Here is a 110,049-nt window from a genome sequence, read left to right as displayed (position 1 = left end):
GCTTCCTCGAAGAGGTCGACGCCGACATGCGCAACGGCGAGCCCGTCTGGCGCGAGACCGGCGACGGCCACGGCGTCACGCTGGTCGCCACCGACGCAGGCCTCGCCGCCATCGGGATCGAGCCCGAGGACGCGAACCCCGGGCCTGCGGGCGCGACGGACGCGCCGACCGAGGAGCCCGCCCCGAACACCCCCACCGAAACGGAGGCCGCGCCCAAGACACGCACGCCGCGCGAGGGCACCAAGCAGGCCACGCTGATCGCCATGCTGCGCGCACCGGACGGCGCGACCATCGAGGAGATCATGGCTGCGACGGGCTGGCAGTCGCACACGGTGCGCGGCGCGATGGCCGGGGCCCTGAAGAAGAAGCTCGGGCTCGAAGTGACCTCGGAGAAGGTCGAAGGGCGCGGCAGGGTCTACAGTCTGCCGGGCGACTGACGCAGGCGTTAAGCCGGTTTCGGTTCCGCCGTACCGACTGGGGCGGCGGAAGACACTAAATCAGCTCAGAAAGGGATCTCATCGTCGTTGTCTGACTGTGCCGAATTCAGAACGGTACCTATATTTTCACTCGGCTCGTTGTACGGTCGGCCGTCGGTAAAAAACACGACGTGTCCATGATACATGCGCCGACGAATATGCGGGCGCGTGTTTTGACGATCCCATTCTTCCAGCTCTTGTGAGCTACTCCCCGATCCTTGGACAGCTTTCCGGCTGATTTAAGCTACTGCCTGTGCCTGCTGATCGGTTTCGCTGCTGTTGAAGTAGACCACGGCGGGCGGCTGCCCGCCATGGGCAGTGTGGGGTCGTCGATGGTTGTAGAAGTTGATCCAGTGCCCAATACCAACCTTGGCCTGCGATCCCGTTTCCCAGGCGTGCAGGTAGACGCATTCATACTTCAGGGATCGCCACAGACGCTCGATGAAGACGTTGTCGATGCAGCGCCCCTTGCCGTCCATCGAGATCCGAGTGCCAATGCGCTTCAGCCGATCAGTCCAGGCGAAGGACGTGAACTGTGAGCCCTGATCCGTGTTCATGATCCCGGGCGCGCCGAAGCGATGGATGGCCTCGTTCAGCGCCTCGACGCAGAAGTCGGCCTCCAGCGTGTTCGATATCCGCCAGGCCAGCACCTTGCGGGTGAACCAGTCCATGATCGCCACCAGATACAGAAAGCCCCGCCGCATCGGCAAATAGGTGATATCTGCGCACCAGACCTGACCGGGCCGATCCACCCGCAGCCCGCCCAACAGATAGGGATAGGTCTTGTGGCCTTTTCTCGGCTTGCTGGTGTTGGGCCTCTGGTAGATCGGCATCAGGCGCATGAGCCGCATCAGCCGCCGGATGCGTTTCTGGTTCACACCATGCCCCTCGTTCTGCAGGTGCCACGTCATCTGCCGCACGCCGTAGAAGGGTGTATCCAGGAACTGCTTGTCGATCAACAGCATGAGGTCGAGGTTCATCGCCGTCTCGCCCTGCGGCGCGTAATAGAACGACGACCGCGAGATCGATAGCAGGCGGCACTGCGCCCCGACCGACAGGCTTGGGTGGTTCTTCTCAACCATTCCGCGCCTCACTTGCCGATCCAGGGCTTGAGCTTTCGTGACAAAAAATCGTTGGCGACGGCCAGCTCTCCGATCTTGGCGTGCAGGTCACGGACAGTTTCTTCGGCAACCTCGGCCGCTGCCGCAGCCTTGCCGCCCCGCTCGAAGATCCCTGCGGCACCCTCCAGAAGCGACCGTTTCCATTGATGGATCATCGTCGGATGCACGCCATATTCGGCGGCCAGCTCTGACACTGTGCGCTCCCCCTTCACGGCTTCCAGCGCCACACGCGCCTTGAACGCCGCATCGTGGTTCCTGCGTCTCGACATCTCTGTTCTCCTCGTTCTTGGAGACCAGCAGACTTCAGATCGTAGCTTCCGTCACTGTCCGATTTTCGGGGGGTAGCTCACTTGATAAGAGTCGAAATGTGGCCCCCGAACATATCCTTTCGCCTTCATCGACGCCATCCAAGCGTCGTTTTCGTCCCACTGCGATGCTGCCTCGTATTCCTCGTCGCCGGGCTTACCCCACCAGCTTACCTTATCTTTCCAGCTTGATCTGTTGTATGACTCAGCAAAGCCATCAATGATTTCAGCAGCGTCGGCGCCGGCCCCAAAGACATCTTCGAAGTCACCCATAGCAACACCTATAGAAACTAAAGCCAATCTGGGACTTACGCGACATTCATTACTTCTCGATCAGCCGACCATCGGAAGTCATCCACATTCCGTCACTGAGATAGGTATCTTCGCCTGAGTCATCGATGGCGAAATCGTCGTAGATCGCCTTCATCTCCCGAAGAGCCAGGACCGAAATGTCTTCGAAACCCATTCGATCAAGAATGGTCGAGGCGAGGTGAAGCAGATCTTCTGAGTCTGGATAGACAGAAGTCTCAATATAGAGTCGTTTGGCGTGATCGCGCTTCGTCACGAACTCCAGTTCACGATCTGCAAGCACCTGTGCGGTTGCACTGATCAATGCCCCTTGGTCCTCATAGGCACGGTACTCCCCTGTGTCCTCCGAGGCGGTTGCCGTCATAAGCCGGACACCGTTGGCGTCAGAAATCATTCTGTAGAAAACGTAGGGCTCGGAGCAGATCCGATACTCTTCTTGCTGCAAGGAGAGTTTGGTAGACCTCTGAATAATAGCCATGATTCCGGTCCCAGCCCTTTTGGACAACCTACACCTTATCGGGGCTCGGACAATAGCCATCCGACGAGGGAAAGGCGGACCGTTGGCTCACTTCTTTCGGCGCACCCGGATCGCCTCGAACAGCCGCCGCAGGGCGAACGAGCGCGCGATGCTCATCACTGTGAACACCGCGCCCATCTTCAGGTTCTGCGCCAGCGACGTGTGCAGCCCGAAGATCGGGAAGATCAGGATCTGGGTGACCACGGCAACGCCGTAGCCGACGATCACGTTGGCGACGGACTCGACCAGCGACATGAGGCGGGACTGCTTCATGCCGCTACCTCATCCATCGGCCAGCAATTCAGCCGCCAGAGTTCGCAGCGCATGCGCCGCAACCAAGGGGACCACTCCGTTGCCACAGAGGCGAAGCCGGTCCACCCGGTGGGCCAGCCCATCAACGCCTCGACGAACAGCGGGTTCAAGGTCCGGCGCGCATCGCAGGTATCGCTCCCAGCCATCGGTGTCACCAGGACCTGGCGGCCAAGCAGGCCGTTCACCGGCGTGTTGGCAAGGCTCGTCGCGCCATCCTTGTGATCGCGGGCCGTCGGCGTCATCCACATTCCCGCCGCATGGGTCAGGTCCGCTGTCCGCCGGTTGCCCGCGCTCGGCTTGCACCCGTCGTTCGCCATCGGCGTCGGCCAGTCCCGTGCCATGCGGTCCAGACCCTTCTCGTCGCGCCGTTCGCCGCCCCGGCTGCGGAAACTGTCCGTCTGCGGCGTCGGCCACATCGCGGCTGTCGTCGCCAGGTTCATCCCGTGTTGGCCTGCTTCCTGCGATGGCGTCGGCTTCGTCTGCCGGTTCTCGTTGGCGCTGGCCCGAGGCGTCGGCCAGAGCCGCAGCAGTTCCGTCCGGTTCCCGCCACTCGACCGAGTGCCAGAGCAGGCGCGCGGGGTCGGCCAGCTCGTCCCCCTCGCGGATGGCGAGGATGAACAGCCGCTCACGCTTGTGGGGCGCACCGACTTCCGCCGCCGTGAAGAGGCCTGCCGCAAGCTTGTAGCCCATGCCGACCAGTCCGCTGGCGACTTCGGGGAAGCCGAGGCGGAGATGATGGGCGACATTCTCGAGGAACACGAAGGGCGGCTCGACCTCGCCGATGATCCGGGCGACATGCGGCCAGAGGTGCCGCGGGTCGTCCGCGCCCCGGCGCTTGCCCGCGACGGAGAACGGCTGGCACGGATAGCCCGCAGTGACGATGTCCACCGCGCCGCGCCAAGGGCGGCCGTCGAAGGTGGCAACGTCGTCCCAGAGAGGTGCGCGATCCAGGGACGCGTCTTCCATCCGCGCCACGAGGGTGGCTGCGGCGTAGGTTTCCCGTTCGACATGGCCCACAGCACGATATCCGGGGATGGCGATGGCGAGCCCGAGGTCGAGCCCGCCCGCGCCGGAGCAGAGGGAGAGGCCGAAGAGGCATGCGTCTCCGGCCCCGGAAGCGCGTCCGGAGGAAGGTAAAGCCAGGTCATGCATGTCACGCGGCGGTCCTGCGCTTTCGCGCGGGTTCGGGGGCGGCGTCCGTGACCGGCGCATCGGCCCGGGCCTCGGCATCGTCGCCCAGCCGCTCCGTCCTCACCTGCGCGAAGGTCCGACCGTCGCCGTCGAGGATCGCGTCGTGGCCGGTCTCGGCCTGCCAGCGTTCCACCGCGACATCGACATAGGCCGAGCTGATCTCCATTGCGAAGACGCGGCGGCCGTTGGCTTCGCCCGCCATGATCTGCGAGCCCGAGCCGCAGAAGGGTTCATAGCAAAGCCCACCACGCGCAACATGCTGGCGCATCGGGATCCCGAACGCATCAAGCGGTTTTGGCGTCGGATGGTCGGGGCGCTCGTCCTTGGCGAAGCTGTGCAGCGCCCATGTCGATGGCAGGGTTTCCTCGGCGACCTTCGGCGGCCGGTTCGGACGGCGCCAGCCCATGAAGCAGGGTTCGTGTTTCCAGAGGTAGTGCGACCGGGTCAGGACACCGCGGTCCTTCACCCAGATGATCTGCTGGTGGACGAACGCCCCGGCCTTCTCCCAGCAGGCTTCGAGCATCGCCTGGCGACGCGAGGCGTGCCAGCAGTACCAGGCGGCGTCCTCGGCGATGGCTTCCGCCACAGCGGCGGCGATGAAGCCGTCGTAGAGCTCCGCACCCTGCGAACTGTCGTCCCAGGTCGTGCCGTAGGACGCCGACCAGTCCTTGTTGCGGGTCGGATGGTTGGACCCGTCGTAATCGACGAGATACGGCGGGTCGGTGGCGAACAGGATCGCGCGCTCGCCGTTCATCAGGCGGCGCACGTCGGCAGCGCTGGTGCTGTCGCCGCACAGGAGGCGATTGTCGCCGAGGATCCACAGGTCGCCCGTCCGCGACGCCGGGTTGCGCGGCGGCTCGGGGATGGTCACCGGCGGCACGGAGCCCCCGGCGCCACCTTCTTCACCGTCGTCTTCCGCGACGTAGGCCAGCAGCTTGTCCAACTCGCCGTCGGAAAAGCCGACCAGCGACAGGTCGAAATCCTCGGCCAGCAGTTCGTTCAGTTCCGACGACAGCAGCGCCTCGTCCCAGGTGCCGAGTTCGGTCAGCTTGTTGTCCGCGATGCGATAGGCCCGCCGCTGCGCCTCGGTCAGATGCCCGAGCACGATGACCGGCGCCTCTGTCAGTCCAAGCTGCGTGGCGGCCAGCACCCGGCCATGGCCCGCGATCAACTCGCCGTCCTCTGCCACGAGGCACGGCACGGTCCAGCCGAACTCGGCCATGCTGGCGGCGATCTTGGCGACCTGGTCCGGCCCGTGCGCCTTCGCGTTCTTCGCGTAGGGCTGCAGGCGCGACAGCGGCCACATCTCGATCCGCTCGGGGGCGAAGCTCAGCGTCATGGGCGGGCGGTTTCCGGTGTTCAGGTGGATGCTGACCGGACTCCGGACACTGGATGCCGCGCTGGACTCCACGCGGGGTCCAGCGGCATCCGGGGTGTCCGGCCCGAAGGCCAGCGTTCATTGGGGTTGGTGCGGGAGGCGGGTGGATCCGGATTCTGGCTGGCTTCCCAAAAATCCGACCCTGACGCTGGCGAAGTCACGCGCTTCGCCCGCCAGCATACGAATATCGCCAGGAAGGAACCGGAAACTGCCGTGGGGTGGACCCCGGCCGGACTCTCGCTGGATACCGGGGTCCAGACGGCCCCCGTCAACGCAAAGGGGAGAGCGGGCTTTCCAGCGCACTCTCCCCATCCTGTCCTTTGGATAGCACGATCATGTTGCAGATGTCGAAGGAAAAAGTGTTGCAACACGTTGGACTCACTGCGCATTCAAGCGCGCAGCGATCTTGGTCAGCGCCAGCTGCCAGCGCCGCCAGGCCGTCGTGCGATCGCAACCCAGCTCACCGCTGATTTGCTTCCACGGCACGCGGGCCGCGCGCGACCAGACCAGCTTGCGCTCCGCCTCCTCGATCCAGAGCACCCAGTCGAAGGTCTGCTCGAGCCGGGTGATCGCGGCAGCCGAAGGCCACACGCGCATCGGCTGCGGCTCCATCGCCGCGATCTCGCGGCTGGTCCGCACGATGTCGGGCCAGGTGTTGAAGTAGCCCTTCGCCTTCACGGGCGGTAGCTTGCGCAGCGTGCGAAACGCCTCCTCGAAATGATCGGCGACGCAGTCGGCGGTCCATTCGCGATCAGCCATGGCGCGCCTCCCTGTCGGAGGGACGCGGGCCGTAGAGCTTCTCGCCGAGCTGGCGGACCAGTTCACGCTCGGGCCAGGTGAGGCGGTCGTCATCGGCGGAGACCGCGAGGACGCCCTGTTCCCGCCAGCCCTCGCGCTTGACCTGCTCGGGATCGCGGCGCCGACCGCCGTAGCCATGGGGGTGCCATCTCATGCGACACCTCCCTTCGTCTCGATCGCCCAGAGCAGGATGGCGATGGCGTCGGCTTCGTTGTCGTCGGCCGGGCTGAAGCCGCGGGCGCGGATGGCGGCGATCATCGCGGCCTTGTCGGCGTTGCCCTTGCCAGCGGCGTGACGCTTGATCGTGCCGACCGGGACGCCCTCATAGGGGATTCCGCGGAGTTCAGCCCATGCCGTGAGCGTGGCCATGAGCCCGCCATAGACATGGGCAGCGTCCGTTCCGACATGGTGGCGGACTTCCTCGAACCAGATCGCAGCGATGGGGCCTGATAGCCGGTCGACCTCGGTCAGCCAGTTGGTGAAGCGAAGATACCGCATACCGCCGCCGTCGAACCGCCCGAGGCGAAAGGACATCGTGCCAGAGGTGATCAGGCCGTCATGGCCACGCAAGGCCCAACCTGTCGTTGTCCCGAGGTCGAGGGCAAGGATGCAGGACGTGGAAAGGCGCCCCTGTTCGAGGTGCAGATCCGCAGTCTGGGTGGTCGGCGTCATGTTGAAGGCTCACCTGAAACGTGGGCCTTCGGCTTTGGTCATGGGCAGAGAATCATGACACGCGCACCCATTCAAGAAAAATGCGCCAGACGATGCTTCTGTCCCACCTGGTCTCGGGTTGTCCCACTTGCCGATCAAAGTGGGACGCCAGATTTTCCTTTCAAAACAAGGCGTGTCCCACCTGTCCCACTTGACCCACCTCTTTCCCTACGTCGCATGAGGAAGAATGAGGTCGGGGGGGGACACATGCGCTCCATATGGGAAAGAGAGAAGTTGGCGGTCCAAGTGGGACATGTGGGACAGGATTGATTTCAAATGGTTTTTTCTGTCCCACCTTGGGCTTGAAGTGGGACACGCCGCTAAGTGGGACAGCGACAAACGAAAAGGGGCACCCGGATGGATGCCCCTTCGATGCCTGACAGGGCCATTGCGATGTCAGCCGTGCTGCAACCGGCGGTAACGCCATTCGCGGGTCGGGGCCGCGCCGCTGCGGTATCGCTCCCAATCCCGCGACTTCAGCCAGGCCCCCACACGCATCTGGTCGCCCTTGGTCCATTTCGCGGGCTCGATGCCGAGCGCGCCTTCGAGGATTTCGCCCACCGACACATCGCGGATCGGCTCGGGACGTTCGAACTCTTCATCCTGCCAATCATCCCAGCCCGCGTGACCGCGATTGACGCTGCGGGTGTCGTGGGTCAGCCAGCGGTCGATACGGGCGTCCCAGGCATCGGCCTGATAGCGCGCCTCCTGCGCGGCGGCGGCTTCGGCAAGCAGCGCCGGATCGTCGATCCACCAAATCGCGCCTTCGCGGAAACGGTGGACGGCTTCGGCCCAGATCTGGTCCCGGTGGCGGGCCAGCGCTGCGATGTCGATGCTTCCACAGCGTAGCGGCCAGAAGCGGCGGTTGCCGGTTTCATCGCGTAGATAGGTGTCGGGGTTCACAGTGCCTGCGAACACGCACTGGCGGGGAACCTCGACGGTGTAGCGGCCATAGGGCGGCCGGAAGCGGTCGGTGGTGCGGGTCAGGAACGCCTTGATGCGCGAGACCTCGGCGCGGCCAATGGCGTCGAGTTCGGCGATTTCCACAATCCATACGCCCTGCATGTGAATGGCCGCGTCCTTGGACCCAAGCTCGGGCAACTCGTCGGTGAACCAATCCTCGCCCGCGAGCACCTTGATCGCAGTGGATTTGCGCGCGCCCTGCGGCCCTTCGAGGATCAGCATGTGGTCGGCCTTCACCCCGGGCCGGTAGATCCGGGCCACGGCCGAGATCAGCCAGAGCGCGCCGATGGTGTGATGGAAGGATGTCGGCGCTGCACCGAGGTAGGTGCTGGTCCAGGTCTCGATACGGGGCGTGCCGTCCCATTTCAGGGTGTCGAGCCAGTCGCGAACCGGATGGATGCGCAGGTCGCGGGCCACCGCGCCGACACCCCGGCTGACGACCATCGGGGCGACGTTGAGCCCGCGCAACTGCAGCCATTCGGCGGTGCGCACATCGTCTGCATCGTCCCAGGGGCGCGGAAAGCGAATGGCCGGGTCATCCCAGGGCAGCGGCTGGCGTACCACGATGGATTGGGCGAACTCGTCGAAGGCCAGGAGACCGGCAAAGACCGGATCCGAGGACAGGGCGATGATCACATTGGCCTCGTTGCGCTCGGGCGTGCCGGACAGATCCTGACACAGCCGCCCAAACCAGGCGGGACGCGCAATCCTGCCCTGCGGATCGCCCGTCGCATGCACGCGGCGGCGCAGTTCCGTCAATTGCTTGTCGAGGATGGACATGGAGATGCCGGTCGCAGTCTTGATCCGGGCAAGGATCTGGCGTTCGGGCAGCGGATCGAGCCGGGCAAGCGCAAGGCGGCCGAGAAGGCTGGAGAGCGCGGCGAGTTCGGGCGGGTTGGTCAGCGCCTCGGCGGCGGCAATCAGAACGTCCGGATCGCCAGGCGTCGGATCTGCTACTGTCGTCGATGCCTCAATACCGACCGGCTCGTCGGCCGAAATCTCCGGGCGATAGTCGGCCGCACGCGCCCCGCGCATCAGATCGTCGTTGAAATCATCGCCATGCAGCGGGAGCACGATCTGGTTCGGAATGTCGGCCCGGTTCAGCCGATCCGAAAGGGACGCGGCAGCCTGACGTCCGGCATCGCCAGCATCGGCGTAGATCGTGACCCGTGTCGTGCCCGCCGGCCACTGAAACCGCGCGAGACCATCGGCAGAGAGCGCCGCCCAGACGGCGGTGCCGAACAGGGCATGTGCTGCCAATGCCGTCTCGATGCCTTCAGCGATGCCAAGGTGGCCGTCCGCAGGCATGGCGAACAGGCGCACGGCCGCATCCGCTACCGATCCCAGCATCTTCTTCCCGGCCGGGCCCTTGGCGCAGCCGTCGTCGAGCAGGAAGGTCCGGTGAATACCCTGCGCGCGAGTGCCATCCACCAGGCGTGGCAATGTGATCAGCCCCGGCCAACCGCGTCGCGTGTCGAAATCCGGCAGGTCGGGGTGGAACAGCAGATCCGGGCATCCCGGATCGGCAAGGCCGCGGGTGCGGAGGTAGGTTTCGCCGGGGGTGCCAGCGATCGGCTGCGCGCCATCGACCAGCCGGGCAATCTCGCCGGTATGATCGGGCTTCGCGCGTGGCGCGTTTCGGGGCGCGGGATGATCCATCCCGGCAATCCGCGCCGCCTCGTCGAAGAGCGCGCCATCGCAGAGCCCCGTCGCCTGCGCGATGAGGTCGATCGGTCCGGCACTTTCGCCGGTGGCATAGTCGAAGCCCCAGCCCGCATAGGGCCCGTCAAGGTGGATGGTACACGACCCCTCCTTGCGCGGCGGGCGGCCGGACAGGTCGGCACAGCGCAAGGAACGACGGTCGCGCGCAAGCCGCGCCTCCGGAAAGATGCCGGGGAGCCAGTCGCCAGCTGTCGCCGCCAGCCGGTCCTTTACGGCCGCCAGATCGTGGCGTGCTTTCGGCGTGCCGACATCGTTAAGATCGATCATCGCGCCCCCTCAGGCCAGAAGGACGAGCCCGCGCTCAGCGCGGGTGATGGCGGTATAGAGCCAGCGGCGGCGGTCGATCTCGCTGCGGCCAAGCCCGTCCTCCCAGACGATCACGTTCTCCCACTGCGACCCTTGCGCCTTGTGGGCGGTGATCGCCCAGCCGAAAGTCGCCTCGGTCAGCTTGCGTTTTTCCCGCCAATCGCGGTCATGGCGCTTGGCGTCGTAGGAGACGTGATCCTCGAAATGCCCCTTGTAGATGCGCAGCCGCCCGGGGCGGCCGTCGCTATCGAAGGGGGAGACGCGGCGCCCGTCCTCGTCATGCACCACGGCCGAGAAATAGAGGCTGCCCTCGTCAACAATATCCTCGAGGGTCAGGAACATGCCGTTGATAAGCCCGAGCGAATTGTCGTTCTTGAGGCAGATGATCTTTTCCGCCGCGCCAGTGGGCAAATACGTCCCGCCAAGGCCAGCCGCCGCGCGCATCGCATTGTTGATCTGCAACCGTGTCGCATTCAGCCCGCAGATCAACTGCCCGCCACGCAGCGCCTGTTCCGGCGAAATGTCGCCCTTGCGCATCTTGGCGACATGGGTGTCGTAGGCGCCAAAACCGATGGGCTCGCCCATCCGCGCCATGGTGGCGAGACGGATGATGGCGCTCTCGGCCGCCTGGCGGTGGATCTCGGTCAGCATCACGTCGGGGGCGTCCCGGGTGAAGGCCCCTTCGCCCTTGATCGGCGGCAACTGACCCGGATCACCCAGCACGAGGATTGGTTTACCGAAACTCATCAGGTCGCGGGCCATCTCCTCGCCCACCATCGACACCTCGTCCAGAACGATCAGCCGCGCATCCGCGGCATCGCTCTGCGGGTTCAGGGCGAAACGGGGATGCTTCATCGCCGAAAGCGCCTGCCGCATGGCCTCGATCGCGGCCTCGGCCGTGGTGCGGTCAAAGCCGGTCAGCCGCCGCGCGGCAGTCTCGGCCTCGCGGACCTTCTGCGCTGCGGCTTCGATTTCCGCTTCCGTGGCCTCGATCACAGAATAGATCAGGCTGTGGATGGTGCGCGCAGGCGTGCCTTTGCGGGTCAGCACCAGCGCCGCCTTTCCGGTGAAGGTGGCGGTAACCACACCCGGCACGCAGGTGCCGTCCTTCGCGCCGCGGTGGGGCGACAGGCCAAGCTCATCGAGCGCGAACTTCAGCACCGTGCTCTTGCCCGATCCGGCATAGCCAAAGAGCCGGAACACCTGTTGCGTGTCCGTGCGGTTCTCGAACCAGTCGCGGACCTCGGCGATGGCGGCGGCTTGCGCTGCCGATGGGGTGAATTCCGTCATGCCTGTCGCGCCTCCACCGCATAGTCCTTCACCACCCCGCCGCGCGCGGGATCTCCCACTTCGCATTGGCGCACGAAGATGCGCCGACCGTCCGGCAACTGGCGCCAATGCCCTCGACGCAGATGCCAGCGCGGGCTGGCATGACTGCCGCCGAGCGGTTCGGATGCGGCGCGAAGCCGGGCCGGATCGATGGCGACCTGATGCCAGGTCCAGCCGCGCACGCCATCCCGCGCGAAGGGTGTGCGCCTGATCGGAGCGATCTGACGTTCGCGAACACTTGCGGCGGATGCGAGGATCGCGAGCCCACGCCAGACGATGGCGGCCGCCGCCTGACCGCTTTGTTCCGCCAGCCCTGCATCTCTAAGCGCCGGATTGGTGGCGAATTCCGCGATGCCGCCATCGGCGATCCGGACATGGGCATGGATATCGGTCCAGCGTCTGGGGCTGCGCCACCGGGCGAGCCAGACCGCCTCAATGCCGTCGTCGCGCTGCCAGGCATAGACGATCTGGCTGCGGATGGTCCGACTGCGGTCGGCCAACTCAAAAATCGTCTCGGGGTGTGGCAACCGTTGCGGACCGGCCACCAAGCGGCGGGCCAATGCATCGACGTCGTCGGAATCGAACTGCGCCTGATCGGCGAAGCGCCAGACCGGTGCAAACTCGAACCCTTCGAGCAGGTCCGGCAGCCAGAAGCGCGCGCGATGGGCGCGGATGATGCGCTTGAGATCATAGGCGTCGGGGATCATCGCTTGGGCTCCGCCCGTTCGCGGCTGAAACGCTCCCCGTTCGGCGGGGAAACGCGCCACTGGCGCCTTTCCTTCTCCGCCTCACCGTTTCCGGGACGCCGCTCACCCCAGCACCGCTCCGCCCATGCGCAGGGCGCGTGCCATTTGCCTCCGGCCATGCCACCCCGGCAGACGACGGCCGTAGGGTCGGTCGCCGCCCGGGGCAACCATTCGCCCGCCTCGGACGCCTGCACGACCGTGACCGCGCGGTCCGACATCTCCTGCGCCAAGCGGGCATCGAACGGCACCAGTTCCGTGTGCAATTCCATCGTGTCGCGGTTCAGCGCGGTGAACAGCGCCGGGTTGGGCAGGTCCATGTAGGCCTGATAGAGCGCGATCTGGGCGGCATAGACGGGGCGCGCGATGCTGACGCCGCGCTTGACCACATCCTTGCAGCTGGAGGCCCCGAGCGCCTTGTTCTCCCAGAGCGCGGGATAATCCATGGCCACGGGGCCGGAGACGAAGCAGCCGTCGATATGGCCCTTGAACCGGCCCGCCATGGCCTCGAAGCCGAACTGGCGACCATCGGGGCGTTCGGTGCGCAGATCGAACCCGGCAATCCGGAACCAGCCCGCGACAATGTCCTCGGCCCGGTGTCCAGCCTCGAAGATCCGCAGGATGCGCGGCTCGAACTCCTGGCCCTCGTCCTTGGGGACAGCGAGATAGTCGAACTGGATCTGGCGCAGGCAGTCGCGCCCGAGCCCAGAGGAACTGACATAGGTGCGGGGGCGCTCGGCGCGATTGCGCGCCGTCAGCGCGGCATCAATGGCGGCCGATACGGCGGTGGCGATCGGTGGACGCGGCGCATCCTGGCCATAGAGGCAACCAGAGCCATGGTTCAGGTCGATCATTGGTCGCGCTCCCAGAACCCGCCAGCCTGCGCGATGCAGGTCAGCTTGTGATGCTGGGCCTCGGTCAGCCGGGCGCGCGCGCCGAATGTTTCAAGCTTCTGGCGCAGGCTCTCGCAGAACTCGACCTCGAAGTGGGTGATGGCATTTGCCGTCGCGGCGGCGAGAAGGTCGGTCCAGGGGGCGGCCTCATTGTTCAGATCGATCATGGCGGCCTCCTCAGAACGGAATCGGATCGTCAAGGGCCGTGCCGGTGCGCTCCTTGCGCGCGCCTTGCGCCAACATGCTGTCGACATAGCCGGTGACGGCCGCCTCGATCAGCCGGTCGATATCCGCGGCCGTGCGATGGAAGAAAGGCTCCATGAGCCCGAGGTCGGTCAGCGCTTCGGCAAAGAGCGCCCGCGCGTCGCGGATCGCCTGTGCCTCGCGGGCGGTCTTGTCGATCATACCATTCATCCTTTGGGCGATTGCGCTGCCCACGTCCTGACAGCGGAGCGAGCAGAAGCGGTGATAGGGATAGCGGTCGCGCTGGAGGCGGTGGACGTAGCCGAAGCCGCGGGCCTCCCGCGCGCAGACGGCGCAGAGCGCTACCCCAGCAGGAAATTCGCGATCGGATCCTCGGGCGGCCATCCAGCCCGCTGGAGCTTCTCGGACTGCATCACGATCCAGCGCGAGATCGCGTTGCTTGCCATGGCCTCGAGGTCGCTGAGGGTGAGGCTTGCGATGGGATGGTGCAGTCTTCCTCGGGCCTCGAGCCATGTTCCGATCTCCAGCGCGGCGGCGCGCGTCACATGCGCCTGCCATTCGTCGGGGGTCATGGGCCGGTCTGCCGGCCCATCCCCTTCGGGCTCGGCGGCAGGCGACCCAACGGAACCACCCGGCCGCCGCTTCCGCCGCACCTCAGCCATTGAGCCACGCGGGCATCGCCCGGGTGCCTGGTGCTGCGGGTGCCGGTGTTTGGGGCGTGGCAGCCGCTGCGGGTGCGGTCTGTGCGCCCCAGGTCGGAGCGGCCGTCGCAGTGGGCTGCGCTGCCGCGCCCCATGCCGGAGTCGGCGCCTGCCAGCCCGGCGCCGCGACGCTCGCGGCCTTGCGCGGCGGGGCGTTGACAGGTTCCGGCGGGACGGTTTCACCACGCATGACGGCGGCATGCTGCGGCTCGTCGGGCAGAACGACGTTGGCGATGCGGTTCTGGTCGCGATACTGCGGGTTCGAGGCGGGCTCCACCATGATGCGGGCGGCAAAGACGATGCCGTCGAGATGCTTGAGGCCGGGCAGCACCCGCTTTGCCTTGGTCGCCGGGGTTTCGTCGCGGGGATCGAGACCGAGGGCGCTGTCGACCATGGCGCGAAACGTGGATTTCGAGATCTTCCAGCCGATGGACTGGCCTTTCTCGTCCAGCTTGCCGCCCGCCACGGTGAAGCTCTGCCAGAACTTGCGGCGGGCATGCGGGCCCTCGACAACCGTGAATTCGCAGTCGAGCATGCGCGCATCGCTGGACTGCGAGGCCTTCAGCAGCCCCGCATCCATCGGGGTCGCGCCATTCACGCCGCCGGGGCGGATGATCAGGCGGACCTTGGCGAAGGTGCCGTCGGGGATCAGTTCGCCGATGGGGGCCATCTGCGGCTGGGCGTCGTTCAGATCGTAGCTCATGACAGGTCCTTTCAGGGATCAGGAGGCAAAAGCGGGTTCATGCGAGGCGCGACCGTCGATCCGGGCGAGCAGCGCGCCGAGGTCGGGCGGTTCGGTCAGGTCGAGACGGCCGGAGCGGTCCTTGGCAGGAAGGCCCCAGGGATTGCCGGACTTGCAGACAAGGCGGCGGTCGGTGGCGGTCTCGTCCAGCACCCAGCCGCCTTCGGCATCGCGGGCGAAAAGCTGCATCGAAACCACTTGGTCCACGATGCCGGGCAATTCCCGCCCGGCCTTGCTGCCTTCCATCTGCGGCTGCCAGGTGACGGTGCCGAAATCGTCGGTCACCTTTTCCAGCACGCCGACGAAGATCACGGTCTTGCCGCGTGCATGCTGGAGGTGCTTCAGCGCCTGGATCACCTCACGCCCAAGAAGCCCGTAGGCACCGCGGACATCCGGCTTGCCGGTCCGGTCCGAGAAGGCCTCGGGCTGCTGGCGGGCATAGGCCATCGCCTGCCGGGTCAGATCGGTGATCGAGTCGACAAAGACGATGCGGCGCGCTGCGAGGAAGGCTTCGATGTCGCTGTCGCGGTGCTGGGCCTGCAGCCAGGCATGCCGTTCGGTCCCATACCAGGACTGAGGATGCTGCGCGGGGTCTGGCCCGCCGATCAGCACCGCCAGATCGCGGAAGTCGGTGAAGCTGCGCACCGGGATCGAGGCGCCGCGCCAGTCCTGCACCGATTTCATGCCAGCCTCGAGGTCGAGGCAGACGGTTTCCTCGGCAGGGAGGGATTTCAGCAGCGTGGTCTTGCCCACGCCGGGCGGGCCGAAGATGGCGAGCGAGGTCTTGTTCTCGGCTGCCGAGAGGCGTTCGTCGGCGGTGATGATGCGGAAGGCCATGGGGTTCTCCGAAGGATTGAAAGGGGCGCGGCGGCGGGGGTGACCGGGTGCCGAAGGGGAACCTGCCCGGCGTTGCCGCTCGGGCGTCCCGCCGCCGCGCGTCACCGGTCTCGGGTCTCGAGCCGGAACACGGGTTTGCCGGTGGTCTCGGACCGGGCGGCTGCGAAGCCTTCGCGCATGGCGTCGGGCCAGGCCCCGAAGCGGCGTTCGGGCACGCGATAGGCGATCTCGAGATACTGGGTCGGATCGTCGCCGGCCTCTCGGATCCGGGTTGCCATGGTGGCCAGCCGGTCCTGATCCCAGGTGACCTTCTTCGGTAGGTCCGCGATGACCACGACGCCCGCATCCTCGATCCGGACCGTGCCCGAGGTCTTGCCCTGCGCAGACCGCTCGGCCTCGGTCGCGGCGCCATATCGCTGCGCCAGTGCAGCCTCGAAACGGTCCTTCAGGCGCTTGACCCGGGCGCTCTCGGCCGCTGCTTCGTCCTGCAGCGCAAGAAGCAGCGCAGCGGGCATGTCGGCGATCTCGCCAATGGACAGCCGATCGAGGTCGTCGAACGTTGGCACGTTGTCGAGGCGGGCCTCTGTCGGCGCGTCGGTGCTGGGGAACGGCATGGCCATCAGCGCCCCTCCCGCTTCAGGGCCGTATCCACGGCGCGGTCCGTGCCGACAGCCCCGGCTTCACGCGCCAGACGGTGGAGCTTTTCCAGCGCCGAGGATCGCTGGATGGCCGCGGACAGTTCGGCATTCGCGGCGACGATCGCGATGGCGATATCGTCGACACTCGCGGTCTCGACGGGCAGCGGATCGGTGGCATCGCCGGGACGCCAGGCGGCGGGGATCACCTCCGGCAGATCCTCAAGGCTGCGGAAGGCCTTGCGCAGGCGCGCAAGCAGGCCGTTGGTCTCGGTCATGTCGTGGTCTCCGATGAGGGATGCGGCCGAGCTTCCGGCCAGAAGAAAGTAAAGGGACGGCGGCAGCCGATCCCCGATCCAGGCAAGCGTGGCGCGCATCAGGCGGCCTCCTCTGTCGCGATGAGTTGGGAAAACGGGATCGGCGCATGGCGCGGCTTGGTCCGCGCGATGGCCAGATAGGCGAAGCGGTCGGGGCCGACCCGGACCTGCACCAGATGCACCAGCGCGGCCTCGAAGGCGCGGTGGGCAGCACTGGCCAGCGCCCCGAGCCTGCGGCGTTCCGGTTCCGGCAAGGTGGAAATCACCGCCGTGGTATCGATCCCGAGAAACCCGCGATGATACTCAAGCCGGTCGCCCGGCATGGCCTGGCCGATCCAGGCGCAGAACTCGATGTCGGTGAGCGGCCGGGCCTTTGCGGGCGTAAATTCGGTAAGCGGCATGACGATCATCTCCATGTCGGTCCTCTACTCACGCCGCTTTCGAACCGTCCCACTCGGTCCCGAACCCGCGCATGGCGAGGTCGAGCCGCAGGCGGGCGATGTGGCGGTAGAGGGCGGAGCGGGAGGTGCCGGTGCGTTCGACGATCTCCGCGACAGCGCAGGTGCCAAGCGTCGCACAAAGCCCGCGGGTCTCCTCGGGCAGGCCGCCCAGCACCCGGGCGAGATCGTGGTGGGTCTCGGCGTCGTCCGTGGCAGCGCGGTCCTGCCCATGCCAGGCGGCCAGACCATCGGCTTCCGCCAGCAGGCAACCCAAGGGCTCGGTCGCGCCGGAAACGGGGGCGTCGAGCGAAAGCACCGTGCCGCCCTGCATCCTGCGCTGGCGATGATGGCGGATGGCGATGCGCGAGGACTGGTTGCGCAGGACGATGTTGGCGAAAGCGCCGATGCTGCCACGGCGCGCATCGAAGCCGGGCAGCCGGCAGATCAGGTCGACCAGAAGGTCCTGACGGAGATCGTCGAGATCGGCGGCAGGCAGCATCAGCTTGCGATGCAGGCGGCGCGCGGCAATGGCTGCCTCGTCGATCAGTGTGGCAAGGTCGTCGGGGGAAATCGGCGGAAACATTCGGGAGCACCTCGGAACATGTTGCTGTTGTTCCGAATGTGCCGTTCAGCGCGCTGCCGCCGGTGTGATTGCCGTGTGTTTGTTATGTGCGGATTGTGTGTGGCGGCCTCAGGGTTCGATGACCACTTCGGCAGGGTCGAGACCGAGCCGATAGCCGCGAGCATGTACCGTCGCGACCAACGCCTTTGCTTGGTCGCTGGTCAGCCCACAACCGACCAGCGCCTTACGAAGGTCTCGGATGATCTGGTTGGGCGGCCGGCCGGTCTGCGTCTCGATCTCCTGATTTTTCAGGACTGGATCACGCTTGACGGATTGCTCGATCAGCAGCCGAAACAGCGCGAACATCTGAGTCGGCAGGTCGAGCCGACGGCCGTCGAGAGTGACCGATTGCGCCGAAAGCGTCATGACAAGGCGCGGCACTGAAGATGGCGGATCGAGGACGAGGCGTTCCGTGCCATCCGACCCTGCCTTGAAAACCGTCGCAATTTCGCGGGGCTCGATCCCAACCTCCCGCAGCCTGACGGCGATTGTCGCGGAAAGGTCGTGGACGATTGCCATGATCGGCTTCGGCCCCACGGCCGCCTTGATTTCCATCACCGCGCCCGGCGCAACCAGATTGTCGGCATCGAATGACAGGACCACGGTATGGCCGGACGGGGTGTCCCCCAATAGCCAGAGGCCGTCCGCAACGCGGGCGACCGCGCCGCCAAGATTCCCGCTGGCCGCAATCCGGGCCACGAGCCGGTCGACGTCGACCGAAAAGCGGCGCAGATCGTCTTTCTGCAGGATCACGTCTTCGGCCTGATCGTGCGGGCAGTAGGCCCGGAACGCATCACCCGACTGTTCGACGGGGCGCGCATCAAGCCCGCAATCGCACTCCGCGCAGACCGACCAGGTATCGGCCTTCCGTTCCTCGATCAGCACCTGCGCCCGCAAGAGGCGCTCTATATCGCTTGCGGGAAAGCGGCTCAGCCCCCGGCCCGAGATTGAGACCCGGGCGCCCCCTTCACTCAGCCGCTTCCACAACCATGTCAGCATCGCGGTCCTTCTCGAGCCCATTGCGCTGAACCAGCGTGTGGATCGCCTTTTCGAACCGCGTCCGGCGGAAGGCGAGTGTCCCCGGCGGCTTCAGCCGCACCGTGACCTGTGCCGGCCGCTTTGCGCCGGTTTCGAAGGCGACCCGGAAGGTGATCTCGCCCAACCGCCAGCCCCGGCCGAACCGCACCTCGCTGCCCCGGAAATGGGTCAGCGCGCCGCCGGACGCGTCCTTCGATTCCCAGCTGCGCACATGACGCCAGCGCTGATCCTCTTCATCCCGCTCGAAGAGGTCAGCGGCGGCGGCAACGATCCGAACCTCCTTGATGGTCTCGTCATAGCGATGCTGGAACGCAAAATCGGGCCCGGCATCGCTGATCGGATCGAGCGTATAAAGATCGCGGGCGTCCCGCCCCGAGAAGAACCCCGGCCGCCTCAGGATATGCCGGGCGAAAAGCTCGGCGATCTCGCCTTGCTGCGCCTTGACGACGCCGCCCACGAACAGGCGCCCTTCCACCGGGGAGTACCGCAGCACCGCATATTTGACCGCACGAAGGGTGATGATCTCTTCGCGATCCCCGGTGACCACCGGCGTTGTGGTGACTTGCGCGCCGTGGCTGATCACCAGGTTGATTTCCCCGTCTTCCTCATAGGGCCCAAGGCGGCAATATTGACCCTGCAGGTCCTGCGAAAACAGATTGATTACCGCTGCCTTGAAAGCCTCGGTCATTTCTTCGGTCAGGTCCGCACCCACGTCCCGCTCTGGCCCGCGGAACTCTGCAGGCGATGTCGGCGCACGCAGCGCATGAAAGTCGGCTGCAGCCTCGAAAACGCGGTGATGCAGCAGGTAGGTGTGAAGCGCGACGTGTTTGGGATCATGGCGCATGGGCGCTGCCTCGGCGTCGTCAGGGTCGGGCTCGGGATAGAGAACCACGCCACGACGACGGGCTTCGTTCAGAATAAGCTGCATGTCCTCGCTGGTTCCAAGCTCGGCAACGCGATGCAAATCGGCGACCATTCCGGCGTTCCAGCCTGCAACGGTTCCTTCGAAATGCGCCGCCAGAGCCGCCCGAATGGTTGAGGCCTCTCCCTCGAATGACACAGGCAGTTCATCCTCGCCGAAGTGCCGAACGAACAAAGTCCGCATCAGGGCCGGATCAATGGTTTTGAGAAACTTCGGATTAACAAATTTCTTGAGATCGGAACCCACGGGAATACCTCGCAAACGGCCGGCCTGTTCTGATTATGTTCTACCTGACGGATCAACCATGAGTCGAGTCCGGCCTTTTGTGTTACCGCCATTTTTCCCTGCGGGACGTTTTTCGGATCGGCTGAGTAGAGGCAGGGCAAGCCAACACGGACTTGCTCGCATGAAACGCCCCAATCCACTGCCGCCCGACCAGATGACCGCCGCCGAGCGTCGCACCGAGTTGTGCGGTCTGCTCGCCCTCGGGCTGGTGCGGCTGATGCAGCGAGCGCGGAGCGAACCTTCTGACGATGCTGGAGAAATTTGCCTACACTATCCGGCTGACCGATGCCGTCATGCAACCCAGAACCCTACGGAGACCGCATGACGACTCATGACCCCATCCCCGCGCGCTTGGCGGCGCTGAAGACCACGACGACGCCCGACCTGAAAAAGCAGTGGCGCGAGTTGTTCGACAGCGAACCGCCGCCCTTCAACCGGCGCTACCTCGAATCCCGCCTGGCTTACCGCATCCAGGAACTCGCCTATGGCGGGCTGAAACCGGAGACCATCCGGCGGCTGGAACGGCTGGGCGAAGAACTGGACGGCGGTGACAAGAAGAAGCGCGGAATTCGCCTTGACCGCGATCGCCCCATCACCGGCACGCGGCTGCTGCGCGAATGGCAGGGCGTCGAATACATCGTCACCGTCACCGCCGATGGCTTCGAGTGGCAGGGTCGGCCGTACAAGTCGTTGTCCGCCATCGCGCGGGCCATCACCGGCACGCGCTGGAACGGCTGGGTGTTCTTCGGGCTCAAGAACCACAGCGGGCGGAGATGATGAAGCCGCCCGAAAAAACGAATCTCGTCCGCAAGCTGCGCTGCGCGGTCTACACCCGGAAATCCTCCGAGGAAGGGCTGGAGCAGGAGTTCAACAGCCTCCACGCTCAGCGCGAGGCCTGCGAGGCCTACATCGCCAGCCAGCGGTCGGAAGGCTGGGTGCTGGTCCGCGATCAATATGACGACGGCGGCATCTCCGGCGGCACGCTGGAACGGCCCGGTCTTCAGCGGCTGGTCGAAGACATCGAGGACGGGCTGGTCGACGTGGTGGTGGTCTACAAGATCGACCGCCTCAGCCGCTCGCTGGCCGACTTCGCCAAGCTGGTCGAGGTGTTCGACCGAAACGGTGTGACCTTCGTCTCCGTCACGCAGTCGTTCAACACGACCACGTCCATGGGGCGGCTGACGCTGAACATCCTGCTTTCCTTCGCCCAGTTCGAGCGCGAGGTGACGGCCGAGCGCATCCGCGACAAGGTCGCCGCCAGTCGGAGGAAGGGCATGTGGATGGGTGGGGTGCCGCCCTTTGGCTACCGGGTGGAAAACCGGAAGCTGGTGGTTGATGACGAAGCCGCCGAGCACGTGCGCTGGATCTTCGCCCGCTTCCTCGAGATCGGGTCCTGCACGGAACTGGCGCGGGAGGTCGGCGCGCGCGGCATCCGTACCTCGCGCGGCAACCGGATCGGCAAGAAGTACCTCTACCGGATGCTTTCGAACCGCGCCTATCTCGGCGAGGCGGTCCACAAGGGCGAAAGCTACCCCGGCGAGCATGACGCCATCATCGACCGTGAGACCTGGGTCCGCGTGCACGCCATCCTGCAGGAGAGCCCCCGTAAGCGCGCCGCGCGCACCCGCGCCGACACGCCCGCGCTGCTCAAAGGGCTGCTGTTCGGGCCCGACGGCGCCGCCTTCTCGCCGACCCACACGCGGAAGGGCGGGCGGCTTTACCGCTATTATGTCAGCCAGACCGTGCTGAAGCACGGGGCGGGGTCGTGTCCCATCGGCCGCGTACCTGCGGGCGAGATCGAGGCGGCCGCAATCGACCAGCTCCGCGCCGTGTTCCGGCAGCCCGAGATCATCGCGGGCACGTGGAAGGCAGCACGCGCCGACGCCAACATCACCGAGGCCGACGCCCGCGAGGCGCTGACCCAGCTCGATCCTCTGTGGGACGAACTGTTCCCCGCCGAGCAGGCGCGCATCGTGGCGCTGCTGGTCGAGCGCGTCGATATCGGCACGAACGGGCTCAACTTCCGGCTCCGGATGGACGGCCTCAGCGGCCTCGCGCGCGAGATGCTGGCTGGCGGCATCGAGGCGGCCGCATGAACCGCGGAGCGACGATCCCCGACACGGTGACGCTGCATGTCCCATTCCGCGTCGTCAAGCGCGGCGGGCGAAAGGAGATGCAGATGCCCGAGGGTGCCACGCAGCCGCGCCGGACGGACAACGCGCTGGTCAAGGCGCTGGCCCGCGCATTCCGCTGGAAGGGCATACTGGAGTCGGGCGAGTTCGCCACGATCTCGGAGGTGGCAGAACGGGAGGGCATCGCGCCCTCATACATGACCCGCGTCCTGCGCCTGACCCTGCTCGCGCCCGACATCGTCGAGGCGATCCTGGACGGGACCCAAGGGCCGGAGGTGACGCTGGCACGGCTTATGCAGGGAGTTCCGGTGATCTGGTCCGACCAGCATGATAATTTCGGCTAGCTAGCGGCTTAGGCCGTGTTGACAAAAGGGATTCACAGGACGTGCTGAACGTGATTCAAGCTGGTATCTGCGATGGAGACCAGCTTGGCACGAGACCTGATGTCTGACGAGGAATGGGCGTTTCACGAACGCTTCATTCTGGCCGTCCGCGCACCGAACGGGCGCAAACCCATGAACCATCGTCTTGTTCTGGATGGGATTTTCTGGATAGCCCGCACAGGTTCGCCGTGGCGTGACCTGCCGGAAGAGTTCGGCAAGTGGTCGTCGGTCTACCGCCAGTTCCGGCGCTGGACCCTGGCCGGGCTGTGGGAAGGGATACTGGAGGCCCTGAACGAGAGCGGGGTGGTTCCAGCGGCCTTGCAGATGATCGACAGCACCGTGGTCCGCGCCCATCATCAGGCAGCGGGCGCTAAAGGGGGACTCCGCGACAGGGTTTTGGCCGTTCGCGAGGTGGCTTCACGACAAAGATCCACCTCCGCGTCAATGGCGCAGGCCTGCCCATGAGGTCGGACATCACGCCGGGCCAGACATCGGACTATCTGGGCTTTGACCTCATCATGGACGACAACCTGCCAGAGCCCTCCGTCCTGCTGGCGGATCGCGGCTATGACTCTGACAGGGTTCGAGAAACCATGGAGGCGCGCAACGTCGTGCCGGTGATCCCGATGCGAAAGTCCCGCAAGCTGCGCGTGGCCGTGGACCGAACCCTTTACCGGCTGCGCAACCTCGTCGAGCGCTGCTTCAACAAGCTCAAGAATGCCCGCCGCGTCGCCACCCGCTACGACAAAACCGCAGAGAGCTTCCTGGGCTTCATCGACATCACCTCGATCCGCATCTGGCTCCGCCATTTGTCAACATGACCTAAAGGGCTGAATACATCTTTCCGTTCGATTTGTTGCTGGATTTCGGATATCATGTGATCTCTGATTTGTGCATTGCCCCCTATAGGTGGCTATCCCGAGGATCGGACTATGTCACAAAGGCGAAAGGATACGCAGCGCCAGACGCGTGATCGGCTGATCGCCGCAGCGCATACGTCGATTGTCGAAGAGGGCGTTGCCGCGATGTCGATCCGCAACATCTGCGCCGCCGCAGGCCACTCGCAGGGGGCTTTTTACTCGAATTTCGCCAGCAAGGATGATCTACTGGTTGAGATTCTACAGAGCCATATCCAGGATGAGGTAACGCTGCTTCGGGGTCTCGTCGCGCAATGCGATCGCGATGACTGTGAAGCCACGCTCCAGTTACTCGCCACCCGGCTCGCAAAGCTTGCCGGCGAATCACATTGGTCGCTGCTCTCGATTGAGTTGCAACTTCACGCACGGCGCGATCCGGCTTTCGCGGAACGACATCGCGTTGGCAAGGCGGCCTGCTATCAGATGTTCGGCCAACTCGTGACCGATTTGACGCAACGCTTTGCACTGCGGCCCGCTCTGCCTGCGGAGCAAACCGGCATCGGCCTCTATGCCCTCTGGATGGGCCTGGCCGTCCAGGGCGATATCAGGGGCGCTATCTCTCGCGACGCGATGCTGGTCGGCTTTTTCCGCGCGATGGCAGGGCTCGATGCCCCCCATAAAGACCGAGCGTCTTCACCAGTGGGAGTGCGTCAGGGCGCCGATGTGTCGGCCAAGCCGGCCCGCGCGCCGCATGAATTGGCAGCCCCGTTTCTTTGTCACGATGCCGAGCGGAAGGAGAACGAGTGACCGATATAAAGAAAGTAGTTGTGCTTGGAACCGGCGTGCTAGGCAGCCAGATCGTGTTCCAGACAGCCTATAGCGGCTTCGATGTCGTCGCCTACGACATCAGCGAGGAAGCACTCGCCCAGGCCGGTTTGCGCTTCACCTCTCTCGTGGAGACCTATGGCAAGGAGGTACCGGGCGCGGCCGGCGGCAAGGCGAGCGGTGTCCTGAAGCGCATCACCCGGTCCTCCGATCTCTGCGCCGCCGTCGCGGATGCCGATCTGGTGATCGAGGCGGTGCCGGAGGTTTTGTCGATCAAGCAAGCGCTTTACGAGAAATTGGCCGAGCTTGCGCCAGAGAAGACGATCTTCGCCACCAATAGCTCGACCCTGCTCCCGAGCGATCTGAAAGCCTTTACCGGCCGACCGGACCGGTTCCTGGCGTTGCATTTCGCCAACAGCATCTGGAAGCTCAATACCGCAGAGGTGATGGGGACGGGCGACACTGATCCGGCCGTGTTCGATACCGTGATGGTGTTCGCCTCCGCCATCGGCATGGTTCCGATCCCGGTCCGGAAGGAGAAGGCGGGCTATGTCCTCAACTCCCTGCTGGTGCCGTTGCTGATCGCTGCCGCAGATCTTGCCGCGGCGGCTACGCCGATCCGCATGACGTCGACAAGGTGTGGCGGATCGCGACGGGTGCGCCGATGGGACCATTTCAGATCTACGACATCATCGGGCTCGCCACGCCCTACAACATCCTCTCCCATGGCGATGAACACGCGCAGGCGCTCGCCGCCTGGCTTAAGGAAAACTACATCGACAAGGGCAAGCTGGGCATCGCCTCAGGCGAGGGTTTCTACAGCTACAAGCCCGCTAATTGATCCGACCACAAGAACAAGAGGAGTTCGCCATGCACTATAGCAGCGGAAACTATGAAGCCTTCGTCCGCCCCCGCAAGCCCGAGAGTGCCGACAGGAAAACCGCCTGGTTCGTCGGCTCGGGACTGGCCGGGCTGGCCGGTGCGGCGTTCTTGATCCGCGACGGCGGCGTGGCAGGCGATCGCATCACAATCCTCGAAGAACTGGACATTCCGGGCGGCGCGCTCGACGGCCTCGACGTGCCTGACAAGGGCTTTGTCATTCGCGGCGGCCGCGAGATGGAAGAGCATTTCGAGTGCCTGTGGGATCTATACCGCTCGATCCCGTCGTTGGAAATCGAGGATGCCAGTGTCCTCGACGAGTTTTATCGGCTCAACAAGGACGATCCGAATTTCTCACTTCAGCGCACGACCCAGAACCAAGGCCAGGATGTGCCGGACAAGCATCTTCTGACGCTGAATGACCGGGCGCAGAAGGACCTGATCTCGGTCTTCCTGGCGTCCCGCGAGGAGATGGAGAACAAGCGGATCAACGAGGTCTTCAGCGACGATTTCCTGAAGAGCAATTTCTGGCTCTACTGGCGCACCATGTTCGCCTTCGAGGAATGGCATTCGGCGCTGGAGATGAAGCTCTACATCCACCGCTTCATCCATCACATTGCCCATCTGGCGGATTTCTCCTCGCTCAAGTTCAACCGCTACAACCAGTATGAATCGATGGTTCTGCCGCTGGTGAAGTGGCTGACCGATCACGGCGTCAAGTTCCGCTACGGCGTCGAGGTGACGGATGTCGATTTCGATATCCAGGAGGGCCGCAAGCAGGCGACCCGCATCCATTGGATCGAGAAGGGCGCGGAAGGCGGCGTCGATCTCGGCGCGGACGATCTCGTCTTCATCACCATCGGCTCGCTCACCGAGAATTCCGACAATGGCGACCATCACACGCCGGCAAAGCTGAAGGACGGGCCGGCGCCCGCCTGGGATCTGTGGCGGCGCATCGCAGCCAAGGACCCGGCCTTCGGGCGTCCCGACGTGTTCGGCGCGCATATCCCGGAGACCAAATGGGCGTCGGCGTCGATCACGGCCACCGATCCCCGCATTGCGGAGTATGTCGAAAAGATCACCAAGCGTAACCCGTTCACTGGCAAGATCGTCTCCGCCGGCATTGTCACGGTGAAGGATTCCGCATGGTTGTTGAGTTGGACGGTGCATCGCCAGCCCCATTTCAAGAAACAGCCCAAGGACCAGATGATCGCCTGGTTCTACGCCCTCTTCGTGGACAAGCCTGGTGACTATGTGAAGAAGCCGATGCAGGAGTGCACCGGCGAGGAAATCACGCAGGAGTGGCTCTATCACCTTGGCGTGCCGGTCGAGGAGATCCCGGAACTGGCCGCCAAGGGCGCCAGCACCGTTCCTACCATGATGCCATACATCACCGCCTTCTTCATGCCGCGGCAGGCCGGCGACCGGCCGGACGTGGTGCCGGACGGTGCCGTCAACTTCGCCTTCATCGGCCAGTTCGCCGAATCCAAGCAGCGCGATTGCATCTTCACTACCGAATATTCGGTGCGCACGCCGATGGAGGCCGTCTACACGCTGATGGATGTCGAGCGCGGCGTGCCGGAGGTGTTCAACTCGACCTACGACATCCGCACCCTGCTCGCCGCCATCACGCCGCTCAGGGATGGCAAGGGCATCGACGTTCCCGGGCCCGCCTTCCTGCGCAAGCTGCTGATGAAGAAGCTCGAAGGCACCGAGATCGCGAAATTGCTCGAAGAGTACGATCTGATCGAAGATTGAAGACAGACCAATAGTGAGCTACCCCCCGAAAATCGGACAGTGACGGAAGCTACGATCTGAAGTCTGCTGGTCTCCAAGAACGAGGAGAACAGAGATGTCGAGACGCAGGAACCACGATGCGGCGTTCAAGGCGCGTGTGGCGCTGGAAGCCGTGAAGGGGGAGCGCACAGTGTCAGAGCTGGCCGCCGAATATGGCGTGCATCCGACGATGATCCATCAATGGAAACGGTCGCTTCTGGAGGGTGCCGCAGGGATCTTCGAGCGGGGCGGCAAGGCTGCGGCAGCGGCCGAGGTTGCCGAAGAAACTGTCCGTGACCTGCACGCCAAGATCGGAGAGCTGGCCGTCGCCAACGATTTTTTGTCACGAAAGCTCAAGCCCTGGATCGGCAAGTGAGGCGCGGAATGGTTGAGAAGAACCACCCAAGCCTGTCGGTCGGGGCGCAGTGCCGCCTGCTATCGATCTCGCGGTCGTCGTTCTATTACGCGCCGCAGGGCGAGACGGCGATGAACCTCGACCTCATGCTGTTGATCGACAAGCAGTTCCTGGATACACCCTTCTACGGCGTGCGGCAGATGACGTGGCACCTGCAGAACGAGGGGCATGGTGTGAACCAGAAACGCATCCGGCGGCTGATGCGGCTCATGCGCCTGATGCCGATCTACCAGAGGCCCAACACCAGCAAGCCGAGAAAAGGCCACAAGACCTATCCCTATCTGTTGGGCGGGCTGCGGGTGGATCGGCCCGGTCAGGTCTGGTGCGCAGATATCACCTATTTGCCGATGCGGCGGGGCTTTCTGTATCTGGTGGCGATCATGGACTGGTTCACCCGCAAGGTGCTGGCCTGGCGGATATCGAACACGCTGGAGGCCGACTTCTGCGTCGAGGCGCTGAACGAGGCCATCCATCGCTTCGGCGCGCCCGGGATCATGAACACGGATCAGGGCTCACAGTTCACGTCCTTCGCCTGGACTGATCGGCTGAAGCGCATTGGCACTCGGATCTCGATGGACGGCAAGGGGCGCTGCATCGACAACGTCTTCATCGAGCGTCTGTGGCGATCCCTGAAGTATGAATGCGTCTACCTGCACGCCTGGGAAACGGGATCGCAGGCCAAGGTTGGTATTGGGCACTGGATCAACTTCTACAACCATCGACGACCCCACACTGCCCATGGCGGGCAGCCGCCCGCCGTGGTCTACTTCAACAGCAGCGAAACCGATCAGCAGGCACAGGCAGTAGCTTAAATCAGCCGGAAAGCTGTCCAAGGATCGGGGAGTAGCTCAGCCCTGAAGCAGTTCGCGCTGCCTACGGGGAAGGACAAGCGAACAGCAGGCGCATGACAGGCACTCAACGACGGGTGATCAAGAACATGGAAAGTGGGCGCCTCATCGGCTTGGACCAGTGGCTTCGCAATCTCTCAGGGCAATAGGCGAACGGCTGGCTGTCGATGGATAGAATTACGTCGACACGTCGCAGCGCAAACATGCGTGCCATCCGATCGAAGCACACAAAGCCCGAGTTGACCGTTCGCAAGACCCTGCGTGCGGCCGGTCTGACAGGCTACCGCCTACATAGACGAGATCTGCCCGGTCGGCCCGACATTGCGTTCGTGGGCCGGAAAAAGGCCATCTTCGTGCACGGGTGTTTCTGGCATGGACATGATTGCCGGGAGGGAAGCAGGCGCCCTCTTTCGCGTCAAGAGTACTGGCTGCCGAAGATTTCGGCAAACCAGGCAAGAGACTCGCTTCATCATCGCCAGCTAACGGCGGCGGGATGGGAGATACTGGTCATTTGGGAATGCGAGACAAAGGACTTGGATCTGCTCGACAGGCTAAAGGCGTTCGTTAGTGAAGCTCCGTGATTTGTGGGCTTTCGCTCAGACGGCGGTAGGTACCCGTAGTCCGATTTCTGTTCCATGTCGGAAGCATGCCCCTGAAATCGAAGTGTTCAGCGGGCATACGAAAAACGCAATCTTCTCAGTGCCTTGCAGAAATTCACCAGAACCGCGCAGGCAACAGGTCCGGAGAATATCGGCCCGGAGAGAACGCTTCCAGCCCGTCTGGCGCCGGGGCCAGTGCTCAGCCCCTCTCGCATAACCCTCGAAAACAACGGAAAAATCCGGCCGCAGCCGGATCGGGAGAACGCTTTTGCGAGGGCAAGTGGCGGAGGGGATGGGTCTGCCGTCGAACCTTCTCTTGTGGATGCCGCCCTCATTTGCAAGGAATTTCTGAACCTTAGACATGTGATCGAGTGCGGACTCTTGTCAGGCCTGTTCACGCGGCCCGATAGATGCCGCTGGCCGAGATGGTGATGCGCGGACTGGGGCCAAATCTCCAACAGCGAGCTCGAAGCTCTGAGAAGGTTTCTGGTTTGCCCAACCCGGATCATGTCGATCATTTGCCCATGCAGTTCATGCCTTCCTCACAACTCTGCGGTCCGGTTTCGCGGTTTGCTGCCGGATCAAGCAGCGCTGGCGATCACCGGATCGCGATAGCCCTCACCGCGCGTGAGCATCGCCCAGATGCCGCGCGCCATCTTGTTGGCCAGCGCAAAGGCAGCGACCATCGGCGGCTTGCGTTCGAGCAGGCGTGCCAGCCAGGAATTGTAGGGCGCGCCCCTGCGCAGGGCCCAGCGGATCACGGCCATCGCACCGGTGACGAGCAGTCGCCGGATGTCGCGCTGGCCCATCTTCGAGGTTTTCCCGAGCCGCTGCTTGCCGCCGGTCGACGCCTGTCGCGGGACTAGCCCCAGCCAAGCCGCAAAGTCGCGCCCTCGTTTGAACTGCTCCATGGGAGGGGCAAATGTTTCGACGGCCAGTGCAGTGATCGGGCCTACACCCGGCATCGTCTGCAGCTGGCGCGGCATTTCCGCTTCGTTCGACAAGGCCGCGATCCTGGCTTTCAGCGCATCGATCCGGCCGGTCAGCTGGTTGATCTGGTCGAGGAGCATCTGGCAGATCTCGCGCGCCAGATCGGGAATGTCGGCGTCAGGATCTGCGATGACCCGTTCCAGGCGCGGCAAATAGCCGATCCCCACGGGGGCGACATGACCGAACTCGTAGAGGTGCGATCTCAGCGCATTCACGGCTTCGGTGCGTTGCTTCACGAGCTGTTCGCGCGTCCGGAACGCAACCGCTCGGGCTTGCTGTTCTTGGGTCTTGGGTTCCACAAACCGCATGGTTGGTCGCAGCGCCGCCTCGACGATCGCTTCCGCATCGGCGGCGTCATTCTTCTGGCGCTTGATGAACGGCTTGACGTAGTGCGGCGCAATCAGCCGGACCTTATGCCCGTGGCGGGACATTTCCCGCGCCCAATGATGCGCACTGGCGCAGGCCTCCATCACCACGAGGCACGGCGGCTGCTCCGCCATGAACCGGGCAAACTGTGGTCGCGTCAGCTTCTTGCGGAACACGACGGACCCGTCCGCCGCGGCACCGTGCACCTGGAACACGTTCTTTGCGAGATCGATGCCGATGATGGTAACCTCTCCCATGGATGCCCTCTCCTTCAGCTTGTGATACAACACCGCAAGCTTGGCACATTGCGATGCCGTCTGGGGAGAGCGGCATCCACCCCATCTCCATTCTTTCGCTAAAGCCTGAGCCTTCGCCGGAAGCGCATAACGCACTGCATCAAAGCAACAATTTTCCGGGACGCCTTCGATTCGAACCGACCGAGCGGCCGCGCAAAACGCGACCACGATGCGAGGCGCCTAGCTCAATCAGACCAAACTCCCAGCCGGCCTTGAGGTCAGCCCGAGAGCTCTTGAACAGTGGCGCTGGGTGGTATCCGTCCGGCGTGACTGCTCTGCCACGGTAAGAGAGTGATCGATAGTGTCCACTATGGATGGTGGACACTATGGGGCGGCGGTGGCGCGTCGGACGAAGCGGCTCTGGACGGACGAGGAGAAGCGGTCGATCTGTTTTCAGAGGACGGCTCCGGGCGCGTCCGTTGCTCAGGTCGCGCGCCGCTACGCGATGCTGAAGAAGTAGTGCGACTGCGCGTTCATTCAGGCCTGATGGCCTGGGCGTCGGCTGGTCCCGAGATCATGGCCGCGCCCGGATCGGCCGTGCCCCAACCCTTGACGCCTGCCTCCATGCACGCCCTCACAAGGCGTCGCCCGCCTCCCGCGACCGAACTTCCGGCCGGGCTGCGGAAAGCCGCGAGCCGCTTGCGCCCAAGCGCAACAGAAGGGTGATTCCGGCATAGGCAAACGCGAGAAGCCAGAGCTGGCGGATGAGGGGCGCCAGTTCGGCCAGTCCGGCCCCCATCTGGGCGCTGCGGACATAGCCCTCGATCATCGCGGTGCTGGGAATGGCTTGGGCGGCGGCTCGCAACAGGGGCGGCAGCGACTCGATGGGCCAGGAGAAGCCTGACAGGAAGAACAGCGGCATCCCCAAGGACAGAAGCACCATCTGCACCATCTCGGCACGGCGCAGCACGGCCGCCACGGCCTGCGCGAGGAACCCGACCGCCAGCACGAAAGGCACCCCCAGCATCGCCAGCGCCGGCAGATGGCCCAGCCAGGGCAGGCCATAGGCCCAAGGCAGCACGACCAGATACACCGGCAGCAGCAGCGCATAGAGGCCCAGCCACGCCCCGGCCCGGCCCAGCATCCGCCACGGCAGCGGATCGGCCGAGGGCGCACGGCGCGTGGCGACAAGGCCAAGGCCCATCATCATTGTCTGCTGCAGGATCAGCACGAAGGCCGCGGGCAGGATGTAGGTGGCATAGCCGCCGGCCGGGTTGAACAGCGGCACTTCAACCAGTGCGATGGGGCTGGCGCCCGACAGGGCCTCGGTGCGGCTGGTGCCGGTGGCCAGTTGGCGCGCGACCTGCACCTGCACGCCGGTGGTGCGGGCAGGTCCGGCGATGCCGGTCAGCGTTTTCTGATACATCAGGAAGTAGCTCGCGTCGGCATAGATGGCGATGGGGCTTTGCCGGCCGCGCAGCAACTCGCGCTCGAAGCCTTGCGGCACCAGCAGGATGCCATAGGCGCGGCGTTCGTGGACCAGCCGCTCGGCCTCTGCCATGGTCGGCGGGCGGGCGACGACGGCCACCGCTTCGCTGGCGTCGATGTCGCGCGCAAGCTGGCGCGAACCGGCCGAGTTATCCAGATCGACCACCGCCACAGGCACCTCGCGCAGCAGTTCTGGCCGGTAGGGATAGGGATAGATCAGCGCATAGATCGCCAGCGACACCACCATCACCGACAGGATCTGCGGATCGCCGAAAATCGCCGCAAGCTCGGCCCGCAGCGCGCGCAGGATCGCCTTCATGCCGTCCTCCTCGCCGTGCGCGCCGTGGCGGGAGCAAGCGCTGATCGCATCCGGTCAAGGCGCAGCAGCACGATCAATCCCAGTGCGACGGCAATCGCCAGAAGGTAAAGGACAGGCCAGACGGACAGATCCATGGGGGTCGCGCGCAGCGACTGGTCGATGCGCAACTGGATATACCAAGTGCCGGGGATCAGCGCGGACCACGCCTGCGCCAGGGGCGGCATCGCCTCGCGCGGGAAGCCGATGCCCATGTAACCCAGCGCTGGCGCCAGGATCACGCCCACGAAGCTGATCGCGCGGGCGAAATCGCGCGTCAGAAGGAAGCAAAGCGCCCCGATCAGCTGGCAGGCGATGATGAACAGCGCCGCCCCCACCCCCATCAGCAGCAGCGAGCCGCGAAGCGGCACCCCGAGCCACCCGTAAAGCCCGACGTCAGAGATGCCGAGGATCAGCATGAACAGGAAGGTATATGGCAGCAGCTTGCCCAGCATTGCGGGCAATAACCCGCCTGCCAGCCGTGGCAGGACGCGGGCGTGGCGGCCCGGGCCGAAATCCAGCGATACCGCATAGGTGGTCGCGGCGGCGGCCATCAGCTGGATCACCGCCGGCATCAGCGCCGCCAGCAGGAAGTCGACATAGTCGAGGGCGGGGTTGAACAGGGCATGCGTCTGCAGCAGCATGGGCTGGGCCGCCGCCGTGGCCTGCAACGAACCGGCCCCCTGAGCTTCGCGCAGGCTGACGCTGAGGCCTCCCGAAGCGGCGGTGACGGCATTGCGGGCGCCGCGGGCGACGACGGACCCGGCGCTCATGTGCTGGTTGTCGTAGAAGATCACCGCCTCGGGCCGGGCGCCGCGCAGCGCGTCGCGCTCGAAGCCCGCGGGCAGCAGCAGCGCGCCGCGCGCCCGGCCCGACAGGATCAGCGAGCGCGCCTCGGGCAGGCTGTCCGCCCGCGCGGACACCTCGACGTCAGGGGTGGCGTCCAGCATTCGCACCACCTGCCGCGAGAGGCTGGAGCGGTCCAGATCGACCACGGCGACTGGCAGGTTGGTGGCAACCCCTGAGCGGAAGACAAAGGCCAACAGGACGCACAGCGCCAGGGGCAGCACCACCGTCAAGCCGATCAGCGCCGGGCGGCGGCGGATCAGCCGGAACTCGCGCCGGATCGCCGTGACGAGACCGCTCATTCCCCCTCTGCCTCCGCCGGCCGGATCAGGGCGGACATGCCGGGGCGGAGCCCCGGAACCGGCGTGGCGGGGGCGGCGCGGACCTCGAAGCTGCGCAGGTCGAAGTCGCCTGTCGCCCGGGTCGCGCGCCAGCTGGCGAAATCGCCCTGTGCGTTGATCAGCGTCACGGCCGCATCAACCTCGGCATCCAGCGCCGGCACCTGCACCCGCAGCCGGTCGCCCACCTTCAGACCGCCCAGAAGGTTCTCGCGGATGTTGAAGGTGAACCAGGTCCGGTCCAGATCGACGATGGTGAACAGCGGCGCGCCCGCGCCCACGTTCTCGCCCAATTCAACCATGCGGCCGGTCACCTGGCCGCCTTGCGGGGCGGTGACGTTCAGTTCGTCGATATTCGCCTGGGCCTGCCCAATCGCGGCGCGCGCCTGATCGACCTGGGCCGCGGCCACGGCGCGCTCCTCGGGGCTGGCGCCGACACGGGCCAGGTCCAGCTGCGCCTGCGCGGCCTCGACCTTGCGTTCGGCCGCGGCAAGGTTGCGGGCGCTCTGCTCGATAACTGCCTGCGAGCGGACGCCGCGCTGTTCCAGCGCCCGATCGCGGGTCGCGGCTTCCTGCGCCAGTTGCAGGTCGGCCTCGGCCGCGGCCAATTCGGCCTCGCGGGCGCGGATGATTTCGGGCCGGGTGGCGCCGATGGCGGTCTCATTGCGCTGCGCCACCACCAGTGCGGCCTGGGCGGCGCCCAGGTTTGTGGTCAGTTGCGCGTTTTCCAGCCGCACCAGCAGCGCCCCCTGCTCGACCCTGTCGCCCACATCGGCGCCCAGTTCGACCACGCGCCCGGGCACGCGGGCGCTGACATCGACCCGTGGCGCCTCGGCCTCCCCCTGCACCAGCATGGCGACGGGGCGGGTGGCGTACCATACCAACCCCGCGACAAGGGCCGCCAGGATCAGCAGGACAACATAGGGCAGCACCCGGGACCGGCGTCTGGCGGGCATCGAAGGGGGCAGGTCGGAAGAGATCGAGGTCATGAGGATCCTTGTAGTTTATCGCCGCTTCCGCATGGATGGCCGAGATCGCCCTTGCGCGCCACCATAACGTCGGGACCGGGGCAAAGGTGCCGGCTCTGCCGCCCTGCGGCCGGAGAGGCGCCTTGCCCCTGCTGAAGGCGCGTCGCGTCGTCGGCCAGCCCTTGCCTCGCGCCGGGGAAGGTCATGGCCGGACGGGCGCAATTCGCGGCAAGCGCAAGAACAGGAAACTCAGGTCCTGCGGCCTTGAAGCAGGCAGGACGTGACGCGGCGTCGATATGAACTTTCCGATGGGTGTCGCGTTAGGCGGCCAAACGGTGACAGGTCCGCCCTTGATCTCGCAAGCCGATCGGCAGCGGAACGCAAACGGAGTCGCAATGGAAATTGATTATGTCAGGTGGTCCCCGGATCTGGAGGTCCTGCAACCCGACGAGGCGCGGCTGACCGACGAGATCGTGTCGCAGATGCGCGCGGCCAATCTGGCGGCATTCGACCGCCACCGCCACGCGATCCGCGACGCCCATGCAAAAAGCCACGGCTTCCTGAAGGGCAGGCTGAGGGTCCATGACGACCTGCCCGCGCATCTGCGTCAGGGCATCTTTGCCGAGCCCGCCACCTATGACGTAATTGCCCGCCTATCATCGGCGCCCGGAGACATCCACAGCGACGAGGTTCCCGCCCCCCGTGGCTTTGCGATCAAGATCCTGGACGTCCCGGGCGCGCGCCTTGCCGGAGACGAGCCGGGCCGGAACCAGGACTTCCTGATGGTCAACTTTCCCGTTCTCGCTTTCGGGACGGTGCAGAAATACAAGAAGATGCTGGGCTTGTTGGAAAAGAATGCAAACGCCCCAGACTTCTTCCAGCGCATGGTCGCGGCCGCCGCTCGGGGAGCCGAGGATGTTGTCGAAGTCTTCGGCCGCGAACCCGGCGCAACCCTGCAGGGGCTGGCGCGCGACAACGCCAATCTGCTGGGCGAAACCTATCACACCCAGGGCGCGCTGCGTTTCGGCGACTACATCGGCAAGATTTCGCTCGCGCCCGCGTCCAAGAATGTCCGCGCGCTGACGGGCAGGATCATCAAGGACGTGGACTTCTCGGCCATGCGCGACATGGTGGTGGACTTCTTCCGCGACCAGGGCGCCGAATACACGCTGCGCGTCCAGCTTGCGACTGACCTCGACAGGATGCCCATCGAGAATGCGGCCGTGCAGTGGGACGAGGAGTCCTCGCCCCAGCAGTCGCTGGCGAGCCTGACCTTCGAGGCGCAGGACGCCTTTTCGCCCGCGCGGCGCGTCTATGGCGACGACGTGCTGCACTTCAACCCGTGGCATTGCGTCGAGGCGCACCAGCCGCTGGGTTCGATCAACCGCATCCGGCGGGCCGCCTACGCGGCATCAATGCTGCGTCGCCACGAACTCAACGCTGTCGAGCGGCATGAGCCGGCAACGCTCGACGAGATCCCCGACTGAGGACCGCGCCAGGTCCAGCAAGCAAGAAGGAGACGTGCAATGGCCCAGAAGCACGAGACGAAAGACAAGCTCGAAGGCGCGAACGCCGGCCCAGTCCAGACCGGCCCCGACCCGCGGCTTGAGGATGAAAGCAGGTTGGCCGAAATCCGGCGCAAGATCGAGGAGGTCGCGAGCGATGCACCGCAACTGGCCAAGATCGCGCTCGAAGCCATGGTCCGCCGCCACAATCCGGAACTGAAGGGCACGTCGCAGACCGCCGGGCGGGCCGGGCGACAGTCGGGCAACGTGTCGGAACTGACCGCCTTCGCCACGCTGAAGCCCGGCGGGGCCGAGCGGCTGCGCCGCATCTTCAACCTGACGAACGGCAACTTCGATGGCGCGCAGCGCGTCTCGACGCTGCACGACATGCGCTTCGTCTTCTTCGACAATGACACAAAGATCCTGTTCGCCACCACCTATGACGGCGACTGGGACGCCTATATCAACGATTTCGCGACCAAGATCCCCGAACTGATGGACCTGCTGTTCCAGTCGGTCGAGGGCTGGCCGGGCATTGCCGATCCGTCGGTCAAGGACTTCATCGCTAGGCACCAGATCGACGCCGCCGGCTGGTTCGTCGCCAACCCGCAGGTGACGGTCGTGGACGTGCGCCGCCTGCAGCGCATGGAAAAGGCCGTGAACGAGATGATGGACGAGGTGGCCGGAACCGACCTCGACAACAGCGGCCCGAAGGCGCTGAAAGCCTTCCTCGACAAGATGTCCCAGCCGGAGGGGGTGGATTACTGATGGCCCTGCTCTCCAGCCTCCGCAAACGCTTCCGCCGCGACCGGGTCAAGCTGCAGCTTGACGACATCCAGGGCCTGATCCTGCGGTCGCGCCCGGAGCCATATGTAGGCATCCATGCGATGCTGCATGTGGACGATGCCAGTGGCGGGCGCGACCTGCTGGGCCGCCTGGCCGAGCACGTCCCCTCGGCCGAGGACTGGACCAACGAGATGGAATCCTGGGTCGGCGTGGCAATCAGCCACGAGGGGTTGAAGGCGCTCGGCCTGCCCGAGGAGTCGCTGTCGAGCTTTCCGCCGCCCTTCCGCCAGGGCATGGCCGCGCGGGCCGAGATGCTGCGCGACTTCGGCGAGAACGCACCGGAGACATGGGAAGAGCCGTTCAAGCCCGGCACGCTGCACATCGCGTTGACCATCTTCGCCGCCGACGAGGCGGCGCGCGACAAGGCCGTGGGCAAGGCCATGGCCGAACTTGAGCGCTCCAGCGGCGTCACGCTGGTCGCCACCCATGAGTTCGGCGCGGACGAGGATGCCGAGAATCCCTTCGGCTTCCGTGATGCCATCGCCCAGCCCAACATCGCGGGCAGCGGCGTGGACCCGCTGCCGGGCGACGGCCCGGCCATCGCCGCGGGCGAGTTCATCCTGGGCGAGAACAGCGAGACGGGCCAGCCTCTCGGCGTGCCGCAACCGCCGGAACTGGGGCGCAACGGAACCTATGTCGTCCTGCGCAAGTACAACAGCCGCGTCGGCGCCTTCAACGACTTCCTGCGCGAACATGCCGAGAGCGAGGAGGCTCAGCACCTGCTCGCGGCCAAGATGGTCGGCCGCTGGCGCAGCGGCGCCCCCCTGATCCTGTCGCCCGACCACGACGACGAAGCCTTGGGTGCCGACCCCGAACGCAATAACGATTTCACCTTCAGGGACGACCCGAAGGGGCTGCTCTGCCCTTATTCTTCGCATATCCGCCGACTGAACCCGCGCGACAGCAGCATGACGATCCTGACGGATGTGAACATCAAGCGCATCATCCGCCGCCCTTCGACCTTCGGCCCCAAATGGACATCCGATGTCACAGCCGCGGATGACGGCAAGGACGCCCGCGGGCTCTTCTTCATCTTCATCAGCGCGCGCGCCTATGACACGATCGAGTTCCTGCAGCAGGAGTGGATCAACCGCGGCAACTTCATCGACCTCGGGGAAGAACTCGACCCGATCGTGGGCCTGCACGAAGAGCCGGGCACCTTCACTATCCCCGACGAACCCGCCCGCCGCCGCGTGAACGGCGTGACCACTTTCAACCGCCTGCGCGGCGGAGAATACATGTTCATGCCATCGATCTCGGCACTGAAATGGATCGCGAAAGGAGAGTGGGTCGGTTCCTGATCCGCTTTCCGGCCTGTCTTCGCCCAAAAACCGAAGGGACGTACCGTGCAATCCGAAATAGTGCAGCAGCACAGAGGATTATGGGCCAGAAACCGATTGATTGCATCTCGAGCCCGACCTGGGGCGAGCTTGAGGGCGGCAGGCGAGGGTTCCGTACGGCCGGCTGTATCGAAGCGGCTCTGCCCGGCGACACGAGATCGGGCATGATCCACGAGAGCCGGGTGATCGCGGTCAATTTCTTGCTGCCAAGGCCCTGACGAGGGTGATCGCGTTGTGGCAAGCATGAACGGCCGCATCAACGAAGCCAGACTGCGGTTCCGGGGGCACGGTCGGCAGCTCAGGGCCTCTTGCGTCAATCCCCGCCCGCCCGCCGACCGACGATCTGCAGTCCTGCAATATCCCTCTCGTTGTCCATTACCGCCGGGCAGTCGCTGCTGCCCGCTCAGGCCGGCTTGACCGCAGGCGCTGCGGTCTGGCGCCCAAGCGTCCGGTAGACAGTCGGCCTTGAGACCCCGAACAGCTCGCCGCCGCCAAGGTCCGCAGCGTCTACAGGGCCGAAGGCCGAAGATCGATCCGGTGGAGGTGCCAAGGCTGCATGAAGAGGAACGGCTCAGCCCCACCGCCATCGCTCGGCGGTTGGGGATTGCACGCTCTTCGGTCTACCGCTTCCTGCCTAGGGTCAGGACTCATAGCCAATAGATGACGGTTGCCGCGAGGGCGATTGCAGAGAGGAAGACCTTCGGGCAGCGGTCGTAGCGGGTTGCCACACGCCGCCAGTCCTTGAGCCTGCCGAACATGATCTCGATGCGGTTGCGCCGTTTGTATCGGTGCTTGTCGTAATTCACAGTCTTCTTGCGCTGTTTTCGACCGGGGATGCAGGCGCGTATCCCTTTGTCTTTCAGTGCTTCTCTGAACCAATCGGCGTCATAGCCGCGATCCCCGAGGAGCCAGTCCACGTCCGGCAGGCTGCTCAGCAATGCTCGTGCGCCGATGTAGTCGCTGACCTGACCCGCTGTGACGAACAGGTTCAGGGGCCGGCCTTCGCTGTCACAGATCGCGTGCAGCTTGGTGTTCATCCCTCCCTTGGTGCGTCCGATCAGGCGTCCACGCCCCCCTTTTTCACGCCCATGCTGGTCGCTGTTCGGTGGGCCTTGAGATAGGTCGCGTCGATCATGACGGTCTTCTGTTCGCCGTGCGCGGCCGCCAGACCCGCCATTATTCGGGCGAAGACGCCCTTGTCGCTCCACCGTTTCCAACGGTTGTACAGCGTCTTGTGCGGCCCATAGGCTGCAGGGGCATCGCGCCATCGTAAGCCATTGCGATTGATGAAGATAATGCCGCTCAGCACACGCCGGTCATCGACGCGCGGTTTGCCGTGGGACTTCGGGAAGAAGGGCTCAAGGCGCGCCATCTGCGCATCCGTCAGCCAGAAAAGGTCAGACATGTTCACCGCTCGGTTTTCGATCCGTGAATCACGCCCCTAGGTCATGTTGACAAATGGCGGAGCCATAAGCGGATCGACGTGATGTCGATGAAGCCCAGGAAGCTTTCGGCGGTCTTGTCGTAGCGGGTGGCGACGCGACGGGCATTCTTGAGCTTGTTGAAGCACCGCTCAACGAGATTGCGCAGGCGGTAGAGCCTGCGGTCAACGGCGACCCGTAGCTTCCGGGTTTTGCGCATGGGGATGACCGGCACCACGTCGCGCACCTCCATGGTCTTGCGGATGTTGTCGGAGTCGTAGCCGCGGTCTGCGAGCAGAACGCTTGGCTCGGGCAGGTTGTCAGCCATGACCAGATCGAAGCCGAGGTAGTCCGATGTCTGCCTCGCCGTGATTTCGGTTCTCATGGGCAGGCCTGCCGCATTGACCCGCAGATGGATCTTGGTCGTGAAGCCACCTCGCGAGCGGCTGAAACCTTGGCGCGGAGTCCCCCTTTTGCGCCCGCTGCCTGATGATGGGCGCGAACCACGGTGCTGTCGATCATCTGCAGCGCATCCGGCACGATCCGGCTCTCGTTCAGCGCCTCCAGGATTTGCTCCCAGAGCCCCGCCAAGGTCCATCGCCGGAACTGCCGATAGACAGACGACCACTTGCCGAACTCCTCGGGCAGGTCGCGCCAGGGCGAGCCCGTTCGTGCGATCCAGAAAACCCCATCAAGAACAGTCCGATGGTTCCCGGACTTGCGGCCGTTCGGAGAACGGACAGCCAGGATGAAGCGTTCAAAGAACGCCCACTCATCGTCCGACATCAGGTCTCGTGCCACGCTGGTCTCCATTGCAGATACCAGCTTGAATCACGATCACCGCGCCCGGTGAACCCCTTTTGTCAACACGCCCTAGACGACTGGTCTATTAACGCCTATATCCCTTGTATGACACTGACATCCAAAGCTGAAGCCACACGGCAGAATCTTCTCGACACCGGCTACAGGCTTGTCCTGAGCAAGGGCTTTTCCGCACTCGGTCTTCAGGAAATCCTGAAGGGGTCTGGTGTGCCAAAAGGCTCGTTCTATCACTACTTCGCGTCCAAGGAGGCGTTCGGTTGCGCGCTTTTGGACGACTACGTTACAGAGTACGGCGACCGGCTTGACCAGTTGCTTGCCATTGAAGCCGAAAATGGACGTCAGCGGCTGCTACGCTACTGGCAAGCGTGGCTCGATCCAGATGCGGGAGAGACCGCAGGGCGCGGATGGGCGGAAGACTGCCTTGCCGTCAAGCTGTCGGCCGAGGTTGCCGACCTGTCTGAAGCCATGCGGATGGTCCTCAGCGATGGCATCGAACGAGTGTTGCATCGCATCACCACTCTGATCGTCGAGGCGCGGGACGATGGTTCGCTTCCACCTGGACCGGAACCAGAGGCTTTGGCGCAGGTTCTTTACCAGATGTGGCTTGGTGCCGCGCTGCTTGCCAAGCTGACCCGTAGCCACATGCCGATGCAGCGGGCCATGGTCGCCACGAAACAGCTTCTGGCTTGTCCGGCAGATCCTACTTTGCAGACGAAAGGAACGGCATAATGAAGATTTTCTACAAAACACGCGCCACGGCCATCGGTGGCCGCTCGGGCCACACGGCGCTGGATGACGGCAGCCTTGCGCTCGACCTGACGGCGCCGAACTCCGGCAAGCCGGGCGCGAACCCGGAACAGCTCTTCGCCATGGGGTATGCTGCCTGTTTTGACAGCGCATTGCACCATGTCGCCCAGGTTCGAAAACTGGCACTGAGCGGCAGCAAAACATCAGCCGAAGTCGGTATCGGCCAACTGCCGGATGGCGGGTTCAAGCTGGACATCGACATCCATGTTAAACTCTCCGGTCTGGATGAGGCCACGGCGCGCGACCTGGTCGAGGCGACGCATCAGGTCTGCCCCTATTCCAATGCGACACATAATAACATCGATGTGCGCCTGCACGTCACCACTGTGTAATGAAACATCATGCGCGGCAACATTCACACCACGTTTGGCGAACCGGCCGACGTCCTGATCGTGTCGGACAGCGCCATCCCGCAGCCCGGTCCCGGTCAGGTACGCATCAGGACCATCCTGTCGCCGATCCACAATCACGACCTCTGGACGGTGCGTGGCAGCTATGGCTACAAGCCCGAGCTGCCTGCCATCGGCGGCTCGGAAGCGGTCGGCACCATCGACGCCCTGGGCGCGGATGTGACGGGCGTGACAGTTGGGCAGCGGGTCGCGGTCGCGGGCGTTCATGGCGCTTGGGCGGAGTATTTTGTGGCACCTGCCACCGCACTGGTTCCTGTCCCGGACGCCATTTCAGACGAAGCGGCTGCGCAGCTTATCGCCATGCCGTTCAGCGCAATCTCGTTGCTGGAATTTCTTGACGTCAAAAGCGGGGACTGGGTGATCCAGAACACCGCAAATGGCGCGGTTGGCAAGATTCTGGCAAGGTTGGCCACGGCGCGCGGTGTGCATGTCGTCAACCTTGTGCGCCGCGATGCCGGGGTCGACGAACTTTCCGCAGTTGGAATCGGCAATGCTGTCTCAACAGCGACCGAGGGCTGGCAGGACCGCGTGCGGGCGATCACCGGCGGTGCATCCATTCGCGCGGCGGTGGATTCCATCGGCGGCACGGCCAGCAAAGACCTGCTGTCGCTTCTTGGTGAAAACGGGCTGCTGGTGTCCTTCGGCACGATGAACGGGGAACCGATGCAGATCGCCTCGGGCGACCTGATCTTCAAGCAGGCTGTGGTGAAGGGATTTTGGGGCTCCAAGGTCAGCGAGGCCATGCCGACCGACACGAAAATCCGTCTGATCGGCGAGCTGCTACGCCTTGTCGCCACAGGCGAACTGGACCTGCCGGTCGAGGCGGTGTTTGCGTTTGAGCAAATCACCGATGCCGTCAAGGCCTCCCTTGCGCCGGGCAAGAAGGGCAAAGTGCTGCTGAGGCCGTGAACTGCGGTGACGCTCAGCCACCCAATTGGACAAGGTCTGACATGTCTTTCTGGTTGCTGTCGCATTTAGGCCTGTGAGCTGATGGTGCCCCACGCCAGTAACTCAGCTACCATCCTTGTCGACACTGACAAGGATGGTAGCCTGCGTTCGTGGGCAAACGCATGTCGCGTATGAGAGATGCCAGAGGCGATCATTCGGCCTGCAACGGCTAAAGACATGCAGCAGGCCCGCACCGATAACCTGACGATACATCCCGTTTTGGTCGCAACATCGGCTATGCCACTGATAAAGCCCAAGAAGACATCGAGAGCTGTCATGCGCTGCCTATGATCCGGATGCGACAGAACCGTAATAATTTCTTCGGCTTAATCGACATCGCCTGCTTCAGCTTCAGACGTTGCCATTTGTCAACATTGCCTAGCAGGAACAGGATCACGGCGAGCACGACGGCGCAGTAGCGTAGCGCCACCCGCATGCACGGGCTGGCGGCGAAACCGGTCAGGAGCGCGGCGATCATCGCTGTCCTCGTTTCCAGTCATCGAGGCGGGCGTAGATCGTGACCGCGATCCCGCCGAGCGCCACGGCGATGAACACCCAGCGGAGCGTATCGAGATACGGGACCAGCGGCAGGATCGCGCTTTGCGTATCCGCCAGCACCTGCTGGGCCACCTCTACCCCGGCCGCGCCCAGCGTCGCCACTCCGGCCGCGCCACCCCCCTTCATGGTGCGGCTGTCGGCGAGCACCTCGCGCGCGGGCGGCGTCTCCGCCGCGAAGGCAGTCGCCCGGGCCGGGAACCGCTCGCCCCACTGACGCGCGGGTCCGAGATCGACATGCATGAACCCCGAGCGGGGATAGAAGCCGAAGCCGAGGAACCCAACCTCCCGTGCCGCCGCCTCGAAGGCCACGGGGTCGTGGTTCGCCATGGCGATATCGAAGGCGGCGCCGTCGAGGTGTTTCGACCGGGTCGCGCCGCCGACAGCACGGTTGTGCTCAGGGCTGCGATAGGCCGAGCGGACGATCAGCGGCTTGCCCAGCCGGTCGCGCAGCGCCTGCAGCCTGTCGAGCGCAGGCTCGTTGATCAACAACTTGCCGGTGCCCCGGCAGGCGATCTCGGCCGGGCTAAAGTTCGGCCAGCGCCAGGTGCTCTCGGGCACGTCGCGCCAATGGCGGTGGAACGTCGTGGTCATGAGATCCTCCGAAAACAAAAAACCCGCCTCAAGGGCGGGTCATGGTGGGCTGATGAATGAGGATGGGGCGCGGCTACGGGCTGCCGCCGAAGATCTTGAGCTTGATGGCGATGCCCGCGAGCAGCGCCAGCATGACGCCGGTGGTGATCATGCGGACGGCGGTCTGCATGGCGGTGCGGCGCACCAGCCGGATGCAGTCGACCAAGGAGCGCAGATCGCGGATGTCGAGCGCGGCCTCGTCGCCGTCGAGACCGACATCGGCGAGCGCGCGCTTCGCGCCTTCCTCGGCGGCCCGGGTCAGGATCGCCTCGAACTCGGCGTCAGGCATGCGCACGAAGCCCTCGGATCGGGGTGGGTTCATCGGATCCTCCTTGCGCCGCTCAGCCGATCTTGCAGCCCCAGAAGGACGTGTGATCGGCGGCGAAGTAGCCGTCCGCGACCCGGAAATACCCCTGCAGCTCGACGGTATCGCCGGCGGTCAGCGGCACCATGGTCTGCAGCCAGATGGCGGTGGCGAGCGAGACATGGGTGGCGGAGATTTCGCCGAGGGAGCCGCGGATTTCCGTCGTGCCATTCAGCACGAGCCGCCCGCGCATGCGGGCCGTGGCGCTGGCGTTGATCTTGTAGAGCAGCGTCGCGCCGAAGAGATAGGTTCCGTCCACGGGGGCGACAAAGTGATTGTTTGCGGCGTCGAAGACCCCCTGGTCGTTGTAGTCGGTGTTGTTCAGGCCGATCTTGGTCCAGGTCCCGACGCCGACATAGTTGTCGTAGTTCGTCCAGGCCTTGAAGCGGGGCAACCGGGGCTGGTCCACAATGCCGGTGGCGTTGTCGACGCTGAGCCCGTCGAAGAAGGTGCTGCCGTCGGCCGAGACCGCGAGGCGGAAGCGGTCGGAGCCGAAGAGGCCGACCAGCGCCTTGGTCACGAAGCCGGTCTGAAGCGTGAGGCCGAGGTCGTCGCCCGCAGCCTCCTTGTTCATGGTGTAGAACAGGTCGCCGGTCCCGCCCTCAGCCACGGTCTTCGCCGTCCAGAGTGCGGCGTTCAGCTTGGCAGAGAACGGGTTCGACGCATCCGCGGTGGTCCCGAGCCCCAGCAGTGCGAGGTTCTGCAGCGCGTCCGGCGTGGTCCCGACCCAGCCCGCGCCGTCGTAGACCAGCAGCAGGCTCTCGTCCTCGACCCATGCCCGCCATCCCGAGCGTGGCGGCAGACGCAGCCAGGCGCCGTCGGTCCAGACCGCCACGTTCAGGTCCCAGCCCGCCCAGTCGCCCGTCGCGCCCGAGCCGACGATGTAGCGGTCACCATCAGCGGGGCTACCGGGCGGCGCGGTCAGGTCCCGGTCGAGAACGGAGAGCTGCACGAGCCCGTCGAGGATCCGCAGCGCCTCGTTGTGGGTGACATGCTTCTGGGCCTGCGCCGCCAGGATGTAGGGCAGCAGGAGATGGGTCGTGGCGTCGGACATGGGATGGCCTTCAGAGTATCAGCGTGACGGTCTTGGCCGCGCCCCGCCCCACGAGGGCGGAGAGCTGGAAGATGCGGACGGTGAGATTGTCGCCGGGGCCGAGCGGCGCGCCCCAATCGGCGCTCTGCTGGGCGGCGGTGTAGGTCGCGCTGGTGGTGGCGGTGCTCAGCACCCGCTTCACGGTGGCGCCGTCGAGGACCTCGACCTCGTAGGCTTCGAGCTCTTCGGCCAGCGGCACCTCCAGCCCGCCCCAACTGTCGGCGGACAGCGCGCGGGACCGGCGGGTCCAGCGGATGGTGAGATTGCCGGGCGAGCGCGGCACGCGCCATGGCTGTTCGACATGGGCGACCGAGAATGGCCGCAGCCCGACGCCTTCAGGTGTGAAGGCTTTTGCCACGTAGGTCTCGTCGCTGACCGCGCGGCTGGCCGGGCCGATGCGCCAGTTCCACGGGATGCCGAGGTCGGCCTCGGCGATCGGCATTGACGCCAGCGCGGTGTCCAGCACCACGACCCGCGCGCCAGCGGGCACCGGATTGCCCATGGCATCCTCGGTGCCGCGCTGGCCGCGCAGGAGCCGGGTCAGGCGATACCGGCCGGGCGCCAGCAGTTCCGCCGCGCCCGCCTGCACGATCTCCCAGACCCCAGGCGCGCTCTCGATGGCGAGCGCGTTCGCCCCGCCGAAGAGGGTCAGATCGGTGACGCTCTCCAGCGTGCCGGTGAGCAGATCGACCACAAGCGCATTGCCGAGGTCGAAGCGCGAAATGGGCCCGGCATAGAAATCCGAGACCAGTGTCCCGATCCGGGCGCGGCTGCCGAACGTGGTCAGCAGCTCGAAGCCATTCGTGGAGGGGCTGCGGAACACCGCCATCTCGCCCGGCCAGGGAACCGCGTGCGCCGCAATCAGCGGCCGATGCGCCGGCTGGTCCTCGGTGAGCTGCGGCAGGTCCATCAGCACCGCGTCCGGCGCGCCGAACACGACCGCCCGCGTCAGCGACGCCGCGCGGGGATCGCCGGGCGGCAGGTCGTAGGTCGCGCGGTCCTGGCGAACGGCCTCGACCCCGCGCGCGTCGGCATCCGCGATGGAGACGAGCCGCAGATCGACCAACCGCCCGTCATGCTCCAGCCGGATCGCATCGGCCGGGTCAAGCGCGAGGCGCGAGGGCAGCAGACGAAACGCCGCGGTCTCGCGCCCCACCCACGCCTCCATCAGGGCGCGGCGGCAGCGGCGTTCGGCCTCCTCGGGCGGCACGGCCATCGGGAAGGACTCGGACGCGATGCGCGTCGTGTCCACCGTGATGCGCCGGGCCTCGACGAGGGCCGCGTCGTAATCCTCATCGGCCCGCGCGATCTGCCACTTCAGCGCCTGCGGCAGTTCGGTTTCCTGGCCGCGCGTCAGTTCCAGCACGTCGCCCTCACGACCGGCGACCAGATCGTCGGGCGCGAGGGTGGCGACGGAGGCCCGCCCGCGCATGACGAAGCGGATCACGCCCTCGGTCTCCACGGCGTCGAAGCCGAAATGCCGCGACAGCGTGGTGATGGACGCGCGCGGGCTTTCCAGCGCCGTGATGGCGTAGCCCTCCACCGCGCCCCAGAGGCCAGAGACGTCGATGCGGTCCTCGGGCAGCCCGGCGCGCAGGCAAAGGTGGCGGACCAGCGCCGCGAGCGACACCGCGCCGAGCCGTCCGCTCAGCCAGTGGCCGAGCCGCCAGTTCGCGCCGTCGGTCCAGACGTCGGTCAGCGCCGGGAAGAACGGATAGGGCCGCGCGTCCCAGGTCCAGGCGGCACATTCGGGGACGTGCACCATCGGCCCGCCGTAGACCGAGGACAGCGGGTTGTTCGCGGCCTCGCCCCAGAAGAGATAGGTCGCCTCGAGATAGGCCCGCTGGATCGCGTCATCCCGCCAGCCCCGCGAGAAATGTGGCGTGAAGCTCTCGGACGACTTCGGGTCGAAGAACACATTCGGCTGATTCGTCCCGCGGTCGATGGCAGGACATCCGAGCTCGGTGAACCAGATCGGCTTCGACTCCGGCACCCATGCCGTCGGCGTGCCGCTCTCCACCCCTCCCGGGCGGTTGTAATGCGGGTTCGACCACCAGGCGCGCAGATCCTTGTAGCGGAACACCCAAGGCTTGGCGGCCGCGCCGTCCGTGATCGGGGTCCGCACCTGCGCGATGCGATCGGCGGTGCTGGCGTAGAACCAGTCGAAGCCTTCGCCGCCCGCGATGTTCCCCTGCAGATAGGCGCGGTCGTAGATCGCGGGCCAGCCCTCGGCCGCATCCGCGTGCTCGAACCCGTCGCGCCAGTCCGACAGCGGCATGTAATTGTCGATCCCGACGAAATCGATCTCCGGATCGGCCCAGAGCGGGTCGAGATGGAAGAACACGTCACCCGAGCCGTCGCCCGGCTGGTGCCCGAAATATTCGCTCCAGTCCGCCGCGTATCCGATCTTCGTACCCGCCCCGAGGACAGAGCGGACATCGGCCAACAGGTCCCGATAGGCCTGCACGGCCGGATAGCTGGACGGCCCCGAGCGGATCGTGGTTAGCCCCGGCATCTCGGTGCCGATCAGGAAGGCATCGACCCCGCCCGCCGCCGCGCAGAGATGGGCGTAATGCAGCACCATGCGCCGCAGACCCCAGTCGCCGGACGGCCCGCTCCACGAAACCGACTGACCAGAAACGTTGAAGCTCGCGGGCGTGGCCGCGCCGAACAGCGCCGCCACCTGCGTGTCCGCAGTCGCCGACTTGTCGACCGATCCTGCGTAGCCTGCGGCGGGAGAACAGGTGATCCGGCCGCGCCAGGGGAACGCGGGCTGGCCCGATGCGGCGGCGTTGTCGGAATACGGGTTCGGCATCGTGTTGCCCGGCGGCACGTCCATCAGGATGAACGGATAGAAGGTCACCCGCAGCCCGCGGGCCTTCATCTCCTGGATGGCCTGCACCACCGCGAAGTCAGAGGGCGTGCCGCCATAGACCGGACGATCCTGATCGTCGCGGCTGACGAGGAAGGCGCTCGCGCGGCTCACGCCGTTCACCGACCAGCTGGCAGGCGTGGTCGATTTGGCTGACACCTCGACGCCCGGCCGCACCTTGCAGGACCCCGCGCGCAGGTCGTCGCCGAACCACGCCACGACGAGGCTGACGCTCTCGACCGCAGGCGCCATCGCCTGCAGCCGGTCCAGCGCCTCCACCATGTCGGTAGAATCGGCCAGCGCGTTCAGGTTCTCTGGCACCGTCGCGCCGCCATCGGTCTTGCGGATGGCCTGCGTGGCATAGGTGAACTCGCCCGAGGCCGGGATCATGGTGACGGCGCGGGTGAGCCCCTCGGCGGTGTCGGGATCGGCCAGCGGTCGGAACACCTCGAAGGAGAACTGCGGCAGGCGGTTGCCATAGGTCGAGAGCGCCAGTTCCTCGAAGACCACATAGGCCGTGCCGCGATAGGCGGGTGCGCTGGCCGCGCCCATCTTCGCGGCGATGAACGGGTCCGCCGTCTGCGCCTCGTCGCCCGGATACCAGCGCCAGGTGACGCCGGAGAGGTCCATCGGCTTGCCGTCGGCCCAGATGCGCCCGATGCCGGTGATCGGGCCCTCGCAGAGCGCGACCGCAAAGCTGGCGTAGTAGAGATACTCCGTGGTCTTGACCTTGCCACCCCCGCCGCCCTTGCCGCCGCCCTGCGTCGTGGTCTTCGTCTCCTCGCGGAAATCGGTCGCCCAGATGATGTTGCCGCCCATCCGCATGCGCCCGTAGAGCCGCGGGATGACCGCGCCCTCGGTGGCCGAGGTGATGCGCAGCGTGTCGAGCCGCGCGCCCTCGATGCGCTGGGTCGGCGCCAGCGACGAGATGATCCAGCTGTCGACGACCGAGCCGATGGTCGAGCCGATGAAGCCGCCAATGGTCGCGGCGCTCACGCCGAGGATCGCGCCGCCGATGCTGCCGCCAATGGCGGCGCCGGCTGCACCGAGAACGAGGGTGGCCATGTCGGTGTCTCAGCTTTGCGGGAACAGGAAGGCGAAGGCGATGCGCCGCCGCCAGGACAGGGTGAGCGCCTCCTCGATCACGCCGAGCCGCTCGTAGGCGTGGAGGAAGGTGGCGGGACCGGTCAGGATCCCGACATGCTTGGCGATGGCGCGCGGCATCATTCGGAAAAGGACCAGCGCGCCGGGGCCTGCCTCGGCGGGCGACACCTCGATCATCATGCGCCGCGCGCCCTCGGCCAGAACCTCGCGCGGACAGGTCTCGCCCCAGTCGCGGCTGTAGGGCGGGATCGGGAATGGCTCTGGCCCCACCACCTCGCGCCAGACGCCCCGCGCGAGGCCGAGGCAGTCGCAGCCGACGCCGCGCAGGCTGGCCTGGTCGTGGTACGGCGTGCCGAGCCAGGAGCGCGCAATGGCGATGACGCGGGTGGCATCGGCGGAGGTCACAGCACGGACCCCTCGTGGCCGCCGTCCTTCGTGGCGTAGCGGAGGACGGCGTCCTGGCCGGGGATGTGCGGGAAGCCGCGGAAGTTGACGGTGTTGGCGAACTTCGCGCCGCAGGTCTCCATGCGCTTGTCGCAGCCCGCGCGGATCGTGAAGCCGTCGCCCTCGGCGATCGCGCGCCCGTCTGCCCCCGCGCTCGAACCGGTGGCGCGCGGGGGCAGACCCTCAAGCAGCGTCAGCACCGCGATGCCATCCGTGACGTCATGGCCCAGCACCTCGGTGCGCCGCCCCGCATTCGCGCCGCTCGTCCAGTCCAGCGTGCCGAAGGTGAACCAGCCGGCCTCGAAATCGCCGAGACCCGAGGCGGTGAAGGCTCGGTCGCGCAAAATGTCAATCACCGCGCCCGTGCCCTTGAAGGCCGTATCCTCCAGATCGACGCCGCAGCGCGCGTCCCCGAGTCCGGCATCGCAGGTCGCCTGGAATGTCCGCCCGACCGTCTGGCCCAGCATATGAGCGAGCGAGCGGACCTCGGCGACGAAAGCGAGCCGCCCGCGCCGGATCTGACCGATGGCCCCGCGGCGCATCAGCACGCGTTGGCTCGTGTCGGCCCAGTTCACCCGCCAGACCTCGACCTCCGCATTGTCCCAGCGGCCGTCGAGGATGTCGGTCTCGGTGATCCGGTCCGAGGTCAGCACGCCCTCGGCGTCCTGCGCATCGACAGACAGGTCGGAGCCCGAGCGCACCTCGGACGCCGTGAGCCCGCTCTCGGGCTCGAAGTCCGCGCCGTCGAAGGTCAGCGTCCGGTCGTGATCGGTGTAGCCGAAGGTGACGCCATCGGCGCGGGCGATCCGCCAGCACCAGGCGAGCGTCGTCGTGCCATCTTCGAGATGGGCCTGCAGGTCGGGATCGAGGGTCTTCATCGGCGCAGTTCCAGAAGCGGGATGGAGGTGATCGAGCCGAACCGCTCGAGGTCGAGCGTCACGTCGAGCATGTCGGTGTCGAAACGGACCGGCACGTCGAACTCGAAGCCCGCGGTGATCGCGACGCCAGCGCCCGGCGCGGCGCCGAAGCTGACGACGCCGGTGGCGGTGTCGACCGACCAGCCGGAGGGCTGCTCGACGCCCGACAGCGCGATGCGCACGCTGCCCGCCACCGGTTTGGCAATGGCGCGCGTCCAGGATTGCGCGCCCGAGGCGTAGCGCTTCACCAGCTGGAAAGCGGTGGTTGCGCCGTCGCCGGTGCCGATCGCCTGGTCGGTCGGCGATGGCGTGCCCGAGGGCAGGCAGGACTTGTGGTCGCCCCAGTCCTTGAACCGGAAGCCATGGAGGCGGCCGTTGCGCGCCTCGAAGAAGGCAACCACCGCCGCCAGATCGTCGGCGCGGCGGATGCCGTAGGCGACATCGTAGCGGCGGCGCGAGTTGGCCCAGCTGGCATTGCGCTCCTCGTCGCCCGAGGCGAGTTCGACGATCTGTGTCCGCCGCTCGGGTCCGCCCCGCGCGCCGCGACTGATGTTGTCGGGGAACCGCACCTCGTGGAACGCCATCACATGCCCCTCCGCCCGAGCGACACGGCGCGGGCGATGTCGGCCGCCACCTGCGTTCGCGATTGCCGGAAGCTCTCGGCGTCGCGGGCCATGATGGTGACGTTGACCCCGCCGCCTCCGCCGTACGTCTGCGCCTCCCGCCGCGACAGAACCCGCTCGCCGCGCTGCAGGATCGCGGGCACTTCGTCGTGGCGTAGCCCCGCCATGCCGCCGCCATGCATCCGGGGCGCGGCGGCGAAGGCCATGGCCGGGACCATCCGCGAGGGCCCGGCCGATCCGACCATCCCGCCCGCATGCAGGACGCTGGCGAAGATGCCGCCCGCGCCGGAGAACACGCCGGAAAGCGCGTTGGCAATCGGCCCGAGGATGAACCGCCGCGCCGCCAGTTGGGCGAGATCGGCCAGCAGCGAGGTGACGAGGTCTCGGAAGTTCAGCTTCCCGGTCTTCACAAACTGGCCCACCGCGTTCTCGGCGGACTGGAAGGCGCCGACGAGGCTCTGGCCGATATCGCCGCCGATGTCGCGGGCCTTGCTGGCGTAATCCGACAGCGCTGCCGTGACCGCCTGCCAGCCGGTGACGGCGGCCTCGGTCGCGGGCTCCGCGGCAGCGGCGGCGGCTCCGGCCGCCGCACCAGCACCCGTCGCGGCGCGTCCGGCATCGCCGAGCGCCGTCTCCAGCCGCTCGGCAGCACCCGTGGCCTCGGTCAGCGCATCCGCACTGCCTTCATCGGTGCCGCGCACCGCGTCGCGCAGCGCCTGCCAGCTTTCGAGGGGCGCACGTGCCCCTTCGGCCAGATCGCGCGCGGCCCCGCGATAGAGGTTCGCGGACTCGAGCGCCCGGCTCGCCGCCTCGGTCAGGCCGAGATCAGGCGCGGTCAGCGGTTTGTCCTCGAAGGCCCGGTCGAACGCCGCCTGCGCCGCCGTCGTCGCGGCCGTTGCCGCTCCTTCGAAGCGGTTCTCGATCTCGCCGAGGTCGAGGTCGGGCACCAGCGAGATGCGGCGCTCCGACCCGAGGGCTTCGAGCCCCTGATTGATGCCGCCGATGAAGCCGTTGATGCGCGAGACCACACCGTTCAGCATCGCCTCGACGCCGTCGACGAGGCTGTTGGCCGCCTGGAACGCCAGATCGCCGATGGCGGCGGGCAGCAGACCCCAGATCGCCTTGATCGCCTCGTAGGCCCCCTCGAACGTGTTCACGGCGGTGTTGCCGAAACCGACGACGCTCTCGATGGCGCTCTGCATGCCCGAAGCGGCGTCGGCCTTCAGGTCGAAGAACATCGCCGTGGCCGCAGCGCCCGCCGCAGCCGCGCCCATCCTGATCCGCTCCCAGACCTCGACGGCAAGGTCCTTCAGGAGCGACATCGCTTCGCCAAACCCGCCCGCACCGGAGACGAGGCGTGTGAACTGGTAGACGAGCTCGCCCGCGCCGACGATCAGCGCCCCGATGCCGGTGCGGATCAGCGCGCCGCGCAGCACGACGAGCGCCGTGGCGAGGCCGCGCACGGAGAGCGCCGCAGCGGCCATGCCAGCCACCCATCGGCCCGCGAGGAAGGCCGCGAAGGTGGCGGCATAGGTGGTCAGGCGACCGATGTTGTCGAAAAGCCCGCGGATCGCGATGCCGAGCGGCCCGGTGCGGCTGGCGACCGCCGCCATCGCGTTGGCGACGGCTTCCAGCGCGGGGGCCGCGGCGACGGCCAGCTGGTTCGACAGCCCACGCCAGATCAGCCCAAGCCGAGAGATGGCGTCGTTCGTCCGCTCGATCTGTTCGGCATCCTGTTCGGAGACGACGACACCGAAGGCGAGGACGTCCTCGGTCGCCTGGCGGAGCGTCGCGGTGTCGATCCGCGCCATGGCGATAGAGCCTTCCTCGCCGAAGAGCTGACCCGCGACGGCCGCGCGTTCGGCGGCAGGCACGAAGTTCTCGATGGCCGCGTTGATGGCGCCGACCCGCTGGTCCAGCGGCAGGGCGATCAGCTCATTGGCCGAGAGCCCGAGGCGATCCAGCGCATCGGCGGCAGGGCCGGTCCCGGCGGCCGCCTGGCTGAGGCGACGCGTCAGATCCTTCGTGGCCTGCTCGATGCCGGACATCGACACGCCCGCCAGTTCGCCCGCGCGCTCCAGCGTCTGGATCGAGGCGACGGTGGTGCCCAGCGACTGCGCCAGCTTGGCCTGCGCATCCACCGTCTGCAGGCCGGACCGGATCATTGCCACACCGGCGGCGGCAGCGGCGGCCACGGCAGCCGCTGCCGCGACCCGGACCCGCCGCGAGAAGGCCGCGAGCCGGGCGTTCGCCGCTTCCATCTCCCGGCTCAGCCGTCCGAAGCCGCGCGACCCGGCCTCGCCGACACCTTCCAGTTCGGCGCGCACCTGCCGTCCGCCCACGGCCGCGAGGCGGACGCTAACCCGTTTTTCCGCCATGGGAGTGATCCATCTGTTCGTTGAGTTTTGCGACCATCACCGCTTCGATGACGGGCAGCAGTTCGGCCATGGCGAGCGGCGGCACGCCGAGCGCGTCGCCGAGCGCCAGCGCCGCCGACATGTCCCAGCCGATCACTGCGCCCGGCAGCACGCGCAGCTGGCCGCCGAGGCGACCGATCAGGTCCCACACCTGCCAACCCTCCGGCGTTTCCGGACGATTCAGCCGCGCCGGGCAGTCCGGGCAGGTTTGCGCGCAGGCTTCGCAGTAGCGATCGCCCCCGCCGAAGGACCAGTCGGCGAGAGCGCGGAGGCGTTTTTTTCCTGTTCCAGCAGCAGGCCCTTCGAGACATAGGTCAGCTGGAATGCCTCGAAGATCGGCCAGACATCGAGCAGCGCGTCGATGGCCTCCGGGCTCGGGTCGATGGGCTTGCCGTCCGCGTCGCCGATGCCCTCCCAGGCGAGCACCGCCCGCCGCGCCAGCGCTTTGGCGAAGGCGACGGCGCGCTCCTCGTCCGAGGCTTCTTCCGGAACGGCCTCGACGGCCGGGTCGCTGCGTGTCGCCACCATCAACGCCGTGGTCAGCGGGCGCAGCTGCACCCGCACGCCGGGCGAGAGGTCATGCCAGCGCGGCGCGTTGGTCAGGTCGAGCGTGAGCATCAGTAACTCTCCACGTCGTTCACGAGGGTGGCGGTGCACATCCGGCCGACCACGCTGTCGCGCGCCGCCTGCCAGTCGAAGGTCGCCTGCACGCCCTGCGGCCCCGAAATCTCGATGCGCGGGCGCGGCAGGTAGACGGCATGCACAGTAAAGGTGAAGCTCTCGCCCGAGGGCAGGACGTAGGCGAACTCCATCTCGCAGGCCTCGCCGTTGATCGCTTGCGTCACCAGCGTCTGGTCGGCGAACCGCACCTCGATCCGACCCGTGAGCGCCGCGATGGACGGGTCCGCCCCGTCGATGCGCCCGTCGCTCCGGATCGTCTCGATCCGGTCGAGGTTGTTGGCGTAGGTGATCTCGGCCGAGACCACGTTGCCGAGGGCTGAGCCATTGCGCGTGATCGCCCCGTTGAAATGGCCGAAGCGCTTCAGCTCCAGCGCGGCCGGTGTTCCGGCGCTCGTCGTCGTGCCCACCGTCTCGCCCTGCGCAACCAGCCGCGCGGTTGCCGTCAGCAGGCCCGAGCGCTGCATCTGCCAGGTGATCTGGTCGAGCACGCAGCCGGAATACATCGCATAGCGCGGGACCTCGGGCATGCCGGTCTCGATCGACATGCTGGGCAGCGTCCAGGACCCTGACTGGAACTCGTGGGTGTACGGCGCTTCCACGCCCGTGGTTGTCGGCGCACCGAACGCGGCCTTCAGCCAGAACCCGAAGGCTTCGGCGTCGAGAGGCACGACGACGTCGCCATCGGCCGTCACCGCGTCCTTGATCGGCGCCAACGGATCGCGGCCGTAGCCGAGAAGCTCCGAGTTCAGCAGCGGCTGCTCCGCCCCGAGCGAGGTGCTGGCGAAGGGCATGCGGGTGAAGCCGCTGGCGGGCGGCGTTCCATAGGTCGTCTCGAACGCAAGCGCCATCAGCGCCCGCGCCCCCTGGGCTCGTGCCATGGTGTTCTCCTCGGGTTGTCGGGGTCAGGCCAGCGGGTCGGCCGTGTAATAGTGCAGCACCACAGGGATCACGGCCGCCTTCAGACTGGCCGCGCCCTCGACCGGCAGATCGACCGGGCGCGGCGCTTCTGCCTCGACCCAGTCGCAGAGCCCGCCCAGCGTGCGGTCGGCAGCGAGCGCCGCGCCCACGCTGGCGCAGAGCGTGTCGAAGACGGCGTCACGGTCGGCGCCCTGCACGACCGCTTCGATCTCGGCCCGGTGCTGGTAGTGGTAGGCGAGCGGGGAGAGCGTGACCTCCGGCTCCCCCGGCTCGCCGTCGCGCAGGATCAGCAGGCCCTCGGCCGGGACGCGCTCGGGCAGAACCTCGCCGCGCAGGGCGGTGGCGGGCAACGCCGAAAGCCGCGCGTGCAGCGCGGTGAGGATGGTTTCACGAGGGCTGAGCATGGAGATGGACCACGATTGGCGACTGCGGAAAGAATACGCCTCAAGCCCAGTCGGACCAATGCAGCAGCATTCACGGACGGCGCCAATGTGCTAAGGTCGTGACGCGGGACAGCGGTGGAACTCATCCTCGTCAGGCTCATAATTGCGACAAGCTTCGACGCCTGTAGCCACCGCGTCGAGCAGAGCCTCCACATCGTGCAGAAGATCCGCAATCCGGGGGCTGCTAATCCGATAGCGCACGAAACGACCATCGCGCATGCTGGTTACGAGGCCACACTCCGACAGACATCGAAGGTGGTTCGAGACGTTGGGTTGTGTCAGGGCCGTGCGCCCGACGATCTCGTGAACGACCAGCGGCCCGGCGCACAGAGCATCCAGGATCGCCAACCGGCTCTGGTCCGCGATGCCGCGAAAGAACTTCGCCCGCCGCTCGGTGGCCGTCGCGACGGCATTGCGGTCCGCGGCGATTTGTTCCATATCATTCTCCGCTGATGTGTTTCGCACATCAAGATAGCAGGACCAATGCAAGCATGGCCAATGCCCAAGGCGCCGAACCGACCGCAGATGTCGCATCTTTCCGCTACCGCGTCTCCGGAATGGATTGCGCCAAGGATGCCGCCCAGATCGAGCGGGCCGCGCAGTCGGCGGGCGTGGCGCCGGAGGCAGTAAAGGTCTCCTCCGCCACCCACATCTTGACGTTGAACGTCCCCGAAGCGCGGCTGTCCGAGATCGAACGGGCCGTGGCCGCGACCGGCTACGGGTTCGATCGCATCGAAGCGGGCGACGACGAAGCGCAGGAGGGCGCAGCTTACCAAGACCCGGCCTATCGGCGCGCGCTCTGGATCGTGGTAATTCTCAACGTCGGGTATGGCATTGCGGAGATGATCGGCGGCTTCATTTCCGGATCGCAGGCCGTGAAGGCCGACGCGCTCGATTTCATTGGCGACGGCCTCATCACCTTTCTGGGCCTTCTGGCAATCGGTTGGAGCATTGTCTGGCGGGCGCGATCCGCCCTGATCCAAGGCATCTTCCTTGGCGTTCTGGGCCTTGGGGTTCTTGGGACGACGATCTGGCGCGCCTTTACCCAGACGACGCCGGACGCCGGTCTCATGGGGCTATTCGGTCTCATCGCTCTCGTGGTCAACGTCCTCGCGGTCCTGCCGCTGCTGCGGTTTCGCAAGGGTGACGCGAACATGCGGGCCGTCTGGCTCTTTTCGCGCAACGACGCGATCGGCAATGCGGCCGTGGTTGTGGCCGCAGCCCTCGTCGCGTGGCTGGGCAGCGCATGGCCCGACCTGATCGTCGCGTTCGGGATTGCGGGACTATTCCTGCATTCGTCCTGGTCGATTATCCGCGACGCGCGGGCTGATCTGAAGACAACTTGATGCTATCAGTTCGAAGCGGCCTTCGCGGACATCGTCGAATAAGCGCAAGGCCCGCCACAGCAGTCATCTTCAGAACCTCTGCTCCACCCAGCTCGCCACGATCAGCCCCGGCACACCGTCCACTGCGCGCTCCGCATCCCGCGCCAGGTCCAGCCGCTTCGGCAGCTTCACCTGCAGCACCAGCAGGAAGATCGGCGCGGTGACCTTTCCGCGCCCGGTCTTCGAGCGTGACACGACCGCCTGACCCTTTGTGTTCAGCCGTCCCTCCGCCACCAGCAGGCTTGGGCCCCGGCGGCGGTAGACGAAGCGCAGGCGGAGTCCGCGTCGCCGTTCCCACTCGCCGGGCGTGATCCGGCCGCCGCGCAATGACTTGCCCGCCGCAGGCAGCGGGATCGCCAGCCAGAACCCGTCCTTGGAGCGGATCAGCGGCCCCCTGTCGTGTGCGCCGACGATGACGGGCGCCTTCGACCAGACCAGCGCTGCCGCGTCCAGGCTCTCGCCCGACCTCGGGAAGTTCTGGCTCCGGATCGAGTTCGCCAGCCGTGTGCCGAGCCCGGCGCCGGTGATCTGTAGCCGCCAAGCGGTCTTCAGCCCGGTCCCGGCCTCGCGCATGGCGGCCGTCACCGCGCGTTCGCCCGCCGCCACCTCCGCCGCCATCATCGCGACGATGTCGGGATCAATGTCGAGCTTCAGTATCACGCGGGCCTCAGATCGACGGTCCAGACCAGCCGCTCCCGGTCACGGACGGGCTCGCCCTGAATGAGGAAGGCATCGCCGTCGATCTCGATCCGGTCGCCGGGATGCGGGGTCGCCACCTCGGTGACGCGCAGGTCGATCCGCGTGGTCTCGGACCAGAGTCGCGCGTCGCCGAAGTCGGAGATGACATCCGCGCGCCGGGCGACGACGCGCACCAGCACGGGCGCGCCGCCGTCGGCGATATACACCGCGTCCCGGCCGATATTGGGATCGGCGAAGAGCGCGCCCACGGCGGCGGCGAAGGCGCTCATCAGAACATCGCGTTCAGGCGCACCCGGCCGATGGTGTCGCCCGCGCCGCTGGCCACCGCCTCGACGGCCACGCCGATGAGAGTGTTGTCAGTTGCCACGGTCGTGCAGCGCTTGTTGGTGTCGTCCCAATAGACCTTGGCGCCGACGGTCCATGCCTGGGAGCCGACCTTGGTGATGTCGAAGACGCCGGTGAGCGCGGTCTCGACGGGATCGCCGAGAGCGGCGGCGCCTGCGGCGATGCCGAAGATGGAGCCGACGAGCAGGCCATCGCCGGAGGCGACGGCATAGGGCGCGGTCAGGGTGATGGTGTTGCCGGGCTGGACATAGTTTTTCATGGGGAGGATCCTCGTGGAAAGACGACGGGCGGCCCGTCAGGACCGCCCGCATGTCAGGGTTCAGCATGGGGTGCGGGTTACGCGCCCGGGTTCTTGTAGAGACCGCGCCAGTCGATGGCCTTGGCGCCGAAGTCGAGGCGGCACTTGATCTCGACGCCGTCGACATCGAAGCCGTTGCGGGTCTCGATGTAGGCACCCTGCTGGCCCTCGAGATAGGCGTACTCGATGGTGTCGATCTGGTTCGGGCTGGCCGCCAGATACCAGGCGGTCTCGCTGGCCGCGTCGAGGCGCGGCTCGCTGATCGGCGCGAGGGTGCGGATCGACTGCGGCACCACGCTGGACGTCGCGGCGGGTACGAGGTTCTGGGCGACCAGCTGCTCGGCCTTCAGTTCCAGCGAGGCGGGGACGATCAGGAAGGCCGGGCGGACGTTCAGCACCGTCTTCTTGTCGAGGCCGGTCTGCTTGGCCATGGCGGCGCGGGCCGCACCGACGCTGCCGACATCGAGCGCCGCCCCGGTCCCGGCGAGGTTCTTGTGGGTGGTGTGGAACAGCGCGTTGCCGTCGGCCATCGCCGGGTTCGAAGTGATGATCCCCCAGACCACATCCGACTCCAGCTGCGCGATGGAGTTGCCATACATCGCCGGGATCCGGGTGAAGGCGTCGAGATCGTCGTTGATCAGCGTCTGACGGGTGATCGCGACCACCCGGCCATAGGTCTTGACCTTGTAGCTCTCCTTGCTCTCGCCGAGCGTCCCGCGCTTGAACTCGCCGCTCTCGCCCACTTCCAGCAGTTGCGGCGCCTCGCCGAGCTGGACCCGGTGCATCGCCTTGAAGTCGGTGGCGAGCACCTGGCGGCAGAACAGCATGAAGGTGCGCGGATAGGCCTCGTAGGCCTGACGCAGGGTCTTGTTGGTGACCGCCGACAGGATCTCGGGGAAGTCAGAGGTCGAGTGCAGCGCCCGCGTCGCCACCTCGTCGCGCGACAGGCCCCGCGTGTTGACTCCGGCATTGCCGAGGCTTTCGCGGGCCAGTTCCAGCAGCGTCATGCCACGATACTGCCGGGCGGCGTCCTCCAGCTGGAACAGCGTCGGGCTGTAGCGGTGCAGCAGCGCATTCGCCACCGCGTCACGGCGGGTGATGCGCTCGTCCCTACCGCCGAGCGGGACGGAGACATGCGGGAAGGTCCGGGTCTCGTCGGACTTAGCCGCGACCTGATCGAGGATCAGGCGGCGGGATTCGTCGACGCTGACGCCGCGCTTGACCAGATCCTCGGCAAAGCCGCGCTCGAGGTTCAGCCGCCCGGCCAGATCGTAGATGGTGGAGACGCGGTCACGCTCGGCCTCGCGTGCGCGGGTCGCGACGGCTTCGGTGTCGGGCGCGGGAGCGGCCTGCGTCTTCGGCTGGCTGCGGGTCTCGCTGGCGGCGACCTTCGGGTCGGGCGCAGCCGCATTCGGCTCGGTCATGGGGGTGTCCTCGGTTTCGACCGGCGCGGTCGGCTGGGTGGTGGCGGGAGTTGCGGCGTCGCTCGCCGGGGTCTGGGTCTTGTCCGTCATCGGGATCGGTCCTTTCGTAGTGGAAGGGGCGTCCCGGCGGTGGAGGACGCAGTCGTGAAGGGGGTGCTGGGCGCGGAAGCCAGCGGCGGGGTCAGCCCCGACCGCGACGGCGGAGACCTCGAACGGGGTCCAGTCCACCGCGCGCCAGAGTTCGCGGGCGGCCTCGGGTTTCGAGACCTCGAAGCGGTGGACCTGGTAGCCGATGGAGACCGCACGGATGTGCCCGGCCTGGATGTCGCGCCAGATCGGCTCGACATCGGCGCGCTCGGAGATGCGCACCAAGGCGATGCCCCGGCCGTTCTCGATCCGCGCCGAGCCCGGCACGACCGAGCCGATCACCGCATCCAGCGTGTCGAGTTCGTGCACCTTCAGGAACGGCGCGCCCGCGTTCAGCCGGTCGAGCCGGACATGGTCCGGGTCGAGGCTCAGCTCCTCGTCATAGGGCTCGCCGAAGAAGGTGGCGCGGCGGACGCGCGCGCCTGCCGACCAGACCACCTCGACGGTGCGGCTGTCGGCGTCGGCCGTGTTCGGCGCAAGCTCCGCCGACCGGCGCATGGCTGGCAATTCGATCATCGTGTCCATGAAGGTCAGTCCTGTTGGCCGGCCTGCGCCGGGTCGGTTTCCGCGTCGGCGGAGGGGTCGTCGGCCGGATCGTCGGCATTCGGATCGGTGGCCGGATCGCTGGTCTGCGCGCTGCCGGTCTTGGTCACGCGGCGCGGGTCGCTGTCGAGCACCAGCCCGAGCGCGTCGAGCTTGGCGTTGGTCGCGGCGATCTCGGTCAGCACGGCGTCCGGGTTGCGGCCCTGTTTCGCGATCACCTCGGCCAGCGTCATGGTGCCCGACCGGATCGACAGCAGGTTCGCCATTGCATCCTTCTGCGGATCGACCGCCTCGAACTTCGGCGGCGACCATTCGACAGGCACGACCGGCGACGGGATCTGGCCCGCCGCCCATGCGGCTTCGGTGAACCAGCGCCAGACCGGCGCGCAGAACATCGGGATGAAGAGCTGCCACTGCACCGCGTCGATCTGGCGGCGGAACTCCACAAGCCCCGCCCGGATCGAGGAATAGTTGACCTGGCTGAGGTCCCCGGTCAGCAGCTCGTAGGGCACCCGGAAGCCCGCCGAGATCGTGTGCAGGCTCGCCCGCTTGTATTCGCCGTAGCCGCCGGTGGCCGACGGCTGGTTGAAGCGGATGTCCTTGCCGCCGCGCGCATAGGCGATCAGCCCCGGCTCGAACTGCTCCACGCGGTTGCCGTCGGCATCGACCACCGACGGCGCGATGCCCTGTTGCGCCTCGTCGTCACCGAAGACGATGGCGGTCACGCAGGCCTCGGTCTTCTTGCGGACCAGTTCCGCCACCTCGTAATCGTCGAGATCGCGCAAGCTGCGGATCACCGGCGCGCCCCAGGGGACGCCGCGCGCCTGGGTGCGCTGCTTCTCGTAGACATGGGCGATCTCGGTCGCGGGGACAGGGCGGCTCTGCAGACCGTTCTGCAGGGCGCCATAGGCGTCGCCGGGATGTTCGGCGTGCAGCCAATAAGCGCGGCGCTTGCCGACCGGATCGAACTCGATCCCCTGCACCAGCCGTCCCGCGCCGAGCGCACCGGATTTGGTGGCGTCTAGGAAGTCGGCCTCCAGCACCTGCAATTGCAGCGGCACCGGCAGACCATCCGACGACCGGCGCAGACGGCGGCGCACAAGCACCTCGCCCGCCTCGACCATCTCGCGGCAGATCAGCGTCTGCAGTCCGTAGAAGTCGAGCTGGCCATCGGCATCGCATTCCGCCGTCCAGCGTTCGAAGAGAGCGTCGACCTTCCGATCGAGCTTGTCGTCGCCGCTGGCGGCGCGCGGCATGATGCCCGCCCCGATGATGTTGTTGACCAGCACCGCCACGGCCTTGGCCGCATGCGGGTTGTTGCGCACCAGATCGCGCATCCGGTCGCGCAGCAGCGCCCCGGCCACGCCGATCTCGGTGTCGGCCGAGGATCCCGGCGCGCGCCAGCCCTCGGTCCGCCGTCCGCGCGCGGCCCCGTCGTAACCTCGCGTCAGGGTCTCGAAGGCCTGACGCGCCATCACACGGCGGGCGGCCATCCGCGGCGCCACCGTGGCGATGGCGTGATCGAACCAGTTTGCGGGCATCAGCGATCCCCGCGGCTGAAGCCCGCGAGCCCGGCCACCGGCAGCGGTCGGCTGACGCCCGCAATGGCGCGCTCGATGGTGCGGATGCGCGCCAGCAGGTCCTCTGCCGAGCCGTATTCCACCGACTTGCCGTCATAGCTCACCCGCGTCGTGCCGCTGGCATAGGCCCGGCGCAGCGCCGAGAGCTCGGTTTCCGTCCAGTCCATGCCCTTCGCTCCCGCTCAGTGCGTTCGTTCCCTTGCGACGCTCCACTGGAGCCTCGCATCCGCTGCGCGGACCGGTCCTCACTCAGAACCATCCTCCGCGCCGTCCGAGCCAGTCGGAGCGGCGCTTGCCCTGCGGGGCCTGTCCCGGCCGGTTGATCTGCCCGGCGGGATCGGTGTCGGTGGGGGCCGCCCCGAGCTGATCCTCGAGGTCGCGCCATTTCGCCTCAGACCAGCGATCCGCGCCCGCGATCCAGGCGGCGGCGCGGGCGTAGACCCGGCAATCCAGCGCCTCGTTGCGCTCGCGCAGCTTCTGCCATTCCAGCCGGGCGAAGCCGCGCTTCGTGCGCACCGTCACCAGCTGCTCGGCGACGAACTGCTTCAGCCATTCGTTCTCGACCCAATGCGGCAGATGCACAGAGCCGGGCGGGAATGCCGCCCCGTCGGCCATCTCCTCCTCGGTCGGCCGCGCCAGCCGCAGGAACCGGTAGGTCTCGGCCTTGAAGGTCGACACCGCCACGGTCCAGAGCCGCGCCCCGCGCCGGAGGCGCTTGCCGCCTTCGGTCGCATCGACGAAGGTCGGGCCCGACACCGGGCTCGAGCGGTTGAACCCCTCGACGCCCTTGACCGGCGATACCTGCGCGAAGCCTTGCGCCCGCGACCAGGAATAGACCGCCGGAGCCTCGTAGCCGGTGTCGATGGCGAGCCGCGCGATCCTGAGATGCGCCCCGCGCTCGTGCGGCCAGGACCGGTCAAGCAGCGCGGTCAGTTCCGACCACGCGTCATGCCGATCCGGCCCGCCCTCGATGACGACGTGATCGACGAGCCAGGACTCGAGTCCACGACCCCAGGCCCAGACGTCGACCTCGATCCGGTCCTTCTGCACGTCGGCGCCGGCCGTCAGGAACAGCCCGCCCGCTGGCACCGTGCCGGATGTCCAGCGCTCGCGCCGGTCGTAGAGCCGCTGCCAGTCCGGCGCTTCCCCGGTCTCGACCCATGTCTCGCCGAGGATCGTGTTGCGGAACGCCTTGATCGCCTCGTCCGACCCCTGCGCTGCGTCCCATGCCCGCACGATCCGCTCCCAACTCAGCCAGCCGATCGGCGAATAGAGCGCCGACAGGTGATACCCGACCGTGGTCGGATCGGCGGCCGTGGCGGTCGCCCGCCATTCGCCGCCCTCCAGCATCGCCGTCTTGTGGTGCTCCGCGATTGCCGCGTCGCAGCCCTCGCAGTGATACTCCGCCGTCTCCGGACGGCCCTTCTGCCAGCGCAGCCGGTCGAACTTCAGCCACTGCATCGCCCCGCAATGTGGGCACGGCACGTGGAACCGCCGCTGGTCGCTCGCCTCGAACTCGCGCTCGATCCGGCTCAGCCCCCGGATCGTTGGCGTCGAGACCAGCAGCACCTTGCGCCGGTGGGCGAAGGTCAGCGACCGGGCTTCGGCCAGCGTGACCGGATCGCCTTCCTCGTCGGCCGAGGCCGGATAGGCGTCGACCTCGTCGAGGAAGATGTACCGCGCCGGGGTCGAGCGCAGCCCGACCGCCGAGTTGGCACCCGTCATGATCAGGATACCGCCCGCGAATTCCTTCGACAGCATCGTGTTGCCCGCGTCGCGGGATCGCGCCGGTTTGACCCGCTCCCGCAGCTCCGGGCTCTCGTCGATCAGCGGGTCGATCCGCTGGCGCGAGTTGCGCTTGGCCAGTTCCACCGTCGGCTGCACGGCCAGCATCGGACCCGGCGCCTGGTGGATCACGAACCCGATCCAGTTGTTCCCCGCCTCCGTCGCGCCGACCTGCGCGGCCTTCATGAACACGATCCGCTGCGTGGGATCCCCGGGCGACAGCCGGTCCATTATCTCGCGCATGTAGGGTGTGCGCACCGTCCGGTATCGCCCTGGCTCGGCCGAGGCGCGGCCTGAGAGCATCCGGTGCCGGTCCGCCCATTCCGACACGGTCAGGTCAGGGTCAGGCCTCAGCCCGCTGCCCCAGGCACGCAGGATCTCGCCCGCGCCGTCGAAGTCCGTCAGGCCATCTTCCGGCCCTGCGCTTGCGCTCCGGGCATTCGTCCCTCGCAAGGGTCCACTGGACCCTTGCGTTTCGCTGTCGCGAAACCGGTCCTCATCACCGGAAGTCGGGCCGGACCTCGGCGAGTTCGTCGAGGTGGGCGCGTACATGTTTCTCCAGGACCTTCTGCATCGCGGCTGGCTCCACGGTGATCTGCTGGCCCGCCGCGTCGCTGCATGAGGCCGAGAGCTCGGCCGCCATCAGCGCGGCGGCGCGTGCAGGCCAGTTCACCCAGGCGTCCCGTTCCTCCCGCGCCAGCCGGAACACCAGCGCCAGCGCGCGGGCCCGCTCGATCAACTCTCCCTTCAGCTTCTGCAGCCGGATGCGCCGTTCCTGCGCCTTCAACACCTCGTTCGCGGTCTTCGCCTGCAGGAAGGTGGTGCCGCTGCCAACGGTCGGCACCGCCAGCCCCTGTTCGCGCAGCGTCTCGCCGACGGCAGCGACCGCCGCTTCGGGGACAGGCTTCAGCTTCGGTTCGGGCGGTTTGCGGGTCTTCGACGGGTCGGTCGTCACGGCGCGCCGGGCGTCGCTGGCCACGGCGTCGATGCTGCCATCGGCGAACAGCACCAGCCGCTCGGCCGTCTTCGCCTTCTGGATCGCGCCGCGCGACAGCCCGGCATGGGCGGCATACTGGCGCTCGCTCATGCCCTGCATCGGCGGCTCCGATTATCATTCATAAACATGTGCTTATCGAGTTGATAAGCGTCGCGGACAGAGGGAACGTGTCTCCAGAAGGACGCTGCAACTCACCACGGAGCCACCACGATGACCACCTGCCTGAACCCGATCACCACCCCGCGCCACGAACTCCGCGCCGAGAAGGCGCGCCGGAACAAGGAAGCCGCACTCGCCGCCTTCATCGGCAAGAAGGCCGAGATCGACCAGATGCTCGCCCGCCTTCAGGCGCTCAGCGACGACCATTTCAACTGCGCCCCCGACGAGGCGGGCTGGGCCATGGTCGGCACCCTCGAACACTACGCCAGCCTCCTGAAGCGCATCACCGACAGCGCCTTCGGCGAGGGCGAACACGCCCGCTGATCTCCGGCACCGCCGGAACTCCCGCCGCGCGCCCTGCGCGGCTCGGGGTCGTAGAAGGCGCCGCATGTCGCGGGCCCGAATACGGAGACGACCCCATGACCAAGCTTTCTGACACCCAAGCCATCATCCTCAGCGCCGCCGCACAGCGTGAGGACCGCATCGCCCTGCCGCTGCCCGAGAGCCTGCGCGGCGGCGCCGCTGCCAAGGTGGTCGGCGCGATGCTCGCGAAGAACTTCCTGCAGGAGGTCGACGCCGACACGCGCGAGGGCGAGCTTATGTGGCGCGAGACCGGAGACGGCCACGGCGTCACGCTGGTCGCCACCGACGCGGGCCTTGCCGCCATCGGGATCGAGCCCGAGGACGCGAACCCCGCGCCTGCGGGCGCGACCGACGCACCGACCGAGCAGTCTGCGCCGGAGGCCGCCACCGGCACCGAGACCGCGCCCAAGGCGCGCACGTCGCGCGAGGGCACCAAGCAGGCCACGCTGATCACCATGCTGCGAGCGCCGGACGGCGCGACCATCGAGGAGATCATGGCCGCGACGGGCTGGCAGTCGCATACGGTGCGCGGCGCGATGGCCGGGGCGCTGAAGAAGAAACTCGGGCTCGAGGTGACCTCGGAGAAGGTCGAGGATCGGGGGCGGGTCTACCGCATCGCTTGATTGGACGCAGCTTCGCGGAAGCACGACACGTCAAGGGGTATGAATCATACCTCTTGACGAATCCTATCGTTGGCCTGCAAGATGCGTGCATCAACCCTCTTGAATGGTGGCGCGCATGGTCGACTCGATCACGGTTAGACTGGATCCCAATCTGGCATCCCGTCTCGGCGAATTCTTGACTCAGAACCCTAGTCTATCGGCTGCATCAGTTGCCGCTCGTGCCTTGGACGAATTTCTGCCGAAGGCTCCCAAGGTCGTATCGACGAAACCCTCCAAGCCGGGTGGCGGACAGGACGAGTTCACCGGCCGCGAGGGGTATGAGTTTGGCATCTCGGCTGGCCGGGCACTTGCGAGCAAAATCGGCGACCTCGTCAGCCCTGTGGCAACAGAACTCAAGCTACCTGACGGTCGACGAGCTACGCTGCGCACGGCGAAGGGGCGCAATACCCAATGGGGATGTCTCAACACCCTTCTCGAGCGGATCGATGTCGTTCTCTGTGCATTCACCCCGGACGGATCGAACTTCGATGTCTGGGAAATTGACGCCAAGGTCTGGGCGCGCGAGGCCCGAAACGCTTCTCCCGGTCACAAGCTGCACAACAAGCTGACGTTGCTGGGCAAATCGGGCGTTGAGAAGTTCGGAAAGCCCTTCGGCAGCTACTCCATCTAGTCGCCCCGCATCCGGATCGCCTCGAACAGACGCCGCAGGACGTAGGACCGCGCGATGCTCACCACGGTGAACACCGCACCCATCTTGAGGCTCTGCGCCAGCGTCGTGTGCAGCCCGAAGACCGGGAAGATCAGGATCTGCGTGACCACGGCGACGCCGTAGCCCACGATGACGTTGGCGACGGACTCGACCAGCGACATGAGGCGGGACTGCTTCATGTCGCCGCCTCATCCATCGGCCAGCAGTTCAGCTGCCAGAGTTCGCAGCGCATACGCAGCAACCAAGGGGACCACGCCGTTGCCACAGAGGCGAAGCCGGTCCACCCGGTGGGCCAGCCCATCAGTGCCTCGACGAACAGCGGGTTCAAGGTCCGGCGCGGCTCGGAGGTATCGCTCCCAGCCATCGGCGTCACCAGGACCTGGCGGCCAAGCAGGCCGTTCACAGGTGTGTTCGCCAATGTCGTCGCCCCATCCTTGTGATCGCGCGCTGTCGGCGTCATCCACATTCCCGCCGCGTGGCTCAGATCGGCCGACTTGCGATTGCCCGCGCTCGGCTTGCAGCCGTCGTTCGCCATTGGCGTCGGCCAATCCCGCGCCATGCGGTCCAGACCCTTCTCGTCGCGCCGTTCGCCGCCCCGGCTGCGGAAACTGTCGGTCTGCGGCGTCGGCCAGAGCGCTGCCGTCGTCGCGAGGTTCATCCCGTGCTGCCCCGCCGCCTGCGACGGTGTCGGTTTCGTCTGCCGGTTCTCGTTGGCGCTGGCGCGGGGCGTCGGCCACAGCCGCAGCAGCTCCGTCCGGTTCCCGCCACTCGAGCGGGTGCCAGAGCAGGCGCGCGGGGTCGGCCAGGTCGTCTCCTTCGCGGATGGCGAGGATGAACAGGCGTTCGCGCTTGTGGGGTGCGCCGACCTCCGCCGCCGTGAAGAGGCCTGCCGCAAGCTTGTAGCCCATGCCGACCAGTCCGCTGGCGACTTCGGGGAAGCCGAGGCGGAGATGATGGGCGACGTTCTCGAGGAAGACGAAGGGCGGCTCGACCTCGCCGATGATGCGGGCGACATGCGGCCAGAGGTGCCGCGGGTCGTCCGCGCCCCGGCGCTTGCCCGCGACGGAGAACGGCTGGCACGGATAGCCCGCAGTGACGATGTCCACCGCGCCGCGCCACGGGCGGCCGTCGAAGGTTGCAACATCGTCCCAGACAGGCGCGCGATCCAGGGACGCGTCTTCCATCCGCGCCACGAGAGTGGCTGCGGCGTAGGTTTCCCGCTCAACATGGCCCACAGCACGATATCCGGGGATGGCGATGGCGAACCCGAGGTCGAGACCGCCCGCGCCGGAGCAGAGTGAGAGGCCGAAGAGGCATGCGTCTCCGGCCCCGGAAGCGCGTCCGGAGGAAGGTAAAGCCAGGTCATGCATGTCACGCGGCGGTCTTGCGCTTGCGCGCGGGTTCGGGGGCGGCGTCCGTGACCGGAGCGGCGTCCGGGTCCGGCGTATCGGCCCGGGCCTCGGCATCGTCGCCCAGCCGCTCGGTCCTCACCTGCGCGAAGGTCCGACCGTCGCCGTCGAGGATCGCGTCGCGGCCGGTCTCGGCGTGCCAGCGTTCCACGGCGACATCGACGTAGGCCGGGCTGATCTCCATCGCGAAGACGCGACGGCCATTGGCCTCGCCCGCCATGATCTGCGAGCCGGAGCCTGAGAACGGCTCGTAGCAGAGGCCGCCGCGCGCCACATGCTGGCGCATCGGGATACCGAAGGCATCGAGCGGCTTCGGCGTCGGGTGGTCGGGCCGGTCGTCCTTGGCGAAGCTGGGCAGCGCCCATGTCGACGGCAGCGTTTCCTCGGCGACCTTGGGCGGGCGGTTCGGACGCCGCCAGCCCATGAAACAGGGCTCGTGCTTCCAGAGGTAATGGGAGCGGGTCAGAACCCCGCGGTCCTTCACCCAGATGATCTGCTGATGGACGAAGGCGCCGGCCTTCTCCCAGCAAGCCTCCAGCATCGCCTGGCGGCGCGAGGCGTGCCAGCAGTACCAGGCCGCATCCTCGGCGATCGCTTCCGCCACGGCTGCAGCGATGAACCCGTCGTAGAGTTCCGCCCCCTGCGAACTGTCGTCCCAGGTCGTGCCATAAGACGCGGACCAATCCTTGTTCCGGGTCGGGTGGTTCGAGCCATCGTAGTCCACCAGATACGGTGGGTCGGTCGCGAACAGGATCGCCCGCTCGCCATTCATCAGACGGCGCACATCGACCGCGCTGGTGCTGTCGCCGCACAGCAGGCGGTTGTCGCCGAGGATCCAGAGATCGCCGGTGCGCGACGCCGGATTGCGCGGTGGTTCGGGGATGGTCACCGGCGGCACGGAGCCCCCGGCGCCACCTTCTTCACCGTCCCCCTCCGGCACGAAGGCCAGCAGCTTGTCGAGCTCGCCATCGGAGAAGCCGACCAGCGACAGGTCGAAATCCTCGGCCAGCAGGTCGTTCAGTTCCGCCGACAGCAGCGCCTCGTCCCAGCTGCCGAGCTCGGTCAGCTTGTTGTCGGCGATCCGATACGCCCGGCGCTGCGCCTCCGTCAGATGCCCCAGCACGATCACCGGCGCTTCGGTCAGCCCCAGCTGCGTTGCGGCCAGCACGCGGCCATGGCCAGCGATCAGTTCCCCGTCCTCGGCCACGAGGCAAGGCACGGTCCAGCCGAACTCGGCCATGCTGGCGGCGATCTTGGCGACCTGGTCCGCGCCGTGCGCCTTCGCGTTCTTCGCGTAGGGCTGGAGCTTGGCCAGCGGCCACGTCTCGATCGCGTCCGGGGCGAAGCTCAGCGTCATGGTGGGCAAGGTTCCTCGGTCGGGTGGATGCCGGTGGCTTCCGGACTCCGGATGCCGGGCCGGACTCCACACGGGGTCCAGCGGCCACCAGCGGTGTCCGGTCGGAAGGCCAGCGTTCATTGGTGTTTGCGCAGGGCGCGGATGGGTCCGGCTTCCGGGTGGCTTCCCAAAAATCCGGGCCTGACGCTGGCGATGTCCCGCGCTTCGCCCGCCAGCATACGAATGTCGCCAGGAAGGAACCAAGAACTCAATGGGTTAGCCCATCGTACCCCGGCTGGACCCTTCGCTGGACCCCGGAAGCCAGCGGCGCGGCCTCTGCCTGCGCGCTCCTCTCCCGAGCATATTCGTTTTCTAACGGCCTCGTCGAAATGTGTAAGGGCCTGCGATGTACACCCGAAAATTTCCTCAGAGGACGATTTTTCTTGACAGGCGATTGGCGTTTTCGATGACGAACTGCTGCGACCGACGGGGCGACGGCACGCGACCGTTCAGCCGCCAGGTGATCACCGCAAGGCCGTACTGCCAGCGCTTGGTCGCGGCCGTGCGCGACAGGCCGAACTGCCAGCAGATCGGCTTCCACGCCATGCCGTCGGCGCGGGTCCAGACAAGGCGCCCATCCTCGGGCTCCAGCCAGCGCAGCCAGAGCATCGCCTCCTCGGCCTGCGTGATCTGACGCGGGCTGGGCCTTGGCCGCCGCATCTGCGGCTCCTGACCGACCTTGTCGGCGAAGCTGTGGAAATACTCTGGCCAGGCGTTGAAGAAGCCCTGCGGCATCACGCCCGGCATCTGCCGCATCACGCCCGCCGCAAGTTCCAGCCGGTCCTGCACCTGTGCTGTGGTCCACTCACCCATGGCGCGCCTCCCGTTCCCGCTTGCCGTAGAGACGCTCGCCGAGCTGGCGCACCAGCTCCCGCTCGGGCCAGGTCAGACGGTCGTCGTCGATGGCGACGGCCAGCAGCCCCTGCTCCTTCCAGCCGTCGCGCTTGACCTCGTCGGGGTTGCGGCGGTGCCCGCCGTAGCCCTTGGGCGTGAACCGCATGCCGCTCATTGCACACCTCCCCGGGTCTCCAGCGCCCAGAGCAGGATCGCGATGGCGTCGGCCTCGTTGTCGTCGGCGGGCGAGAAGCCGCGCGCCCGGGCGGCGGCCATCATGGCCTCCTTGTTCGCGTTGCCCTTGCCGGTGGCGTGGCGCTTGATGGTGCCGACCGGCACGCCCTGATAGGCGACGCCCGCGGTCTCCGCCCATGACGTCAGCGTGGCCAGCAGCCCGCCATAGACATGCGCCGCGTCGGTGCCGACGTGCCTGCGCACTTCCTCGAAGTGGATGGCGGTGATGGGACCCGCGTCTTGGGCCAGCTGCTCGAGCCAGCCCCGGAACCGCAGGTAGCGCATGCCGCCGCCGTCATAGCGGCTCGGTCGGAAGGATACGGTGCCGCTGGTGATCAGACCGTCCGCAGCCTGCAAGGCCCAGCCGGTCGTGGTGCCGAGATCGAGGGCGAGGACGACCGGCACGCCGGGGCCCGGGGCGCTCATGGGTGTCGGGGTCAGAGATGCGTGGGCCATAATCGGCTCCTTTCCGGTTTGGTGCTCGATGGGGTGACGGGCGGGACATCCAGCCTTTGAGATTGCCCAGGGGTAGGTGGTGACCCTCCCGCGCCTGGCGGGGAGGTCACCTACCCCTTTAGGGGGGCGTTTTCCGAATTCTGAAATCTGCTCCAAGGCATTGATCCAAAACAGAACTTCCAGACTCCGGAGCAGAATCCGGAAAGGCCCTTCCGGATTCTGGAAAGCACCTTCCAAGTCACTGAAATGAAATCGGAAAAGCCAGAATCCAGGATTCGCGCGGGGAGCAGAATCTGCGGATTCTGGCCAGAATCCGGGGCTGCAGAGCCAGAATTCGCGGCGGGGAACGGCGTGAGTTTTCATGCTTCGTCCTCCTCCTGATAGACCCAGACGGAGGGGTTCTCGACGGGCAGGACGGCCCCGGTCTGCGGGCATTTGTAGTGGCTGGGCAGCGCCGGGATCAGCTCAGGCGTGACCTCGCCCGTGTCGGGATCGACGGTCTCGCCGCCCGTGCCGAGCAGCATTCCCTCGACGCAGAGATAGCCGTATTTGCTCCGCTCCGCGGCCAGGCCGATGCGCGTGGCAGCGGGGCCGCGGATGAACTTGACCTTGCCCTTGGTGGCGAGAACGCTGAGCCGGTCGTGGACGATGGTCCGCCCGCCGAGCCCCCCGGTATTCTCGAATGCCTCGGAAAACTGGGCGAAGGTGTAGAGCTTGCCGCGCCGCGCCTCATCGTAGAGCAGACCGAGGATGACGTCGTGCTTGCGCATGCGCTCGGCGTCATGCTTTGCGCCCACCTCGGCGCGCACGAGGCGCTCGTTCATCGGGTTGATCTCGACCCATTGGCCGCGCACCTTGTCGATCAGCTTCGTAGGCAGCGCCGGGCCGTTGCGCAGTTCGATCTCCAGCTTGCGCTCAGACGCGTCCTCGTCGGGGCGGTGCAGGATCAGGCCGGAGGTGTAGAAGCCCCGCAGCGCGCTGGCGCCCGAAAGCGCCAGGAACGGATCCTCCTTCACCTGATGCTTGCTCAGCTTCTTGGTGTGGTGGATCAGGATGATCCCGCAGTCGGGGTTCACGTGGTCGCGAAGCACCTCGACCCGGTCCTTGAGAAAGAACATCATCGCGGCGTTGTCGTTCTCGCCACCGCCGTCAGGTCCGCCGTCGAACAGGTTGCGGATCGGGTCGATGCACAGGATGTCGACAGGCTCGGCCGGGAACGCCTGCTGGATCGCCTGCGCGACCAGCGCGCTGCCACCCTCATCGAGCAGCAGTTTCAGCTTCGGCGTGACGACAAGATTTTCGCGGGCGGCGGCCATCACTTCGGGTGGCAGGCCAATCTGCTGCATGCGCTCGCGCAGATAATGGTACTGGATCTCGGCCTGCAGGTAGAACACGCGCAGCGGCCGTGGCGGCGTGAAGCCAAGGAACGGCACACCGGCAGCCATGTGCACCAGCCAGCTGATGACGAGATCGCTCTTGCCGACCTTGGGCGCGCCGCCGAGCACCAGCATGCCGCCCGGGGTCAGGACGCGTGGGCCGATGATGTCGTCGGGCATCGGCGTGCCGTCGTCCAGCAGCGCCCCCAAGGTGAAGGTGGCGATCTCCCTTGCCGCAGGAGCGCCGTCGTTCCGAATGAGCGGCGGGCCGTTCCGCGCGATATGCAGCGCCCAGAGCCGCTCGTATTCGACCCAGAGGCGGTCTTCCGTCCAGTTGGGCCGGATCATCGCCGCGTTGTATTCGCCGATCGCGCGCCAGGCTTCCTCCCGGCTCATCCGCCCCTCATGCGCCATGCGGACATAGTGTCCGATGGCCATGCTGACGCCTTCGAACCGCGTCCAGGCGTCCTGGCCGCCCTCGCGGACCGGTGTGGTAAGGGCTGCGTCCACGCAGGGTTTCTCGCGCAGCTCGGCCGTCGCCATGCCGACTCCGGGCATGGGCGGCATTTCGGCCGCGCGCTCGAGCATGTCGGCCAGATCGAACTCGAGATCGCTGGCTTCACGGATCAGGACGAGCCGTTCCTGGCCGCCCTTGTGATAGACCGTGCCGGGGACGCGGATCGGCTGGTGCGCCGAGCGGAAATGCATGTCGCCGCCGACCTTGAGCGCGATATCGCCCCGCAACTGGCAAAGCCGCGCGAGATCGGCGCCTTCGGCGGGCTCGGTCAGCTTCCACCAGACATGGAGCTTGGTCGCGCCATCGGCTGTGCGCCCGCCGCTCTCGACGATCAGCGTCGGTCGCCCGAGGTGGTGGACGAGGTGATCGAGCTTGGCTGGGATGTCGCCTGCGTCCAGATCGACGACGACGCTCTGCATCTGCAGTACATCGGCGGCACGCGCCTGTCCGGTTTCCGCCACCGTGCCGGGAATGACATAGACCGCCGCTCCCTCGCGCGCGCCCCAGGCGGCGAATGTGGCGAGCTTGTCGGGCGCCGCGCCGTTCGCGTCGATCCAGATGTTGTGGGGCCGGCCGTCCTTGCCCTGACCCTTGTCCACGAAGCCACGGACAGGGATCAGTCCCTCGGAATAGCCGAAGACCACGTCGACGAAGCGCGCGATCTGCGCGGGGTCCGGTTCCACGGCGAAGGGATCGGGCAGCGGCACCGCGTCGTTGAAATCCCGCCATGGATTGAAGTGGATGATCTTGTCGTCGCTCATGCCGCCAACCCCCAGCACCGTTCGGCATGGGCGCAGAACCGGCATTCGAAGAAGTCGCGGCTGGCGGCGATGCGGGGCAGCAGCTCGCCGGCATCGGTGGCTTGGAGTATCCGCACCGCGCGGTCGGACATGCGCTGCGCCAGATCCGCATCGAAGGCGACCTGCTCGTGATGCAGTTCGGCCGTGTCCTTGTTGATCGCCGTGAACAGCGCCGGGGCTGCGGAAATGCCCGGCACCGAAGGCTCCATGTAGGCCTGATAAATCGCGATCTGCGCGGCATAGACGGGCTTGGAGACGGCGACCCCGTCCTTGACGCAGGCCCGCCAGTTCTTCGCGTTCATCGTCTTGCATTCCCAGAGCGCCGGGGTGCGGAGACCGAGCGCGGCCGGTGCCGCCGCGATGACCCCGTCGACATGGCCACGGATGCGGCCGCCCGCGACAGAGAAGCCGAACTGTTCGCCATCGGGGCGGTTGCCCTTGCGGGTGTAGAGGTCCAGCCCGGCCGCCCGCAGCCAGCGGATCGCCAGATCCTCGAGCTGATGACCGATCGCGAAGATCCTCAACGTCTGGCCGCCGAAATCCGCGCCCTCATCCTTGGGCGCACCCGCGAACTCGAACTGCAGCGCGCGTTCGCAGGCATGTCCCAGACGGGACGCGCCGAGATAGGTTCGGGGCGGCGTGGCCACCCGCTCGGCGATCAGCGCGGCGTCGACCAGCGCGTTGATCCGCTCGGCCATGGAGGGGCGCGGGTTGAAATCCAGCATCAGAACGGCACCTCGCTCCTGGCGGCGATGCGCGACATCTCGGCGCCATAGCCCTCCAGAACCTCCTCGATCAGCGCGGTGACCTCTGTCGCATCGAGATCCCGCAGCCGCTTGTCCCAGCCGATTTGGTCCATGGTCGTGCCGAGCCGCTTCATCACCAGCGCGATGGCGAGGCGTTCTTCATCGGTCGTTCCCTGCATGGTCAGTCCTTTCCGGTGGCGGGCCGCGAAGAACGCCTGGCAGTGCATCGAGCAGAACCAGCGGTATTCGCGGGGGCGGGGTTTGTTGGGGTTGAAGAAACCGAAGCCGCGCGCGGGGCGCAGACAGACGGCGCAAGGCTTGAGGCGCGGGTGCCAGAGCCGAATACGCTCCGGGCAATCCGCAGGCGCTGCGGGCGGGGATTGGACTTGCGCGACATGATTCACGCCGCCCTCCGCTGGGGCTCGGCCGCCGAGACGAGGCGCCGGATGTCGCGCTTGTTGAACTGGAACGAGATCAGCGCGGAGGCGCGATAGCGCGTCAGGCCGTAATCGCGCCGGAACTCGGGCGGCAGGCAGTTGAGCTGCTTCTCCGTCGCGTCCTGCTTCAGCCAGCCCTTCGACTTGAAGGCGCTCTCGTCGGTCTCATGCTCGTTCAGCCAGTCGTCGGCCTGCGCGAGACAGACGATGCGCTCGCCCACGCTCAGGAGCCGCGTCGCCTTGCCCTTGGCGCCCCCGACCGCGTGCCAGCGGCCCTCGAGGAAGAACACGCCGCCCCAGGCGTGAAAGCCGTTGGCCATCAGCGCGGCGTCGTCGCCGAACAGGTCCACCCACGCGAAACTCGATCGCTCGAGAAGATCGAGCTCGGTCATGACGAAACTGTCGATTGGCTCAGCGCCTTCGCGCGGCAACTCGCACCCGCAGATCGGGCATTCGGTGACCGCGATCGGGATCTCGGCCTTGCATTCGGGGCAGAGCTTCGTGGGGGCTTCCCCCGGCGTCGGAACGCGCCCGTCGAGATCGACATCCTGTTCCAGCGTGCCGTGCGTGAGACTCGACGTCCCGAAATCCAGCACGACGCAGTCGGTCTTGACGATGCCGGGATGTTCCTCGGGATCGACGGTACGCAGACCGCGCCCGACCATCTGGATCATGGTGGACTTGTAGGAGCTGGGCCGCAGCAGCACGACGCAGGAGGTGGGCGGATGGTCCCAGCCCTCGGTCAGCACCGCCACGTTGACCACCACGCGGATGTTGCCCGCCGCGTAGTCGGCGAGGATCGCCTTGCGCGTCTCGGCCGCCAGATCGCCGTGGATCAGGGCGGCGGAAACGCCCGCCGCCCGGAACGCGTCGGTGACATGCTCGGCGTGCGCGACGGTGGAGCAGAACACCACGGTCTGCCGGTCGCCCGCCTTTTCCTTCCAGTGGCGGATCACCTCGTCGGTGACGGGGGCGCGGTCCATGATGCCCGCGACCTCCGCCATGTCGAAATCCGACATGGTCTTGCGGACCGAGCGCAGCTCGTCCTGCACGCCCACGTCGATGACGAAGGTGCGCGGCGGGACGAGGTGGCCCGAGGCGATCAACTCGCCCAGCCGCACCTGATCGGCGACGTTGTCGAAGACCTCGCGCAGGCCCTTCCTGTCGCCCCGGTTCGGCGTCGCCGTGACCCCGAAGATGCGGGCGTCGGGATTGGCTTCGCGCACCCGGTCGATGATGCGGCGATAGCTGTCGGCGACGGCATGGTGCGCCTCATCCACGACCAGCAGATCGAGACGCGGCATCTCGGCAAGGTTCGACGCGCGCGCCAGCGTCGGCACCATGGCGAAGGCGACCTGGCCGCCCCAGGACTTCGCCGTGGCGTCGATCACCGAGGTGGCGACGCCCGGCACGACCCGCTGGAACTTGGCGCGGTTCTGCGCCGTCAGCTCGTCGCGATGCGCCAGCACGCAGGCCTTGGCGCCGTCGCCGATCATCTCGCCGGTGACCGCCGAGAGCATGATGGTCTTGCCCGCGCCGGTGGGCGCCACGCTCAGCGTGTTGCCGCGGGAACCGAGCGCAGCCACGCTGCGCTCGACGAAGGTCTTCTGGCGGGGGCGCAGGCGCATGGCCGGTCTCCCCCTTACTGCGCCCAGCTCGGCCGACCGGCGAACCCGGGAGCGGAAGCGAGCTGGCTGGGCTGATGTGACGGTGCCGCAGAGGTGGTCTGCTGCGGGGCATGTCCGGCAGCACCCTGTCCGCCGAACTGCAGCGCAGCCGTCCCCATGACCTGAGCGTAATCGCGATGATCGGGCGTGACCGCGCTGCGGATCTCGTTCTTGTCGTCGCCGCTGGCGTCGGTGCCGATGTCGATGCGGGCGATGAACTCGATCCCGTCGAGATCGGCGAAGCCGTTGATGCGCCGCGCCGCCTGCGCCTCGGCCGACATGTCCTTGTCGGAAATCCCGCGGGCCGAGTTCAGCATTCCGCGCACGAGGCTGCGGCCCATGTTGGCCCAGTCGGGCCCCTTCGGGCTGTAGAGCCCGATCAGGGTGAAGACCTTGCGCCGGGCATACTGACCCTCGGTCACCGTGAACTCGCCGTTCAGATAGACCGCACCCGTCGAGCCGCGCGTGGCATACCCGCCGGTCCAGCCTTGCGACGGATCGTCGAAGCCCCCCGGACGGATGGTCAGGCGCACCTTGGCCAGCGTGCCCTTGGGGATCAGGTTGGTGTTGCTCTGCGCGTCGTTGAAATCGTTCCAGGAACCCATGGGGAACCTCCTTTTCTGATCAGGATTGCGGTTGGGATTGGGCGTCGGCCGCCGGATCGGCGGGCGGCGGGGTGTAGGTCAGGCGCTTGGGTGCCGGCGCGACGGGGGCGCGGATCTTCGTCATCAGGCGGCCGAGGTGAGGCTCCTCGACCTGATCCAGCCGACCGGAGCGGTCCTTGGCCGGAAAGCCCCATGGGTTGATGGTCTGGCAGACGAAGGCGCGATAGGGACCGCCATCGGCCTTCAGCTCCGCCATGGTGATCACCTCGTCGACGATCCCCGGCAGCTCCAACCCGGTCTTCGAGCCGTCGATCTGCGGCTGGAACACCTTGCGGTTGAAGTCGTCGAGCTTCTCGTCGAGGATCCCGACGAACCAGACGTTCTTGGCCCGTGTGTGCTGGAGATGCGTGAGCCAGCCGATCATCTCGCGGCCGTGCAGCCCGTAGGCCCCGCGCACGTCCGGCTTGCCGGTCTTCTCCGACAGCGCCTCGGGCTGGCCCTTGCACCAGCCGAAGCACAGCCGCCCCGCCACGGTGATCGAGTCCACGAAGATCGTGTCGTAATGGTCGAGAGCTGCCGGATCGCCGAAGCGGTCGCAGACCGCCTTGTAATGCGCCGGGCTGTAGGGCTGCTCGTCGCGCAGGGCCGGGTTCGGCCCGCCGATGAACACCGCGAAATCCCGGCATTCCGTCCAGGTCCGCGGCCGGATGCTGTCGCCCGCCCAGCCCTCGATGGCGAGATCGCCCGCCTCGAGGTCCATGAACAGGGTCGTCGACGCGTTCAGGGTCCAGAGGAGCGATGTCTTCCCGATGCCGGATTTGCCGAAGATGCAGCCCTTGATACCCCGCGGCTCGGCCAGCCGCTGGTCGGCGCTGATGATCGGGAGGCTCATCGATCGCCCCCCTGCGGAACGATCTCGATCTTCAGCGTGCCCGGCCGGACGGTGCGCGCAGGCTCGAAACCGGCACGGATCGCATCGGGCCAGGCGGCGTATTTGCGCTCGGGCACCTTGAAGGCGATGTCGACATACTGGGCGGGATCGTCCCCGGCGGCGCGGATGCGCTCGACCATGGCGGCGAGACGATCCTGATCCCAATCGACCCGTTTCGGCAGATCGGCGACCACGATGAAATCTCCGTCGTCGAAGCGGATCGTTCCGGTGTCCTTGCCAGCGGCCTGCCGCTCCTCTTCCGCGCGGGTGGCGTAGCGGACCGTCAGCGCGCCATCGAGGCGAGCCTTCGCGGCCTTGACCCGGACCATGCGCTCGTCGACATCGCGCTGCAGGATGGCCAACAGTTCGACGGGCAGCTGTGCGATGTCCTGCAAGCCGATGCCCGGCAGGTCGTCGACGGTGGGGGTGTTCGCGGGGAACGGCATGTAAGGGTCTCCATGATCAGCAAAAAGGGATTGGAAGGCGGTCATCACGCGGCCTCTTGCTCGGCGAGCAGGAGCGCGGACAGCGACACCGCCGCGGCCTTCGGCTTGGGGCGGGCGACGGCGATATAGGCGAACTGGTCGGGGCCCGTGCGCTCCTGCACCAGGTGCACGAGACCCTGCTCGGCCGCCCAGAAGGCGCGCGACCCGACCCGGGCCAGTTCCGCGCGCTGCTGATCCGGCAACCGGGCGAACATCGGGAAGATGTCGAGAACCAGAAAGCCGCGATGGTATTCGAGCCGGTCGCCCGGCATGGCCTGCGCCACCCAGGCGCAGAACTCGATCTCGGTGAGCGGTCGGCGGGCGCGGACCGTGATGAAGGGGGTGGTGCCCATGAACATGATCTCCTCCTTTCGCCTCTACTCAGGCCGCCGCGAGATCGTCCCAGGAGGGACCGAGACCATGGGCGGTGAGGACGTGGCGGAGATCGGCGAGGCGGCGGTAGAGCGCGGACCGGCTTCCGAAACCCTCGGCCGCGAGTGCGGTCACGGGGCGATGCGCCAGCGCCGCACAGAACCGGCGATCCTCGGCCGGGAGCCGCGCAAGGGCGGCCTGCAGGGCGTGGTGAAGTTCGGTGACAGCGCCGGCGCAGCAGGTCTGGCCGTGCCAGGCGGCAAGCCCGTCGTCCTCGGTCAGCGTGTCGCCGACCGGCTCGCGAGCACCGGCCAGCGGCACCTCCAGCGAGAGCAGCGACCCACCCTGTGCACGACGCTGGCGGTGATGGCGCATCGCGATCCGCGAGGACTGGTTGCGCAGGACAATATTGGCGAAAGCGCCGATGCTGCCGCGCGAGGGATCGTAGGCGGGCAAGCGGCGCAGCAGATCGACCAGGAGGTCCTGACCCAGATCCTCGCGCTCGCAGACCGGCAGGGTCAGCTTGCGCCGAAGCCGTTGCGCCGCCGCATCGGCCTCGCGGATGATGGTTTCAATGTCGTCGGGGGAGAGTTCGATCTGCATCGGTGTGCGCCTCGGTCATCGTTTCTGATGAGCCCAAGGTGCCGGATGCGGTCGCCGCGCAGGTGGGAACGGGGTGGGAATAAGGTGGGGGTTTGGTGGGTGGCGGATATCTACAGAAGACGATCCGGCTCGGCTGCCTCTAACACTTTGACTTTGCCGCGCATCGTCTGCACACTGATCATGTTTAAGTTCTCACAATTCTCTCGGGATAGGAAAAGTGAGGCAGAATGGCTCTGATTTCGCTTAGTGATGCGTGTGAGCAGCTGCCCTACACACGCGACCAGATCAACGAAACCATCCGCGACTTCGATTTAAAGCGCACAGAAACTGGTGGAACAGATGGTGAACCCTTAGTAGTCGCCGTCAACGAAGAAGCTCTCAAACGAGCGCTGGAAGCTCGCAATCTCAATGCGCAGCAGCCACTGTGGGTGCACGCGTTCGAAGAAATCCGGGCCGGGATCCGGAAATTATCCCAGGGATGGTGGGCGACAATTCTGACCACTGTCACTGCGCTTGCTGCGCTGGGCACCGCGTGGGCGGCTTGGCAGTCAATGGAGGATTCCAAGGACGTTCTGTCTGCACGCAGCAATTACGAAGTTCTCTCGAAGATCTCGGACCGGATTGTGGATTCCCGGATGGCTGCGGCGGGTGCGGCAGCAGCCACAACCCCCCAAGAGCGCGCGCGCTTTGCGGCCGCGGCCGAGATCTATGCGGAGGATCTCGACACACAGGTGCAGCTTCTCGATGCTCTGAACGAGGCTGGGATCATTGTGGGCGATGACTGGACGACAACTGTGTCGGCACTCTGCAAGCCCATGCATCGCGAAAACTATCATGAACGCGGCGACGATCTTTTCGTGGCTTTCAGATCGATGTGTGAGAAGACGCTTGAAGCAGGAGATTGGTCTCCGGAGGCCGGAGATTAGAACTGAAGCTCGGGACAGCAAGAAGTGCGAACTTAAACATCGGAGGGATTTGCAGACATGACTAAGCTATCACAATTGGCAATTCGCCTGCTGGCGATGACTGCACTGCTGTGTGCTTTCGCGACTTCTGGCCACGCTTCACTCGAAAGCATCGGAAAGCTCGATCTCAGTCCCTACGATCCCGACTCGCAACTGCCTGGAGCTGCCGAATCAATTGCGCAGGCCAATTGCAGTGCAAACATGGTCGTGGCCCTCGCGCTCGGCAACAACACGGACGCGGCAAGAGAACAACTTGGCGCGGCGATCGAAAACTACGGCTCAGCAGCTGACCGGCTGAACAGCTTGGCCGACGGCGCAGCGTTTGATGGCTTGGCCGTTGATCCCGGGACACCGGGTCTCAGCACTATGGGGTTCCTTTTCGAGACCCCTCCCGAAGAGATCGACGACATCATTAGAGCAATAGCAAATCGGGCCGACACGGCCAAGGACGCTGCGACGCGCATACAGTCAGGCAACGAGCAACCGGACGACCTGATAACTCTTATGACAGCTTCATCAGAGATCACGATGTTGCTGACGCTTCTAGGTGAAGCCTTAGTCGTTTCGGCCTGATAAGTGATCTCTCATTTGGCTAAGTTTCAACTTCTGCTTTCAGCTCGATCGGCCAGAGAGATGAAAAGGAAACTGGGCGGTGCCTCAGCCGTCCACCACAATATACGAAGCATGGACGCCGAGCCGGTAGCCCCGGTTGCGCACGGTCATGATCAGGGCCTTGCTCTCGACATCGGTGAACCCGACAGCCTTGAAGGCATCCCGCAGCTCGCGGATCAGATCCTTGGCCTCGCGCGCTGTCGTGCCTTCGACATGGGCTCCGGAGGCGACCTGATCGCGCGACATCGCTTTTTCCAGCAGGCGTTCGAACACGGGGAAGATCTGACGCGACAGAATGACGGAGCGACCGTCCCATTGAACCTCGGCCGTTGCCCTTCGCACGCGAAGCACGGGCGCCAGCGGGACCGGCGCCAGAGCCGCGATGTCGATCGTGCCGCCGAGGCCATTTGTGGCGGGCGTCAGCACCTTGAGGATTTCGACGAGATGAAAGCCCGCATCCTGGTGTCGCCGGGCAATCTCCGCTGGCAACGCCGGTGCGAGGATCGTGATGTCCGAACACTGCGCCGCCTGGCGCAACGATGCGATGATGCCGTCGCCGGTCAGGGCTGCGGGCTCCAGCGCAAGAAACACCGCCCGACCCGATGGCGTGTCGCCCAGCCGCCAGACCTTTTCCGCGGCGAGCTTCGGGACTATGCCGAACCCTGCCGCGGTGCCGATCACGGAGGCCAGCGCCCCGCCGCCGATGCGGAACACGCGCAAATCGTCCTCGGCGAGATCGACGTCGTGTCGGCGGTCGAGCGGGCACTCAGCACGATATCCATCGCCCGCTTTCCTGATCGGCCGACAGGGGAGCCCGCATTCGCAGGCATCGCAGACCTCCCAATCGGCCAGCGGCGCCTGTTCGATGAGGACACGTTTCGCCAGCAGCCGATCGCAGACCGGACCGAAGAAGGGCGCGGCAAGCTCGCCGGGCAGGATCGCGTCGTCGCCAGCCTCACTCAGCCGCGTCAACAACCTCAAAATCGTCTCGGTCATTCATCAGCCCGTTCCGTTCGATCAGCTTCATCACCCGCGCCTCATGTTGGGTACGGCGGAACTGCACGACGCCCGGGGGCCGCAGCTTGACCGTGACCTGCGGCTGGCGCTTGCCGTCACCCTTGAACAGGATCCGAAACACAAGCTCGCCCAGCCGCCAGGCGCCGCCGAACGAGACCGGTGTGCTGCCAAAATGCTGGAGCGCATCACCGCCGAGGTCCCGCGACCGCAGCGTGCGCACCACGCGGGGATAACTCTTCTTGCCGGGCGCCATCAGGTCGGCCGCCGCCTCGATGATCAGAACCTTGTCGATCAGCGGATCGTAGGCGGCATCGAAGGCGAATCCCGGTCCGGCCAGTTCGACCGGGCGCAGGGTATAGAGCTCCTGCGCATCGTCGCCGTCGAAGAAGCCGGGCCTGTCGAGGATGATCGAGGCGAAGAGTTCCGCTATCTCGGGCTGATGCGCCTTCCGGATGCGGGCCAGCCGCAGCATGCCCGTGTTCTCGGAGTATCGCAGCACCGCGTGGGAAATCTGGCGCACGCTGATCACCCGTTCGACCTGGCCTTCGACGACCGGCATGGTCGAGACCATGGAGCCGTGGCTGACCACGAGGTTGATCTCGTCATCGTCGTCGTAGTCGCCCACCCGGCAGTAGTCCCCGAGAAAGGCGTCACGGAAGAGCGCGGCAACGGCCGTCCGGAACGCCTCGACCTTCTCCGCCGTCAGATCGATCGCGACGCCACGTTCCCGCCCGGCATATTCATGCAGGCGGTCGGCAGTGAGCATCGCCATGTGGTCAGCGGCCGCATCGAACAGGTCCGGATGCTCCAGAAAGACCCGGACGGCGATGTGCTTGGGATCATGCGCCTTGTTCGGCGCGTCCTCGTCGCCGGTCTTCATATCGGGGAACAGATCGACGCCCTGACGGACTGCCTGCGCCTGGATGATCTCGAGGCCGCGGGCATCGCCCAGTTCCGCGATGCGGTGCAGATCGCCGCGCAGCCCCTCGGGATAGCTGTCCTCGGCGCCAGTCAGCAACTTCTCCAGCGCCTCGCGGGCGGCATCTTCCTCCTGGTCCAGCAGGTCGACGGAGAAGCCCTTGTACTTGCCCTCGTGCCGCGCCAGCAGCGGCTTCATCAGGGCGAGATCGATGGTCTTGATGAACCGGGGGTTCACGAACTTCTTCAAATTGCCGGCCACGACGAATCCCCTTTCCTGCAAGACAAGCGTTCCTGTTACGTTCTTTTGATCGATTCTTCAACCTGTGCGGGATCGGTTGGGACGCTTTCCGACATCGACGAGTAGAGGCCAGAGGAGACGACTGCTCCGAGGCCCGCATGAAACGACCCAATCCGCTCCCGCCCGACCAGATGACGCCCGCAGAACGCCGCGCCGAGTTGTGCGGCCTGCTGGCGTCCGGGCTGGTTCGGCTACGGATGCGGGAGACGGGCGAAGTATCTGACGATACTGGAGAACGTTGCCTACACTATCCGCCCGACCAATGCCGTCATGCAACTCCAACTTGCCGGAGAAATGCATGAACAGGCCCGACCCCATCCCCGCGCGCCTGGCCGCGCTCAAGACAACTTCAACGCCCGACTTGAAGCAACAGTGGCGCGACCTGTTCGACAGCGAGGCGCCGCCGTTCAACCGGAGGTACCTTGAAAGCCGCCTGGCCTACCGGATCCAGGAGTTGGCATACGGCGGGCTGAAGCCGGAGACGATCCGGCGGCTGGAACGGCTGGGTGAGGAACTGGACGGCGGCTACCGGGCGAAGCGGAGCATCCGCGCCGATCGCGAGCGCCCGATCACCGGCACGCGGCTGCTGCGCGAATGGCAGGGTGTCGAGCAGGTCGTCACCGTCACCACCGACGGCTTCGAGTGGCAAGGCCGGCCGTACAAGTCGCTGTCGGCCATCGCCCGCGCCATCACCGGCACCCGCTGGAACGGGTGGGTCTTCTTCGGCCTCAAGAACCACAGGGGGCGGACATGACGAAGCCGCCGGAAAAATCGAAGGTCGTCCGAAAGCTGCGTTGCGCGGTCTACACCCGGAAATCCTCCGAGGAAGGGCTGGAGCAGGAGTTCAACAGCCTCCACGCCCAACGGGAGGCCTGCGTGGCCTACATCGCCAGCCAGCGGTCTGAGGGCTGGGTGCTGGTCCGCGATCAGTATGACGACGGCGGCATTTCGGGCGGCACGTTGGAGCGGCACGGCCTGCAATGGCTGCTGGAGGACATCGAGGACGGGCTGGTCGACGTGGTGGTGGTCTACAAGATCGACCGCCTCAGCCGGTCGCTGGCGGATTTCGCCAAGCTGGTCGAGGTATTCGACCGGAACGGCGTGACCTTCGTCTCGGTGACGCAGTCGTTCAACACGACCACGTCGATGGGGCGACTGACGCTGAACATCCTGCTCAGCTTCGCCCAGTTCGAGCGGGAGGTGACGGCCGAGCGCATCCGCGACAAGGTCGCCGCCAGTCGGAAGAAGGGCATGTGGATGGGCGGGGTGCCGCCCTTCGGCTACCGCGTCGAGAACCGGAAGCTGGTGGTCGACGAAGACATCGCGGCGCGTGTGCGCTGGATCTTCGCCCGCTTCCTCGAGATCGGGTCCTGCACGGAGCTGGCGCGGGAGGTCGGCGCACGCGGCATCCGGACACCGCGCGGCAACCGGATCGACAAGAAGTACATCTATCGGATGCTCAGCAACCGCGCCTACATTGGCGAAGCGGTCCATAAGGGCGACAGCTATCCGGGTGAGCACGACGCGGTCATCGACCGCGAGACGTGGGACCGCGTCCACGCCATCCTGCAGGAGAGCCCGCGCAAGCGTGCCGCGCGCACCCGTGCCGAGACGCCCGCCCTGCTGAAGGGGCTGCTGTTCGGCCCGGATGGCGCGGCCTTCTCGCCGACGCATACGCGCAAGGGCGGGCGGTTGTACCGCTATTACGTGAGCCAGACGGTGCTGAAGCACGGCGCCGGATCATGTCCGGTGGGCCGCGTGCCCGCAGGTGAGATCGAAGCCGCCGTCATCGACCAGCTGCGCGCCGTGTTCCGCCAGCCCGAGTTCGTGGCAGGGACGTGGAAGGCCGCCCGCGCCCATGCCGACGACCTCACCGAGGCCGACGCCCGCGCAGCGCTTCAGCAGCTCGACCCGCTGTGGGACGAACTTTTCCCCGCCGAGCAGGCCCGCATCGTGGCGCTGCTGGTCGAGCGGGTGGACGTCGGCACCGATAGCCTGAACGTCCGGCTGCGCGTGGACGGCCTCGGCGGCCTCGCGCGCGAGATGTTGGCTGGGGACATGGGGGCGGCCGCATGACCCGCGGCACGCCCATCCCCGAGACAGTGACGCTCCACGTCCCATTCCGCATCGTGAGGCGCGGAGGACGGAAGGAGATGCAGCTGCCGGACGGCGTCAAGCATCAAAGACGGACGGACAGCACGTTGGTCAAGGCGCTGGCCCGCGCATTCCGCTGGAAGCGCCTGCTGGAGTCGGGCGAGTACGCAACCATCGCCGAACTGGCCGAGCACGAGGGGATCGCACCGTCCTACATGACCCGTGTCCTGCGGCTTACGCTGCTTGCGCCGGACATCATCGAGGCGATCCTGGACGGAAAGCAGGGACCCGAGGTGACGCTGGTGCGGGCGCTGGAGCCGTTAGCGGCATGCTTTGAAGAACAGCGGAGTTCGCTCGCAAAGCGCTAATTGCCTACTAGACTCTATTGGCCGACGAATGAAAATTGCGTTTTCTCTCAATGTTCTGCCCATGTTCCAGCAATCGAGATAAAGCCGTTCGGCGTCGCTGTGAAGCAAGCTCGGTTCCGCCAGCGGTAGGCTGGGCCACAAGCCGATTCACTTCAGATTCAATACGTAATACCGACCATTTGCCTTTACCCGAAACGGAACTCGAACACCAATCATTAGCCCGTCTTGTCCGACGACTTCTTCTTGATTTGCGTTATCAATTTGGATCGACGCTATTGCGCCATGCCTCAGGTCGGAACCCTTTTCAGAAGGTTGCATCACAAGAATGTCGCCTGGCAGAATGCGGCCTGATGGCCAAGAGAAGCCGACAATGTTATCGCCAAACACGTGAATGTCCCCTTCGACAGCCACGAGCTGACCCATTTCCAACCTACGCTTCAACAGTTCACAATTTAGGATGTCATTGATTGCTGAAACAAAGGCATGAAGCTTTGAGGCGCGCTCGCGCACGATATTGCTGTCTTCGATTGATTCAAGATTAGCAACGCCATGGGCGATGTCGTTTCGCAAGACCACGAGCTCATCAATGTGATCGAGCGTACTCTCAACTTCACTGTCCTGCATGTCCTTGGTTGAGATGCCGGCCATGTCGCGCAGAAATCGGGCGTAGCTGGGAGCTGCAAGAACCCGTCTGCCATAAATCTGGATATCCAGATTTCCCATGATCTCGCGGACGCGCCCAAACTTCATATTCGAGGACCGAAGTGAGAACGCGCGGGCATTGAGCCTGAACGGCGCCTTTCCGGTGAAGCAATCATGCAGTGTCGCAACGACGCTCGAGATATCCTCGGTTTCCCGGACTCTGCCGTCCTTGAGGGAGGCCAGATAGTCAATCGTCAGTAGGGTGTGCTGCGCACGCAGCTTCTCCGGAAGTTTCTGAAACTCCTTATGGATCAGCACAAGCTGCCCGGTGTATTCGGCGACAGCTTCCTCAATATAGCGCTCCAAAGCTCCATAAAGAACTATGATGGCGGACACATAGCTCTGCCGACGCTTGATCGTGCTGTTCGCCTGGATCGGCTCCAGTGGCGTGGCAAGCGCAGCACGCTCGGCCTCGGGCAAACCGAGGATATGCGTTATCAGCGCATCCTCTGCGTCGGATGCTTTCAGGAAACGGTTGAGCTTATCGAGTTCGGCCTCGAATGAGGTCAGGGCCTCTTCCATCATCAGAGATAGGCGTTGAAAAATGTCCGGTAATGGTCTTCACGTTGTTGAAGCGCGGACGGATTTACATTGCGGCCTTCGAACGTATCATATTCGGCCTTATACAAGCCTTCGATATCGGCCTGGATCTGCTGGAATTTTGGTAGCAGAACGTCGCGCTGCGGTACAAATTCGCTGAGCACAAGCATTAACGGATCATAGACCGTGGTTGTCGGACTCTCGCGCCAGGACCAATGATCCGCACCGCTGCGTGAGCGCTTCCGGTAGAGATAGAAGCACCGAAAGCCAAGAAGAGCCTCTGCAAAATCAATGGTGTCGGAGAAGATCGCACCAAGTGAGTCAAGGGTCGCTTGCGGGAAGAAGTTGCCTTTGCGCAAGTACCGGTCGAAATACGACGACAATGGTTCGCCGGATTTGTGCAGGCGGTGCTTTTGCCGGTAGGCAAAAAAACGCAGCACAAGTTCAACATCCGTCATCTTTCGGAAATCTTCATTATTGATGCGCTCATCCGAAGGAAGACCGCCTTCGATCTCCTGGGCTTCCGGTTCCGGTATGCCCCAGAGGCGGCACAAGGCAGGCGTCCGCGAAAGGCGGATGCAGAGGTGATTCATGGGCCCGTCGAAAAGCGCGTTGCGGGATTCCTGCGGTGACAGCCTGACGCCGCCGCTATTGATCCTTTCGAAAACAAGTTGCTTGAGGCGGAGTGCGTCCTCCTCACTGTGGGCTGTTTCCTTGAGCAAGATCACGGATGACAGATACCGGCGGTCGATGCCTTCCCTAACTTTGGAGGGAAGCTGATCATAGGTGCGACCATTCAGCTCGGGCCACTCCGTCAAGCCGCTGAGATTGAACTTGTTGCGGTAGAATTCATGAATGGCCGTCAAGCGCTGTAGCCCGTCCATAACCTCGTATTTCGAGTAGTCGTACTCGTAGAGGAATATGGGAGGAACGGGCACGTTCATGATGAGTGATTCAATGAGTTTGGATTTTCGTTCTTGGTCCCAGCGATGGCGGCGCTGATATTCGGGCGACATACGGTAGGATGTATCTTCAACAATTCCGGCAATAGAATTTATGGGGTAGCGGGCTTGCTCGGTGACGATCCGCACTTCGCCCTTAACGTATTTGTTGTTTATTTCGGAATCGGAGAGCTTGCTCGCAGACGTGCCAAGGCTTGGGGCGTTGTCGATAAATTCATCGGGCAAGAGCGGCGGGGTTTCTGCGGTATCGTCACTCATCGTCAGTGCCTCCCTCGTCATCAATGCCGAAAAGGTCCTGATACGCCGCCTCTGCCTTGCCGCGCGAGCGTTCCACCAAGGTAACTGGCGTCAGGGGATCGCCCTGCATGCGGTATGCCTTGAAGACATGCTCCTTGCCCGCGTTGGGGTTTGGTACAAGCTCGGTCCTCAGCGTGTTCGACCGCAGGTCGAAGTTGTATGCGACGACCATCCGCTCGACCTCGCGCCGCGTCAGCGTTGCGATTTCTACCAGATCATCATCAACCGGCATATCTTCGGGCAGTATGAGCGTCCGGTGATGGGCTGCGCCGTCTGCGAGGGCGAAGGGCGTCGGCGCAACATACATCTTCCGGTCGCGCACAAGGATGTCACCGTAGCTTCCGAAGCCACGGAAACTCTTGTTCTTGTGCTGGTAGCTGTTGTCGGCATTCAGGAAGCTGCCGTGGCAGACAACCAGATCCAGCACGGGGTAGCGGTTCCCATCGGGTGCGACCGGATAGCGGCCAAACACATAGAAAACCTGGCGACCATTGTGTTCACCGCATGGAAGCTGGCTATTGCAATCATAGTCCGCATCGCGGCCCGGATACGCGAGCCCTTTCAGCTCGTAGCCTTCCGTGTAGCGTACCAGCTTGAAGTCGGGATAAGTGTTGCGGCCCGGCTCATCATAATGCTCTGCCAGGTCGTCAAGTCGTGCCTTGAACCAGTTCTGGAAGTGAAATTCTTTGTCGTTGCGGCCTTCGCGCTCAATGAGAACATTGGTGCGCACGGCCGTAACGCAATGTTTGAAGACCGTACAAACAAGACTCATGAAAGACCTCCGACAGAATTATTGTTATTGATTTCATGAAGGCTTTCGATGGTAGCCTCGATTTCAGGGCTGCTGACTTCAAGCAGAGACAAGGCGGCTTCCTGACTGTGCGACCGGGAAAGCTGCCGGATGAGCTGAGCCATGATAATGATGCGCACATCATTGCGGCTGAGTTTTCGTCCCGCCCGGCGAAGACGGGCAACCTGGCTTGCGGCCTTCGGGCGGACCGTGCCCCAGAGATCACCATTCCAGTGGTGTTGTTTCAGGGCGGAACGCTTGCGGCAGACCAGTACGATATCAAGGTCGATAGGCTCCTTGGCCTGATGCTTGGGCATGGCCACCGACATCTCGGCCTTGATCGGGAACGCTGCGCTGATACCAAAGCCCGCTTGCATGAGCGCATGCAGCACGGAGCTCCAGCCCTCGGAGCGCGAATGATGATAGGTGAAGGCCAGCACACCATCGTCTGCGAGAACGCGGTGACACTCGGCCCAAACCGCCCCCAGGCGCTCGGTGAAGGCCGAAACATCGGCGTTCTGGACCTCGGCTGGTGAGCGGGTCGTGTTGGTAGCCCGTGTGCCTGCCTCACCAAGAATAAATCGCTGCCAGACGTGGAAAAAGTCTGCAAGCTGTGAGTAGTGCACGTTGTCGAAGAACGGCGGATCAGTGATGATCGCATCAACAGCGCCGTCTTCGATGTCGGTGACGCTGGAATCGCCGCACGACAGGTAGACGCGCTTTCCGTCCTTGAAGGACTGGAAGTCTTCGGCGATGTCAAAGCCGAGGCGCTCGGATAGACCATAGACCTTTTCAGTCGTCTTCTTCTGGCCCTGCGTGCCTTGGAGGCGCAGCTCGAAGGGATCGTCGGCATAATCCAGCGCGCGGCGTATCCGCCCTTCAAACATGGTCATGAAGGAACCGGAGCTTTTCGGTGTGCCCCAGACATTCGCTTCCAGCGGAACGCGCTCGGGCTTCAGGATGTGATGGGCGAACATGTGGCGCACGGCACCGGTGCCCTCACCCTTGTAGGATGTGAAGAGGTTATTGAATTCGAGCGCGCCAGAGAACAGGCACGCGAAAAGCTCGCGCAACACGGGCTCGGGTATGGCACGGATGCGCTCGGCTAGGATTGACAGGCAGAGAAGCTGGCGCGCATTGAACATCTCGTGCCAGTAGCGGTAGTTGTATCCGAGAGCCTGATTGGTGTTGTAACCGGGTTCGATCCCTACCACCGGATAGGCGTTTGACCTGGCCTCAAGCACCCTCTCAGCAAACTCGTAGGCTTTGCGGTCTTCGTCAGTGGCGGCGGCGTAGGTCTTGGTGCCGTCCGGCATCAGGACAAGTTTTGCGTAAAGCCGGTGGGCTGGCGGTGCGTTTTTTTCGCGAATTGTCTTGGCAATGGGAAAGCCATGATCGCAGCTGGGACACGTCGCTTTCTGTCCGCTGGCCGGTCCATTCTGAGGGTTGAATTCCACAGCGCAACTCACGCATGCGGCATGGGTTGAATCGTACCGCACCGAATTGATTTCACCGCAGGACGGACAAACTGCTTTTGCTTCCGGATACCTACTCGCATACGCATGTTTGGCGAACACCCGCGATGAGAAGAGATCAACCTGTTCTGCGCACTCCGGACAATCAACCTGCTTGACCCAGAAATAGTACAGCACCTCGCCTTCGGTTCCGTCCGGCAGGGTCGTCTTGTAGTGGGTGCGGATTTGATCGGCAACGTCGCGCTCAATGTCTCGGAACGTGCGCAGCACCGCATCGCGGTCATGGAACGCAAGAGCATTTCTCACAAGAAAATGCGCGACGGGATTGATGTCGCGGCCGATAGCGCGCGCGCCCAGTTTCGCAGCCTCACCGATAGTCGTGCCACTGCCCATGAAGGGATCGAAGACGGTCAGGTCCTTCACCCGCACCGGGCGGTAGAACGCGCTCAGGATATCGGTGCCGAATGGCGTCAATGCTCCAAGCGCAATCGCGCGAAACACCGTGCCAAGCCGCTGAGCCCACCATTTATGGATGTGGTAGACGGGCCGGTTTATCTCCTTCCGCCAGCTCTCGACTTCGGCAACATCGCTGATGGCCTCGAAAGGGAATTGATCATCTTCAAGTGCGCATGGGCCAACAAAGCACGAGAGTACATCATCGGGATCCATGGCTGGTCGGAGATCAAGGCGTCGTTGTATCCTGTCTGTTCTGGTCGTCATTGATCTCCGTCCTGACTAAAAGCTGGCCGGACACCCGGTGAGCTGGTCGCGCGGCGCAATATCTGCGGTCGCACGGCCAAGGCACTACCGCATGCAGTAGTACGCGACTTATGACAGGCGTAGTCGGCAGAGACAAGCTGGAGTGCCGACGTCCTTGCTGTTTCCTCTTGAAACGTAAAGGACCAGGGAAGTCTGCCAGGCAGCCCATCGGCACATCGCGTGGCGTCGTGGCGGTTCAATGTCATGCCGCACCAAACGTCCTTCCGCGCTAGCGAGAAGATGGTGCGAACCGCGAATTAGGTCTTTCCCGGTTCGGGGCGGCGGTAGGTAATCTCACGGCAGAGTTCGATTTCTGTTCCATCTGGGGAGTGCCCCTTGTGTCGAAGTGTTCAGCTATAAAAAGAACAAAGCGCAAGTTTTTCAGTGGCTTGGTGGGCTGTTCACCAAATCCGCGCAGTCATCAGGTCCGGAGAATATCGGCCCTGAGAGACCGCTTCCGGGCCTCCTGGCAGCAGGGCCAGCGCTCAGCCCCTCCCGCATAACCCTCGAAAACAACGGAAAAATCCGGCCGCAGCCGGATCGGGAGAACGCTTTCGCAAGGGCAAGTGGCGGAGAGGGTGGGATTCGAACCCACGGAACCCTTGCAGGCTCAACGGTTTTCGAGACCGCCCCGTTCGACCACTCCGGCACCTCTCCGCGCTTCTGGGTGGTGAGGCGGGGATTTAGAGGGGTGGGGGTTGAAGCGCAAGGGGTTTTGTCGAAAAAAGCACCGGTGGCGCGAAAGGATATCCGATGCTTCGGTTCTTGTCTCTTTGTCTTCTGCTGGCCTTTGGCGGGCCGGTCGCCGCCCAGCCGTCTGCGGCCGTCGAGCAGCAGCAGATGGCCGAGGTGGTCTGGAACGTGATGCGGATGGACGGCCTGATGCCGATCCTGCGCGACGAGGCCGTGGCCCAGGGCGAGGAGATGGCGGCGGACCTGTTCCCGCGCGGCGGCACCGGTCTCTGGCGGGACCGGGTCCGGGCCATTCACGACCCGGCGCGGGCCAAGGAGCTGTTCCTGCAAGGGGTGGCGGCCGCGCTTCCCAGGACGAACCTGGCCGAGGTGGGCGACGGGCTGGTCTTCTATCGCACGGTCTTCGGCCAGCGGATGCTGGCCCTGGAGAACGCCGCTCGGGTTCGGATGAGGGATCCGGCGGTCGAGGCCGCGGCCCGCGACGCCTTTGCCCAGGCCGTGCGGCGGCGCGATCCCAGGGCCGTGCGGATCGCGCGGCTGATCCGGGCTGCCGACCTGATCGAGCCGAACGTGGTCGGCGCCCTGAACGGCGGGGTCGCCTTTTCCAAGGGGTTCCAGGCGGGCGGCGGGTTCGCGATGCCGCTGACGGACAGCGAGATCGTCCGCGAGGCCTGGGCGAAGGAACCCCGGATACGCGCGGATACCGAAGCCTGGATCGGCGCCTATCTGTTCCTGGCCTATGGTGTGCTGGGCGATGCCGAGCTTGACCGATATACCGCCTATGCCGGGTCTGCCGGGGGGCTGGCCCTGTCCCGCCTGATGTTCGCGGGGTTCGATGCGATGATTTCGGCCACGTCCCATGACATGGGCCTGGCCGCAGCGGCCGAACTGCGCGGGCGGCAGTTGTGAACGCCCCGGTCCTGCTGGTCGGCATCCTGGCCGAAGCCGCGATGCTGGAGGCATTGGGCCTGTCGGGGGTGCCGGACGTCCTGCCCGGCGTCCTGGCGGGCGGGGCGCGGGCGGGGATCGACCGGGACGGATGGCCCAGGCTGCTGCCGGGACAGGGGACCGTCGCGGCCCTCCGGGTGACGCCGAACGCGGCGCTGATCCGCTATGCCGAGGTGATGGGGCTGACGGTGCGGGACGGGATCCTGGGTCTGGGCGAGGGAGAGGCCGAAGGTCCGGCGCAGGTGCCGCTGGCCGTCGCCATCGCCCGGCATATCCTGGACGCGCCCCGGGACCGGGCGGCGGACTCCATCGCCGCGCGCCTGCCGATGATCGGGGTGGCGGCGGCGTCGGAGCTGCGTGGCGCGGGCAGCGCGCCGTCGGGCGCCCCGCTGGTGGATCTGCGCGGGCCTCAGGATGTGCAGGTCATCACGCGCGACGAAGCCTTCGCGGGCTATTTCGCCGTCCAGATCTGCCACCTGCGCCACCGCACCCATGCGGGCGGCATGACGCCCGCCCTGCGGCGAGAGGTCTTCGTGGCCGGCGATGCGGTCGTCGTCCTGCCCTGGGATCCGGTCCGCGACCGGGTGCTGCTGATCGAACAGTTCCGCATCGCGCCGCTGCTGCGCCACGATCCGCAGCCCTGGCTGCTGGAGCCGGTGGCGGGCCGCGTCGATGCGGGAGAAACGGTCGAGGATGCGGCCCGTCGCGAGGCGCGCGAGGAGGCGGACCTGGCCCTGACGCGGCTGTTTCCGGCCATCCACCATTATCCCAGCCCCGGCACGCTTGTCGAATACCAGTATCTGTTCGTGGGCATCGCCGACCTGCCCGACGGGATCGAGGGCGTGCATGGCCTGGAAAGCGAGGCCGAGGATATTCGCGGCCACCTGATCCCCCGTGCCGACTTGACGCGGATGGTTCTGACGGGGCAGGTGGCGAACGGCCCGCTGGCGATGATCGCCCTGTGGCTGGAATTGCGGCAGGGGGCGATCCGCGCGGAACTGGGTCTTGCCTGACCGGGGCTTGATCGCGGGGCCTGACCGGATGGCGGGGTTGTGCCCTGGCGCGCGTCCTGTGTAGGTAACGCGGAACCCTATCGCTTTCGGAAGGTTGCTTGACCATGCGAATTTGCCCTGATCTTGCCGACATGATCGGCAACACGCCCCTGATCCGCCTGCGCCAGGCCAGCGAGGCGACGGGATGCGAGATCCTGGGCAAGGCCGAATTCCTGAATCCCGGCCAGTCGGTCAAGGACCGCGCGGCGCTGTACATCATCCGCGACGCGGTGGCGCGGGGCGAGTTGCGTCCCGGCGGCACCATCGTCGAGGGCACGGCGGGCAATACCGGGATCGGGCTGGCGCTTGTCGGCGCCTCGATGGGGTTCAAGTCGGTGATCGTGATCCCCGAAACCCAGAGCCAGGAAAAAAAGGACATGCTGCGCCTTGCGGGCGCGACATTGGTCGAGGTCCCGGCCCAGCCCTACAAGAACCCCAACAACTATGTCCGCTACTCCGGCCGCCTGGCCGAGGCTCTGGCGCGCACCGAACCCAATGGCGCGATCTGGGCCAACCAGTTCGACAACGTCGCCAACCGCCAGGCGCATCTGGAAACCACCGGACCCGAGATCTGGGACCAGACGAATAGCAGGGTGGACGGCTTCATCTGCGCGGTCGGGTCGGGCGGCACGCTGGCGGGCGTGGCGATGGCCTTGCAGCCCAGGGGCGTGAAGATGGGGCTGGCCGATCCCGAAGGCGCGGCGCTGCATTCGTTCTATACCACCGGCGAATTCGATGCGCCGGGCAGTTCGATCACCGAAGGCATCGGCCAGGGGCGCATCACCGCGAACCTGGAAGGCTTCACCCCCGATTACAGCTATCGCATCCCCGATCACGAGGCGCTGCCCGTGGTCTTCGACCTGCTGGAACACGAAGGGCTGTGCCTGGGCGGATCCTCGGGCATCAACGTCGCGGGCGCGATCCGCATGGCGCACGACATGGGGCCGGGCCACACCATCGTCACGATCCTGTGCGATTTCGGCAACCGCTATCAGACCAAGCTGTTCAACCCCGACTTCCTGCGCGCCAAGGGCCTGCCCGTGCCCGGCTGGATGACGCGCGCAGCCCCCGACATTCCCGAAGTCTACGAAGGCTGATCCATGATCCGCGCGTTTCTGGCTGTCTTGCTGACGGTCCTGTCCCTGTGCCTGTCCCCCGCCTGGTCGCAGGACGCCGCCCTGCCGGATTACGACCGCTGGGACCGGGTCGCCACCCAGGCCGAGCAGTTGACGACCAGCCCGGACACCGCGACGGCCCAGCTTGAATCCATCCGCGCCGACATCGTGGACTGGCGCGGCCGGTTCCAGGCGGCGCAGGGCGTCAACGGCGAGGCCATCGCCCGGCTGGAAACCCAGATCGCCGCTCTTGGCCCGGCCCCCGCCGAGGGCGCGACCGAGGCCGAGGATGTCGCCGCCCGCCGCGCCGACCTGCAAAAGCAGCTGTCCGAAATGCAGGCCCCGCGCCTGGCCGCGGTCGAGGCGTTCAGCCGCGCCGACGCCATCGTCCGCCAGATCGACAGCAGTCTGGGCAAGCGGGCGGCAAGCCAGATGGTCCAGCAATCGACCTCGCCGCTGGTCCCGGCGAACTGGATCATCGCGGCCTCCGAAACCACCCGGCTGGTCGGCGGCATCGCCGAGAATACCGCGCAGCGCATCGCCGAACGGGCGACCTGGCCGGAACTGATGCCGCGCCTGCCCTATGTGCTGGGCTATCTGGTCACGGCCATCCTGCTTCTGACGCTGGGGCGGCGGTGGGTCGAGACGCTGCCCCGCCGGATTTCGGCGCGGACATCGGCCTATTCCCGCGCCGCCGTGTCCTTCGTGGTGTCGCTGTTGCAGATCGCGCTGCCAATGGGCGGGGTCTATCTGCTGATCAACGCGCTGACCGCCACCGGCATCTTCGGCCCCTGGACGCGCCCCTTCCTCGAGGCGCTTCCGGGCGCGGGCGTGATCCTGTTCGGATCGTCCTGGCTGGCGCGGCAACTGTTCCCGAACCAGTCGATCAATTACGACACCATCAACATGGATCCCCAGGACCGGTCGCGGGCGCGGTGGCTGGTCCATGCCATCGCCGCGGTCTTTGCGGTCCATTACGTCGCCTCGCACGCGTTCCTGCCGCTGTCCGGCCTGATCGAGCGCAGCAGCAGCCTGCAACGCATCCCGCTGGATTTCGCCGAGGGCGCGGCGGTCGTCTATAACTTCGTGCTGATCGTGCTGGCGGCGGCCCTGCTGTTCAAGCTGGGCAATATCCTGCGCCGCCTGAAACCCTGGGCCGACAAGGCCAGCAGCGCCTATCGCCATCGCGTCCTGGCCTTCGCCGGGGTGCTGACGCGCCCGATCGCCCTCGCGGCGGTGGGCGTGACGGCCGCCGGCCTTGTCAACCTGGGCAACGTGGCGGTCTGGCCTTGGGCGCAGACCCTGGCCCTGCTGGGCCTTCTGGTGCTGCTGCAAGACTTCATCGCCGACGTGTTCGACATGCTGAAACGCGGCCAGGAAGGCGCGCGCGAAGGGCTGGCGCCGCTGCTGATCGGATTTGCGCTGATCGTGCTGTCGGTCCCGGTTTTCATGCTGATCTGGGGCGCGTCGATCAACGACCTGGCCGAATACTGGGTCCGCTTCCGCCAGGGCGTGACGCTGGGCGGGGTCAGGCTGTCGCCCGGCGCGGTGCTGATGTTCATCGTGGTCTTCGCCATCGGCTATTCGATCACGCGCGGCGTCCAGGGGGCGATGCGCACCTCGGTTCTGCCCAAGACGAAGCTGGACGCGGGCGGGCAGAACGCGGTGGTTTCGGGCATCGGCTATGTCGGGATCGTGCTGGCGGCGATGCTGGCGATCTCCTCGGCCGGGATCGACCTGTCATCCTTTGCCATCGTCGCCGGCGCCCTGTCGGTCGGCATCGGTTTCGGCCTGCAAAACATCGTCTCGAACTTCGTGTCCGGCATCATCCTGCTGATCGAGCGCCCGGTCAGCGTGGGCGACTGGATCAGCGCGGGCGGCCAGCAGGGCATCGTCAAGCGCATCTCGGTCCGGTCGACCCAGGTCGAGACCTTCGACAAGCAGCAGGTGATCGTCCCCAACAGCGACCTGATCAGCCAGCCGGTGACGAACTGGACCCGGCAGAGCAAGACCGGCCGGATCATCATCCCCATCGGCGTCAGCTATGGATCGGACACCCGCGCGGTCCATCGGATCCTGACGGAGATCATCGAGGATCAGCCGCTTGTCACCATCGACCCCGCGCCCCTCGTCCTGTTCCGCGGCATCACCGTCGATTCGCTGAACTTCGAGATCCGGGCCGTCATCTCGGACATCGGATCCGGGCTGGGCGTCACCTCCGAAGTGTATCACCAGATCGTCGAACGCTTCCTGCACGAAGGGATCGGGATGCCCTTCACGACCCGCGATGTCTGGAAAGGCGGCGACCTGCCGCAGCCCGACGATCAGCACGCAACGACGCCGACCCCGGCGCGCGCGACGCAGCCCGACCTGCCCGACGACGGAAAGTGATCGGCGGGACGTGATCAGCGGCCTGCCATGTCCGTATCGGCCAGCCCCTCGCGCGACAACAGCACCGCGACCGGGCGCAGCCAGGGGATGTGCCAGCAGACGATCATCACCGCCACCATGATCGGCACCGCCAGGAACGCCCCGGCGATGCCCCAGATCGCGCCCCAGAAGGCCAGCGACAGGATGATGCCGAAGCTGGACAGTTGCAGCGTCTGTCCGGTCAGCATCGGATCGACGATGTTTCCCAGCACGAAATGCACCAGCAGGCAGACGATGCCGACGATGATCGTCATGGACGGGTCGCCGGTCAGCACGAAGGCCAGGGCCACGGTGATCGCCCAGGCGATGACCGAGCCGATATTGGGAATGAAGTTCAGCACGAAGGTCAGCCAGGCCACCGCCCCGGCCAGTTCCAGCCGTCCCAGGGCGAAGATCAGCCAGACCGCCACCCCCGTCAGGGCGCTGACCACGGTCTTGACCACCAGATAGCGGTTCACCCGCCGCATGATCGACGCCGTGATCTGCCGGATTCGCACGGCCTGGGCCGGATCGCCGGTCAGCCGCTCGACCTTGACGGGCAGCCAAGTCCGTTCGGCGAACATGAAGCCCACGAACAGGATCACCAGCAGGCTGCCCGACAGCAGCCCCGACGCCTGGCCCGCCAGGGACCGCAGCCAGCCGGTGATGTTGAATTCCGTCATCGCGGCCATCAGCCGGGTCTGCGCCTCGGGGCCGAAGCGTTCGATCAGCGCGGTCAGGGCGATCTGGACGGATTCGGTATAGGCGATGGCGCGGCCCACGACCTCGTTCACCTGGGTCATGATGGTGGTGGACAGCCAGATCAGGCCCAGGGTGATGCCGATCAGGGCCAGCGTCGTCGCCAGCCAGTTCGGCACCTTCAGCCGCGTGGAAATCCCGTGGATCGCGTCCGAGGTCAGCGAGAACAGGATGATCGCGATCGCCAGGCAGATCAGCACGAACCGCGCCTGGAACAGCAAAAACAGGATCAGCGAAAAGGCGATGATGCCCAGGAACCCGGTCTGGAGCCTTTGGCGCAGCACGTCTTCGCTGGATGGGGTCACGCTGTCCCTCTTGTGGAAAAGGCCCGGTCTTGGCCGGGCCTTGGGTCAGGTTTCGGGGGTATCAACGGCGTCGCCGTCGCCCTGTTCGGCGATCCGCGCGACCGAGACGACCTCTTCGCCCAGGGCCGTGCTGAAGACCCGCACGCCCCCCGCGCTGCGCGAGCGGAAGCTGATGCCGTCGACCGGCACCCGGATCGACTGCCCGGTCGAGGTCGCCAGCATGATCTGGTCGTCCATCTCTACCGGGAAGCTGGCGACCAAGGCGCCGCCGCGCATCGCCTTGTCCATCGCCATCACGCCCTGGCCGCCGCGCCCGCGCACCGGGTAATCGTGGCTGGAGCTGATCTTGCCCGCGCCGCCCACGGTGATGGTCAGGATCAGATCCTCGGCCGCCGACATCTCGGCATAGCGTTCCTGGGTGATCGCGGCCTCGGCCACGGCTTCCTCGTCGTCGTCGGCCTCGGCGCCGTCATCCAGCGCACCGGCCACCGCGCGGCGCATCTTCAGATAGGCGGCGCGTTCGGCGGGATCGGCCTCGAAATGGCGGATGACGGACATGCTGACCACGCGGTCGCCCTTGGCCAGCCGGATGCCGCGCACGCCGGTCGAATCGCGGCCCTTGAAGACGCGCACATCGGTGGTGGGGAAGCGGATCGCCCGGCCAAGCGCCGTGACCAGCATCACGTCGTCACCCTCGGTCGCCATGCGGACGCCGACCAGTTCGACGCCCTGGGGCAGCTTCATGGCGATCTTGCCGTTGGTCCGCACGCTGGTGAAATCCGACAGCGCGTTCCTGCGCACATCCCCGTCCGAGGTCGCGAAGATCGCCTGATAGCCGTCCCATTCGCTTTCCGGCGCATCGACCGGCATCAGCGCGGCGATGGACACGCCCGGCTCGATCGGCAGGATGTTGACGATGGCCTTGCCCTTGGCGGTCCGCCCGCCCAGCGGCAACCGCCAGGTCTTCAGCCGATAGACCATGCCGTCGGTGGTGAAGAACAGCAGTTCGGTATGGGTATTGGCGACGAACAGGGTCGTCACCACGTCGTCCTCCTTGGTGGCCATCCCCGACAGGCCCTTGCCGCCGCGCCGTTGCGCGCGGAACTCCGCCAGGGCCGTGCGCTTGATATAGCCGCCCGAGGTGATGGTGACGACCATGTCCTCGCGCTCGATCAGATCCTCGTCCAGCATGTCGCCGGACCATTCGGTGATCTCGGTCCGGCGGGGGACGGCGAACAGCTCGCGCACCTCGTGCAATTCGTCGCTGATGATCGCCATGATCCGGTCGCGCGAGGCGAGGATCGCCAGATAGTCGCGGATCGATTCCGCCAGGCTGGCCAGTTCGTCGGTGACTTCCTTCACGCCCAGCTGCGTCAGGCGTTGCAGGCGCAGGTCCAGGATCGCGCGGGCCTGGGTCTCGGACAGGTTATAGGTGCCGTCCTCGTTCACCGGATGCAGCGGATCGTCGATCAGGCGCAGATATTCCAGGATGTCATGGGCGGGCCAGCGGCGTTCCATCAGCCGCTCGCGCGCCTCGGCGGCGTCGGCCGAGGATCGGATCGTCGCCACGACCTCATCGACATTGCTGACCGCCACGGCCAGACCGCACAGCACATGGCTGCGTTCGCGGGCCTTGCGCAGTTCATAGGCGGTGCGGCGGGCGACCACTTCCTCGCGGAAGCTGATGAAATGGGTCAGGAAGTCGCGCAGCGTCAGCTGTTCCGGCCGTCCGCCGTTCAGCGCCAGCATGTTGCAGCCGAAGCTGGTTTGCAGCGCCGTGAAGCGGAACAGCTGGTTCAGCACCACGTCGGGCGTGGCGTCGCGTTTCAGTTCGACCACCACGCGGACCCCCTGCCGGTCGGATTCGTCCTGGACCGAGGCGATCCCCTCGACCCGCTTTTCCTTGGCAAGCTCGGCAATGCGTTCGATCAGGCTGGCCTTGTTCACCTGATAAGGCACCTCGTCCACGACGATGGCCCAGCGGTCCTTGCGCAATTCCTCGATATGCGTCCTGGCGCGGATGATGACGCTGCCGCGCCCTTCCAGATATGCCTTGCGCGCGCCCGACCGACCCAGGATCAGCGCCCCGGTCGGAAAGTCCGGGCCGGGGATGATCTCCAGGATGCGTTCGGTGGGCAGGTCGGGATTGTCGATCAGTTCCAGCGTGGCGTCGATCACCTCGCCCAGGTTGTGGGGCGGGATGTTGGTCGCCATGCCCACGGCGATGCCGCCCGCGCCGTTGACCAGCATGTTCGGAAAGCGCGCGGGCAGGACGGTCGGCTCGCGGTCCTTGCCGTCATAGTTGTCCTGGAAATCGACCGTATCCTTGTCGATGTCCATCAGCAGGAAGTTCGCGGGCTTGTCCATGCGAACCTCGGTATAGCGCATGGCGGCGGGGGGATCGCCGTCCATCGACCCGAAGTTGCCCTGGCCGTCCAGCAGCGGCAGCGACATGGAAAAATCCTGCGCCATGCGGACAAGCGCGTCATAGATCGCCGCGTCGCCATGGGGGTGATACTTGCCCATCACGTCGCCCACGGGGCGCGCGGATTTGCGATAGGCCTTGTCGGGCGTGTTGCCGCTTTCGTCCATCGCATAGAGGATGCGGCGGTGGACCGGTTTCAACCCGTCGCGCAGGTCGGGAATCGCGCGGCTGACGATGACCGACATGGCGTAATCCAGATAGGATGTCCGCATCTCGGCGCTGATGTCGATCACCGGGCCGTCATGGGGCATCACCTGGCGGGTCGCGGCGCCGTTATCATCGCCCGTCTCGGGGGTTTCGGGCAGGTCGTCGTCAGGGGTGTCGGCCACGGAATTTCCTCAACATCTTGTTGGGTTATATATAGGCGACATGGCCGGTGGGGGCAATGTTCCGGGCGGGATTCGGCATCCTTATGCCCGTTTCGCCGCCACCCCCCAGACCACCGCCAGCATGGCGGAAAAGACCGCGTTCCAGCCGGCCATCGACAGGCCCAGGAAGCGCCAGGCAACCTCGTCGCAGCGCACCACGGGGGCCGATTGCAGGCGGGTCATCAGATCCTCGGCGCTCATGGTGGCAAGGTTGCCGATGGTGCCGGAACAATGCGTCGGGCCTTGCCACAGCGACAGTTCGACCCCGGTGTGATAGATGGCAAGGCCCATGGCGACCCCGGCGGCGACCATGCCCAGCACCGCAAGCCCGCGCACCCGGCCGGTCCACCAGATCAGCGCGGCGATGACGGCCGCCGCCACATGGGGCCAGCGTTGCAGGATGCACAATTCGCAGGGGGCATAGCCCGCCGCCTGAAAGCCGAGCGCCGCGACCAGCAGCGCCACCGATCCGGCCCCGGCCAGCAGGGAAAGTCGTTGTCCATCCATGGCGCGCCCCTCGTCCTTTGATTTGCCTCGTGGATCCTCTGGCGCGGCGTCCTCGTCAAGCGGCTTGCGGTTTTGTCGCGGCCCTGTGATCATCGGCCGCGATCCCGTCGCGGGAACCGGCGGCGGGGCCCTGGGTTTTGGTGGTGACGGTCCGGGCTTCGGACCAAGGTGGGGGATCGCGGACATGCAATGGCGTGGACGGCGCGGCAGCGGCAATATCGAGGATCGGCGCGGCATGGGCGCCGCCGGGGCGGGCGGGGTCGGCGTCGTGGGGATGCTGGCGATCCTGGCGGTCGGCTATTTCTTCGGCATCGACATCAGCCCCATCGTCGAGGGGCTGGACCAGGGCCAGTCCCAGCAGGGCCGCCCTCTAACCGAGGAGGATCAGCAATGGGGCGAATTCGTCTCGGTCACGCTGGCCGATACCGAGGAGGTCTGGGCCACGGTCCTGCCGGAACAGGCGGGGGTCGATTATGCCGACCCGACGCTGGTGCTGTTCAGCGGCGTGGTGCGGTCGGCCTGCGGGGGCGCGTCCTCGGCGATGGGACCGTTCTATTGTCCCGGCGACCGCAAGGTCTATCTGGACACCGACTTTTTCGACATGATGGCCAGCCGCATGGGCGCGGGCGGCGATTTCGCCTATGCCTATGTCATCGCGCATGAAATCGGCCACCATGTCCAGAACCTGACCGGCACGCTGGGCAAGGTGAACCGCCTGCGCGGCCAGGTCAGCGAACGGAACGCCAACCAGATCTCGGTGCTGACCGAGTTGCAGGCGGATTGCTATGCGGGCATCTGGGCGCGCCATGCCGAGCAGCGCTTCGGCAGCCTAGAGGAAGGCGACCTGCAAGAGGCGATGGGCGCGGCCCAGGCGGTGGGCGATGACGTGATCCAGGCCAATGCCGGGCGCACCCCGGTTCCCGACAGCTTCACCCATGGCAGCGCCGCGCAGCGTCAGGAATGGCTGATGCGCGGCTTCAATTCCGGCGACATGGCCCAATGCGACACCTTCGGGGCCGCCGCGGGGCGGTAGGCCGCGACAGAAAAAGGAGAAACCGATGCTGACGATCCTGACCGTCCTGACCCTGGGCCTGGCCGCCCTGGCGATGCCCGACCGGCAACCCGCGAAGGCCCGCGCCCGCCGCTAACGCGGGATGCGGGGCAGGCGGCTGTCGTCCAGCCGTGCCCAGTCCGGCCACAGGTCCAGCCATTCCAGCGCGGCGATGGCAAGCGCGCCCGCGACGACCAGCAGCACCAGCCGGACCGTCCGGGCGTTTGGCGGACGTCGCGCCCATTTCGAGGCCCGCAGCAGCCAGATCAGGTTGTTCATGGCCGCGGCCTCCTGCTAGACTTGGGGGACTCGACCACAGGCCGGGTCGCCTGACAAGTCCGAACCCTGCGAGACAGCATTGCCCCACCACCAGGATTCCCGCGACCTTCCCTATAGCGCCCGGCAGATGTTCGACCTGGTGGCCGATATCGAAAGCTATCCCCAGTTCCTGCCATGGAACAGCGCCGCCCGCATTCGGTCGCGCGAAACACGCCCCGACGGGGCCGAGGAGATCGCGGCCGATCTGGTGATCAGCTTCAAGGTGTTCCGCGAACGCTTCGGCAGCCGCGTGGTGCTGTGGCCCGCCGACCCCGAAACCGGCGCGCTGAAGATCGACACCGAATATCTGGACGGGCCGTTCAGGCACATGCGCAGCGGCTGGGTCTTCACCGACCGGCCCGGCGGCGGCTGTCATGTGGATTTCTTCGTGGATTTCGAATTCAAGAACCTGATCCTGCAAAAGCTGATCGGCGTCGTCTTCCACGAAGCGATGGTCCGCATCGTCCGCGCCTTCGAGAATCGGGCAAAGGTGCTTTACGGCGCCGCCTGAGCGTTGCGTGCGCAACATCGGGACGTTGTAATCCGCATCGTGCGGCGCGGCAGGCAGGATGTCCCGCGTCTGCCGTGGGTCCGGTCCTGCCGGGCTCGCATCCAGGCAGCCCCTGCGCCGGATGCCGGCTGACGGGCGGTGGCGTTCCGCTCGTCAGCGGTCTTGAGGTGATCCGCGATCAGTTGCCGTCGGTAAAGGTATAGGTGCACACCTTGTTGCCCGCCGGATCGCGCAGATAGGCGGCATAGGCCCCCGGCAGGTGGCTGCGCGCACCCGGCGCACCCTCGTCCGTGCCGCCATTGGCAAGGCCCGCCGCATGGAAGGCATCCACCTCGTCCGTGGTTTTCGCGGTGAAGCCGATGGTCACGCCGTTGCTGGACGGGGCCTGGCCGTTGCCGGGGCGCGCGATGATGAAGGCCGGTTTGTCCCTGCCATAGAGAATCCAGCCGTTGCCGAACGGCCCGAGGTTCTTCACGCCAAGCGCGCCCAGGGCCGCGTCATAGAACCTTGCCGACGCATCGGTGTCTGAAGCACCGATAAAGACATGCGAAAAGACGCCGTCACCAGAGATCACAGCCATTCCAACTCCTCCCGTTGCTGGTTTGCCTGCGAATAACAATGCACCTCGGCCGTTTGGTCAACTGCCACAAGAGTATGAGCCGTGAACGGGCGCCAGGGGAAACATCCTCACCGGTCGCCCGATCTGGCGCCGATTTCGACACCCGTCGCGCCGCCGCCCCAGGGGCGGAGCCGCTCAGGTCAGCGCGGCCTTCAGGTCATCGGCCCGGTCGGTCCTCTCCCAGCTGAAGGCGGTGCCCCGGTTCAACTGGTAAGGCTGGCGCCCGAAATGGCCATAGCTGGCGGTCGGGCGATAGATCGGATGCAACAGGTCCAGGTCGCGGATGATCGCGAAGGGGCGCAGGTCGAACACCTGCCGCACGGCCGCGACGATCCTGTCATGGGGCACGGTTTCGGTTCCGAAGGTGTTCAGGCTGATCGAGGTCGGTTGCGCCTCGCCGATGGCATAGCTGATCTGGATTTCACAGCGCCGCGCCAGACCGGCGGCGACGATGTTCTTGGCGACCCAGCGGCCCGCGTAAGCCGCCGAGCGGTCCACCTTGGAGGGATCCTTGCCGGAAAACGCGCCGCCGCCATGGCGCGCCATGCCGCCATAGCTGTCGACGATGATCTTGCGCCCGGTCAGCCCGCAATCGCCGACCGGCCCGCCGATCACGAACTTGCCGGTGGGGTTGATGAAATATTTCGTGCTGTCGGACAGCCATTCGGCGGGCAGGACGGGCTTGATGATCTCCTCGATCACCGCCTCGCGCAGGTCCGACAGGGTGATCTCGGGGTTGTGCTGGGTGGACAGCACCACCGCGTCGATCCCCTCGGGGCGGCCATCGGCGCCATAGCGCAGCGTCACCTGCGACTTGGCGTCCGGGCGCAGCCATTTCAGCGTGCCGTCGCGGCGGACCTTGGCCTGCCGTTCGACCAGCCGATGCGCATAGGTGATCGGCGCCGGCATCAGCACGTCGGTTTCATCCGAGGCATAGCCGAACATCAGCCCCTGGTCGCCCGCGCCCTGGTCTTCCAGGTTGTCGCGGTCGACGCCCTGGTTGATCTCGGGCGACTGCTTGCCGATGATGTTGATGACCGAGCAGGTCGACCCGTCGAAGCCGACATCCGACGAGGTATAGCCGATGTCGTTGATGACGCCGCGGACGATGCTTTCCAGATCGACCCAGGCATTGGTCGAGATCTCGCCCGAGATGATGGCGACCCCGGTCTTGACCATGGTTTCGCAGGCGACGCGGGCGCGCGGATCCTCGGCCAGGATGGCGTCGAGGATCGCGTCGCTGATCTGGTCGGCGATCTTGTCGGGATGGCCCTCGGACACGGATTCCGAGGTGAACAGCGAATATTCGGTCATGGATCAATACCGGTAATGATCTGATTTGAAAGGGCCTTCGGGCGTCACGCCGATATAGTCGGCCTGCTGGGGCGACAGTTCGGTCAGCTTGACGCCGATCCGGTCCAGATGCAGGCGCGCGACCTTTTCGTCAAGCGCCTTGGGCAGGATATAGACGCCGGGGGCATAGTCCTCGCCCTTGGTCCACAGCTCGATCTGCGCCAGCACCTGATTGGTGAAGCTGGCCGACATCACGAAACTGGGATGGCCGGTGGCATTGCCCAGGTTCAGCAGCCGGCCCTGCGACAGCAGGATGATGCGGTTGCCCGAGGGCATCTCGATCATGTCCACCTGGTCCTTGATGTTGGTCCATCTGTGGTTCTTCAGCGCGGCGACCTGAATCTCGTTGTCGAAATGGCCGATATTGCCGACGATGGCCATGTCCTTCATGGCCCGCATATGCTCGATGCGGATCACGTCGCGGTTGCCGGTGGTGGTGACGAAGATGTCGGCGGTGGCGGCCACGTCCTCCAGCAGGACCACCTCGAACCCGTCCATCGCGGCTTGCAGGGCGCAGATCGGATCGACCTCGGTCACCTTGACCCGCGCGCCCGCGCCTGCCAGCGACGCGGCCGACCCCTTGCCCACGTCGCCATAGCCGCAGACGACCGCGACCTTGCCCGCCATCATCACGTCGGTGGCGCGGCGGATCCCGTCGACCAGCGATTCCTTGCAGCCATACTTGTTGTCGAATTTCGATTTCGTCACGCTGTCATTGACGTTGATCGCCGGGAAGGGCAGCAGGCCGCGCTTGTGCAGGTCATACAGGCGATGGACGCCGGTGGTGGTTTCCTCGGAAACGCCCTTGATCGCGTCGCGCTGCCGGGTGAACCAGCCCGGCGTCTCGGCGATCCGGCGGCGGATCTGGGCGAACAGGGCCTCTTCCTCCTCGCTGGTCGGCACGTCGATCAGGCCGGTTTCCCCCGCCTCGACCCGCGCGCCCAGCAGGACATACAGGGTGGCATCCCCGCCATCGTCCAGGATCATGTTGCAGGTGCCTTCCGGGAACTGGAAGATCCGGTCGGTATAGGCCCAGTATTCGGCCAGCGTCTCGCCCTTGATGGCGAAGACCGGCACGCCGGATGCGGCGATGGCCGCGGCGGCATGGTCCTGGGTCGAATAGATGTTGCACGACGCCCAGCGGACCTCGGCGCCAAGCGCCGCCAGCGTCTCGATCAGCACGGCGGTCTGGATGGTCATGTGCAGGCTGCCGGCGATGCGCGCGCCCGCCAGCGGTTTCGACGCGCCGTATTCCGCGCGCAGGGCCATCAGGCCGGGCATTTCCGTTTCGGCGATGTCCAACTCTTTGCGGCCGAAATCGGCCAGGGCGATGTCGCGGATGATGTAATCGGTCACGGCGGTTCGTCTTTCATCTGTTCCGATGGTCCGCGACCGGATAGCCCAAGCCCGCCGGAATCGAAAGGGAAAAGGCTGCCGCCGGGGAATTGCGGCTGCGGCGGAACCCCAGATCCGCCGCAGCCCCCAGGGACGGCAGTGCGCTGCGCGTCCCCGGTCGGGTGACAAGCCTTGCGGCGGTTGGACCGGATGCGTCCCGCCTCCCCGCCGGCTGGGGTGTCAGAACAATCTTAAAATTCGATTAATGCCGGTGTCGGCGGTCCCGAAGCCCGTCACAGGTCGAAATGGCATCCGTGAAATGCGCGCGGCTGACCTGTGGTCAGCGCCGGAGCCGGGGCCGTGGGGCCGAGGCACGGGCGATCCGCTTGACAAAATCCTCAAGCGCTTGTTCCGCCGCCTCATGCGGGGTGCGGGCCGGAAACCAGGAATCGGTCCGGCCGTCGGCCACCATCTGCGCCAGCCCCGAGGCGAAGATGCGCGACGACAGGACCAGCATGGGAATATCCTCGTTGTCGCGCAGGCGGCCGGTATCGCGGGCGCGTTCCAGCATCCGGGTCATCAGGTTGATGAGGGAATCCAGATAGCGGCGCAGTTCGGGAACCTGCCCGGCATTCAGCTTGGGATGTGCGACGATCATCCGAAACTGGACGCGGTGATCGGCGGCCCAGCGGATAAAGGCTCGGCCAAGCGCCAGGAATTGCCCGACCGCATCGTCGGGGTCGACCTTGACCACCGCCTTGGTGCAGGAATCCATCAGCCGCATCAGGGCCTGTTCCACCACGGCGAACAGCAGGCTGTCATCGTCGGGAAAGATCTTGCGCAGAGTGGCCGGATCGGCGCCGATCCGGCTGGCCACCTGCTCCAGACCGGGACCGGACCTGCCCAGGTCTGTCATCAGCTCCAGTGCCGCGACGACCGCCTGGCCGTGCAGGCCCAGCCCCTTCATGATGTAGTCATGCTTGCTCATGGTCGAATCCCGTTCGGCAAGGGTCATGTCAGGACGAACGGGCGAGTTTGACCGCACCATTCCCCCGGAAGACGAACCGATCCGATGCCTTATTGTTTCCTGCCGAAGTCCGGCATGGTTTCGAAAACGCCCGGACGGCCCAGGACACATGCACCGGACAGCTGGACGCAACCTTGTGACCACATAGCATGAACATACGCCGACGATCCCGATATCAAGGCCGAGACCAAGCTTATCACGAGGCCGCGCAACCGCGAACCTCGCTAAAACGACAGCTTGACGCAGGGGAACGTTGCATTACGCGTCGGCCCGCGCCTGCCGCTTGCGTTCGTGCGGATCCAGGTAACGCTTGCGCAGGCGGATGTTCTTGGGCGTCACCTCGACCAGTTCGTCGTCATTGATATAGGCGATGCCCTCTTCCAGCGACATGCGCACCGGCGGCGTCAGGCGCACGGCCTCGTCGGTGCCGGACGCGCGGACGTTGGTCAGCTTCTTGCCCTTCAGCGGGTTCACTTCCAGGTCGTTGTCGCGGGAATGTTCGCCGATGATCATGCCGGTATACAGCTGTTCCTGCGCGCCGATGAACATCTTGCCGCGTTCTTCCAGGTTCCACAGCGCATAGGCGACCGAGACGCCGTTCTCCATGCTGATCAGCACGCCCTGGCGGCGGCCCTGAATCGCGCCCTTGTAGGGGGTCCAGCCGTGGAAGATGCGGTTCAGCACGCCGTTGCCGCGCGTGTCGGTCATGAATTCGCCATGGTATCCGATCAGCCCGCGCGAGGGGACATGCGCGACGATCCGGGTCTTGCCATGGCCCGCCGGGCGCATGTCCACCATCTCGCCCTTGCGGTCGCCGGTCAGCTTTTCGATCACCACGCCGGTATAGTCGTCGTCCACGTCGATGATGACTTCCTCGACGGGTTCAAGCCGCTGGCCGTCTTCCTCGCGGAAGATCACGCGGGGGCGGCTGATCGACAGCTCGAACCCTTCCCGGCGCATGTTCTCGATCAGCACGCCCATCTGCAATTCGCCCCGGCCCGAGACGATGAAGGCATCGCCGCCGGGCGTATCCTCGACCTTGATCGCCACGTTCACCTCTGCCTCGCGCATCAGGCGTTCGCGGATCACACGCGACTGGACCTTCTTGCCGTCCTGGCCCGCCAGCGGGCTGTCGTTGATGCCGAAGGTCACGCTGATGGTGGGCGGGTCGATGGGCTGGGCGGGCAGCGCGGTGTCCACCTCCAGCGCGGCGATGGTGTCGGCCACGGTGGCCTTGGACATGCCCGCCAGGGTCACGATGTCGCCGGCCTGGGCCTCGTCAATCGGGGTCTGGGTCAGGCCGCGGAAGGCCAGCACCTTGCTGATGCGGAACTGCTCGATCCGTTCGCCGTCGCGGGACAGGGCCTTGACGGTGTCGCCCGCCTTGGCGCGGCCCGCCTCGACCCGGCCGGTCAGAAGGCGGCCCAGGAACGGGTCGGCGGACAGCGTGGTCGCCAGCATCTGGAAGGGTTCGTCCACGCGGGCGATCTGCCTGGGCGGCTGGACATGGGACAGGATCAGGTCGAACAGCGCCGACATGTCCTTGCGCGGACCGTCCAGCGTCTCATCGGCCCAGCCGCCGATGCCCGAGGCATAGACATGCGGGAAATCCAGTTGCTCGTCGCTGGCGCCCAGGTTCGCGAACAGGTCGAACACGTCGTTCAGCGCATTGTCCGGTTCGGCGGCGGGCTTGTCCACCTTGTTCAGCACCACAATGGGGCGCAGGCCAAGCGCCAGGGCCTTCGAGGTGACGAATTTCGTCTGCGGCATCGGCCCTTCGGCGGCATCGACCAGCAGGCAGACGCCATCGACCATGGAGAGGATGCGTTCGACCTCGCCGCCGAAATCGGCGTGGCCGGGCGTGTCCACGATATTGATCCGCGTGCCCTTCCATTCGACGCTGGTCGCCTTGGCCAGGATGGTGATGCCGCGCTCACGCTCGATGTCGTTGCTGTCCATAGCGCGTTCGGCGACGGCCTGGTTTTCCCGGAACGACCCCGACTGGCGCAACAGCTGGTCGACCAGCGTCGTCTTGCCGTGGTCAACGTGAGCGATGATGGCGATGTTGCGGATATCCATGAGCGACCTTTGTGATTTGCGGTCGCCCTAAACAATCAGGGGCCAAAAGACCAGATGAAATCGGGCCGCGCGGCGCTGCCGGGACGCCACGAAAGACCCCGCTGCGGCG

General features: G+C 65.8%; 113 protein-coding genes, 1 tRNA gene and 3 pseudogenes (1 of these 117 only partly in view). 33 read left to right on the top strand and 84 right to left on the bottom strand.

The window, feature by feature from the left end; all coding sequences use genetic code 11:
- Positions 1-437: the 3' portion of a DUF3489 domain-containing protein gene (locus PXD02_RS10205; RefSeq protein WP_275103789.1), read on the top strand. The gene continues 136 nt to the left of window position 1, outside the view; the window shows 437 of its 573 coding nt (coding positions 137-573); the start codon falls outside the window, past its left edge; it ends in the stop codon at positions 435-437.
- Between the two features lie 278 nt (positions 438-715).
- Here PXD02_RS10205 and PXD02_RS10200 read toward each other — a convergent pair.
- The 24 genes from PXD02_RS10200 to PXD02_RS10085 form a co-directional block, all read right to left on the bottom strand.
- Positions 716-1,866 (bottom strand): IS3 family transposase gene (locus PXD02_RS10200; RefSeq protein ID WP_473092014.1). Its coding sequence is split into 2 segments (ribosomal slippage): positions 716-1,593 and positions 1,593-1,866, totalling 1,152 coding nucleotides; the frame shifts between segments, so codons are not numbered across the junction.
- 51 nt (positions 1,867-1,917) lie between these two features.
- Entirely contained in the window at positions 1,918-2,175 is a 258-nt protein-coding gene (locus PXD02_RS10195; protein WP_275103788.1) for a hypothetical protein, read from the bottom strand.
- 49 nt (positions 2,176-2,224) lie between these two features.
- Positions 2,225-2,689, bottom strand: a complete 465-nt coding sequence (locus PXD02_RS10190; RefSeq protein WP_275103787.1) for a hypothetical protein — start codon at positions 2,687-2,689, stop codon at positions 2,225-2,227.
- 87 nt (positions 2,690-2,776) lie between these two features.
- Positions 2,777-3,001, bottom strand: coding sequence for a DUF7220 family protein (locus PXD02_RS10185; RefSeq protein ID WP_275103786.1), 225 nt, complete (start codon positions 2,999-3,001; stop codon positions 2,777-2,779).
- Between the two features lie 9 nt (positions 3,002-3,010).
- Positions 3,011-4,192, bottom strand: a complete 1,182-nt coding sequence (locus PXD02_RS10180) for a DNA cytosine methyltransferase (RefSeq protein WP_275103785.1) — start codon at positions 4,190-4,192, stop codon at positions 3,011-3,013.
- 1 nt (position 4,193) lies between these two features.
- Positions 4,194-5,570, bottom strand: coding sequence for a site-specific DNA-methyltransferase (locus tag PXD02_RS10175; RefSeq protein WP_275103784.1), 1,377 nt, complete (start codon positions 5,568-5,570; stop codon positions 4,194-4,196).
- A 417-nt stretch (positions 5,571-5,987) separates the two neighbouring features.
- Positions 5,988-6,368 carry a DUF6362 family protein gene (locus PXD02_RS10170; RefSeq protein WP_069308361.1) on the bottom strand — a complete coding sequence of 127 codons (381 nt, stop codon included), beginning with the start codon at positions 6,366-6,368 and terminating at the stop codon, positions 5,988-5,990.
- Entirely contained in the window at positions 6,361-6,561 is a 201-nt protein-coding gene (locus PXD02_RS10165; RefSeq protein WP_071796301.1) for a hypothetical protein, read from the bottom strand. Before PXD02_RS10165 ends, PXD02_RS10170 begins: the two co-directional genes overlap by 8 nt.
- On the bottom strand, positions 6,558-7,079 hold the full coding sequence (locus PXD02_RS10160) for a hypothetical protein (RefSeq protein WP_275103783.1): 522 nt from the start codon (positions 7,077-7,079) through the stop codon (positions 6,558-6,560). The genes PXD02_RS10165 and PXD02_RS10160 overlap by 4 nt, the downstream gene beginning before the upstream one ends.
- A 435-nt stretch (positions 7,080-7,514) precedes the next feature.
- Positions 7,515-10,070, bottom strand: coding sequence for a VapE domain-containing protein (locus PXD02_RS10155; RefSeq protein WP_275103782.1), 2,556 nt, complete (start codon positions 10,068-10,070; stop codon positions 7,515-7,517).
- Between the two features lie 9 nt (positions 10,071-10,079).
- Positions 10,080-11,399 (bottom strand): ATP-dependent DNA helicase, encoded by a 1,320-nt coding sequence (locus PXD02_RS10150; RefSeq protein WP_275103781.1) that lies wholly within the window; start codon positions 11,397-11,399, stop codon positions 10,080-10,082.
- Positions 11,396-12,145 (bottom strand): hypothetical protein, encoded by a 750-nt coding sequence (locus PXD02_RS10145; protein WP_275103780.1) that lies wholly within the window; start codon positions 12,143-12,145, stop codon positions 11,396-11,398. Before PXD02_RS10145 ends, PXD02_RS10150 begins: the two co-directional genes overlap by 4 nt.
- Positions 12,142-13,035: a hypothetical protein gene (locus PXD02_RS10140; protein WP_275103779.1), complete on the bottom strand. Its 894-nt coding sequence runs from the start codon at positions 13,033-13,035 to the stop codon at positions 12,142-12,144. The genes PXD02_RS10145 and PXD02_RS10140 overlap by 4 nt, the downstream gene beginning before the upstream one ends.
- A complete protein-coding gene (locus tag PXD02_RS10135) occupies positions 13,032-13,241 on the bottom strand; it encodes a hypothetical protein (protein ID WP_275103778.1) in 210 nt (69 codons plus the stop codon). The genes PXD02_RS10140 and PXD02_RS10135 overlap by 4 nt, the downstream gene beginning before the upstream one ends.
- 10 nt (positions 13,242-13,251) lie before the next feature.
- Positions 13,252-13,479, bottom strand: coding sequence for a DUF6511 domain-containing protein (locus tag PXD02_RS10130; protein WP_275103777.1), 228 nt, complete (start codon positions 13,477-13,479; stop codon positions 13,252-13,254).
- 140 nt (positions 13,480-13,619) lie between these two features.
- Complete coding sequence (locus PXD02_RS10125) at positions 13,620-13,850, bottom strand: hypothetical protein (protein WP_275103776.1); 231 nt, start codon at positions 13,848-13,850, stop codon at positions 13,620-13,622.
- A gap of 82 nt (positions 13,851-13,932) precedes the next feature.
- Positions 13,933-14,682 (bottom strand): hypothetical protein, encoded by a 750-nt coding sequence (locus tag PXD02_RS10120; protein ID WP_275103775.1) that lies wholly within the window; start codon positions 14,680-14,682, stop codon positions 13,933-13,935.
- A gap of 18 nt (positions 14,683-14,700) precedes the next feature.
- Positions 14,701-15,558: an ATP-binding protein gene (locus PXD02_RS10115; protein ID WP_275103774.1), complete on the bottom strand. Its 858-nt coding sequence runs from the start codon at positions 15,556-15,558 to the stop codon at positions 14,701-14,703.
- A gap of 101 nt (positions 15,559-15,659) precedes the next feature.
- A complete protein-coding gene (locus PXD02_RS10110; RefSeq protein ID WP_275103773.1) occupies positions 15,660-16,178 on the bottom strand; it encodes a hypothetical protein in 519 nt (172 codons plus the stop codon).
- The gene (locus PXD02_RS10105) at positions 16,178-16,570 is read right to left on the bottom strand and encodes a hypothetical protein (RefSeq protein ID WP_275103772.1); all 393 of its coding nucleotides are present in this window, start codon (positions 16,568-16,570) and stop codon (positions 16,178-16,180) included. The genes PXD02_RS10110 and PXD02_RS10105 overlap by 1 nt, the downstream gene beginning before the upstream one ends.
- Positions 16,570-16,926 (bottom strand): hypothetical protein, encoded by a 357-nt coding sequence (locus tag PXD02_RS10100; protein WP_083947703.1) that lies wholly within the window; start codon positions 16,924-16,926, stop codon positions 16,570-16,572. Before PXD02_RS10100 ends, PXD02_RS10105 begins: the two co-directional genes overlap by 1 nt.
- Positions 16,927-16,939: 13 nt before the next feature.
- Complete coding sequence (locus PXD02_RS10095; protein ID WP_119001046.1) at positions 16,940-17,533, bottom strand: sigma factor; 594 nt, start codon at positions 17,531-17,533, stop codon at positions 16,940-16,942.
- A 108-nt stretch (positions 17,534-17,641) separates the two neighbouring features.
- Positions 17,642-18,571, bottom strand: coding sequence for a winged helix-turn-helix domain-containing protein (locus PXD02_RS10090; protein ID WP_275103771.1), 930 nt, complete (start codon positions 18,569-18,571; stop codon positions 17,642-17,644).
- Entirely contained in the window at positions 18,540-19,778 is a 1,239-nt protein-coding gene (locus tag PXD02_RS10085) for a hypothetical protein (RefSeq protein ID WP_275103770.1), read from the bottom strand. Before PXD02_RS10085 ends, PXD02_RS10090 begins: the two co-directional genes overlap by 32 nt.
- Before the next feature lie 360 nt (positions 19,779-20,138).
- Between PXD02_RS10085 and PXD02_RS10080 the strand changes: the two genes are divergently transcribed.
- The 9 genes from PXD02_RS10080 to PXD02_RS10035 all read left to right on the top strand — a co-directional run bounded on the left by PXD02_RS10080 (position 20,139) and on the right by PXD02_RS10035 (position 28,513).
- Positions 20,139-20,594, top strand: a complete 456-nt coding sequence (locus tag PXD02_RS10080) for a DUF2924 domain-containing protein (RefSeq protein WP_275103769.1) — start codon at positions 20,139-20,141, stop codon at positions 20,592-20,594.
- Positions 20,591-21,913: a recombinase family protein gene (locus PXD02_RS10075; protein WP_275103768.1), complete on the top strand. Its 1,323-nt coding sequence runs from the start codon at positions 20,591-20,593 to the stop codon at positions 21,911-21,913. Before PXD02_RS10080 ends, PXD02_RS10075 begins: the two co-directional genes overlap by 4 nt.
- Complete coding sequence (locus tag PXD02_RS10070; protein WP_275103767.1) at positions 21,910-22,293, top strand: hypothetical protein; 384 nt, start codon at positions 21,910-21,912, stop codon at positions 22,291-22,293. Before PXD02_RS10075 ends, PXD02_RS10070 begins: the two co-directional genes overlap by 4 nt.
- 72 nt (positions 22,294-22,365) lie before the next feature.
- A protein-coding gene (locus tag PXD02_RS10065; RefSeq protein ID WP_275103592.1) for an IS5 family transposase occupies positions 22,366-23,153 on the top strand; the annotation gives its coding sequence in 2 pieces (ribosomal slippage) (positions 22,366-22,705 and positions 22,705-23,153; 789 coding nt in all).
- Between the two features lie 111 nt (positions 23,154-23,264).
- Positions 23,265-23,996: a TetR/AcrR family transcriptional regulator gene (locus PXD02_RS10060; protein WP_275103766.1), complete on the top strand. Its 732-nt coding sequence runs from the start codon at positions 23,265-23,267 to the stop codon at positions 23,994-23,996.
- Entirely contained in the window at positions 23,993-24,895 is a 903-nt protein-coding gene (locus PXD02_RS16880) for a 3-hydroxyacyl-CoA dehydrogenase NAD-binding domain-containing protein (RefSeq protein WP_473092013.1), read from the top strand. Before PXD02_RS10060 ends, PXD02_RS16880 begins: the two co-directional genes overlap by 4 nt.
- Positions 24,885-26,651, top strand: a complete 1,767-nt coding sequence (locus PXD02_RS10045; RefSeq protein ID WP_275103765.1) for an oleate hydratase — start codon at positions 24,885-24,887, stop codon at positions 26,649-26,651. The genes PXD02_RS16880 and PXD02_RS10045 overlap by 11 nt, the downstream gene beginning before the upstream one ends.
- A gap of 94 nt (positions 26,652-26,745) precedes the next feature.
- A protein-coding gene (locus PXD02_RS10040; protein WP_473092012.1) for an IS3 family transposase occupies positions 26,746-27,896 on the top strand; the annotation gives its coding sequence in 2 pieces (ribosomal slippage) (positions 26,746-26,998 and positions 26,998-27,896; 1,152 coding nt in all).
- A gap of 203 nt (positions 27,897-28,099) precedes the next feature.
- Positions 28,100-28,513, top strand: coding sequence for a very short patch repair endonuclease (locus PXD02_RS10035; protein WP_275103763.1), 414 nt, complete (start codon positions 28,100-28,102; stop codon positions 28,511-28,513).
- Between the two features lie 599 nt (positions 28,514-29,112).
- On the opposite strand, the gene PXD02_RS10030 is transcribed toward PXD02_RS10035, so the two are convergent.
- The 4 genes from PXD02_RS10030 to PXD02_RS10015 all read right to left on the bottom strand — a co-directional run bounded on the left by PXD02_RS10030 (position 29,113) and on the right by PXD02_RS10015 (position 34,139).
- On the bottom strand, positions 29,113-30,144 hold the full coding sequence (locus PXD02_RS10030; RefSeq protein ID WP_275103762.1) for an IS110 family RNA-guided transposase: 1,032 nt from the start codon (positions 30,142-30,144) through the stop codon (positions 29,113-29,115).
- Positions 30,145-30,757: 613 nt separating this feature from the next.
- The gene (locus PXD02_RS10025; protein WP_275103761.1) at positions 30,758-31,930 is read right to left on the bottom strand and encodes an ABC transporter permease; all 1,173 of its coding nucleotides are present in this window, start codon (positions 31,928-31,930) and stop codon (positions 30,758-30,760) included.
- Entirely contained in the window at positions 31,927-33,114 is a 1,188-nt protein-coding gene (locus PXD02_RS10020; protein ID WP_275103760.1) for an ABC transporter permease, read from the bottom strand. The genes PXD02_RS10025 and PXD02_RS10020 overlap by 4 nt, the downstream gene beginning before the upstream one ends.
- On the bottom strand, positions 33,111-34,139 hold the full coding sequence (locus PXD02_RS10015; protein ID WP_275103759.1) for an HlyD family secretion protein: 1,029 nt from the start codon (positions 34,137-34,139) through the stop codon (positions 33,111-33,113). Before PXD02_RS10015 ends, PXD02_RS10020 begins: the two co-directional genes overlap by 4 nt.
- Positions 34,140-34,513: 374 nt before the next feature.
- On the opposite strand from PXD02_RS10015, the gene PXD02_RS10010 reads away from it, so the two are divergent.
- From PXD02_RS10010 to PXD02_RS16875, 4 genes are all read left to right on the top strand, one after another.
- Positions 34,514-35,605 carry a catalase family protein gene (locus PXD02_RS10010; RefSeq protein ID WP_275103758.1) on the top strand — a complete coding sequence of 364 codons (1,092 nt, stop codon included), beginning with the start codon at positions 34,514-34,516 and terminating at the stop codon, positions 35,603-35,605.
- 39 nt (positions 35,606-35,644) lie between these two features.
- Entirely contained in the window at positions 35,645-36,391 is a 747-nt protein-coding gene (locus PXD02_RS10005) for a hypothetical protein (protein ID WP_275103757.1), read from the top strand.
- On the top strand, positions 36,391-37,770 hold the full coding sequence (locus tag PXD02_RS10000; RefSeq protein WP_275103756.1) for a Dyp-type peroxidase: 1,380 nt from the start codon (positions 36,391-36,393) through the stop codon (positions 37,768-37,770). Before PXD02_RS10005 ends, PXD02_RS10000 begins: the two co-directional genes overlap by 1 nt.
- Positions 37,771-38,274: 504 nt before the next feature.
- Positions 38,275-38,469: a helix-turn-helix domain-containing protein gene (locus PXD02_RS16875; protein ID WP_473092011.1), complete on the top strand. Its 195-nt coding sequence runs from the start codon at positions 38,275-38,277 to the stop codon at positions 38,467-38,469.
- Here PXD02_RS16875 and PXD02_RS09995 read toward each other — a convergent pair.
- Together PXD02_RS09995 and PXD02_RS09990 are read right to left on the bottom strand one after the other, a co-directional pair.
- A protein-coding gene (locus PXD02_RS09995; RefSeq protein WP_275103755.1) for an IS5 family transposase occupies positions 38,457-39,214 on the bottom strand; the annotation gives its coding sequence in 2 pieces (ribosomal slippage) (positions 38,457-38,893 and positions 38,893-39,214; 759 coding nt in all). The genes PXD02_RS16875 and PXD02_RS09995 overlap by 13 nt on opposite strands.
- A 41-nt stretch (positions 39,215-39,255) precedes the next feature.
- Positions 39,256-40,016: pseudogene (locus PXD02_RS09990) on the bottom strand (IS5 family transposase).
- A 123-nt stretch (positions 40,017-40,139) separates the two neighbouring features.
- On the opposite strand from PXD02_RS09990, the gene PXD02_RS09985 reads away from it, so the two are divergent.
- From PXD02_RS09985 to PXD02_RS09970, 4 genes and pseudogenes are all read left to right on the top strand, one after another.
- A complete protein-coding gene (locus PXD02_RS09985) occupies positions 40,140-40,781 on the top strand; it encodes a TetR/AcrR family transcriptional regulator (protein WP_232222619.1) in 642 nt (213 codons plus the stop codon).
- Positions 40,781-41,191, top strand: a complete 411-nt coding sequence (locus tag PXD02_RS09980; RefSeq protein ID WP_275103754.1) for an organic hydroperoxide resistance protein — start codon at positions 40,781-40,783, stop codon at positions 41,189-41,191. The genes PXD02_RS09985 and PXD02_RS09980 overlap by 1 nt, the downstream gene beginning before the upstream one ends.
- Positions 41,192-41,200: 9 nt before the next feature.
- Positions 41,201-42,178 carry a zinc-binding dehydrogenase gene (locus PXD02_RS09975; protein WP_036721204.1) on the top strand — a complete coding sequence of 326 codons (978 nt, stop codon included), beginning with the start codon at positions 41,201-41,203 and terminating at the stop codon, positions 42,176-42,178.
- A gap of 234 nt (positions 42,179-42,412) precedes the next feature.
- Positions 42,413-42,528 (top strand): annotated as a pseudogene (locus tag PXD02_RS09970) (IS5/IS1182 family transposase); the annotation flags it as partial.
- Here PXD02_RS09970 and PXD02_RS09965 read toward each other — a convergent pair.
- The 14 genes from PXD02_RS09965 to PXD02_RS09900 all read right to left on the bottom strand — a co-directional run bounded on the left by PXD02_RS09965 (position 42,492) and on the right by PXD02_RS09900 (position 55,719).
- A complete protein-coding gene (locus PXD02_RS09965; RefSeq protein ID WP_036721200.1) occupies positions 42,492-42,695 on the bottom strand; it encodes a hypothetical protein in 204 nt (67 codons plus the stop codon). The pseudogene PXD02_RS09970 and the gene PXD02_RS09965 overlap by 37 nt on opposite strands.
- Positions 42,692-43,366, bottom strand: coding sequence for a YcbK family protein (locus PXD02_RS09960; protein WP_275103753.1), 675 nt, complete (start codon positions 43,364-43,366; stop codon positions 42,692-42,694). Before PXD02_RS09960 ends, PXD02_RS09965 begins: the two co-directional genes overlap by 4 nt.
- A 73-nt stretch (positions 43,367-43,439) precedes the next feature.
- On the bottom strand, positions 43,440-43,727 hold the full coding sequence (locus PXD02_RS09955; RefSeq protein WP_036708271.1) for a DUF6127 family protein: 288 nt from the start codon (positions 43,725-43,727) through the stop codon (positions 43,440-43,442).
- Between the two features lie 19 nt (positions 43,728-43,746).
- On the bottom strand, positions 43,747-44,823 hold the full coding sequence (locus PXD02_RS09950) for a DUF2793 domain-containing protein (RefSeq protein ID WP_275103752.1): 1,077 nt from the start codon (positions 44,821-44,823) through the stop codon (positions 43,747-43,749).
- 10 nt (positions 44,824-44,833) lie between these two features.
- On the bottom strand, positions 44,834-48,799 hold the full coding sequence (locus PXD02_RS09945; RefSeq protein ID WP_275103751.1) for a baseplate multidomain protein megatron: 3,966 nt from the start codon (positions 48,797-48,799) through the stop codon (positions 44,834-44,836).
- A 9-nt stretch (positions 48,800-48,808) separates the two neighbouring features.
- Complete coding sequence (locus PXD02_RS09940; protein ID WP_275103750.1) at positions 48,809-49,243, bottom strand: NlpC/P60 family protein; 435 nt, start codon at positions 49,241-49,243, stop codon at positions 48,809-48,811.
- A complete protein-coding gene (locus tag PXD02_RS09935) occupies positions 49,240-50,160 on the bottom strand; it encodes a DUF2163 domain-containing protein (RefSeq protein ID WP_275103749.1) in 921 nt (306 codons plus the stop codon). Before PXD02_RS09935 ends, PXD02_RS09940 begins: the two co-directional genes overlap by 4 nt.
- Positions 50,157-50,783 (bottom strand): DUF2460 domain-containing protein, encoded by a 627-nt coding sequence (locus PXD02_RS09930; protein ID WP_275103748.1) that lies wholly within the window; start codon positions 50,781-50,783, stop codon positions 50,157-50,159. Before PXD02_RS09930 ends, PXD02_RS09935 begins: the two co-directional genes overlap by 4 nt.
- Positions 50,783-53,200 carry a phage tail tape measure C-terminal domain-containing protein gene (locus tag PXD02_RS09925; protein WP_275103747.1) on the bottom strand — a complete coding sequence of 806 codons (2,418 nt, stop codon included), beginning with the start codon at positions 53,198-53,200 and terminating at the stop codon, positions 50,783-50,785. Before PXD02_RS09925 ends, PXD02_RS09930 begins: the two co-directional genes overlap by 1 nt.
- The gene (locus PXD02_RS09920) at positions 53,181-53,390 is read right to left on the bottom strand and encodes a DUF7697 family protein (RefSeq protein ID WP_275103746.1); all 210 of its coding nucleotides are present in this window, start codon (positions 53,388-53,390) and stop codon (positions 53,181-53,183) included. The genes PXD02_RS09925 and PXD02_RS09920 overlap by 20 nt, the downstream gene beginning before the upstream one ends.
- Before the next feature lie 29 nt (positions 53,391-53,419).
- Positions 53,420-53,857 carry a hypothetical protein gene (locus PXD02_RS09915; protein WP_275103745.1) on the bottom strand — a complete coding sequence of 146 codons (438 nt, stop codon included), beginning with the start codon at positions 53,855-53,857 and terminating at the stop codon, positions 53,420-53,422.
- Positions 53,857-54,798, bottom strand: coding sequence for a phage tail tube protein (locus PXD02_RS09910; protein WP_275103744.1), 942 nt, complete (start codon positions 54,796-54,798; stop codon positions 53,857-53,859). The genes PXD02_RS09915 and PXD02_RS09910 overlap by 1 nt, the downstream gene beginning before the upstream one ends.
- Before the next feature lie 24 nt (positions 54,799-54,822).
- Positions 54,823-55,242 (bottom strand): acyl-CoA transferase, encoded by a 420-nt coding sequence (locus PXD02_RS09905; RefSeq protein WP_275103743.1) that lies wholly within the window; start codon positions 55,240-55,242, stop codon positions 54,823-54,825.
- A 90-nt stretch (positions 55,243-55,332) separates the two neighbouring features.
- The gene (locus tag PXD02_RS09900; RefSeq protein ID WP_275103742.1) at positions 55,333-55,719 is read right to left on the bottom strand and encodes an ArsR/SmtB family transcription factor; all 387 of its coding nucleotides are present in this window, start codon (positions 55,717-55,719) and stop codon (positions 55,333-55,335) included.
- Positions 55,720-55,772: 53 nt separating this feature from the next.
- Between PXD02_RS09900 and PXD02_RS09895 the strand changes: the two genes are divergently transcribed.
- On the top strand, positions 55,773-56,627 hold the full coding sequence (locus PXD02_RS09895; protein WP_093359427.1) for a cation efflux transmembrane domain-containing protein: 855 nt from the start codon (positions 55,773-55,775) through the stop codon (positions 56,625-56,627).
- Between the two features lie 69 nt (positions 56,628-56,696).
- Here the strand turns inward: PXD02_RS09895 and PXD02_RS09890 are convergent, their stop codons facing one another.
- The 8 genes from PXD02_RS09890 to PXD02_RS09855 all read right to left on the bottom strand — a co-directional run bounded on the left by PXD02_RS09890 (position 56,697) and on the right by PXD02_RS09855 (position 64,583).
- Complete coding sequence (locus tag PXD02_RS09890; RefSeq protein ID WP_275103741.1) at positions 56,697-57,326, bottom strand: DUF6441 family protein; 630 nt, start codon at positions 57,324-57,326, stop codon at positions 56,697-56,699.
- Positions 57,323-57,634 (bottom strand): head-tail joining protein, encoded by a 312-nt coding sequence (locus PXD02_RS09885; protein WP_203318361.1) that lies wholly within the window; start codon positions 57,632-57,634, stop codon positions 57,323-57,325. Before PXD02_RS09885 ends, PXD02_RS09890 begins: the two co-directional genes overlap by 4 nt.
- On the bottom strand, positions 57,634-57,969 hold the full coding sequence (locus PXD02_RS09880) for a DUF2190 family protein (protein ID WP_275103740.1): 336 nt from the start codon (positions 57,967-57,969) through the stop codon (positions 57,634-57,636). The genes PXD02_RS09885 and PXD02_RS09880 overlap by 1 nt, the downstream gene beginning before the upstream one ends.
- 77 nt (positions 57,970-58,046) lie before the next feature.
- Entirely contained in the window at positions 58,047-60,104 is a 2,058-nt protein-coding gene (locus PXD02_RS09875; protein ID WP_275103739.1) for a prohead protease/major capsid protein fusion protein, read from the bottom strand.
- A 5-nt stretch (positions 60,105-60,109) separates the two neighbouring features.
- A complete protein-coding gene (locus PXD02_RS09870; protein ID WP_275103738.1) occupies positions 60,110-61,663 on the bottom strand; it encodes a phage portal protein in 1,554 nt (517 codons plus the stop codon).
- On the bottom strand, positions 61,663-61,869 hold the full coding sequence (locus tag PXD02_RS09865; protein ID WP_275103737.1) for a phage head-tail joining protein: 207 nt from the start codon (positions 61,867-61,869) through the stop codon (positions 61,663-61,665). The genes PXD02_RS09870 and PXD02_RS09865 overlap by 1 nt, the downstream gene beginning before the upstream one ends.
- 82 nt (positions 61,870-61,951) lie before the next feature.
- Complete coding sequence (locus PXD02_RS09860; RefSeq protein ID WP_473092010.1) at positions 61,952-63,940, bottom strand: phage terminase large subunit family protein; 1,989 nt, start codon at positions 63,938-63,940, stop codon at positions 61,952-61,954.
- 46 nt (positions 63,941-63,986) lie between these two features.
- Positions 63,987-64,583: a hypothetical protein gene (locus PXD02_RS09855; protein ID WP_275103736.1), complete on the bottom strand. Its 597-nt coding sequence runs from the start codon at positions 64,581-64,583 to the stop codon at positions 63,987-63,989.
- A gap of 111 nt (positions 64,584-64,694) precedes the next feature.
- Here PXD02_RS09855 and PXD02_RS09850 point away from each other — a divergent pair, with 111 nt between their 5' ends.
- From PXD02_RS09850 to PXD02_RS09840, 3 genes are all read left to right on the top strand, one after another.
- Positions 64,695-64,967: a hypothetical protein gene (locus PXD02_RS09850; RefSeq protein ID WP_275103735.1), complete on the top strand. Its 273-nt coding sequence runs from the start codon at positions 64,695-64,697 to the stop codon at positions 64,965-64,967.
- Between the two features lie 95 nt (positions 64,968-65,062).
- Positions 65,063-65,629 carry a DUF3489 domain-containing protein gene (locus tag PXD02_RS09845; protein ID WP_275103734.1) on the top strand — a complete coding sequence of 189 codons (567 nt, stop codon included), beginning with the start codon at positions 65,063-65,065 and terminating at the stop codon, positions 65,627-65,629.
- A 115-nt stretch (positions 65,630-65,744) separates the two neighbouring features.
- Complete coding sequence (locus PXD02_RS09840; RefSeq protein WP_153749525.1) at positions 65,745-66,299, top strand: hypothetical protein; 555 nt, start codon at positions 65,745-65,747, stop codon at positions 66,297-66,299.
- On the opposite strand, the gene PXD02_RS09835 is transcribed toward PXD02_RS09840, so the two are convergent.
- The 16 genes and pseudogenes from PXD02_RS09835 to PXD02_RS09760 all read right to left on the bottom strand — a co-directional run bounded on the left by PXD02_RS09835 (position 66,296) and on the right by PXD02_RS09760 (position 79,206).
- Positions 66,296-66,517, bottom strand: coding sequence for a DUF7220 family protein (locus tag PXD02_RS09835; RefSeq protein WP_275103733.1), 222 nt, complete (start codon positions 66,515-66,517; stop codon positions 66,296-66,298). The two genes, PXD02_RS09840 and PXD02_RS09835, sit on opposite strands and share 4 nt — an antisense overlap.
- Complete coding sequence (locus PXD02_RS09830) at positions 66,514-66,996, bottom strand: hypothetical protein (protein ID WP_275106473.1); 483 nt, start codon at positions 66,994-66,996, stop codon at positions 66,514-66,516. Before PXD02_RS09830 ends, PXD02_RS09835 begins: the two co-directional genes overlap by 4 nt.
- A 205-nt stretch (positions 66,997-67,201) precedes the next feature.
- Positions 67,202-67,708: pseudogene (locus PXD02_RS09825) on the bottom strand (DNA cytosine methyltransferase); the annotation flags it as partial.
- A gap of 1 nt (position 67,709) precedes the next feature.
- Positions 67,710-69,104, bottom strand: coding sequence for a site-specific DNA-methyltransferase (locus PXD02_RS09820; protein ID WP_275103732.1), 1,395 nt, complete (start codon positions 69,102-69,104; stop codon positions 67,710-67,712).
- Between the two features lie 405 nt (positions 69,105-69,509).
- Positions 69,510-69,956, bottom strand: coding sequence for a DUF6362 family protein (locus tag PXD02_RS09815; RefSeq protein WP_275103731.1), 447 nt, complete (start codon positions 69,954-69,956; stop codon positions 69,510-69,512).
- Entirely contained in the window at positions 69,949-70,143 is a 195-nt protein-coding gene (locus tag PXD02_RS09810) for a hypothetical protein (RefSeq protein ID WP_039616164.1), read from the bottom strand. Before PXD02_RS09810 ends, PXD02_RS09815 begins: the two co-directional genes overlap by 8 nt.
- 5 nt (positions 70,144-70,148) lie before the next feature.
- Positions 70,149-70,667 (bottom strand): hypothetical protein, encoded by a 519-nt coding sequence (locus PXD02_RS09805; RefSeq protein ID WP_275103730.1) that lies wholly within the window; start codon positions 70,665-70,667, stop codon positions 70,149-70,151.
- Between the two features lie 359 nt (positions 70,668-71,026).
- Positions 71,027-73,321: an AAA family ATPase gene (locus tag PXD02_RS09800; RefSeq protein WP_275103729.1), complete on the bottom strand. Its 2,295-nt coding sequence runs from the start codon at positions 73,319-73,321 to the stop codon at positions 71,027-71,029.
- Complete coding sequence (locus PXD02_RS09795; protein ID WP_275103728.1) at positions 73,318-74,085, bottom strand: hypothetical protein; 768 nt, start codon at positions 74,083-74,085, stop codon at positions 73,318-73,320. Before PXD02_RS09795 ends, PXD02_RS09800 begins: the two co-directional genes overlap by 4 nt.
- The gene (locus PXD02_RS09790; protein ID WP_275103727.1) at positions 74,085-74,510 is read right to left on the bottom strand and encodes a DUF6511 domain-containing protein; all 426 of its coding nucleotides are present in this window, start codon (positions 74,508-74,510) and stop codon (positions 74,085-74,087) included. Before PXD02_RS09790 ends, PXD02_RS09795 begins: the two co-directional genes overlap by 1 nt.
- On the bottom strand, positions 74,507-76,171 hold the full coding sequence (locus tag PXD02_RS09785) for a DEAD/DEAH box helicase (RefSeq protein WP_275103726.1): 1,665 nt from the start codon (positions 76,169-76,171) through the stop codon (positions 74,507-74,509). The genes PXD02_RS09790 and PXD02_RS09785 overlap by 4 nt, the downstream gene beginning before the upstream one ends.
- A gap of 14 nt (positions 76,172-76,185) precedes the next feature.
- Positions 76,186-76,815: a hypothetical protein gene (locus tag PXD02_RS09780; protein ID WP_275103725.1), complete on the bottom strand. Its 630-nt coding sequence runs from the start codon at positions 76,813-76,815 to the stop codon at positions 76,186-76,188.
- Positions 76,816-76,834: 19 nt separating this feature from the next.
- On the bottom strand, positions 76,835-77,707 hold the full coding sequence (locus PXD02_RS09775) for an ATP-binding protein (protein ID WP_275103724.1): 873 nt from the start codon (positions 77,705-77,707) through the stop codon (positions 76,835-76,837).
- Positions 77,704-78,237 (bottom strand): hypothetical protein, encoded by a 534-nt coding sequence (locus PXD02_RS09770; protein ID WP_275103723.1) that lies wholly within the window; start codon positions 78,235-78,237, stop codon positions 77,704-77,706. The genes PXD02_RS09775 and PXD02_RS09770 overlap by 4 nt, the downstream gene beginning before the upstream one ends.
- A complete protein-coding gene (locus PXD02_RS09765) occupies positions 78,237-78,590 on the bottom strand; it encodes a hypothetical protein (protein WP_275103722.1) in 354 nt (117 codons plus the stop codon). The genes PXD02_RS09770 and PXD02_RS09765 overlap by 1 nt, the downstream gene beginning before the upstream one ends.
- A gap of 22 nt (positions 78,591-78,612) precedes the next feature.
- The gene (locus PXD02_RS09760; RefSeq protein WP_275103721.1) at positions 78,613-79,206 is read right to left on the bottom strand and encodes a sigma factor; all 594 of its coding nucleotides are present in this window, start codon (positions 79,204-79,206) and stop codon (positions 78,613-78,615) included.
- Between the two features lie 227 nt (positions 79,207-79,433).
- Here PXD02_RS09760 and PXD02_RS09755 point away from each other — a divergent pair, with 227 nt between their 5' ends.
- Together PXD02_RS09755 and PXD02_RS09750 are read left to right on the top strand one after the other, a co-directional pair.
- The gene (locus PXD02_RS09755) at positions 79,434-80,132 is read left to right on the top strand and encodes a hypothetical protein (protein ID WP_275103720.1); all 699 of its coding nucleotides are present in this window, start codon (positions 79,434-79,436) and stop codon (positions 80,130-80,132) included.
- A gap of 57 nt (positions 80,133-80,189) precedes the next feature.
- Positions 80,190-80,744, top strand: coding sequence for a hypothetical protein (locus PXD02_RS09750; RefSeq protein ID WP_275103719.1), 555 nt, complete (start codon positions 80,190-80,192; stop codon positions 80,742-80,744).
- 84 nt (positions 80,745-80,828) lie between these two features.
- On the opposite strand, the gene PXD02_RS09745 is transcribed toward PXD02_RS09750, so the two are convergent.
- Entirely contained in the window at positions 80,829-81,779 is a 951-nt protein-coding gene (locus tag PXD02_RS09745) for a helix-turn-helix domain-containing protein (protein WP_275103718.1), read from the bottom strand.
- Positions 81,739-82,980 (bottom strand): hypothetical protein, encoded by a 1,242-nt coding sequence (locus PXD02_RS09740; protein WP_275103717.1) that lies wholly within the window; start codon positions 82,978-82,980, stop codon positions 81,739-81,741. The genes PXD02_RS09745 and PXD02_RS09740 overlap by 41 nt, the downstream gene beginning before the upstream one ends.
- Positions 82,981-83,317: 337 nt before the next feature.
- On the opposite strand from PXD02_RS09740, the gene PXD02_RS09735 reads away from it, so the two are divergent.
- The 3 genes from PXD02_RS09735 to PXD02_RS09725 all read left to right on the top strand — a co-directional run bounded on the left by PXD02_RS09735 (position 83,318) and on the right by PXD02_RS09725 (position 85,481).
- On the top strand, positions 83,318-83,773 hold the full coding sequence (locus tag PXD02_RS09735; protein ID WP_275103716.1) for a DUF2924 domain-containing protein: 456 nt from the start codon (positions 83,318-83,320) through the stop codon (positions 83,771-83,773).
- Entirely contained in the window at positions 83,770-85,095 is a 1,326-nt protein-coding gene (locus tag PXD02_RS09730; protein WP_275103715.1) for a recombinase family protein, read from the top strand. The genes PXD02_RS09735 and PXD02_RS09730 overlap by 4 nt, the downstream gene beginning before the upstream one ends.
- 77 nt (positions 85,096-85,172) lie before the next feature.
- Positions 85,173-85,481 (top strand): hypothetical protein, encoded by a 309-nt coding sequence (locus PXD02_RS09725; protein WP_473092009.1) that lies wholly within the window; start codon positions 85,173-85,175, stop codon positions 85,479-85,481.
- Positions 85,482-85,628: 147 nt separating this feature from the next.
- Here PXD02_RS09725 and PXD02_RS09720 read toward each other — a convergent pair whose 3' ends face one another.
- From PXD02_RS09720 to PXD02_RS09700, 5 genes are all read right to left on the bottom strand, one after another.
- Positions 85,629-86,708, bottom strand: coding sequence for an MAE_28990/MAE_18760 family HEPN-like nuclease (locus PXD02_RS09720; RefSeq protein WP_275103713.1), 1,080 nt, complete (start codon positions 86,706-86,708; stop codon positions 85,629-85,631).
- Positions 86,708-87,943 carry a DUF262 domain-containing protein gene (locus PXD02_RS09715; RefSeq protein WP_275103712.1) on the bottom strand — a complete coding sequence of 412 codons (1,236 nt, stop codon included), beginning with the start codon at positions 87,941-87,943 and terminating at the stop codon, positions 86,708-86,710. The genes PXD02_RS09720 and PXD02_RS09715 overlap by 1 nt, the downstream gene beginning before the upstream one ends.
- Positions 87,936-88,754, bottom strand: a complete 819-nt coding sequence (locus PXD02_RS09710) for a hypothetical protein (RefSeq protein WP_275103711.1) — start codon at positions 88,752-88,754, stop codon at positions 87,936-87,938. Before PXD02_RS09710 ends, PXD02_RS09715 begins: the two co-directional genes overlap by 8 nt.
- Positions 88,751-90,967 carry a DNA methyltransferase gene (locus PXD02_RS09705; RefSeq protein ID WP_275103710.1) on the bottom strand — a complete coding sequence of 739 codons (2,217 nt, stop codon included), beginning with the start codon at positions 90,965-90,967 and terminating at the stop codon, positions 88,751-88,753. The genes PXD02_RS09710 and PXD02_RS09705 overlap by 4 nt, the downstream gene beginning before the upstream one ends.
- 606 nt (positions 90,968-91,573) lie before the next feature.
- Positions 91,574-91,663: transfer RNA gene (locus PXD02_RS09700), tRNA-Ser, on the bottom strand.
- A 96-nt stretch (positions 91,664-91,759) separates the two neighbouring features.
- Between PXD02_RS09700 and PXD02_RS09695 the strand changes: the two genes are divergently transcribed.
- The 4 genes from PXD02_RS09695 (at position 91,760) to PXD02_RS09680 (ending at position 97,205) form a co-directional block, all read left to right on the top strand.
- Positions 91,760-92,608 carry a hypothetical protein gene (locus tag PXD02_RS09695; RefSeq protein WP_275103709.1) on the top strand — a complete coding sequence of 283 codons (849 nt, stop codon included), beginning with the start codon at positions 91,760-91,762 and terminating at the stop codon, positions 92,606-92,608.
- A complete protein-coding gene (locus tag PXD02_RS09690; RefSeq protein WP_275103708.1) occupies positions 92,605-93,660 on the top strand; it encodes an NUDIX domain-containing protein in 1,056 nt (351 codons plus the stop codon). The genes PXD02_RS09695 and PXD02_RS09690 overlap by 4 nt, the downstream gene beginning before the upstream one ends.
- A 104-nt stretch (positions 93,661-93,764) precedes the next feature.
- On the top strand, positions 93,765-94,796 hold the full coding sequence (locus PXD02_RS09685) for a cysteine synthase A (protein WP_275103707.1): 1,032 nt from the start codon (positions 93,765-93,767) through the stop codon (positions 94,794-94,796).
- Positions 94,797-94,799: 3 nt separating this feature from the next.
- The gene (locus PXD02_RS09680; protein ID WP_275103706.1) at positions 94,800-97,205 is read left to right on the top strand and encodes a DUF3772 domain-containing protein; all 2,406 of its coding nucleotides are present in this window, start codon (positions 94,800-94,802) and stop codon (positions 97,203-97,205) included.
- 14 nt (positions 97,206-97,219) lie between these two features.
- On the opposite strand, the gene PXD02_RS09675 is transcribed toward PXD02_RS09680, so the two are convergent.
- The 3 genes from PXD02_RS09675 to PXD02_RS09665 form a co-directional block, all read right to left on the bottom strand.
- Positions 97,220-98,287: an AI-2E family transporter gene (locus PXD02_RS09675; RefSeq protein WP_275103705.1), complete on the bottom strand. Its 1,068-nt coding sequence runs from the start codon at positions 98,285-98,287 to the stop codon at positions 97,220-97,222.
- A gap of 45 nt (positions 98,288-98,332) precedes the next feature.
- Entirely contained in the window at positions 98,333-101,023 is a 2,691-nt protein-coding gene (gyrA, locus tag PXD02_RS09670; protein ID WP_275106398.1) for a DNA gyrase subunit A, read from the bottom strand.
- A gap of 159 nt (positions 101,024-101,182) precedes the next feature.
- On the bottom strand, positions 101,183-101,647 hold the full coding sequence (locus PXD02_RS09665; protein ID WP_275103704.1) for a disulfide bond formation protein B: 465 nt from the start codon (positions 101,645-101,647) through the stop codon (positions 101,183-101,185).
- A 184-nt stretch (positions 101,648-101,831) separates the two neighbouring features.
- Between PXD02_RS09665 and ypfJ the strand changes: the two genes are divergently transcribed.
- Positions 101,832-102,680: a KPN_02809 family neutral zinc metallopeptidase gene (gene ypfJ / locus PXD02_RS09660; protein ID WP_275103703.1), complete on the top strand. Its 849-nt coding sequence runs from the start codon at positions 101,832-101,834 to the stop codon at positions 102,678-102,680.
- Between the two features lie 111 nt (positions 102,681-102,791).
- Here the strand turns inward: ypfJ and PXD02_RS09655 are convergent, their stop codons facing one another.
- Entirely contained in the window at positions 102,792-102,977 is a 186-nt protein-coding gene (locus PXD02_RS09655; RefSeq protein WP_275103702.1) for a hypothetical protein, read from the bottom strand.
- Between the two features lie 79 nt (positions 102,978-103,056).
- Here PXD02_RS09655 and PXD02_RS09650 point away from each other — a divergent pair, with 79 nt between their 5' ends.
- Positions 103,057-103,527, top strand: coding sequence for a type II toxin-antitoxin system RatA family toxin (locus tag PXD02_RS09650; RefSeq protein WP_275103701.1), 471 nt, complete (start codon positions 103,057-103,059; stop codon positions 103,525-103,527).
- Between the two features lie 178 nt (positions 103,528-103,705).
- Here the strand turns inward: PXD02_RS09650 and PXD02_RS09645 are convergent, their stop codons facing one another.
- The 5 genes from PXD02_RS09645 to typA form a co-directional block, all read right to left on the bottom strand.
- Positions 103,706-104,107, bottom strand: coding sequence for a VOC family protein (locus tag PXD02_RS09645; RefSeq protein WP_275103700.1), 402 nt, complete (start codon positions 104,105-104,107; stop codon positions 103,706-103,708).
- Positions 104,108-104,281: 174 nt separating this feature from the next.
- Positions 104,282-105,460 carry a methionine adenosyltransferase gene (gene metK, locus PXD02_RS09640; RefSeq protein WP_275103699.1) on the bottom strand — a complete coding sequence of 393 codons (1,179 nt, stop codon included), beginning with the start codon at positions 105,458-105,460 and terminating at the stop codon, positions 104,282-104,284.
- Between the two features lie 3 nt (positions 105,461-105,463).
- The gene (ahcY, locus tag PXD02_RS09635; RefSeq protein WP_275103698.1) at positions 105,464-106,855 is read right to left on the bottom strand and encodes an adenosylhomocysteinase; all 1,392 of its coding nucleotides are present in this window, start codon (positions 106,853-106,855) and stop codon (positions 105,464-105,466) included.
- Positions 106,856-107,174: 319 nt separating this feature from the next.
- Complete coding sequence (locus PXD02_RS09630; protein WP_275103697.1) at positions 107,175-107,822, bottom strand: TetR/AcrR family transcriptional regulator; 648 nt, start codon at positions 107,820-107,822, stop codon at positions 107,175-107,177.
- 297 nt (positions 107,823-108,119) lie between these two features.
- Positions 108,120-109,940 carry a translational GTPase TypA gene (gene typA, locus PXD02_RS09625; RefSeq protein WP_275103696.1) on the bottom strand — a complete coding sequence of 607 codons (1,821 nt, stop codon included), beginning with the start codon at positions 109,938-109,940 and terminating at the stop codon, positions 108,120-108,122.
- Positions 109,941-110,049 lie beyond the last annotated feature (109 nt).

The organism is Paracoccus sp. S3-43, from assembly GCF_029027965.1.
Classification (GTDB): Bacteria; Pseudomonadota; Alphaproteobacteria; order Rhodobacterales; family Rhodobacteraceae; genus Paracoccus.
The sequence above is the reverse complement of the archived record's forward strand: the minus strand, read 5'-3'. Positions and strand labels throughout refer to the sequence as shown.

Coding starts and splice junctions, on each gene's coding strand:
- PXD02_RS10175 (WP_275103784.1), bottom strand. CDS start 5,570: ATGACGCTGAGCTTCGCCCCCGAGCGGATCGAGATGTGGCCGCTGTCG.
- PXD02_RS09665 (WP_275103704.1), bottom strand. CDS start 101,647: ATGGATGGACAACGACTTTCCCTGCTGGCCGGGGCCGGATCGGTGGCG.
- PXD02_RS09815 (WP_275103731.1), bottom strand. CDS start 69,956: ATGGGTGAGTGGACCACAGCACAGGTGCAGGACCGGCTGGAACTTGCG.
- PXD02_RS09795 (WP_275103728.1), bottom strand. CDS start 74,085: ATGCTGGATTTCAACCCGCGCCCCTCCATGGCCGAGCGGATCAACGCG.
- PXD02_RS10125 (WP_275103776.1), bottom strand. CDS start 13,850: ATGACCCCCGACGAATGGCAGGCGCATGTGACGCGCGCCGCCGCGCTG.
- PXD02_RS10170 (WP_069308361.1), bottom strand. CDS start 6,368: ATGGCTGATCGCGAATGGACCGCCGACTGCGTCGCCGATCATTTCGAG.
- PXD02_RS09705 (WP_275103710.1), bottom strand. CDS start 90,967: ATGACGACCAGAACAGACAGGATACAACGACGCCTTGATCTCCGACCA.
- PXD02_RS09910 (WP_275103744.1), bottom strand. CDS start 54,798: ATGGCACGAGCCCAGGGGGCGCGGGCGCTGATGGCGCTTGCGTTCGAG.
- PXD02_RS10155 (WP_275103782.1), bottom strand. CDS start 10,070: ATGATCGATCTTAACGATGTCGGCACGCCGAAAGCACGCCACGATCTG.
- PXD02_RS09770 (WP_275103723.1), bottom strand. CDS start 78,237: ATGACCGCCTTCCAATCCCTTTTTGCTGATCATGGAGACCCTTACATG.
- PXD02_RS10095 (WP_119001046.1), bottom strand. CDS start 17,533: ATGTTTCCGCCGATTTCCCCCGACGACCTTGCCACACTGATCGACGAG.
- PXD02_RS09680 (WP_275103706.1), top strand. CDS start 94,800: ATGATCCGCGCGTTTCTGGCTGTCTTGCTGACGGTCCTGTCCCTGTGC.
- PXD02_RS09935 (WP_275103749.1), bottom strand. CDS start 50,160: ATGAAGACCCTCGATCCCGACCTGCAGGCCCATCTCGAAGATGGCACG.
- PXD02_RS10120 (WP_275103775.1), bottom strand. CDS start 14,682: ATGAGCTACGATCTGAACGACGCCCAGCCGCAGATGGCCCCCATCGGC.
- metK (WP_275103699.1), bottom strand. CDS start 105,460: ATGACCGAATATTCGCTGTTCACCTCGGAATCCGTGTCCGAGGGCCAT.
- PXD02_RS09925 (WP_275103747.1), bottom strand. CDS start 53,200: ATGGCGGAAAAACGGGTTAGCGTCCGCCTCGCGGCCGTGGGCGGACGG.
- PXD02_RS09630 (WP_275103697.1), bottom strand. CDS start 107,822: ATGAGCAAGCATGACTACATCATGAAGGGGCTGGGCCTGCACGGCCAG.
- PXD02_RS10190 (WP_275103787.1), bottom strand. CDS start 2,689: ATGGCTATTATTCAGAGGTCTACCAAACTCTCCTTGCAGCAAGAAGAG.
- PXD02_RS09785 (WP_275103726.1), bottom strand. CDS start 76,171: ATGCGCCTGCGCCCCCGCCAGAAGACCTTCGTCGAGCGCAGCGTGGCT.
- PXD02_RS09835 (WP_275103733.1), bottom strand. CDS start 66,517: ATGAAGCAGTCCCGCCTCATGTCGCTGGTCGAGTCCGTCGCCAACGTC.
- PXD02_RS10195 (WP_275103788.1), bottom strand. CDS start 2,175: ATGGGTGACTTCGAAGATGTCTTTGGGGCCGGCGCCGACGCTGCTGAA.
- ypfJ (WP_275103703.1), top strand. CDS start 101,832: ATGCAATGGCGTGGACGGCGCGGCAGCGGCAATATCGAGGATCGGCGC.
- PXD02_RS09915 (WP_275103745.1), bottom strand. CDS start 53,857: ATGCTCACGCTCGACCTGACCAACGCGCCGCGCTGGCATGACCTCTCG.
- PXD02_RS09755 (WP_275103720.1), top strand. CDS start 79,434: ATGGCTCTGATTTCGCTTAGTGATGCGTGTGAGCAGCTGCCCTACACA.
- PXD02_RS10180 (WP_275103785.1), bottom strand. CDS start 4,192: ATGCATGACCTGGCTTTACCTTCCTCCGGACGCGCTTCCGGGGCCGGA.
- PXD02_RS09885 (WP_203318361.1), bottom strand. CDS start 57,634: ATGAGCGCCTTCGCCGCCGCCGTGGGCGCGCTCTTCGCCGATCCCAAT.
- PXD02_RS10015 (WP_275103759.1), bottom strand. CDS start 34,139: ATGACCTCGATCTCTTCCGACCTGCCCCCTTCGATGCCCGCCAGACGC.
- PXD02_RS09710 (WP_275103711.1), bottom strand. CDS start 88,754: ATGAGTCTTGTTTGTACGGTCTTCAAACATTGCGTTACGGCCGTGCGC.
- PXD02_RS09780 (WP_275103725.1), bottom strand. CDS start 76,815: ATGGGTTCCTGGAACGATTTCAACGACGCGCAGAGCAACACCAACCTG.
- PXD02_RS09830 (WP_275106473.1), bottom strand. CDS start 66,996: ATGAACCTCGCGACGACGGCAGCGCTCTGGCCGACGCCGCAGACCGAC.
- PXD02_RS10160 (WP_275103783.1), bottom strand. CDS start 7,079: ATGACGCCGACCACCCAGACTGCGGATCTGCACCTCGAACAGGGGCGC.
- PXD02_RS10010 (WP_275103758.1), top strand. CDS start 34,514: ATGGAAATTGATTATGTCAGGTGGTCCCCGGATCTGGAGGTCCTGCAA.
- PXD02_RS09735 (WP_275103716.1), top strand. CDS start 83,318: ATGAACAGGCCCGACCCCATCCCCGCGCGCCTGGCCGCGCTCAAGACA.
- PXD02_RS09905 (WP_275103743.1), bottom strand. CDS start 55,242: ATGCTCAGCCCTCGTGAAACCATCCTCACCGCGCTGCACGCGCGGCTT.
- PXD02_RS10135 (WP_275103778.1), bottom strand. CDS start 13,241: ATGATCGATCTGAACAATGAGGCCGCCCCCTGGACCGACCTTCTCGCC.
- PXD02_RS10035 (WP_275103763.1), top strand. CDS start 28,100: ATGGATAGAATTACGTCGACACGTCGCAGCGCAAACATGCGTGCCATC.
- PXD02_RS09900 (WP_275103742.1), bottom strand. CDS start 55,719: ATGGAACAAATCGCCGCGGACCGCAATGCCGTCGCGACGGCCACCGAG.
- PXD02_RS10115 (WP_275103774.1), bottom strand. CDS start 15,558: ATGGCCTTCCGCATCATCACCGCCGACGAACGCCTCTCGGCAGCCGAG.
- PXD02_RS10060 (WP_275103766.1), top strand. CDS start 23,265: ATGTCACAAAGGCGAAAGGATACGCAGCGCCAGACGCGTGATCGGCTG.
- PXD02_RS09720 (WP_275103713.1), bottom strand. CDS start 86,708: ATGATGGAAGAGGCCCTGACCTCATTCGAGGCCGAACTCGATAAGCTC.
- PXD02_RS10185 (WP_275103786.1), bottom strand. CDS start 3,001: ATGAAGCAGTCCCGCCTCATGTCGCTGGTCGAGTCCGTCGCCAACGTG.
- PXD02_RS09870 (WP_275103738.1), bottom strand. CDS start 61,663: ATGCCCGCAAACTGGTTCGATCACGCCATCGCCACGGTGGCGCCGCGG.
- PXD02_RS09725 (WP_473092009.1), top strand. CDS start 85,173: ATGCAGCTGCCGGACGGCGTCAAGCATCAAAGACGGACGGACAGCACG.
- PXD02_RS09775 (WP_275103724.1), bottom strand. CDS start 77,707: ATGAGCCTCCCGATCATCAGCGCCGACCAGCGGCTGGCCGAGCCGCGG.
- PXD02_RS09765 (WP_275103722.1), bottom strand. CDS start 78,590: ATGTTCATGGGCACCACCCCCTTCATCACGGTCCGCGCCCGCCGACCG.
- PXD02_RS09865 (WP_275103737.1), bottom strand. CDS start 61,869: ATGGACTGGACGGAAACCGAGCTCTCGGCGCTGCGCCGGGCCTATGCC.
- PXD02_RS09800 (WP_275103729.1), bottom strand. CDS start 73,321: ATGAGCGACGACAAGATCATCCACTTCAATCCATGGCGGGATTTCAAC.
- PXD02_RS09875 (WP_275103739.1), bottom strand. CDS start 60,104: ATGGACACGATGATCGAATTGCCAGCCATGCGCCGGTCGGCGGAGCTT.
- typA (WP_275103696.1), bottom strand. CDS start 109,940: ATGGATATCCGCAACATCGCCATCATCGCTCACGTTGACCACGGCAAG.
- PXD02_RS10020 (WP_275103760.1), bottom strand. CDS start 33,114: ATGAGCGGTCTCGTCACGGCGATCCGGCGCGAGTTCCGGCTGATCCGC.
- PXD02_RS10145 (WP_275103780.1), bottom strand. CDS start 12,145: ATGATCCCCGACGCCTATGATCTCAAGCGCATCATCCGCGCCCATCGC.
- PXD02_RS09730 (WP_275103715.1), top strand. CDS start 83,770: ATGACGAAGCCGCCGGAAAAATCGAAGGTCGTCCGAAAGCTGCGTTGC.
- PXD02_RS10005 (WP_275103757.1), top strand. CDS start 35,645: ATGGCCCAGAAGCACGAGACGAAAGACAAGCTCGAAGGCGCGAACGCC.
- PXD02_RS10000 (WP_275103756.1), top strand. CDS start 36,391: ATGGCCCTGCTCTCCAGCCTCCGCAAACGCTTCCGCCGCGACCGGGTC.
- PXD02_RS09840 (WP_153749525.1), top strand. CDS start 65,745: ATGGTCGACTCGATCACGGTTAGACTGGATCCCAATCTGGCATCCCGT.
- PXD02_RS10075 (WP_275103768.1), top strand. CDS start 20,591: ATGATGAAGCCGCCCGAAAAAACGAATCTCGTCCGCAAGCTGCGCTGC.
- PXD02_RS09805 (WP_275103730.1), bottom strand. CDS start 70,667: ATGGCCCACGCATCTCTGACCCCGACACCCATGAGCGCCCCGGGCCCC.
- PXD02_RS09750 (WP_275103719.1), top strand. CDS start 80,190: ATGACTAAGCTATCACAATTGGCAATTCGCCTGCTGGCGATGACTGCA.
- PXD02_RS10025 (WP_275103761.1), bottom strand. CDS start 31,930: ATGAAGGCGATCCTGCGCGCGCTGCGGGCCGAGCTTGCGGCGATTTTC.
- PXD02_RS10090 (WP_275103771.1), bottom strand. CDS start 18,571: ATGCTGACATGGTTGTGGAAGCGGCTGAGTGAAGGGGGCGCCCGGGTC.
- PXD02_RS09855 (WP_275103736.1), bottom strand. CDS start 64,583: ATGCAGGGCATGAGCGAGCGCCAGTATGCCGCCCATGCCGGGCTGTCG.
- PXD02_RS09930 (WP_275103748.1), bottom strand. CDS start 50,783: ATGGCGTTCCACGAGGTGCGGTTCCCCGACAACATCAGTCGCGGCGCG.
- PXD02_RS09845 (WP_275103734.1), top strand. CDS start 65,063: ATGACCAAGCTTTCTGACACCCAAGCCATCATCCTCAGCGCCGCCGCA.
- PXD02_RS09645 (WP_275103700.1), bottom strand. CDS start 104,107: ATGGCTGTGATCTCTGGTGACGGCGTCTTTTCGCATGTCTTTATCGGT.
- PXD02_RS09895 (WP_093359427.1), top strand. CDS start 55,773: ATGGCCAATGCCCAAGGCGCCGAACCGACCGCAGATGTCGCATCTTTC.
- PXD02_RS10130 (WP_275103777.1), bottom strand. CDS start 13,479: ATGATCGACAAGACCGCCCGCGAGGCACAGGCGATCCGCGACGCGCGG.
- PXD02_RS09975 (WP_036721204.1), top strand. CDS start 41,201: ATGCGCGGCAACATTCACACCACGTTTGGCGAACCGGCCGACGTCCTG.
- PXD02_RS09695 (WP_275103709.1), top strand. CDS start 91,760: ATGCTTCGGTTCTTGTCTCTTTGTCTTCTGCTGGCCTTTGGCGGGCCG.
- PXD02_RS09850 (WP_275103735.1), top strand. CDS start 64,695: ATGACCACCTGCCTGAACCCGATCACCACCCCGCGCCACGAACTCCGC.
- gyrA (WP_275106398.1), bottom strand. CDS start 101,023: ATGCCCCATGACGGCCCGGTGATCGACATCAGCGCCGAGATGCGGACA.
- PXD02_RS09880 (WP_275103740.1), bottom strand. CDS start 57,969: ATGAAAAACTATGTCCAGCCCGGCAACACCATCACCCTGACCGCGCCC.
- PXD02_RS09950 (WP_275103752.1), bottom strand. CDS start 44,823: ATGTCCGACGCCACGACCCATCTCCTGCTGCCCTACATCCTGGCGGCG.
- PXD02_RS09965 (WP_036721200.1), bottom strand. CDS start 42,695: ATGATCGCCGCGCTCCTGACCGGTTTCGCCGCCAGCCCGTGCATGCGG.
- PXD02_RS10110 (WP_275103773.1), bottom strand. CDS start 16,178: ATGGCCATGCCGTTCCCCAGCACCGACGCGCCGACAGAGGCCCGCCTC.
- PXD02_RS09945 (WP_275103751.1), bottom strand. CDS start 48,799: ATGGCCACCCTCGTTCTCGGTGCAGCCGGCGCCGCCATTGGCGGCAGC.
- PXD02_RS09820 (WP_275103732.1), bottom strand. CDS start 69,104: ATGACGCTGAGCTTCGCCCCGGACGCGATCGAGACGTGGCCGCTGGCC.
- PXD02_RS09980 (WP_275103754.1), top strand. CDS start 40,781: ATGAAGATTTTCTACAAAACACGCGCCACGGCCATCGGTGGCCGCTCG.
- PXD02_RS09715 (WP_275103712.1), bottom strand. CDS start 87,943: ATGAGTGACGATACCGCAGAAACCCCGCCGCTCTTGCCCGATGAATTT.
- PXD02_RS09655 (WP_275103702.1), bottom strand. CDS start 102,977: ATGAACAACCTGATCTGGCTGCTGCGGGCCTCGAAATGGGCGCGACGT.
- PXD02_RS10140 (WP_275103779.1), bottom strand. CDS start 13,035: ATGATCGACCTGAACCATGGCTCTGGTTGCCTCTATGGCCAGGATGCG.
- PXD02_RS10045 (WP_275103765.1), top strand. CDS start 24,885: ATGCACTATAGCAGCGGAAACTATGAAGCCTTCGTCCGCCCCCGCAAG.
- PXD02_RS09745 (WP_275103718.1), bottom strand. CDS start 81,779: ATGACCGAGACGATTTTGAGGTTGTTGACGCGGCTGAGTGAGGCTGGC.
- PXD02_RS09960 (WP_275103753.1), bottom strand. CDS start 43,366: ATGACCACGACGTTCCACCGCCATTGGCGCGACGTGCCCGAGAGCACC.
- PXD02_RS10165 (WP_071796301.1), bottom strand. CDS start 6,561: ATGAGATGGCACCCCCATGGCTACGGCGGTCGGCGCCGCGATCCCGAG.
- PXD02_RS10030 (WP_275103762.1), bottom strand. CDS start 30,144: ATGGGAGAGGTTACCATCATCGGCATCGATCTCGCAAAGAACGTGTTC.
- PXD02_RS10080 (WP_275103769.1), top strand. CDS start 20,139: ATGACGACTCATGACCCCATCCCCGCGCGCTTGGCGGCGCTGAAGACC.
- PXD02_RS09685 (WP_275103707.1), top strand. CDS start 93,765: ATGCGAATTTGCCCTGATCTTGCCGACATGATCGGCAACACGCCCCTG.
- PXD02_RS10150 (WP_275103781.1), bottom strand. CDS start 11,399: ATGACGGAATTCACCCCATCGGCAGCGCAAGCCGCCGCCATCGCCGAG.
- PXD02_RS09810 (WP_039616164.1), bottom strand. CDS start 70,143: ATGCGGTTCACGCCCAAGGGCTACGGCGGGCACCGCCGCAACCCCGAC.
- PXD02_RS10100 (WP_083947703.1), bottom strand. CDS start 16,926: ATGGAGATGATCGTCATGCCGCTTACCGAATTTACGCCCGCAAAGGCC.
- PXD02_RS09985 (WP_232222619.1), top strand. CDS start 40,140: ATGACACTGACATCCAAAGCTGAAGCCACACGGCAGAATCTTCTCGAC.
- PXD02_RS09955 (WP_036708271.1), bottom strand. CDS start 43,727: ATGAACCCACCCCGATCCGAGGGCTTCGTGCGCATGCCTGACGCCGAG.
- PXD02_RS10105 (WP_275103772.1), bottom strand. CDS start 16,570: ATGCGCGCCACGCTTGCCTGGATCGGGGATCGGCTGCCGCCGTCCCTT.
- PXD02_RS09760 (WP_275103721.1), bottom strand. CDS start 79,206: ATGCAGATCGAACTCTCCCCCGACGACATTGAAACCATCATCCGCGAG.
- PXD02_RS10070 (WP_275103767.1), top strand. CDS start 21,910: ATGAACCGCGGAGCGACGATCCCCGACACGGTGACGCTGCATGTCCCA.